The following is a 113,407-nucleotide window of genomic DNA, read 5'->3' as shown; positions in this document are numbered from 1 at the left end:
GCGGCAAATCCACACTGCTCAGGCTGATTGCCGGCCTTGAAGATGTATCCGGCGGCAAGATCGTCATCGACGGCAGGGACGCCACCGAAACGGCTCCTTCAGAGCGCGGGCTTGCCATGGTGTTCCAGTCCTACGCGCTCTATCCGCATATGAGCGTGCGCAACAACATCGCCTTCCCGCTGAAGATGGCGGGCGTCGACAAGGCGGAGATCGACCGCAAGGTGGCGGATGCGGCGCGGGTGCTGAACCTCACCGACTATCTGGAGCGCAAGCCGCGCCAGCTTTCCGGCGGTCAGCGCCAGCGAGTTGCGATTGGCCGCGCCATCGTGCGCCAGCCTTCGGCCTTCCTGTTCGACGAACCGCTGTCGAACCTCGATGCTGCACTTCGCGTCAACATGCGTCTCGAGATCAGTGAACTGCATCAGCAGCTGAAGACGACGATGATCTACGTCACCCACGATCAGGTCGAGGCCATGACTATGGCCGACAAGATCGTCGTGCTGAATAGGGGCAATATCGAACAGGTCGGCTCGCCGCTCGAGCTCTACAGCCGCCCGCGCAACCTTTTCGTCGCCGGCTTCATCGGCTCGCCGAAGATGAATTTCATCAAGGGCCAGAACGCGGCCGAGCTCGGCGCACATACGATCGGCATCCGCCCCGAACATATATTGCTGTCGATGGAGACCGGCGACTGGAAGGGCAGGGTCGTCGTCGCCGAACATCTTGGTTCCGACACCTTCCTGCATATCGACGCCGACGGGATCGGCATGGTGACAGCGCGCGGCAGCGGCGATTTTGCCGCGCAAGCAGGCGATACAGTCTATCTGACGCCGGACCGGTCGCGCATTCACAAATTCAACGAGGGCGGCCTTGCCATCTGAGCAGGCGGCCGGCTGGGGGCAGGCATGCGAGCCGGGCGAAGGCGCCCGGCCGTCTCGGCAAGACCTTCAAGAGGATTGAAACATGACGTGCAAATTATCGCTGGCAACGCTTTCGGACGCGGCGCGCACTGCCGCCATCCCTTCCTATGACAGGGCGTCGCTGAAAGCCGGCATCGTGCACTTCGGCGTCGGCAATTTCCACCGCGCCCATCAGGCGATCTATCTTGACGATCTCTTCAACCAGGGCGTCGATCACGACTGGGCGATTATCGGCGCCGGCATTCTGCCATCGGATGCCGCGATGCGCGAAAAGCTTGCGGCGCAGGATTTCCTGACGACGGTGGTGGAGCAGGACAACAATAAAACTGCGGCGCGCGTCACTGCGCCGATGATCGACATCCTGCCGGTCGGCGATCCCGCCGCGATCATCGCCAAGCTTGCCGATCCGGATATCCGCATCGTCTCGCTGACGATCACCGAGGGCGGTTATTTCATCGATGCGTCAGGCACGTTCAATCCGGCCCATCCCGATATCGCCGCCGATGGCCAAAATCCCGGCGCGCCGAAGACGGTCTTCGGCCTGATCGTCGCCGGCCTGAAGGTTCGCAAGGAGAAAAGCATCCGGCCCTTCACCGTGATGTCCTGCGACAATATTCCTCATAACGGCGTCGTCACCGCTAATGCCGTGGTTGGCACGGCAGCGCTTTCCGATCCCGCTCTTGCCGACTGGATCACGGCCAATGTCGCCTTTCCGAACGCGATGGTCGACCGTATTACGCCGGCGACCGGTCAGCGGGAGATCGATTTCCTCAAGGACAATTTCGGCATCGAGGATAACTGGCCGGTTTATTGCGAAGAATTCAAGCAGTGGGTGCTCGAAGACAAGTTCACGGCCGGCCGGCCGGCTCTCGAAAAAGTTGGTGTGACCTTCGTTCCCGATGTTACGCCTTACGAACACATGAAGATCCGCATCCTGAACGGCGGACATGCCGCGATCGCCTATCCGGCGGCGCTGATGGACATTCACTTCGTGCACGATGCCATGGAGGATCCGCTGATCCGGGCTTTCCTGGCCAAGCTCGAGAAAGACGAGATCATCCCGATCGTGCCGCCGGTGCCGAACACCTCACTGACGGATTATTTCGACCTCATCGAACATCGGCTCCTCAATCCGAAGATCGCCGACACTATCCCGCGTCTGGCACAGGACGGTTCGAACCGCCAGCCGAAATTCATCCTGCCGTCGACGCTCGACAATCTGCGTCAGGGCAGGGACGTCATCGGCCTGGCGCTTGTCTCGGCCCTCTGGTGCCGCTACTTCGGGGGCAAGACCGACAGCGGCAAGGATATCGTCTTCAACGACGCCAGCGCCGGGCGCCTGCATGAAGCGGCGCTGAAGGCAAAGGGTGATCCTTCGGCCTTCCTCGTCTTCGACGATATCTTCGGCGAGGTGGCGAAGTCCGAACTTTTCCGCAAGCGTTTTGCCCATGCGCTCAAAAGCCTGTGGGAAAAAGGCACGCGTGAGACGCTGCAGCTCTATCTCGACGGCAAGCTCGCAGTGTAAGGGAGTCCACATGGCGGCATCCGCTGCCGCCATTCATCCTGCCTTGCGAGCGAAGCGGGACGGTCACGTGTCGGAATTGAACTCAGGTTGGGTCTTTCATGGCTGATGCTGAACCACGGCTGGTCATCTTCGATTGCGACGGGGTGCTCGTCGACAGCGAGCCGATCTCAATCAGCGTGCTCGTGCGGGCGATGAGCGATCTTGGCGTGTCGATCACCGAGGACCAAGCCTATGAGCGTTTTCTCGGCCGCAGCCTGTCGACCCTCATCGATACGCTGGAAACCGAATTCAACATTCACGCCGGCGAAGAATTCCTGGAGCGCATCCGCACCGATCTCTACGCGCGCTTCCGCAGCGAACTGAAGCCGATCGACGGCATCGCCGCGACGATCGACAGGCTTGGTATTCCTTACTGCGTTGCCTCTTCAAGCCAGATGGAGCGAATCCGACTATCGCTTTCCGTCACCGGGCTTCTCGACAGGCTCCCCGACATCTTCAGCGCGACGATGGTCAAACGCGGCAAACCCGCGCCGGACCTCTTCCTGCATGCGGCCAGCCAGATGCATGTCGAACCCGAAGCATGCCTTGTCATCGAGGACAGTCCAGCCGGTATTGCCGCCGCCAAGGCGGCCGGCATGACTGTCTTTGCCTTCACCGGCGGATCGCATGCGAATTTCGCCGGATACAGGGCCGAACTCGACCGACTTTCGCCGGAAGTCGTGTTTGACGCCATGCCGGATTTGATACACCTTGTCCGCAACCATAAGCTGGACGGGACCGAGATTTGATGCGTGATCATGTGGTTGCGGTGGATGTCGGCACCGGCAGCGCGCGCGCCGGCGTCTTCGATGCCAGCGGCCGTTTGCTGGCCAAGGCCGAACATCCGATCGTAATGAACAGGCCGCGTGAAAACCACGCCGAGCACGATTCCGAAGACATCTGGTCGGCCGCCTGCAGAGCAGTTCGCCAGGCGGTGGAGCAATCCGGTATCTCAGCCGCGTCAGTCGCGGCGATCGGCTTCGACGCTACGTGTTCGCTTGTCGTCCGCGATGTCGAAGGCCGGCAGATCAGTGTATCCACAAGCGGCGAGCAGCGTTTCGACACCATCGTGTGGCTCGATCATCGGGCGCTGAAGGAAGCCGACTTCTGCACGGCGACGGAGCACGGAGTGCTCGAACATTCCGGCGGGGTCATGTCGCCGGAAATGGAAATGCCGAAGCTGATGTGGCTGAAGAAGAAGCTGCCGTCGACATGGGAAAATGCGGGATATTTCTTCGATCTTGCCGATTTCATGACCTGGAAATCGACGGGATCGCCGGCCCGCTCGCGCTGCACGGTGACGGCAAAATGGAACTACCTCGCCCATCTCGAAAGGGGATGGCAGCAGGATTTCTTGCAGCGGATCGGGCTCGACGATCTTCAGACTCGCGGCCGGTTGCCGAATGAGACCGCGCCGGTCGGCGGCAGTATGGGCCTGTTGACGCCCGATGCGGCCGAGGCGCTGGGGCTGACCACTGAGTGCCATGTCTCCGCGGGAATGATCGACGCCTATGCCGGCGCGCTCGGGGCGCTCGGGGGTTATGCCGCCGATCCTGTAACACGCGAGCGCCAGTTGGCGCTGATCGCCGGCACTTCGAGCTGCATCGTCGCCTTTTCACGGCAACGCAAGCCGAGCCACGGCATGTGGGGCCCCTATTATGAAGTCGTCTTCCCGCGGTCCTGGCTGGTGGAAGCCGGGCAATCTGCGACCGGAGCGCTGCTCGACCATGTCGTGCGCATGCATGCGGCCGGTGGTGAGCCGACGGCGGCGTTGCACCAGAAAATCGTCGCGCGCATCGCCGAATTGCGGGCAGGGGAGGGCGACGCTTTCGGCGAGCGCATTTTTGTGCTGCCGGACTTTCACGGCAATCGCTCGCCGCTTGCCGATCCGCATGCCGTCGGTGTGATCAGCGGCCTGACGCTGGATACGTCATTCGACGGGCTCTGCGCGCTCTATTGGCGGTCTGCCGTCGCGATCGCTCTCGGCATCCGCCATATCCTGGAGAAGATGAAGGAGTATGGCTACGTGCCCGATACGCTGCATATCGCAGGCGGACACGTCAAGAACCCGGTGCTGATGGAACTCTATAGCGATGCCACCGGCTGCAAGGTCGTGGTGCCGAAGATGAACGAGGCCGTGCTGCTCGGCACCGCGATTGCGGCATCCGTGGCCTGCGGTCTGCACGAGGATTTGGCGGCAGCCGGCGAGGCGATGTATCCGGGGGGCAACGAACGGCTTCCCGACAAGGCGAAACAGGCGCTTTACGACCGCGATTATCGCCGTCTTCTGGCCATGCATCGGCACCGCGCCGAACTGGAAGCGTTGCTCTAGACGAGCGCTGAAGGCGCCCGACTATTTAGTGGTTCGCGGTCTCGCCGAGAACGGTCGCGAATTCCAGCATGCGGCGGCGCCGAAGGGCTGCCTCCTCTCCGACTTCGAGAATGACGGATTCCGACAGGCAATCGAGCAACGCGATCAGCGGCGGAAGATTGTCGAGATCGGGGGCGCGTGCCGGCGGCAACGGCAGCATGACGTTTGACTGATCCGCCATCCAGTCCGCTTGCTGAGGCGAAATCAGCACGACCTTGTAGCCGTACCGCCGCGCGGTTCTGGCAAGCAGCCGTGCCTTGGCGAAACGGCGGCAGTCGATGATGACGAGCAAAGCATCGTCGACGGCCTGCCGGGCGAAGAGTTCGGCAAAACGGTTGTCGGTGGCATCGAGCGTGCGTACGCCATCGCGGGCTTGCGTCAGCCGCTGGCAGAAATGATTGGCAAGACTGGCGAGCCGCGCATGCGTGGCGATCGATACTTCGCGGGCGGTGCTGATCAGGCGGACGGCTTCCGCCCAATGCGGCTGCGCCGTCAGATGATAGATGTGATGTAGGGCCTGGATCTGTTCTGCGACGAGCACGGCAAGCGGCTTGCCCTCCGCGGCATCCGCGTGCAGCTCGCTCATGGCACTCTGCAGCTGCGCCGGCGATGTGGTCACGGTTTCGCGAATCTCCACCTTTACGCTGTCCAAACCCTGATAGCCGAGCGCGCGCAGGAAGCGCCCGACGGTCATCGGCGAGAGATCCAGCCTGTCGGCAACAGACGCCGCCGTCTCAAAAGGCAGGTCGTTCAAGTGCTCGGAGAAATATTTCGCGATACGACGCTCGGCCGGTGTGCCGCTTTTTACGTATTGCCTGAGTTTGTGCACAAAGTCTTCCACGTCAGCCTCCCCGTATTTCCTCAGAGGCGTTCCGTGGATGCGCTATCGCGACCCCTTGTCTTGGCAACTATTTTCGGAAGCTGCTTCTCAGGTCCATGCGTATTTCTGCGTCTGATAATATTATATTAGTTCTAATATTGCGACAAGTTTCTATTACAGCCTGCAATTTTATTCTCTCTTGCCGGTGGCATTCGCCTTTCCTACATCTTCTGCGCAACCGGAGACGCCGAAGAAATGATTCTTGATGCCGCACGCCTTTCGCTCGCCAATCTGTTCGCGCCGGAGACACGCTCGGTCTTCTGGAAGGTGCTCGGCCTGACGCTTCTCGTGCTCGTCGGCCTATGGTTTGCGCTACGTGGGGCCTTCATGGCCTTCCTCTTTCCCTGGCTCACCAGCTTCTTTCCCGAAATGCCGGATTGGGCGGGGTGGTTCGCTCTGGTCTTTGCGATCCTGGCCGGGATCGGCCTTGCGCTCCTGCTGGCGCTGCTGCTTTCGCCGGTAACGGCACTGATCGCAGGCCTTTTCCTCGACGATGTCGCCGAGGTCATCGAAAAGCGTGATTATTCCGGCGACGCACCGGGCGCCGCCATGCCGATCGGCCCGGCGATGGCAAGCTCGATCAAATTTTTGGGGGTGGTGATCCTCGGCAATATCGTGGCGTTGTTGCTGCTGTTCATCCCCGGCGTCAATCTGGTCGCTTTCTTTTTGGTGAACGGCTATCTGCTCGGACGGGAATTCTTCGAATTCGCCGCCATGCGCTTCCGACCGCAGCATGAGGCACGGCTCTTCCGCGCCAAACATGCGCCGACCGTCTTTCTCGGCGGGCTGGTCATCGCACTCTTTTTGGCGATCCCTGTGGTCAACCTGCTAACACCTCTCTTTGCTGCGGGCATGATGGTGCATCTGCACAAGCTGATTTCCGCAAAGGACGCCGATTTTCGCGCCTGAGGCTCAACTCGGTAAGGCTGATGCCTCTTACATTGCGGCGAACTCGGCGCTCGGCGGTAGAGGTTTAATGACGTCGATCAGCACGCCATTCGGGTCGGCGGTAATGAAGTGCCGCTGGCCGAATTCCTCGTCGCGAATCTCCCGCAGGATCGGGAGGTTTGCGCTGCGGCAGGCCGCGTAGACCGCATCTACATCGGCAACCTCGAAATTGAGGAGCAGGCCGCTTACTTTGCCGTGAGCCACGGCCGGTATGGTTTCGTGGCTGCCATCGAGAATGGCAAGAGCGACATGCTTCTCCTCTTGCGACTGCAGGTGAACGTACCAGTCGCTCTCGAACACCGCCCTGAAGCCGAAATGCGCGCAATAGAAGCGGGCGGAACCAGAAACGTCTTCGGTCATGATGACAGGATAATAGCTCGTCGATTTCATCCGGTTTCTCCTTACATACAAACTGACTGTATGTTTTTCTTCTTAACATACAGTCGGCTTGTATGTAAATGGGGGAAATGAGCCGCAGCAATCGCGAAAGAACGGAACAGACAAGACAGGCGCTGATCGACGCCGGACGGCGCCTCTTCGTCGATAAGGGGTATGCCGAAACGGCGACGCCGGAGATCGCCGCGGCAGCGGGTGTGACGCGCGGAGCGCTCTATCATCATTTCGAAGACAAGAAGGCGCTCTTTCGCGCGGTTGTCGAAGGCGAGGCGCGCGCAGTTGCCGAAGTGATCGAGGCATGCCCGGCGCCCCATGATGCGCCCCGCGACGCGCTGCTTGCCGGCGCTTCGGCTTATTTCGATGCGATGATGGCGGAGGGTCGCACGCGGCTGCTGCTGATCGAGGCGCCTGCCGTCCTCAGCCCGGCGGCCACTCAGGCGATCGATGCCGACAATGCGGAAATGACATTACGGGCAGGACTTGCAGCCATGCTGCCGGGAGCCGGCGCTGCTCTCGAGCCTCTGACATTGCTGCTATCGGCGGCCTTCGACCGTGCGGCGATGGCGATCGAGGCGGGCGGGGAAAGGCGGCGTTACGAGGAGGCGATCGTTGTTTTACTCGACAGCCTCGCCGATCACTTGCGGCGGTAGCTCGACGAGTGGGGCCGGCACATCCGAACTCTTCTCCGGCGATTTGCAAATATCGGCGATGACGCAGCGTTCGCATTCCGGACGGCGAGCCTTGCAGGTGTAGCGTCCGTGCAGGATCAGCCAGTGATGGGCATGATAGAGGTAATGTTTCGGCACCACTTTCATCAATCGCGCTTCGACTTCATCAGGTGTCTTGCCGGGAGCAAGCCTGATGCGATTGGCGATCCGGAAAATATGAGTATCGACCGCCATGGTTGCCTGTCCAAAGGCCATGGACAGCACGACATTGGCAGTCTTGCGGCCGACGCCCGGCAGCCGAACCAGTTCCTCGCGCGTTTCCGGGACCTTGCCTGCGAATTCGTCGACCAGCATTTGCGAGAGCGCGATCACGTTTTTCGCCTTGTTGCGGTAAAGGCCGATCGTTTTAATGTAATCGCGAACCTTGTCTTCGCCGAGATCGAGCATTTTCTGCGGCGTATCGGCCACCGTGAACAGCGCCCGTGTTGCCCTGTTGACACCGGCATCGGTGGCCTGGGCGGAGAGGGCCACCGCCACCACAAGGGTAAAAGGATTGGTGTGCTCCAGTTCACCCCGCGGCTCGGGCCGCTGCACTGAAAAGCGACGGAAGATTTCCTCGCGCTCAGCCTGCGAATAGCCGGTCTTGACCACCGCCGCCGGCTTGCGGCGGGTAATCACATTCGTGCCTTGCGGCGGGGATTTGAGTTTCGGATTCGCCATAGAAACTCTATACTCAGCGGTCATGATGGAAAGCAACGCCCACAGCTCCAACGAGCAGCCTGTTTTCGCCGCCGAGCTTTTCCCTCACCGCTCGCTCGGCCGCCGGGGCTTCAAGGTGCTGCTCATTCTGTCCGGCGCCGTCTGCTTACTCTATGGGATGTTCTTCATCGTCACCGGCGCCTGGCCGATCGGCTTCTTCTTCGGATTGGACTTCGCGCTTCTCTATGGCGCCTTTTGGCTGAATTATCGTTCCGGGAGGGTGCGCGAACAGGTCACCGTGTCGCTCACGGACGTATCGGTGCGCAAGTTTGCTCCATCGGGACGGATGGTGGAGCATCATTTCAACCCCTTCTGGGCGCGTTTCCTCGTTCGCAGGCACCAGGAGATCGGCATCCTCTCCATGCATATTTTCGGCGAGGGCCGCCGTACGGATATTGGTTCCTTCCTCAATCCTGACGATCGCGAGAGCTTCGCCAAGGCCTTCAAAGGTGCGCTCGCCACCGTCAGGCAGCGTATCTGAGCGCATCAGGCGAACGCGCAAGAATCGGGTGGCTTACCCCCCGCCTATTGATTATCTCCTTGCTGCAAGGAGAAAGACCATGGACATGATTGCGAACCCGCAGACCGACATCACGCCTGACGGCCCTGATTACGACATCGTCCGTCGGGTCATCGAACTCATCACCGAGGATTACCGCGACCAGCCGTCGCTGGAGGCGATCGCCGCGCGGCTCAACCAGTCGCCGACGCAGCTGCAGAAGACCTTTACCCGCTGGGCCGGCCTCTCGCCAAAAGGTTTCCTGCAGGCGGTGACGCTCGACCACGCCAAGCGGCTGCTGCGCAAGGAAGATATGCCGTTGCTCGAGACGTCGATCGAAGTCGGCCTCTCCGGGCCGAGCCGCCTGCACGACCTTTTCGTTACCCACGAAGCGATGTCACCCGGCGAATGGAAGGCGAAAGGCGGCGGCCTCATCATCCGCTACGGCTTCCACATCTGCCCCTTCGGCGTGGCGCTGATCATGGTGACCGATCGCGGTCTTGCCGGCCTTGCCTTCAGCGATTCCGGCGGGGAACGGGCTTGCCTCGAGGACATGACCTGCCGCTGGCCGAATGCCGAATATATTGAAGACCTGCAGGCGACGATGCCCTATGCCGCCCGCATCTTCGAACCCGGGAAATGGTCTTCCGAGCAGCCGCTGCGCGTCGTGCTGATCGGCACGGACTTCCAGGTGCGTGTCTGGCAGAGCCTGCTGAAGATACCCTTCGGCAGGGCGGTCACCTATTCCGACATCGCCAACGAAATCGGCCGGCCGTCGGCGCAGCGGGCCGTGGGGGCGGCGGTGGGCGCAAATCCGATCTCCTTCGTAGTGCCTTGCCACCGGGCGCTCGGCAAAAACGGTGCGCTGACGGGTTACCACTGGGGCCTCACCCGCAAACGGGCGATGCTTGGTTGGGAATCGGCGCATGCGTAAAGTAAGCCGTGCTAAAAAGCACGGCATGAAGCGCGGCAAGCCAAATTGAAAGCTCACGGCGCGCTTCGGGCCTCTTCGGCCAGATCAAGCAATGCTTGCGCCGCGCCTTCATCGGTGATCAGGGTGTTGCAGCCGATGCGCTTGATCGTAGCGCGGATGGCGGTGGCCCGGTGGGCGCCGCCCGAGGAAAGCACGATGTGCTTGGCCTCCTTCAGCATGTCGAGATCCACCGACATCACGCGCTGGTTGATCGAGTGGTCGACCGAATGGCCGTCCTTGTCGAGGAAGTTGAACATGGTGTCGCAGACGCAGCCGGCATTGATCAGTTCCCGCAGCTCGGCCTTCGATATCCATCCTTCCGATAGCGAGGTCGAGTGCGGCCCGATATCACCACAACTGACGATGGCGAGATCGAGATTCTCGGCGAGACGGTAGATCGTGTCCAACCCGCATTTGTCGATCAGATTGCGTTTGGTCTCGACGGAATCGACGAGAAGCGGCGCCAGGAACATATAACATTCGGCGCCGAGCTGGTTTGCCAGCCGCCAAGTGTAATCGATCGGGTTCGTCTGGTGCACGGCAACGATGCCGCCGAGCAGCGAGACGACCTTACAATTGGCGCGGCGTGGCGGCCGGAAGCTCGCTAGCGAGGCGGTCATGGTGCGGCCCCAGCCGACACCGATCGTATAGTCGTCGGGGATGGCTTCTGAGAGGAACTGGCCGAGCGCCAGACCGACATTCTTTGCCAGCGAATCGACGTCGCAATGAACCGGGGCAGGCACGACGATCGCCTCGTCGAGGCCATAGGCACGCTCCAGCTTGACCGAAAGCTCGACGCAATCACCGATCGAATCGTTGATCCAGATCTGGACTTCGCTGCGCTTCATCGACTCGTCGAGCAGCCGGATCACCGTCGTCCGGCTGATGCCCAGCTGTTCGGCGACGTCCTTCTGGGTCAGGCCCTCATTGTAGTAGAGCCATGCGGCCCTCAGTCGCAGCGAGGAGGCCTCGGAATAGGCGGTATGGGTGCCGCGTTTGAGCTTGACCACGTCTCCTCCCGCAGGATTTTCGCCTAAACCCCTGGTGGCGAAAGGCTGCGCCTGTGCGCTTGCTGTTGGGATAATGACGGGCGTGACACTTATGTCAACTGAAATGCACAAATGTCCTTGACTTTTCCTAGGCTGCGCGTTGATAGTCCTCGCGACATGAAGTCGTTCCTGTCCGTCCGAGGAGGACATAGTGCGGGCATGCCGAAAGTCACGACCGGCCTTTGCGCCGCAGGCGATATTGCCTGCGTTCGAGCAGCCGTTCACACCGGGCCGGAACACGTCGACTGTCCCTCACGTTTATGAATCATCCGTGACGGAAGCGCGTATATTCGCCTGCAGCATGCAAACCATCTGTCCCAAGATCATCTCTTTGCCGGGCGGAAGTCGCGCCGGTCCGCTCTGAATTCAATAAGGATCACCAACCATGACATCCAAGCTTGACCAACTCCGCGAGATTACCACCGTCGTCGCCGATACCGGCGATATTCAGGCGGTCGCCCGCCTGAAGCCGGTTGATTGCACGACCAACCCATCCATCGTTCTCAAGGCGCTCGGCACCGAAATGTTCGCCGACGACATGAAGGAAGCGATCGCCTGGGGCAAGAAGCTCGGCGGCGATGCAAATGTCGCTGCTGCAGCCGTTGCCGACCGCCTTGCCATCTCCGTCGGCGCTGCCCTGGTGAAGCTCGTTCCCGGCCGCGTTTCGACGGAAGTCGATGCCGACCTGTCCTTCGATACAGAAGCATCGCTGAACAAGGCACGCAGCATCATTGCCGCCTACAAGGAACGCGGCATCGAGAAAGACCGTATCCTCATCAAGCTGGCCTCCACTTGGGAAGGTATTCGCGCAGCGGAAATCCTGCAGAAGGAAGGCATCGACTGCAATCTGACGCTGCTCTTCTCCAAGGCACAGGCGATCGCCTGCGCCGATGCCAAGGTTTTCCTGATCTCGCCTTTCGTCGGCCGTATCCTCGACTGGTACAAGAAATCGACGGGCAAGGATTTCACCGCCGAGGAAGATCCGGGCGTCCTGTCCGTCCGTGAAATCTACAATTACTACAAAGCCAATGACATCAAGACGGTTGTCATGGGCGCATCCTTCCGCAATACCGGCGAAATCGAAGCGCTGGCCGGCTGCGACCGCCTGACCATCGCTCCGAACCTGCTCGACGAGCTGTCGAATGACCTGGGCAAGCTCGAGCGCAAGTTGTCGCCTGAAACGGTCAAGCCGGCCGCGAAAATCGCCGTCGACGAAAAGACCTTCCGCTGGATGATGAACGAAGACGCGATGGCGACCGAAAAGCTCGCCGAAGGTATCCGCGCTTTCGCCAAGGACTTGGGGACGCTGCGCAGCATGGTGCAAAAGGAATTGCAGCTCGCCGCCGCCTGATAGGGTACGGCAAAGGATCGCAGGCGCGGTGGCCTACTGGCGACCGCGCCTTTTTCATGCTGTTATCAAAGACCTATGCGGCCGGAGGCGAAGATGGAGGAGGAACGGACAACGTCTCTGGCGGTGCTTTCCTCCCGACATGCAAGCTTCATCATCGCCGCCCTTGTCGGCTTGGCAGTCTTCCTGGCCGTGACCTCGCGGGAAGTCAGCGCCCGCAACGTGCTGTTCGGATGGAACGCCAGCGCCGGCGTCTTCATCGCGCTAAGTTGGCGCAAGATGCTGCGGGCGACGGTCGAGAGCATCCGGAAGCGCTCTGAGGACCTCGATTTTTCCGACACGGTCTTGCTGGCTCTTTCGATCGGCGCGGCGCTTGCGAGCATCGCCGGCATCGGCCTCGAGCTGCATTCGATCAAAGAGGCGACGCCCGATGTCGCGCTGGTCCGGGCCGGTGGCGCGGTGCTGACGATCTTGATCTCCTGGGTCTTCCTGCACACGCTCTTCACCATCCATTATGCTCATTATTTCTACGGCGGGGCGGACGATGAGGGCGGCCTGAAATTCCCCGACGGAATCGACGAGCCCAGATATTGGGATTTCCTCTATTTCTCCTTCACCATCGGTGTTGCCGCGCAGACGGCGGATGTCGCGGTCAGTTCGACCAGCATGCGCAAGCTGACGCTGCTGCACGCTGTGCTGTCGTTCCTGTTCAATACGACAATTCTGGCATTGGCGATCAATGTCGGGGCGAGTTTGCTATAATAGGCCGTGCCCCGGGCGATCTGGAGAATTTGAGCCATCGCACGCATCCAAGGCAGCACGGGCGGGAGATCGAGGCAGCAGCAGGGCAAGCGGACTATCTGCTCTGGGCAGGAGGCTATCATGGAAAGCGCCGCAAGCAGGTACCGACCGGCCGACCTTGTCCTGCTCCTCGGCAGGCTTTTGCTGTCGCTGATCTTCCTGCACGAAGGCTGGTCACTTGCGGCGGATCTCGCGGCGACCATCGACACCTTCGCGAAATTGGGACTGTCGGCGCCGGTAGCCTTCGCTACCATCGCCCTTCAGCTCGGCGCCGGCGCTTCCGTCGCGACTGGTTTCCTCGGCAGGCTCGGAGCCGCGGCGCTGGCGCTCTTCTGCCTGGCGACTGCCTTGCTCTTCCACACGAACTTTGCCAGTCAAAACGAGCTCCTGCATTTCGAGAAGGATCTGGCGATTGCCGGCGGCATGTTCGTCCTGGTGGCTACCGGTGCCGGATCGATATCGGTCGACAATCTGCTGAAAAGGCGGACTCGAGGCGTTCCTCCCTGGCTGAGGGCCATGATGTGACGCATCCGTCCGCATTCGACGGTCTCAGCTGGCGTCCGAACCGTTCACAAGACCGCCTGGCCGGCCAGCAGTGCCAGAACCAGGAAGATCAGGAAGATCACCAGCGCGATACCGAAGAGCACCCGGGCGATGGTCGCGGTGGCGGCTGAGACCCCGGAGAAGCCAAAGAAGCCGGCGATGATCGAAATAACGAAGAATATCAGAGCCCATTTCAGCATGACATCATCCTTTGCGTTTGCCTGAAAAGACGCGGCAACCGGGAAAATGTTCCGCGTCGCGCGAAAACGGATGGTGTTCTCTGCTGTCGGGGTCGCTGCTATATCCTTGCCGGGTTCACCGTCAGCCGTGATTGATCATCACATGGCGAACGGCGGTATAATCCTCCAGCGCGTAGACCGACATGTCCTTGCCGTAACCTGATTGTTTGAGGCCGCCATGCGGCATCTCGTTGACCAGCATGAAATGCGTATTGATCCAGGTGCAGCCATATTGCAGCCGGGCGGCGGTCTTCATGCCGCGGCCGATATCCCTGGTCCAGACCGAAGAGGCGAGACCGTAATCGCTGTCGTTCGCCCAGGCGATGGCATCCTCGGCGTCGGAGAAACGGGTGACCGAGACGACCGGGCCGAAGACCTCGCGGCGGACGATCTCGTCGTCCTGCAGGGCACCAGCAATGACAGTCGGAGTGAAGAAGAAGCCCTTATCGCCGGAGACCTTGCCGCCGGTGGTGATTTCCATGTGCTTGTGCTCGGAAGCGCGGGCGACGAAGCTTTCGACGCGGTCGCGCTGGCGCCTGGAAATCAGCGGCCCGATCTCGTTTTCGGTATCGTCAGACTGGTTGAAGCGGATGCTGGCGACAGCAGACGAGAGATCGGCGACGAAATTGTCGTAGACCCTGGCGTCGGCATAGATGCGGCAGGCGGCGGTGCAATCCTGGCCGGCATTGTAATAGCCGAAGGTGCGGATGCCCGACACGACGGCATCTATATCGGCATCGTCGAAGACGATGACAGGGGCCTTGCCGCCGAGTTCGAGATGGGTGCGTTTGACCGTCTTGGCGGCGGCCTGCAGCACCTTCTTGCCGGTCGCGACATCGCCTGTGATCGAGATCATGCCGATCTTGGCGTGATTGATCAGGGCGTTGCCGACGCTTTCGCCGCGGCCAAGAATGACGTTGACGACGCCTTCGGGAAGGATGTCGGAGAGCAGCTTCGCCATCTTCAGCGCCGTCAGCGGCGTCTGCTCGGACGGCTTGAAGACGACGGTATTGCCGCCGGCAATTGCCGGCGCAAGCTTCCAAGCCATCATCATCAGCGGATAGTTCCATGGCGCGATCGAGCCAACGACGCCGATCGGATCGCGGCGGATCATCGAGGTATGACCGGGCAGATATTCGCCGGCGGCCGGTCCATGCAGATTGCGCACCGCGCCTGCGAAGAAGCGATAACAATCGACGATCGCCGGGATTTCGTCGTTCAGCACAGAATTGATCGGCTTGCCGCAGTTCAGCGCCTCCAGCGCTGCGAAACCTGCGGCGTCCTTCTCGATGGCGTCGGCGATCTTCAGCAGATAACCGGAGCGCTCGGAAGGCGTCGTCTGCGACCAGCTCGCGAAGGCTTTTTCGGCGGCATCGACGGCGGCGTCTATCTGGGAAAGCGAGGCCTCGGGAAGATCGATCACTGTCTCGCCGGTCTTCGGGTTCAGGATGTGCTCCTCCGTCTCCGTGCCTTTTTCGAAGCGGGAACCGATCAGCATTTGGGTATCCATGATGTTCTCCCTGTTATTTGCCGGCGCCGGCGATCTGGTCGCCGTCGCGGGTGAGGTAATAGGCTGCCAGGATCGGCAGGAAAGTGACGAGCACCACGATCATCGCGACCACATTGGTGACGGGGCGCTGGCGCGGGCGAATGAGTTCTTCGAGCATCCAGATCGGCAGGGTCGATTGCTGGCCTCCGGTGAAGGTGGTGACGATGACCTCATCGAAGGAAAGGGCAAAAGCGAGCATGCCGCCGGCAAGAAGGGCGGTGCCAATATTCGGCAGAATGACATAACGAAAGGTCTGGAAGCCATCGGCGCCCAGATCCATCGAAGCTTCGACCAGCGAGCCCGAGGTGCGGCGGAAGCGGGCGACGGCGTTGTTGTAGACCACCACCACGCAGAAGGTGGCGTGGCCGAGCACGATGGTCCAGACCGAAAAGGGGATGTCGAAAAGACTGAAGGCGGAGCGCAGCGCAATGCCGGTGATGATGCCGGGAAGCGCGATCGGCAGGATGACCAGCAGCGAGATCACCTCGCGGCCGAAGAACTCCGTCTGGCTTACGGCTGCCGCGCAGAGCGTGCCGAGAACCAGCGCGATTGCGGTGGCGATGCAGGCAACCTGCAACGAAAGGCCCAGCGCCGACCAGACATCCGGCCGGTCCCAGGCGACAGCGAACCATTGCAGTGTCAGGCCGGGTGGCGGCCACTGGTAGCTCTTTTCCTCGGTGGTGAAGGCATAGATGAAGATCAGCAGGATCGGCAGATGCAGGAAGAGCAGCCCGATCGCGGCGGCGATCTTCAGGGGCAGCGGCGCTGTCTTGAAGTCAGAGCGCATCGAAGGCTCCTTGTTTTTTGGCCAGCCACAAGTAGAGCGCCATGATGACGATCGGCACGACGGAAAAGGCGGCGGCGAGCGGCACGTTGCCGGCCGTTCCCTGCTGGGCATAGACGGCCTGGCCGATGAAGAGCCTGGACGAGCCGATGATCTGCGGGATGATGTAATCGCCCAATGTCAGCGAGAAGGTGAAGATCGAACCCGCGACGATACCTGGCAGCGCCAAGGGCAGCAGCACGGTGCGGAAGGTCTGGCGCGGTGTGGCGCCGAGATCCGCCGAGGCTTCGATCAGGTTACCGGGCACACGCTCGAGCGCCGCCTGTGTCGGCAGGATCATATAGGGCAGCCACACATAGACGAAGACGATGAAGGTCCCGAGGTAGCTCACCGAAAGCGAATTGCCGCCGATGACGGGCAGGCCCAGGATGCCGTCGAGAAGCCAGGCGAGATGGAGCTTCTCGAAAATCCAGGTAAGAATGCCTTCCTTGGCGAGGATCAGCTTCCAGGCGTAGATCTTGACGAGGTAGCTCGACCAGAGCGGCAGCATGACGCCAAGATAGAAGAGCGCCTTCCACTTGCCCTGGGCATAACGGGCGGCGTAGTAGGCGATTGGAAAGGCAATTAGCGCGGAGGCGACGGTGACCAGTGCGGCCATGACGAGCGTTCGAATAATGATGTCGAAGTTCGTCGGGCTCAGAAGCTGGGCGTACGTCGACAGCGTGAATTCGTAGTTCACCAGTCCCGAGAAATCGTCGATCGAGAAGAAGCTCTGCAAAAGCAGGGCGACCAGCGAGCCGATATAGATGATGCCGAGCCAGAGCAGGGGCGGAGTCAGCATCAGGAACAGCAAGAGCTTCGGGTGTCGCCAGAGGGCGTCTGACATCAGGCCGAAGACGCCGCTGCGTCCCGGAAGGATCGATGTCTTGCCGTCGGACATGATGAGAGCCGTCATGCCGCATCGTCCATATAGTGGATATCGGCGGGCTGCCAGGCGAGGCGGATGCCGGCGCCGACATCCGGCACAGGCGCGCCGGCCGGCAGGGTGACATGCAGGCGGCTGCCTCTGAGGTCGACGCTGAGACGGGTCGCCGCACCGAGGAAGCTAGCATTTTCGACCTTCGCCTCGACGCCGTCGCTTGCCAGCCGGATCGCCTCGGGGCGCAGGCTTGCCCAGCGCTTCTCTCCGCCGAGCGCTGCCATCAGATCAGGCGCGATTACGTTGGACGAGCCGACGAAATCGGCGACGAAGCGGGTCCTCGGGCAGCGATAAATTTCCTGCGGCGTGCCGTGCTGGACGATGTTGCCATTGTTGAAGACGGCGACGCGATCGGCCATGGACAGCGCTTCGCCCTGGTCATGCGTCACGAAGACGAAGGTGATGCCGAGCGCGCGCTGCAGGCTCTTCAGTTCCTCCTGCATCTGTTCGCGCAGCTTCAGGTCAAGCGCGCCAAGCGGCTCGTCGAGAAGCAGCACTTTCGGCTTGTTGACGAGGGCGCGGGCAAGCGCCACGCGCTGCCGCTGGCCGCCGGAGAGCTGACCGGGCCGGCGGGCGCCATAACCCGGCAGCTTGACGAGCTCGAGTGCGTCGCCCGCCGCCTTCGTCCGCTCGGCCTTGCCGACGCCCTTGACCATCAGTCCGTAGGCCACGTTGTCGATAATGTTGAGATGCGGGAAGAGCGCATAGTCCTGGAAAACGGTGTTGACGTTGCGCCGATAGGGCGGAACGCCGTCGGCAGTCTCGCCGAAGATCTGAATGCGGCCCCCCGTCGGCTGCTCGAAGCCGGCGATCAGTCTGAGACACGTCGTCTTCCCGGAACCGGACGGTCCGAGCATGGCGAAGAACTCGCCTGGCGCGATCTCCAGATCGACGCCGTCGACGGCGCGAACCTGGCCGAAATGGCGCGATACCTGCTGGAAACGGACGGCTGACGTCATTGGGAGACTCCAGGATAGCTATCTTCTGCCGTGTAAGCCCCTCATTTGCCCTGCCGGGCACCGACCGGAGTCGAGCCACGGGTCTCGACCCGTCCTTCGGACCCCCGCGTGGGGAGAAGGGGACACAGAGCGCTGGTTTCGCTCACCAGCTTGTCGCGGGGCACGTCCCTCTCCCCGCAGGCTGGGAGAGGGTTAGGGTGAGGGGCTGTGACGCAACTACCTTCCGCCGATCACGCCGATATAATCCGACACCCAGCGATGATAGGGAACGCATTCGCTCTGCGTCGCGCATTTGGCGACCGGGGTTTTCCAGAACTTGATCTTGTCGAAATGATCGAAGCCGTTGGTGGCGCAGCCGGCATCGCCCATCAGCTCGTTACCCTTGCAGGCGGCGGGAACGGAGGGCACGGCGCCGAACCAGGCGGCGGCGTCGCCCTGGACCTTGGCCTGCAACGAATGTTCCATCCACATATAGGCGCAATTCGGGTGTTCGCTGTCGGCGTGCAGCATTGTCGTGTCGGCCCAGCCGGTGACGCCTTCTTCCGGGAACGTGGAGGCGATCTTCTGCTTGTCGGCCTGCAGCAGGTTGACCTGGAAGGGCCAGGAACCGGAGGCGACGACGCCTTCGTTCTTGAAGTCGTCGATCTGGATCATCGCGTCGTGCCAGTAACGCGAGACGAGCTTGCGCTGGCCGCGCAGCAGGTCCAGAGCGGCCTTGTACTGGTCTTCGGTCAGTTCATAGGGATCCTTGATGCCGAGATCCGGCTTATGGGCCATCAGATACATCGCCGCATCGGCGATATAGATCGCGCCGTCATAGGCCTGGACGCGGCCCTTGTTCGACTTGCCGTCGGGCAGGGTCTGCTCCTCGAAGACGACACCCCAACTGGTCGGTGCCTTGTCTTTGAAGGCGTCGGTATTATACATCAGGACGTTCGGCCCCCAGAGATAGGGCACGCCGTAATGTGCGCCGCCGACCGTATACCACGGGCCGTCCTGCAGGCGCTTGTCGACATTCTTGAAGCTCGGAATCAGATCGGTATTGATCGGCTGGACGCGCTTGCCCGCGATGAGGCGCAGCGATGCGTCGCCGGATGCGGTGACGAGATCGAAGCCACCTTCGTTCATCAGCGACACCATTTCATCGGAAGTGGCGGCAGTCTTGACGGAGACTTTGCAGCCCGTCTCCTTTTCGAAGCCGGTGACCCAATCGTAATTCTTGTCGGTTTCACCGCGCTCGATGTAGCCGGCCCAGGCGACGATGCTGACCGCGCCTTCGCCCTTACCCAAGGCCTTCAGCGGTTCGGCGGCGACCCCCTGTGTCGCGAAGCTGAGGCAGGCGAGCGCTGCCGTGCAGGATTTCAAGAGATTCTTCATCATCCGTCTCCCGGTTTGGTGCCACTTTCTGTGGCCGTTCGTTCCCGGATGAAAAGGTGACGCGAAAATGCCGCTTTCGCAAATTCATTTATCAGAAAGGCGGTATCGGAAATTCCGATATCACCTGATGCGGCCGGAGCGCATGCTTTCGGCGATGCCGACGAAATCGCGGGCCGCCTGCGGCAGGCTGGAGCCCTTGCGCCAGACCATCCCGACCTGCACGACCGGCAGCGAGCCGGAGACGTCGCGGCTCTCGATGCGGTCGCCTTCGAGCGACCAGGGTCGATAGACGAGATCGGGAAGCAGTGCGACGCCGGCACCTGTCGCAACCAAGCTGCGCACCGCTTCGACCGAGCGGGTGCGGAAGGCGACATGCGGGCGGGCGCCGAGCGCCGACAGCAGCTTGCCGGTGTTTTCTTCGATTTCGTCGACCGTCAGCATGATCAGTGGTTCACGAGCGATATCGGCGACCGAGATGATGTCGGCCGACACCAGCGGATGGCCCATGGGCAGCCATAGCCGATAGGGCGAGGTTTCGAGGATCTCCGCCTGCAGCGCCATGCGGTCGCGCAGGTTTGATATCACCATGACGGCCACGTCGAGCTCGCCGCCGACCAGCAGGTGTTCAAGGTAGCCGCCATTGTCCTCAATGGCGCTGACCTCAATGCCCGGACAGGCGCGCCGGTATCGCGCCAGCAGATCGGAGAGGACGTAGCCGGCGACAAGCGAGGTAACGCCGATGTTCAAGGTGCCGGAGAGGGCACTCTGCTGGCCGGAGAAGCTGGTTCGCGCATCGGAGACGGAGGCGAGAATCTTGGTCGCGTGACGGAGGAACTGATGTCCGTTGTGGGTGATGGTCAGGCCACGCGGATGGCGCTCGAAAAGCTCGACGCCAAGGTCGGTTTCCAGCTCCTTCAGCGCTTCGGTCACTGAGGATTGCGAGATCGAAAGGTTCTGCGCGGCTCGCGTCACTGAACCCTGTTCTGCGACGGCCACGAAAAATTGGATCTGGCGGAGCGTGAAGGCCATGGGCTTATAGAGCATGGCGCGATGCGCCGTGGCAAGCGGCTGGAAAAGACGGACCTTTTTTGGTTTTTTTCAAAACGGGGCAGGCTTTGCATGTTCACTTAAACTTTCGGAAACGTCATTTCCCTAGCATTCCCAGCACCTGTCCTGCGTTGGAGTTTGAAATGGCGGAGCAGTTGGCGTGAAGGCCTTACTGCGCATATTCCGGCCTTCCCGGAAATTGGCAATCATCATCGGCGGAGTCGCGCTTCTGGCGGGCGTTTCCGGCGGTGCGGCGATTTATGTCGGTAAGGACAGGCTGGTCGGCGTCTCCGGTGGCGGTGGGCTCGAATGCAGCGACGTCAACCTCGTGACGATCAGGAAGCAGGATCATCTCTGGGTGCGGAAGTACATCAAGACCGAACCGACCGATGGCGTGACGCGGGTCAGGACCGCACTCCGTGTTGCCCAGGCCGTCTACGCCGCGCAGAAACCGGATCTGGTACAGGTGGTGGTGCTTGATGAGAATGGCCCGACGCTGCGCGCCGATATTCGCGGCCGGGCGATTGGCGCCGATGTCGTCTTCATTCCGCACCCCGACAAGGCCATTCCCGGCCTGGACGACAAGCGTTTTACGGCGCGCTACTATGACGGCAAGGCCAGCGAAAATGGATTGTTCTTCGGCGAGCGCATCGAGCTGCCGGCCGATGAGATCGCCATGATCAGCGCCTCGTTCAAGGATCCCGAAGATTGTGTCGACCCGGTCGCCGTCGCCTCGACCAAGCACGATGAAAAGGGCAAGACGGACGCAGGCGGCGGACATGGCACAGCACCGGCCGCCGAAAGTGAAGCCGCGCCCGCTGCAGAGAATGAGGGCGCCGACGTGGTCGCCGAGGCGCCGGCCGAAGAGCCGCCGGAGGAAGCCCCGAAGGCGCATTGACTTGCTGAATTTTGCATTTACGCAATTGCCTACGGAAAACCGCTTCGCACTTTTCCTGGAATTGATCTTGCCAGCATGAAAAAGCGGAGCGCCGGGCGGCATTCCGCTTTCGTTTCTTATGCGTTTTTCCCTCAGTCGGCTTTGCTGCGGCGGGCCGGGAAGAGGATGACGTCGCGGATCGACGGCGCGTTGGTCAGAAGCATGATCAGGCGGTCGACGCCGATGCCGAGGCCGCCGGCCGGCGGCATGCCCTGGTCGATCGCGTCAAGGAATTCGTCGTCCAGCTGCTTTTCCTTTTCGCCGCGGGCATGCGCCTGTTCCAGCTGCTCGACCATTCGGCGGCGCTGTTCCTCGGGATCATTGAGTTCCGAGAAGGCGTTGCCGAGTTCCCAGGCGTTGCAATAGGTCTCGAAGCGTTCGACAAGCCGCGGCTCGCCCGGCACTTCCTTTGCAAAGGGCGAGATGTCCTTCGGGAAATGCGTGACGTGGGCAGGCTGGATCAGCGTGGCTTCGACCTTTTCCTCGAAGATGAAGGCAAGGCATTCGCCCCAGGTCCAGTCCTTCTCGACCGCGAATCCAGCGGCCTTGGCGGCGGCGCGGGCTTCTTCATCGGTCTTGATGGCGAGGAAATCGATACCGGTCGCTTCCTTGACGGCATCCGGCATCGGCACGCGCTTGAACGGTCCCTTGAAGGACAACCGCTTGTCGACGAAGTCGAATTCCGTCGTGCCGTGAATGGAGAGCGCCAGGGTCTCGAACAGCCGTTCGACGAGGTCCATCATGTCCTCGTAATCGGCATAGGCCCAGTAACACTCCATCATCGTGAATTCGGGATTGTGCCGGGTGGAGACGCCTTCGTTGCGGAAATTTCGGTTGATTTCGAAGACCTTGTCGGTGAGGCCCGAGACCAGCGTACGCTTCAGGAACAGTTCCGGCGCGATGCGCAGGTACATGTCGAGCTTCAGCGTGTTGTGATGCGTCTTGAACGGCTCGGCAGTGGCGCCGCCATAGACCGAATGCAGCATCGGCGTCTCGACTTCCATGAAGCCGTCATTTTCCATGAAGCGGCGGATGCCGGAGACGATCTTCGAGCGCTGCTGGAAGCGCAGCTTCGAATCCTCGTTGGTCATGATGTCGAGATGGCGCTTGCGATAACGCAGTTCGATGTCGGAGAGGCCGTGCCACTTCTCGGGCATCGGCAGCAGCGACTTCGTCAGCATTTCGATCTTCTGCGCGTTGATCGTCAGTTCGCCGCGCTTGGTGCGGCGCACGATGCCGGTGACGCCGATGATGTCGCCGATATCGATCATCGGCAGCAGGGCGCGGGCTTCCTCGCTCGTCACATCCTTGTGCGAGAAGATCTGGATCTTCCCGGATGCATCACGGAGATCCATGAACATGCCCGAGTTGCGCGAGGAGTAGACGCGGCCGGCGACCGTCACGACGTCCTGTGTCTCGACGTCGGCTCCCAGAGATTCATACTTGGCGCTCAGTTCGGCATTGGTCAGCGTCCGGTGGAAATGCGCCGGATAGACGTCGCCGATCTGATCGCGCAGCAGCTTCAGCTTTTGGGCGCGCACCTCGGTCGCGTCGGAGGAGAGGGTGTTTTCGGTCTTGTTGTCAGCCACTGTCGAAATCCTCTGACTATTCTTACTTCGAGCCGACGAGGGCTGCGACCGCCTGGGCGGCGAGCTTCAGACGCTGTCGCACGACGGAGCGTCCGAGGATTGCCATGGAATCGAAGAGCGGCAGGGAGCGCGACGAGCCGGAGACGGCGACGAAGAGCGGCGAGACCACAACCTTCAGCTTCTTGCCCATGCGGTCGGCGATGGCGCGCAGTTCGGCTTCGATCGTCTCGACGTTCCATTCCAGGATCTTTTCGAGATCCGGCTGGACGGTGTTGAGGATTTCCAGGATCTCTTCCGGCGGCGACTTGATCTTGGCGAAATCGGAAGGCTGCAGGCCGAGATCGGATTTCAGCAGGAAGCCGGCGAGATCGGGCAGTTCGCCGAGCTTGGAAATGCGCGTCTGCGACAGCCGCAGGCCGGCCTTCAAACGGTCGTTTTCCATCGCCCAGGTGAGCACGCGCGCCTGGAATTCCTCTTCGCTGAGCTTCTCGCGGATCCAGCGGCCGTTCAGCCAGTCGAGCTTCTGGATGTCGAAGATGGCGCCGGCTTTGGAGAGATTGTCCGGATCGAACTTTTCCGACAGCTCGTCCATCGTCAGAAGCTCTTCGCCTTCGGCGATCTGCATGAAGAAGAGACCAAGGAAGTTCATCAGAGCTTCCGGGATATAGCCGAGCGCCGAATAATAGGAGATCGAGGTCGGGTTCTTGCGCTTCGACAGCTTGGACTTGTCGGCATTGCGCATCAGCGACAGATGCATGAAGACCGGCTGGTCCCAGCCGAAATAGCGATAGAGCAGGATGTGCTTCGGCACGGAAGCCAGCCATTCCTCGCCGCGGGCCACATGAGTGATCTTCATCAGATGGTCGTCGATAACGTTGGCCATATGATAGGTCGGCATGCCGTCGGCCTTGATCAGGACCTGCATGTCGACGGAATCCCACGGAATGGAGACATCGCCGTAGACGCCATCGGTGAAGTCGCAGGAGCCTTCGGTCGGTATCTTCATGCGGATGACAGTCGTTTCGCCAGCCGCCATGCGCGAGGTGACTTCCTCGGCCGTGAGGCTCAGGCAGAGACCGTCGTATTTCGGCGGCTTGCCGGCGGCGCGCTGCGCATCGCGCATCTGCTCCAGCCGCGCCGGCGTGCAGAAACAGCGGAAGGCATGGCCCTTGTCCAGCAATTCCTGGGCGTAGGGCTGGTACATCGGCTTGCGGTCGGACTGGCGATAGGGGCCGTAGGGGCCGCCGATATCGGGGCCTTCCTTCCATTCCAGTCCGCACCATTTCAGCGCGTCCAGCACCTTCGTCTCGAATTCCGGAGTCGAGCGCGTCGCATCGGTATCCTCGATGCGCAGGATGAACTCGCCACCGTGCTTCTTGGCGAAGAGGTAGTTGAAGAGAGCGATGTAAGCGGTGCCGACATGCGGCTCGCCGGTCGGCGAGGGAGCGATGCGGACGCGGACACCGGAAGCTGTCCCGGAAACTGTCATTGTGTGTGCCCGTCAATGAATGCCGGACGGCTTTCACGGGAAAGCGACGTTCGGCGGAAGGATGCAGATATCTTCGGCAAACCGGCCGAAAAAAAGGGCATGCGCCCGCACCATCCGCCGATCGTCCGTTCGGCTGGCCTTAGGCCATATTCAACCGAGCGCGTCAAGGAAAACCACGTCCGCAACGGCTTCCCGGTCCGGAGAGGGGCGCGCCGGTTGCCCGCGCGCCCTCCCGTATCAGCCTCAATGCGCGCCTTCGCGTTTGCGCTTGCGGGCGTTGCGCGCGAACATGTTCAGCACCTCGACCAGCGCCGAGAAGGCCATGGCGGCGTAGACGTAACCCTTCGGTACGTGGAAGCCCATGCCTTCGGCGATCAGAGTCGTGCCGATCATCAGCAGGAAGGCGAGCGCCAGCATGACGATCGTCGGGTTCTTCTCGATGAAGTTGGCGAGCGGAGTCGCCGCGACCAGCATGACGGTAACGGCGGCGATGACGGCGATCACCATGATCGGCAGGTGCGGCGTCATGCCGACGGCGGTGATGATGCTGTCGACGGAGAAGACCAAGTCTAGCAACAGGATCTGGCCGATGGCTGATGCGAAACCTGTCGTGACGGATGTCGCAATGAAATCCTCCTGATGATCGACCGGATCGACCGTGTGGTGAATTTCCTTGGTCGCCTTCCAGACGAGGAACAGGCCGCCGGCGATCAGGATCAGATCCTTCCAGGAGAAGCCGTGTCCGAAAGCTTCGAACAGCGGTTCGGTCAGTTGCACGATCCAAGCGACGGTGCCGAGCAGCGCCAGGCGCATGATGAGGGCCAGACCGATACCAATCTTTCGGGCCTTCTCCCGGTGCTCGGGGGGCAGCTTGTTTGTGAGAATGGAAATGAAGATCAGGTTGTCGATGCCGAGAACGACTTCCATCACCACCAGCGTGATGAGCGCCACCCAGGCCGCCGGATCCTGAATGAGCGTCATAATTTCCTGCATTAGTCTATATCCCCTTGCGTCACCGATGACGCCCGCAATGTAGTGTCCGCGGCCTGCTGCGCAAGCGCCGCAAGGGGATATACGAAATCGATGTGACTTTTATTCCCTGATAGGTAGCCAGATTTCAGTGACGCCCACGCCGGTATAGGGATCGAAACGTTCGTCATAACGTTCGAACATGTCGGGCATGTCAGCGTGCTCCAGGCCCGAGGTTGGCCACCATGCGCCGAAAATCCGATTCATGGTCGAGGAAATGCCGGAGACATGGCCGCGATGGGTGAAGACAACGTAGCGCTGGCCCGGAAGCCTGAGCGTCGTAAAATGCGGCGGCAGGTCGCCGGTATCAGATATTTCGGCCGCGGCCATATAGCGGAATTTCTCTGCTTCACCGTTGATATGGGTACAGATGCCGTAGGCGACATTGCCCTTCTGGCTGGAGATATGGCCGAAATGGGCATTGAACCTCTGCCAGAGGGAGGGAATGGCGGCATTGTCGCCGTGAGCATAAATCTCCTGCAGGCCGGCAAAGAGCATCGGCTGAAGGCTTTCGAAGCGGGGCGGTTCGAGGTCGTTGAGGTGGGCGGGGTCCATTCTGATCGGCTCCATCAAGACAAGATTGCGGGCGTGCCCCTGTTTGCGCACCGCATCCGGCGTCATGCCGAACTGGTCGCGGAAGGCACGGGTGAAAGCTTCGTGCGAGCCGTAGCCCGCGCAAAGCGCAACCTCGAGAATGGTAGATGAACCGCCGACCAAGGCGGGCACGGCGCGGCTGAGGCGCCGCCCTCTGATATAGCCGCTGATCGAGTGGCCGGTGACCAGCCCGAAGACGCGCGACAGATGGTAGCGCGACAATCCGGCTGCTTCCGATATCTCCTCCAGCGATATATCGCTTTCGAAATGGCTCTCTATGAACCAGATCGCCCGTGCGATGGCGCTCATTCTCACTCCCCTGGTTGCGGCTTCTTCCTTAGAGAAAAGCCGAAAGCCGGGTTTGATCGTTCTTGCGGAGTTTTGGCCGATGCAAGGGAGCGGTCAAGAAAACGTATCAGCCGGTGTCGTGCCGGCGCGCGCCATAGGCTGCCATGAAGACCCTGATCGCACCCCGGATGACCCGGTCGATCTCTTCGCGGCTCGGCGGTTCTTCCATGCTGCCGAACAGGCGCAGCTTGAAGAAACTGCCGCTGGCGAGATCGAGAAACTGGCCGGCGGCGAGATCGATATCATCGATCTCGAGTGTGCCCTCGGTGATGTGGCGCTCCAGGAAATCGCGCATGATGGTGCGCAGATTGACCGGACCCTTGAAGAAGCGCTGACAGAGGGCCGGCATGCGGTCTCGGACGCCGAGAACGGTGCGCATTGCAGTGATGACCTTTTCGTCGGTCATGTGGGTGACGAAGCTTATCCCGAATTCGTACAGTCCGGATTCGGGATCGTCATGCTCGGCGAGCGCCGTGCGCACTGCGGCCACGAAGGCGGCGCGCTCGTTCTCGACCATTGCCGAAAACAGCTCTTCCTTGTTGGTGAAGTAGACGTAGAGCGTCCCCTTGGAAACGCCGGCCTCACGCGTCACATCGTTCATGCTGGCGGCATCGAAGCCCATTTTCATGAAGACGCGTTTGGCGCCATCGAGGATCTGCTGGCGCTTGGCTGGATCTTCGCCCGCGGCAAATCGGCCCCCAGCAGGAGGAGGGCTGAAGACGGCGGCATTGTCGGATTTCAGCGTCATGTCTCCTTAACCGTTTTTACGGTTTCGCCTGTACCTTAAAAGAAATCGAACCGATTGGTTCTATCCATCTTGATATGACGACAAAAGAGGTTTATGTCAACTGAACCGAACCGTTCAGTTCGATCAATTACTCCAAGATCGGTAAGTGCCCATGTCGAGCAACCAGAAAAGCAGCGTCGCGCGTATCGTCAGCGAAAACGCCGAAGCCGAAGAGGCAAAAGTCGCGGCCGTTGCAGAAGCTCCGACGGCGGAAGCGCGCGAGAAGCCGCCTGCCCCCGCGCAGTCGGCGCCGGCTTCGGTCGCAGCTCCTGCGGCTGCGAAGAAGCGCCGCAGTCCGGTGCTGCCGATCGTGGTGCTTGCTCTTCTCGCAGGCGGCGCTTGGTATGGTTACGAATGGTGGACGAACGGCCGCTTCATGGTGTCGACCGACGATGCCTATATCGAGGGCGATATCGCAACGATTTCGCCGAAGGTCACGGGCTATGTCGCGAAGGTGAACGTCGTCGCCAACCAGGAAGTCAAAGCCGGCGATGTGCTCGCTACGCTCGACAATGGCGACTACCAGAACGCGCTCGATCAGGCCCAAGCCCAGATCGCCACCGAAAAGCTTTCGCTGCAGCGCATCGATGCGCAGATCGAAGGCGCCAATGCGAGCTTCGCACAGGCGCAGGCGCAGAAGGTGGCACTCGAAGCGGCCGTTCGCGGTGCCGAAATCACCCAGAAGCGCCAGAGCGAGCTTCAGGCAAAGTCGGTCGGCACCGCCGCCGATCTCGACAATGCCAACATCGCACTCGACCAGGCCAAGGCCAATCTTGCCGCAGGCGACGCCAACATTGCCGCCGCGCGTGCCAACATCACCATCCTTCAGGCCCAGCGCAAGGAGGCGGAGGGTTCGGTGCGCTCGCTGGAAATTTCGCGTGATAAAGCCGCCCGTGACCTCTCCTTCACCGTGCTCAAGGCGCCTTATGACGGCATCGTCGGCAACCGCTCCGTCCAGGAAGGCGATCTCGTCTCGCCTGGCCAGCGCCTGATGGCGCTCGTTCCGGTGCGCCAGCTTTATATCGACGCCAATTTCAAGGAAACGCATATCCAGCATCTCGTTCCGGGGTCGAAGGTCAACGTCCATGTCGATGCTTATGACGACCATCCGATCGTCGGGACCGTTGTTTCGATTTCGCCGGCGTCCGGCTCGGTCTTTTCACTGCTGCCGCCGGAAAATGCGACGGGCAACTTCACCAAGGTGATCCAGCGTGTGCCGGTGCGCATCGCGCTGCCGCAGGAAGCGCTCGACAGCGGACGCCTGCGCGCGGGCCTGAGCGTCGTCGTCGACGTCGACACCCGCACGGCGCCGAGCAAGTAAGCCTTTAGGGCAATTCCAGCAAAAGTGTGCAGCGGTTTTGCGTCCGGAATTGCGTGAAAAAATTGCTCTGGAAAGGCGGAGGTGGTCCCATGGCCGGAAGTGCGACTGCAACAGCGGGTACTGTTCCGGCAGCGCCCGCTCACGCCGAGGACCGCATGGATCCGAGGAAGCTCATCGCCTTCTTTGCAATGGTGCTCGGCATGTTCATGTCGATCCTCGATATCCAGATCGTCTCGGCCTCGCTTGCCGAGATCCAGGCTGGCCTTTCGGCCGGCAGCGATGAGATCGGCTGGGTGCAGACATCATATCTGATCGCCGAAGTGATCATGATCCCGCTCTCGGGCACGCTGGCGCGCATCATCTCGACCCGTTATCTCTTCGCGATCTCGGCTGCGGGCTTCACCATGGCGAGCGCGCTTGCGGCAACGGCGACGAATATCGACCAGATGATCGTCTATCGCGCCATTCAGGGTTTCATCGGCGGCGGCATGATTCCGTCGGTCTTCGCGGCTGCCTTCACCATCTTCCCGCCGTCGAAACGCAGCATCGTCTCGCCGATCATCGGCCTGATCGCAACGCTGGCGCCGACCATCGGCCCGACAGTCGGCGGCTATCTCAGCCACGCCTTCTCCTGGCATTGGCTGTTCCTGGTCAATATCATTCCGGGAATCATCGTTACGATCGTCACCTGGAACTTCATCGATTTCGACAAGCCGGAACTGTCGCTCTTCAAGAAGTTCGACTGGTGGGGGCTGGTTTCGATGGGCGTCTTCCTCGGCGCATTGGAATATGTGCTCGAAGAGGGCAACTCCAACGACTGGTTCAACGACGAGTCCATCGCCATCGCGGCCGTTGCGTCGGGCGTCGCCGCCATCATATTCTTCTATCGCGCCTTTTCAGTGGAGTTCCCTGTCGTCGATCTCAAGGCCTTTGCAAACAGAAACTTCTCCTTCGGCTCGGTCTTCTCCTTCGTCATGGGTATCGGCCTTTATGGCCTCACCTATATCTACCCGGTCTATCTCGGCCGCATCCGCGGCTATGATTCGCTGATGATCGGCGAGACGATGTTCGTTTCCGGACTGGCGATGTTCTTCACCGCGCCGATCGCCGGCCGGCTGTCGACCAAGATGGACCTGCGCCTGATGATGGTGATCGGTTTCGTCAGCTTCGCCGCCGGCACATATATCATGATGCACCTGACGGCGGACTGGGATTTCTACGAGCTCTTCATTCCGCAGATCCTGCGCGGTTTCGGATTGATGATGTGCATGGTGCCTATCAACAACATTGCGCTCGGCACGATGCCGCCCTCGCGCATTCGTGGTGCGTCCGGTCTGTTCAACTTGACGAGAAACCTCGGCGGCGCCGTCGGCCTTGCCGTCATCAACACCGTGCTCACCAACCGGCAGGATGTGCACTACGAGCGGCTGCGCGAGAATGTCGACTGGGGCAATCCGGCTGCGATCGATCAGATGAACAACATGGCCGCCAATTTCAACACCTATGGCATGGACGGTGCGTCGGTCGCGATCAAGCAGATGGTCAACCTTGCCACCAGGCAGGCGGTCATTCTCTCCTTCAGTGACGTATTCCTGATCCTGACCGTACTTTTTCTCGCGATGATCCTCGGTGTCGCGATGATCAAGAAACCCGCGCCGCAAGGCGGGGGAGGAGGTGGCGGCGGCCACTGACCTCCGGCTTCCGCCCCTCGAAAAGGCCCTCTCCGGAGGGCCTTTTTGTTTGCCGTCCTTCGACTTTTATGTCAACGCAGTGTGATGCCGGAAGCGAACCGGGCAGCGCCTGAAGTCGGTGCGCGAACTGGCTGTTCGATTTTTTGATTTACGTACATCAAAATTAGCGCTAATGGTCTCGTCGGGAGGAATGATGAGGCCAACTGTTCACGATATCGCCGCCGCCGCCGGGGTTAGCCTAGCGACTGTCGACCGGGTGCTCAACCAGCGCCCGGGAGTGCGTCATGTCACGCGGGAGAAGGTAGAGACCGCGATCCGGCAGCTCGGTTATGTCAGGGACGTCGCCGCCGCCAATCTTGCCAAGGGACGCACCTATCCGCTGGTATTCATTCTGCCGGCCAGCGACAATTCATTCATGCACGGCCTCAATGCCGAAATCCGGCAAGCGATCCTCCGCTCGCCTGCTGAACGCACCGATATTCGCACCATCGAGGTGCCTGCCTTCGATCCGGCCGCCCTCGTCGCAGTGCTCGAAGGGCTTTCCCGCGAAAAGCCTTGCGGCATCGCGATGGTTGCGACCGATGCGCCGGAGGTGCGTGCCGTCGTCGACAGGCTGGTGCGTGCCAGCTTTCCTATCGTGACGCTGGTGTCCGATCTTACCGGCTCGCTGCGTCATCACTACGCCGGCGTCGAAAACATCGCGGCAGGCCGCACAGCGGCCCGTCTGCTCGGCCGGTTCCTCGGGCCGCGAAAGGGCGAGATCGCCGTGCTCGCCGGCTCCATGCTGGTGCGCGACCATCGCGAGCGGCTGGAAGGTTTCACCTCGGTCATGGCAGAGGAATTTCCCGATCTTGCGATCCTTCCGGTTCTGGAAGGCCGTGACGATCCGGAGATCGCTCATATGCTGGTCGCCGAGGCACTTGGGAATGCCGACATTATCGGCGTCTACAGTCTCGGCGCCGGCAATCGCGGCCTTATCAGGGCGCTGAAGGAGAAGGCTGTCGACCGGACGCTGACGGTCATTGCCCATGAACTGACCGCGCACACGCGCGCGGCGCTCATCGACAACACGATCGATGCGATCCTCAATCAGGATGCCGGTCATGAGGTGCGCAGCGCAATCCGCGTGCTGAAGGCCAAGGCGGACGGGCTCGCCGTCATCGAATCGCAGGAGCGTATCCGCCTCGACATATTCCTGAAGGACAATCTGCCGTAACGGCAAAGGGAGAATGCCACATGTATCTCGGTCTCGATCTCGGAACCTCCGGCGTCAAGGCGATGCTGATCGACGGCGACCAGAAGATCGTCGGTTCGGCGAATGGTTCGCTCGATGTCTCGCGCCCGCATTCCGGCTGGTCGGAACAGGAACCGGCTCACTGGGTGCGCGCTACCGAAGAGGCCGTAGCAGGCCTCAAGGCGAAACATCCCAAGGAGTTCGCAGCGATCAAGGGCATCGGCCTTTCAGGCCAGATGCATGGCGCCACTCTTATCGACGCCGCCGACAAGATATTGCGGCCTTGCATTCTCTGGAACGATACGCGCAGCCATGTCGAAGCCGCCGCACTCGATGCCGATCCGCGTTTCCGCGCGCTGACCGGCAATATCGTGTTTCCCGGCTTTACGGCGCCCAAACTCGCCTGGGTCAAGAAGCATGAGCCCGAGATTTTCGCGAAGGTCGCCAAGGTGCTGCTGCCGAAGGATTATCTGCGTCTCTGGCTGACTGGCGATTATATTTCCGAAATGTCGGATTCGGCTGGCACCTCCTGGCTCGACACGGGCAAGCGCGGCTGGTCGTCCGAACTGCTTGCCGCCACCGACCTTTCCAAGGAGCAGATGCCGGCGCTTGTCGAAGGTACCGAGCAGGCCGGCAGACTGCGGCCGGAACTCGCGGCGCAATGGGGCATATCGGGCACTGTCGTCGTTGCAGGCGGCGCGGGCGACAATGCGGCCTCGGCCTGCGGCATGGGCACTGTCAGCGATGGCGCGGCCTTCGTCTCGCTCGGCACCTCGGGTGTGCTTTTTGCCGCCAACGGCTCCTATCTGCCGAAGCCGGAGAGCGCCGTGCATGCCTTCTGCCACGCGCTGCCGAACACCTGGCATCAGATGGGTGTCATCCTCTCGGCCACCGATGCGCTCAACTGGCATTCCGGTGTGACAGGCAAATCCGCCGCCGAGCTCACCGGCGAACTCGGCGAGACACTGAAGGCGCCTTCCGGTGTCACCTTCCTGCCTTATCTCTCAGGTGAGCGCACGCCGCACAATGATGCCGTCATCCGCGGCGCCTTTATCGGTCTCGAGCATGAAAGCAGCCGTGTCGTGCTCACCCAGGCCGTGCTCGAAGGTGTGGCCTTCGCCATCCGCGACAATCTCGAAGCGTTGCGTTCGGCCGGGACGGGTATCGCGCGCGTGACGGCAATTGGCGGCGGTTCGCGCTCGCTTTACTGGCTGACATCAATCGCCACCGCGCTCGGCGTTCCGGTCGACCTGCCGGCCGACGGCGATTTCGGCGCGGCCTTTGGCGCCGCCCGTCTCGGCCTGATCGCAGCGACGGGGGCGGATCCGATCGCCGTCTGCACGCCGCCGGTGACGGCGAGCACCGTCGAGCCGGTCTCGGCGCTGAAGGGCGCTTACGAAGACGCGTATCAGCGCTACCGCGCATTCTATCCGGCGATCAAATCGCTGGCGCATTGAAACCTAGAGCCGGCGGCCCCCTCATCCGCCTGCCGTACCTTCTCCCCGCTGGGGAGAAGGGAATACGCCGCAACGTTTCCGTTTCCCTTCTCCCCTCGGGGAGAAGGTGGCCCGAAGGGTAGGATGAAGGGCTGGATGGCACGAACGACAAGACTGAACACGAACCCAAGGAGACCTGACATGAGCACCGGATTTTTCGGCGATATCCAGAAAATAAAATACGAAGGCCCGGACAGCACCAATCCGCTGGCCTTCCGCTACTACCAGCCGGACGAGATCGTTCTCGGCAAGCGCATGGAAGATCATCTGCGTTTTGCGGTGGCCTATTGGCACACCTTCACCTGGCCGGGCGGCGATCCCTTCGGCGGCCAGACCTTCTTGCGTCCCTGGTTCGAAGACTCGATGAAGGCCGCCAAGCTGAAGGCAGACGTGGCTTTCGAATTCTTCTCGCTGCTGGGCGCGCCCTACTACTGCTTCCACGATGCCGACGTGCGTCCGGAGGGCAAGAATTTTGCCGAAAACACCAAGAACCTCAACGAGATCGTCGATTACTTCGCCGAGAAGCAGGCCGCGACCGGCACCAAGCTGCTCTGGGGCACGGCGAACCTCTTCTCCAACCGCCGCTATATGTCGGGTGCGGCGACCAACCCGGATCCCGACGTCTTTGCTTTCGCGGCCGCGACGGTCAAGACCTGCATCGACGCCACGCAGAAGCTCGGCGGCGAGAACTACGTGCTCTGGGGCGGCCGCGAAGGTTATGAGACGCTGCTCAACACAGATCTCAAGCGCGAACTCGACCAACTCGGCCGCTTCCTCAACCTCGTCGTCGAGTACAAGCACAAGATCGGCTTCAAGGGCACGATCCTGATCGAGCCGAAGCCGCAGGAGCCGACCAAGCACCAGTATGACTATGACGTCGCGACCGTCTACGGCTTCCTCAAGAAGCACGGCCTCGAAAACGAGGTGAAGCTCAATATCGAGCAGGGCCATGCGATCCTCGCCGGCCATTCCTTCGAGCATGAGCTGGCGCTGGCCAACGCGCTCGGCATTTTCGGCTCGATCGACATGAACCGCAACGACTACCAGTCCGGCTGGGATACCGACCAGTTCCCGAACAATGTTCCGGAAATGGCGCTTGCCTACTACCATGTTCTGGCAGGCGGCGGCTTCAAGACCGGCGGCACGAACTTCGACGCGAAGCTGCGTCGCCAGTCCCTCGACCCGGCGGATTTGCTGATCGGCCATATCGGCGGCATGGATTGCTGCGCTCGCGGCCTGAAGGCAGCCGCCAAGATGATCGAAGACAAGGCCCTGTCGCAGCCGCTCGCCGATCGTTATGCCGGCTGGGAAACGGCCGAGGCGCAGAAGCTCTTCCGCGGCGAGTATTCGCTCGACGAGATCACGCATTACGTCGAGAGCCGCGACATCAACCCGCAGCCGAAATCCGGCAAGCAGGAACTGCTCGAAAACGTCGTCAACCGCTACGTTTGACAACATGCGCCGGCGGCCATCGGTCGCCGGCACAGCCCCTCCTCGGCCGGCTGCAATCCATCCGATTCAGCGTTTCGACCAGCTGCGCGATGGCGCGGAGACGGAGTTTCGAACGACCAGATCCGGCCTCAGCAGGATTTCCGTCTCGGCCGGCTCTCCATCTGACAGGAGTTCCAGCAGCAGCGCCATGGCCTGTTTGCCGATCGCCGTTCTCGGCTGGCGGATCGTCGTCAGCGACGGGGATATGAAGACGGCTTGCGGTACGTCGTCGAAGCCGGTCACCGAGAAATCGCGAGGAATGTCGTAGCCGCGTGCGCCGAGCCCGATCATGACGCCGATTGCGGTCTGGTCGTTCACGCACATGAAGGCGGTCGGAAGCGTATCGCGCATGAAAAGCTGTTCAACGGCATGCCGGCCGCTTTCAATCGTGCCATCGCCTTCGAGCACGATCCTCAAATCGGGCGGGACTCCGGCAGCGTCAAGACCGGCATCGTAACCCAAGCGGCGCCGTGTAAAGGCAAGTCGGGTGCGGGAATCGCCGATGAAGGCGATCTTGCGATGGCCCTCGGCCAGCAGTAGGTCCACCGCCTTTCGCGCCCCCTCGGTATCGTCGACGCCGACATAGGGAATGCCACCGTTGAATACCGGTTCGAAAACCCCGACGCTCGGCGGCAGCCGCGCGGTCATCGTCTGATGCCCGAAGGGCAGGATGCCGGTGAAGAGGATAAGGCCGGCGGCTTGGTTGGAGTTGAGGAATTTCAAATATTCCAGGCCTCGCTGGGCATCGTTCTGAGTGTGTCCGATCAGGACGCCATAGCCGTGGGCGCGCGCCTCGTTCTCTAGCCCGACGAGGATGTTGGAGAAATTCGGATCCCCGATGTCGGGCGCCACGACCAGGATCATGTTAGAGCGGCCGAGCCTCAGGCTGCGGGCCATGGCATTGGTCGTGTAACCGGTAATGGCGATTGCCTGGTTGACCTTGAGCCGCGTCGAGTTGGCGACTTTTTCCGGGGTGTGGATCGCCCGCGAGACAGTCGCGATGGAGACCTCGGCGATCCGGGCGACGTCTTCGATTGTTGCAGGCGTAGAATTCGACACTGGGCTCTGCCTTAAGGCTGTCTTCGCCGTGACACTACACAGACTTGTCGCGAGGTCAAAGGCAGGCCTCACCTCATCTGTGTAAATCCACGATGTAAACCTTTACATCGCCGATGTAAAGGTTTACACAGGCTCAAAGCGGACGGGAGCCGCGAACGCATAGCCCTGAGAATCGACGCAGTTTTCAGAAACTAAATGTGAGCTAGTTCATAGTGGAGCGTTGCCGGCTTTTCCGGACGCGCAGCGCTCTAGGGGAGGGAATAATGACCGTCGAGATCGCCGACACCGCACCTGTGGTGCTGTCCGCCAGGCGCATATGCAAATCATTCAGCGGTGTGCAGGTTCTCTTCAGCGTCAACTTCGATCTCCGCGCCGGCGAAATCCATGCGCTGATGGGGGAGAACGGCGCCGGCAAATCCACGCTCGTCAAAGTGCTGTCAGGTTTCGAACAGCCGACTTCAGGCGAGATTCTCCTGGATGGCAAGCCTGTGGTGCTGCCGCCCAATGGTGCTGCGGAAGCGCTCGGCATCGTCATCATTCACCAGGAATTCAATCTCGCCGAACATCTGACGGTGACTGAGAGCCTTTTTCTCGGGCGCGAGGTTACGCGTTTCGGGGTGCTTGACCGGAAATATATGCGCGCGGAAACGCGCAAGGTCCTCGACCTGCTCGGATCGCATGTGGATGAGAACGCGCTGATCAGCACGCTTTCCATCGCCGATAAGCAGATGGTCGAGATTGCCAAAGCGATCAGCCGCGATGCACGGGTCGTGTTCATGGACGAACCGACCGCTGTCCTGTCACGGGAAGAAACGAATATGCTCTTCCAGCAGGTCCGCAAGCTTCGCGATCAAGGCACCAGCTTCGTCTTCGTGTCCCATAAGCTCGACGAGGTGATGGAGTTGACAGACCGGGTGACAGTCCTGCGAGACGGCCAGTGGATCAAGACGTCACCGACGTCGATCCTGGACGGCGAATCGATCGCGCAGTTGATGGTCGGCCGCGAGCTTTCCAGTCTCTATCCCGCCAAGGTCGAGCCCGATGTCGACGAGGAGATCGTCCTCAGCGTCTCCTCGGTGTCGACGGGCTACGTCAAGGATGCGAGTTTCGAGGTGCGCAAGGGCGAGATCATCGGCTTTTCCGGCCTCATCGGCTCCGGTCGCACCGAGCTGATGGAGGCGATCGCCGGCTTGCGTCACCGAATTGAGGGTGAAGTGGTCATCAAGGGGCAAACGGTCCCTTCCGGCGACGTGCATGCCGCCAATCGCTGCGGGCTCGCCTACATGACCAAGGACCGCAAGTCGAAAGGCCTCCTGTTGCGCTCCGGCATGGTGACCAATCTGACTTTGCAGTCTCTCGGAAGGCATTCCCGCCACGGCTATCTCAGCCCGGGCAGCGAGGCGGCCGCGCTGGCAAAGGCCAAGCGCCGTTTCGACATAAGGGTTCGCGACGCAAATGTCGTCGCCGGCCGGATGTCGGGCGGAAACCAACAGAAGCTGCTGCTCGCCAAGGTCATGGAGACCGATCCCGATATCATCATCATCGACGAGCCGACGCGCGGCATCGATGTCGGCACCAAGCAGCAGATCTATCATTTCATTTCAGCGCTCGCCCGCGACGGCCGGTCGATCATCGTCGTGTCGTCGGAGATGCCTGAGGTGATCGGCCTCTGCACGCGGGTGGCGGTGATGCGCGAAGGCCATATCGTCGGCGTGCTCGAGGGCGACGAGATTTCCGAACAGGAGATCATGCGCTACGCGGCCGGGCTCAAAAGGAAAGCGGCCGCCTGAGGGTGGAAGCGGGCTTGGCAGATGCGGACGATAAATAAAATGCCCAGAGATTATGGGATCGGAGGTTGGTTTTGGAAATGAGTGTCAACGAGGAGACCAGGGAAATCCGGCGCCGGTCCTGGCGGGATGTCGACCTGCGTGCGGTCGCGCCTTTCGTCGCCTTAGCACTGCTCCTGATCGTCGGAGCCCTGGTCAATCCGAATTTCATTGGCGTCACCAACCTTGCCAACGTCGCGACGCGCAGCGCCTTCATCGCCATCATCGCGGTCGGCGCGACCTTCGTGATATCAGCGGGCGACCTCGATCTCTCGGTGGGTTCCATGGTGGCTTTCGTCGCCAGCCTGATGATCTTGCTGATGAATTCGGCTGCCATCGAAAATCCGGCGCTGATGCTGATCGCTGCGGTCGTCTTCACGGTCGCCGCCGGTGCGCTCTGCGGCCTGGCGAATGGCCTCATCACCACGGTTGGCAAGATCGAACCTTTCATCGCCACGCTCGGTACGATGGGCATCTATCGCGGTCTGACGACATGGCTGTCGCAGGGCGGCGCGATTACGCTTCGCTCTCCCGACATCCAGACGCTCTATCGTCCCGCCTATTTCGGCACTATCGCCGGCGTGCCGGTGCCGATCGTAGTGATTCTTGCGGTGACGGCGGTCGCGGCATTTATCCTCTATCGCACCAGATACGGACGCCATGTCGTGGCCGTGGGATCAAACAGTGATGTCGCCCGCTATTCGGGCATCGCTGTCGACCGCGTGCGTACAATCGCCTTCGTGATCCAGGGGCTTTGCGTCGCCATCGCCGTGCTGCTCTATGTTCCGCGTCTCGGCTCGACCTCGGCGACGACGGGAATCCTCTGGGAACTGCAGGCGATCACCGCCGTCGTTGTCGGCGGTACGGCGCTCAAAGGCGGTGCCGGCCGGGTCTGGGGAACGATCTGCGGGGCCTTCATTCTCGAACTCGTGGGCAACATCATGCTGCTTTCGAATTTCATCAGCGAATATCTGATCGGCGCCATTCAGGGTGCGATCATCATCATCGCAATGTTCGTCCAGCGCTCGCTGGTGAGAAAATCATGATCTGACCAGTCTGAATCGGGCCGGGCTCACAGGGCGTCCGGTCCCAGTATGGAAAAGTCCCTGAAGTCATTGGGAGGAAATAGCATGCGGAAATTGATGTTGGGTCTGGCTGTTGCGGCGTTGACTGTTGCCGGCACGGCCTATGCCCAGGATAAGAAATTTACGATCGGGGTGTCCATTCCCGCCGCTGACCACGGCTGGACCTCGGGTGTCGTGTTCCACGCCGAACGCGTCGCCAAGCTGCTGATGGCTGAGCATCCGGGTCTCAACGTCATAGTCAAGACCTCCCCTGATGCCGCCAGCCAGGCCAATGCCGTTCAGGATCTTGATACGCAGGGCATTGATGCCCTCGTCATCCTGCCGTCCGACCCGGATCCGCTCGTCAACGCTATCAAGGAAGTCAAGGACAAGGGCAAGTTCGTTGCTCTCGTTGACCGGGCACCTAGCAACAACGACAGCTCGGTGCGCGACCTCTACGTTGCCGGCAACAACCCGGCTCTCGGCGAAGTCGCCGGCAAGTACATCAAGGAGAATACGCCGGACGCCGAAGTTGTCATCATCCGCGGCCTGCCGATCCCGATCGACCAGCAGCGGCAGGACGGCTTCGACAAGGGCATCGCCGGTTCGAACGTCAAGGTTCTCGACCGCCAGTACGGCAACTGGAATCGCGACGACGCCTTCAAGGTCATGCAGGATTACCTGACAAAGTACCAGAAGATCGACGTCGTATGGTGCCAGGACGACGACATGGCCGTCGGCGTTCTTCAGGCGATCGAGCAGGCCAAGCGCACGGACATCAAATATGTCGTCGCTGGCGCCGGCTCCAAGGACATGATCAAAAAGGTTATGGACGGCGACAAGATGATCCCGGTTGATGTTCTCTATCCGCCGGCGATGGTCGGCACGGCCATGGAGCTGACAGCCGCGGCCCTTTACGATCAGGTTCCTGTCCACGGCAACTACATCCTCGACGCGACGCTCGTCACTAAGGAGAACGCCGAGGACTTCTACTTCCCGGATTCTCCGTTCTGATCTATCGGCATTGGAGTGCGCCCATTCGAAAGGATGGGCGCATTTTCGCTTTCATTTCGGTGCATAGCCGAAAATGCTGCACGTACCTCTTGCTCGTCAAAGCCCATCATGATTAGGTCGCAGCCATACCGCATCTGGTCTCGCCGCAAGTCTCCGAGCCAAGGGTGAGGAGGCACCTTGCTCCCGCCCAAATGCGTGCTACAAGTTCTCAGAAACGTTTACGGCAGATATTCAGGGAGGAATCTGACATGAAGACGATCAAGGGTCCCGGCCTTTTCCTTGGCCAGTTTGCGGGTGACACCGCGCCTTTCAATTCCTGGGACGCGATAACCAAATGGGCGGCCGGTATCGGCTATAAGGGTGTCCAGGTGCCGACCTGGGCGAGCCAGCTGATCGATCTGAAGAAGGCTGCCACATCCAAGGATTATTGTGACGAATTCGCCGGCAAGGCCCGCGAAAATGGCATCGAGATTACCGAGCTCTCCACCCATTTGCAGGGCCAGCTCGTCGCCGTTCACCCGGCCTATGACGAAGCCTTCGACGGTTTCGCGGCGCCTGAGGTGCGTGGCAATCCGAAGGCCCGTCAGGAATGGGCGGTCGAGCAGGTCAAGATGGCGCTGACCGCATCGAAAAACCTTGGCCTGAAGGCGCACGCAACCTTCTCTGGCGCGCTTGCCTGGCCTTTCATCTATCCCTGGCCACAGCGCCCGGCCGGTCTGGTCGAGACCGCCTTCGACGAGCTTGCCCTCCGCTGGACCCCGATCCTCAACCATGCGGACGAGAACGGCGTCGACGTCTGCTACGAGATTCATCCGGGCGAGGACCTGCATGACGGCATCACATTCGAGATGTTCCTGGAGCGCGTGAAGGGCCATCCGCGCGCCAACATGCTCTACGATCCCTCGCACTATGTTCTGCAGTGCCTGGATTATCTCGAGAACATCGACATCTACAAGGACCGCATCAAGATGTTCCACGTCAAGGATGCGGAGTTCAACCCGACCGGTCGCCAAGGCGTCTATGGCGGCTATCAAGGCTGGGTAGAACGCGCCGGCCGCTTCCGTTCTCTCGGCGACGGCCAGGTCGATTTCGGCGCCGTCTTCTCCAAGATGACGGCTAATAATTTCGACGGCTGGGCCGTGGTCGAATGGGAATGTGCGCTGAAGCATCCGGAGGATGGCGCCCGCGAGGGTGCCGAATTCGTCGCCGCCCATATCATCCGCGTCACCGAAAAGGCCTTCGACGATTTTGCCGCCGGCGGCACCGACCAGGCGGCGAACCGGCGGATGCTCGGACTTTAAAGAGAGAAATCCCCCGCCCAGCCCCTCCCCACAAAAGGGGAGGGGCTTGTTGTGGCGCTGCCGCGGATTTTCTCCCGAATTGTGGGGAGATGCCCGGCAGGGCAGAGGGGATTGATCTCCAAACAAGAAATTTCAGGAGTACAAGAATGGCAATCGAAGCATCATCCGAACAGACCCGTGAGCCGCGCATCCGGCTCGGCATGGTGGGCGGCGGCGCCGGCGCATTCATCGGTGCGGTGCACCGCATCGCGGCGCGGATTGACGATCAATACGATCTCATCGCCGGCGCGCTGTCGTCGACGCCTGATAAGGCTGTCCAGTCTGGCCGTGATCTTGGCCTCGACCCGTCGCGGACCTACTCCAGCTACCGCGAGATGGCGATCCGCGAGGCGAAGCTGAAGAACGGCATCGAGGCGGTGGCGATCGTCACGCCGAACCATGTGCACTACGATGCGGCCAAGGAATTTTTGAAGCGCGGCATCCATGTCATCTGCGACAAGCCGCTGACATCAAACCTTGCCGATGCGAAGAAGCTGAAGAAGGTGGCCGACGAGAGCGGCGCGCTTTTCGTGCTGACACATAATTACACCGGCTATCCGATGGTCCGTCAAGCGCGCGAGATGGTCGCGAACGGCGAACTCGGCGATATCAGGGTGGTCCAGGCCGAATATCCGCAGGATTGGTTGACGGAAGCCGTCGAGCAGACCGGCCAAAAGCAGGCCGCCTGGCGCACCGATCCGGCCCAGTCCGGCGTCGGCGGGTCTACAGGCGATATCGGCACGCATGCCTATAATCTGGCCTCCTTCATCACCGGCCTGGAGCTCGACAGCCTTGCCGCCGATCTCGACAGTTTCGTGCCCGGTCGCCGGCTTGATGACAACGCCCATGTCATGCTGCGTTTCAAGGCGAAGGGTTCGGAGAAGCCGGCCAAGGGCATGCTCTGGTGCAGCCAGGTGGCGCCGGGCCATGAGAACGGCCTGATGGTTCGCGTCTACGGCACCAAGGGCGGACTGGAATGGACCCAGAAGGATCCGAACTACCTCTGGTACACGCCATTCGGCGAGCCGAAGCGGCTGATCACCCGTGGCGGCGCCGGCGCAGGCGCTGCGGCCGGCCGCGTTTCGCGCGTGCCGTCAGGGCATCCGGAAGGTTACCTCGAAGCTTTTGCGACGATCTATACGGAAGCCGCGCATGCGATCAACGCCCGCAAGAAGGGCAAGGAAGTCGATAAGGCGGTGGTCTATCCCACCGTCGACGATGGCGTGAAGGGTGTCGCCTTCGTCGAGGCCTGCGTTGCCTCGTCCAAGAAAAACGGCGCCTGGGTGAAACTCTAAGCTTTGACGATCCGCGCCTCAGATGGTGTGGGGCGGAGTCGTGAGCAATGCCGAGGCGGCCTTGGGTCGCCTCGGCTTATCATCATGTCTCAGGCCGTAGCGTGGTTGCGCTTCATGAGGCCGTCGACGCTGAGTGGGCCGGCGCCTGCCGCCACCAGATAGAGAAACACGAAGCAGAACAGGATCGCAGCGACGCCGCCGTTCTGCGCGGGATAAAAGCTCTTCCCCGCATGGCCGATAAAATAGGCGAAGGCCATCAGCCCCGAGAGCACGAAAGCTGCGATGCGTGTCTGGAATCCCACCAGGACGAGGAAGCCGAGGATGAGTTCGATCAGCCCGGCGATCCAGGGGAGCGAGCCCATCGGCGGCACGCTTGCCGCCGCCGGAAAGTGCAGGATCTTCTGCGTTCCATAACTGAAAAGCACGAGCGACGAGACGATACGGAGCAGGCTCAGCAGATGGGGCTGCAAGAGGTGGATCGAAGACAGCATTGGATTCCTTTCATGTTCTACGATGTCTTCCGCTGTGTAGCGACGGTGAGCCTGGCAGCAAATCACGACTGCTGACATTCGCGTTATGAGAGCGCCGGGGCGGAAAACATGGCAATTGGGAGCGAGGAACAGCGCCATATGGCTGCTCTGCCTTTCGTACTGCAACGTTGCAGTTTTTCGTTGTGGAGACCTGTACTTTGCATTGCGGCTTGGCTAAATCCGCCCACGGGTCAGTCCAAACAGTGAGAGACGGGGATTACAGATGATCGATGCAAAGACGCTTGCAGGCCGCTTTCCCGGCGATTTCACCTTTGGCGTCGCCACCGCCGCTTTCCAGATCGAGGGTGCCAGCAGGGCCGATGGGCGCAAGCCGTCGATTTGGGACGCTTTCTGCAATATGCCCGGCAGGGTCCATAATCGCGACAACGGCGACATTGCCTGCGACCACTACAACCGGCTTGAGCAGGACCTGGATCTCATCAAAGAGATGGGCGTCGAAGCCTATCGTTTCTCCATCGCCTGGCCGCGCATCATCCCCGAGGGCGCAGGCCCGGTGAACGAGGCCGGCCTCGATTTCTACGACCGTCTTGTCGATGGTTGTAAGGCGCGAGGGATCAAGACCTTTGCGACGCTCTACCACTGGGACCTGCCTCTGCTGCTCGCCGGCGATGGAGGCTGGACGGCGCGTTCCACCGCTTATGCCTTTCAACGTTATGCCAAGACTGTCATGAACCGCCTCGGCGATCGCCTCGACGCGGTCGCGACTTTCAATGAGCCCTGGTGCATCGTCTGGCTGAGCCACCTCTACGGCATCCATGCCCCTGGCGAGCGCAATATGCAGGCCGCTCTTCACGCCATGCATTACACGAACCTTGCCCACGGCCTCGGTGTCGAGGCGATCCGTTCGGAAGCCCCGAACGTGCCGGTCGGGCTGGTGCTCAACGCCGCCTCGATCATTCCCGGCTCCGACAGCCCGGCCGATCTTGCCGCTGGCGAACGCGCGCATCAGTTCCACAATGGCGCCTTCTTCGATCCTGTCTTCAAGGGCGAATATCCGAAGCAATTCGTCGAAGCGCTCGGTGACCGCATACCGGTGATCGAGGACGGCGATCTGACGCTGATCAGCCAGAAACTCGACTGGTGGGGCTTGAACTACTACACGCCCGAGCGGGTCGCCGACGATGCCGAACGCCAGGGCGATTTCCCTTGGACGGTGAGAGCGCCGCCGGCAAGCGACGTCAAGACCGACATCGGCTGGGAAATCTATGCGCCAGGCCTGAAGCTCCTGGTCGAGGACCTCTATCGCCGCTACGACCTGCCGGAATGCTACATCACCGAGAACGGCGCATGCGACAATACCGATGTTGTCGACGGCGAGGTCGACGACAGGATGCGTCTGGACTATCTCGGCGGCCATCTCGATGCCGTGGCCGACCTCATCAAGGACGGCTATCCCGTGCGCGGCTATTTTGCCTGGAGCCTGATGGACAATTTCGAATGGGCGGAAGGCTATCGCATGCGCTTTGGTCTCGTCCATGTCAATTATGAGACGCAGCTGCGCACGGTGAAGAAGAGCGGCAAATGGTATCGCGAACTCGCGGCGCAATTTCCGAAAGGCAATCACAAGCCAGGTCAGCAGGCCATCTGACTTCGATGGCAGGCGACCCCAGGTGCTCGCTTTGAGCTCGTGCCGACGGCGAAAAAATAGACGGCCGACGTCTGCAGCAGACGGTTGCTTAAACGTTTCTGAACCCTTGGCTGGCAGAGTCCGGTGGTCAGGGAGCCGGAATGCAAATACTCGGAAAATTGCAGAGCAAGGGTTCAGGAATAGGCCGTCACATCACCGTCACGGGCGTGTTGTTCTCCTTTGCCGTCATCGTCGCGGTCGCCACCATCATGGTGTTGACGGCAATCGAGCGCGTGGCTGAAAATGCCAATGTCCTAGATGACGAGCGTTCGCGCGAAACGACAATCGGCGCGTTGAAGACCTTCGAGGATCAGCTCGGTGCGACGCTAGACGATTATGCAGCCTGGGACGATGCCGCCGCCAACGTCTATATGCCCGATGGCATGGCGTGGACGGTCAGCAACTACGGCGAGATGTCGGTCAACAGCTCGCTTTTCGACATGGCGATCGTTATCGATAATGCGAAGAATTCGATCATGGCCTATCGGGACGGCAAACCGATGGAGGAGCCGCCCGCGGACTTCTTCGCGACTTCGCTGTGGAAACTGTTCGACGCGGTGAAGGCGGCCGGCCCCGCCGATACTCCCCAGGCAGTCGGTTTCGTTCGCACCAAACGCGGCATTGCCGCTGTCGGCGTGGCATTGGTGCGGAAGAAATCTGGCGCGCTTGATGTGCCTGCCGGTCAGCACCGCTACCTTGTTTTCGCCCGCCATCTCGATGACGCCAGAGTGGCAGGGCTCGGCGAGACCTATGTGATCGGCGGTCTGAGGCTGGCGTCGCCAAGTTTCGAGGCCGAGTATCTCGTACCGATCGTCGATCCGGCGGGGGCCACGATCGGCAAGCTCGTCTGGAATTCGCGCTCGCCCGGCAATATTGCCTATGCGCAGGTGCGGCCGATGGTCATCCAGGCGCTCGGTCTCGTCGGGCTTTTCTTCGTGGTGCTGCTGGTCATCGGTTGGCTGGCTGGCCGACGCCTGAAGGCGGAGGAAAACAGCGCGCGGGAGGAGGCGCTGCGCGACAGGCTGAGCGGCCTTTCCAATCGCGACGGCCTCGGGCTCGCCGTCGATCGTTTCGTCTTCGAAGCGCGCCAGAGCAAGCGCAACGTGCTGCTCCTCTATCTCGACCTTGATGGCTTCAAGGAAGTCAATGACAGCTATGGACACGGTACCGGTGATCAGTTGATCCGCGCGGTCGCGGCTGGGCTCAAGGTGTTGATCCCACAGGGCGCGGTTCTCGCCCGCATCGGCGGGGATGAATTTGCGATAGCCTTCCTCTCTGACGGCGAGAATGCCGCCGCCCTGCAGCTTGCCGAGCAAATTCTCGATTTCCTCGTCGAGCCGCTGGAAATCGGTCGACGTGTCGTCGTCGTCGGCGCCAGCATCGGCATCGCCATGTCGCCTGCCGGCGCAATTGATCGCGAGGAACTGGTGCGCCGTTCCGACCTTGCAATGTACAAGGCAAAGGAGGCGGGCCGTGCGCGCATGACGCTTTACGATCCGTCGATGGATGCGGACCGGCAGCAGCGCAATGCGCTCGAGCTCGATCTCAGAATCGCCATTGAAGGCGGCGACCTGACACTCGTCTACCAGCCGCTGGTCGATGCGGCCTCGCATGAGCTGACGGGTGTCGAGGCGCTGGTGCGGTGGAACCGTCCGGGCCATGGCCCGGTTTCGCCCGAGCTGTTCATTCCGATCGCCGAGACCAGCGGCCTCATCGAATCGCTCGGCCTGTTCGTGCTGCGCAAGGCCTGCGAAACGGCCAGGCAGTGGCCGGAACTGGACGTCTCGGTCAACGTTTCGCCGGGCCAGTTCCGAAATCCCGCCTTCACCGATTATGTGCGCTACGTGTTGAAGCAGACGGAGATCCAGCCCAGCCGCATCACCCTCGAGATCACCGAAGGCTATATGATCCAGAACCCGCAGCGTACCCGTCAGTCGATCGAGCGGCTGAAGGGGCTGGGGGTCAAGGTAGCGCTCGACGACTTCGGTTCCGGCTTCTCTTCGATCGGCTATCTCAGACAGTTCGGCTTCGACCGCATCAAGATCGACCGCTCGCTGGTCATGGGCGTCAACGAGGACAAACGCCAGCGCGAAATGCTGCAGGCGACGGTGGCGCTCGCACGCTCGCTCGATATCCCGGTGACGGCTGAAGGCATAGAGACCGAGGGACAGGCTGTCGCCATGCGCCTGTTCGGCTGCGACTGCCTGCAGGGCTATTTGTTCGGAAGGCCCCTGGCGGCCGAGCGGATTACCGAGATGCTAAACGAACTTCGTGCTGCGGAGCCGTCAACCCGGCGCCGCCTCGGCGCGGCCTGACGGCGAATTCTTGGACGGCAAGCTCGTCCAACAGAAACAGGCTCAGCTGCCAATATGACGCTGGCCACGTTTTTTTGCCAGAGCGATCTGATGCTGCCGCTGACGGTAGCGCAGCCGGTCATCCTCTGTGCGCGTGTGATAACAGTGGCTGCAGGAAACGCCTTCCTCATAGAGCGGCGAGGCAATTTCCTCGGCGGTGATCGGATTGCGGCAGGCGTGGCATAGCCGGTGCTCACCTTCCTTCAGGCCGTGTTCGACGGATACACGCTCATCGAATACGAAGCAGGCGCCGTCCCAGAGGCTTTCTTCCTGAGGCACTTCCTCCAGATATTTCAGGATGCCGCCTTTCAGATGATAGACCTCGTCGAAACCCTCAGCCTTCATGAAGGCTGTGGCCTTCTCGCAGCGTATGCCGCCAGTGCAATACATGGCGACTTTCGGCTTGTTGTGCAGCCCGGTATTCCGGCGCACCCAATCCGGAAATTCGCGGAATGTCTTCGTCTTTGGGTCGAGCGCGCCGCGAAAGGTACCGATCGCCGTCTCATAATCGTTGCGGGTGTCGATGACGATCGTATCGGGGTCGGAGATCAGCGCGTTCCAGTCCTTGGGCGCCACATAGGTGCCGACTACCTTGTTGGGGTCGATGTCTTCGACGCCCATGGTGACGATTTCCTTCTTCAGCTTCACCTTCATGCGCAGGAAAGGCATTTTCGAGGCGCGGCTTTCCTTGTGCTCCAGGCCCGCAAATTCCGGCTGAGCATGCAGGAAGGCGAGTACGGCGTGAACGCCGGCATCCAGCCCCGCGATCGTTCCGTTGATGCCCTCATGCGCCAAAAGCAGCGTTCCCTTGACGCCGTTCTCCTCGCACAGCGCCTGCAGCGGAACCTGCAGGCTTGCAAAGCGCGGCAGGGAAACGAAATGGTAGAGCGCCGCCACTAGGAACGGGCTGGTGTGTGTCTGGCTGTCGGTCATGCGCCGGAAATACAGAAAATCACCGGACCGCGCAATTCCCTTCGCCGATGGCGGCCCCTGACGGGGACCGATCACGGCTTTGCCTTCCATTCGGAAAGCGGTTGCACGCCGAAATTTCGATCGGGCGCATCGTCGAGAATGCTGATGAACTCGATCGAATGCCCATCCGGATCCTTGAAATAGATCGACAGCGCCGGCATCCAGCCTAAAACGACCGGCTCGGTTGCCGGTTGGCCGGTGAAGCCGAGAGGTTCGACGCCTTTTGCCTTGAGACGGGCAGGCGCCTGCAGCACACCATCGACAGTCATGCGGAAAGCGATATGCAGCCGCATCTTCAGGGGGCCGGTTCCGGTTTCCCAGAGGCCGAGCATACCAGTCTTCCTGTCGTCCACCCAGAGGAAGGCGACCTTGCGTTCCTCGAACGACGCCGCGGGTTCCAGTCCGACGACATCGCGGTAGAAATCCACGGAGGTCTTGAGACCCGCAACCGTCAGATGGGTCTCGTAGAGCCCGAGCACACTTGGCATCGCGGCATTTTCTGCAAACATTTCTTCCTCGCGGCTAGGTTCCTTTGGTCGATTACCGGAGGCTAGGACCTCAAGATTGGTTGAGGTCAATGGGGTCTGGCGACATTTCCAGATGCGCCGTCTCTCAGTTCCCGACGGTCAGCCAGAGAAGTTCGATACGCTCCGATTCCTCGTCGGGATCATCGGCGAAGACGGCTTCGGCCTTGACGAGGGCTTGCCGCCGGTCTTCCTGCTGGCGGAAGATGATCGCGTCGAGAAGGTGCGCCAGATCGTCGTTGCGGGTGAAGAGCTGCGGCTCGGCTTCGACCAGTTCGCAGAGCACGACTAGGTCATGGATGTGGCCGAGATCCTCGACGAGTTCCTTGGCAGCATCGCGCTTGGCCTTCATCGCGCCCGGCCAGATGTCTCGCAAAAGAGCGTGGTAGAGCCGATAGTCGTAGGTGCGTTTGCGCAGATCATGGAAATTGTCGGCCGATGCATCACCGTGGCAGCCGGCAAGCGCGGCCTTGGCCTTGCGGGCGGTGCGGCGCCAGCTCTTCGCCAGCATACGGGCATTCCTGCGGTGGCTGCCATCGAAGGAGATCCCGTCCAAAGCGGTGATCGCCTCCTTCAGCACGCCTGAGGTTTCGATCAGCCGCTGTTCCAGACCCTTTTCGGCCTCCGCCATCCAGTCACGGCGTCCCTCGAGAATGGTGACGATCCGGCCGAGGGCTTCGCTTTCCTCTTTGCCGCGGGCTGAATGCTGCAGATATTGCGCAGTGCCGATGAGCGCGGCAGCGTCCCGGATTGCCGAAAGCGAGCGCGCGGCATCGCGCAGCCTTGCATTTTCTTGCTTCTGAAAGTGAGGCACCTCGCGCGCGACGAGCCGGTAGAGCGAGCGCAATCGTTTCAGGTTTTTCCGGAAGGAATGGATCGCCTCGTGCGCGCCGTCCGGCCGCTCTTCGAGAAAGGTGATGGCGCTTTCCAGTTGCTCGGCCGCGACGCCCCGGAATGCCTGGGTGAAATCGGCGTCAGGCCGAATGCGATAGGCCATGCCTGTCGTGCCCGTATTCGGTGGCAAGGGCCTGGTTGGAATATCGGAAATCGCCGGTCACTTCGCGGCCGAGCCAGAGGGGCAGGGCTGGCTTGTCGGTTTCGGCCGCCATCTCCACTTCGGCAATCACCAGTCCGCGATGTTCGCCGGCAAAGACGTCAACTTCCCAGACGAAGCCCTCATGGGGAACGCGGTAGCGCGTTTTCTCGATGACGATGCCGATTGCGTTCTGCAACAGCTCTTCGGCATCGGCGACGGGGATATCGTATTCGAATTCGTCGCGAGTAATGGCGCTGCGGCCGATCTTGATCGTCAGTCTCGCTTTCCTGCCGTCGAGGATACGGACCCGAACGGAACGGTCGTCCATCGAGGCGATGTAACCCTGCCTGAGGACAGACTTGGTCTCGACGGCGGAACGCCATCCATCGCTGCGTACGAGAAATTTCCGCTCGATCTCTTTCGCCATGTCAGTGAACCTTTTGTGACGATTGCTGCACGGTAGACCAATTTCCAAGCATTTCATACCCTTCTTCTCAGGCAACTCGGTTTTAGCTCGACAAGGTTCGGCGGGGACGTTATTCGGGATGCAAATTTTCAATCGTTTCAAGGAGGTTGTGCGACCATGGGCGACAAAACAGAGAAGCTCCTTTCCATCCTGAAACTCCAGCCGGTCGTTCCCGTCTTGATTGTCGACGATGCCAAATCGGCGGTGCCGCTTGCCCGGGCGCTCGTCGCAGGCGGCTTGAAAGCAATCGAAATCACCATGCGCACGCCGGCGGCACTCGAGGCGGTGCGTGCCGTCGCCGCCGAGGTCGAGGGCGCCGAAGTCGGTGCCGGCACGATCCTGAATGCCGCCCATTGGCAGGCGGCCGTCGAGGCCGGTTCGAAATTTATCGTCAGTCCGGGCACGACGCAGGAACTGCTCGATGCCGCTGCAGATTCCGATGTGCCGTTGCTTCCCGGAGCTGCCACTGCCAGCGAAGTCATGGCGTTGCGCGAAGAAGGCTACCAGGTGCTGAAGTTCTTTCCGGCCGAGCAGGCCGGTGGTGCCGCTTACCTCAAGGCGCTCTCTTCGCCGCTCGCCGGCACACTGTTCTGCCCGACAGGCAGCATTTCACTGAAGAACGCCCGAGATTATCTCACGTTGCCGAACGTCGTCTGCGTTGGTGGTTCCTGGGTTGCGCCAAAGGAATTGGTCGCAGCCGGCGACTGGGCGGGGATCACCAAACTTGCAGCAGAGGCCGCGGCTCTGAAAGCCTGAGGTCGCAAGGGCTGGGATGAGCGCCAGGCGCGATCATCACGCGCAGTATTTGTATTTCAGCCGTCGCAAACCTATGTTCTCCTCCAGCCTCAAACAGGAGATGACGAGGAATGTTCGACGCAAAGAAGCTTCTCGACCAGTTCTTGGGTTCGCAGGTGCCGGGTGTCGGCGGTTCGGTCCGAGACAGGGCGGGCGAGGCCATGCAGACGGCAAAGAACAATCCGATGAAGAGCGGTGCGATCGCAGCCGTGCTTCTCGGCACCAAGACCGGCCGCAGCATTGCCGGCAATGCACTGGCGATCGGCGGTCTTGCCGCCATAGCCGGCCTTGGTTATCAGGCCTATAAGAATTACCAGGCGGGCCAAGCCCCCGCGGCCCCGTCGGATGCGCCGTCGGCAAACAACCCGGTTCTCCTGCCGCCGCCTGTTGACTCCGGCTTCGGGCCGGCGTCGCCTGCCGGCAGCAACGAATTCGTGCTGGTGCTGATCCGCGCGATGATCGCCGCAGCCAAGGCCGACGGCCACATCGATGGCGCCGAACGCGCCCTCATCATGGACAAGATCAAGGCCGCCGATGTCAGTGGCGAGGCTGCAGCCTTCATCGAGCGCGAACTCGCGTCGCCGACGGATATCGACGCGATCGTCGCTGCGGCGGTGACGGGAGAACAGCGCGTCGAACTCTACACCGCTTCGCGGCTCACCATCGAGCCGGATTCGCGCGCCGAGCGCGGTTATCTCGATCTGCTTGCGGGCCGTCTCGGCCTCGCCGACCAATTGGTCGACCATATCGAGGCGACGGTGTCGTCCGCAAAGACGACCTTGTCACAGTAACATCTAGGCCGGTTGCCTTTGTCGGGCGGCTGGCCTATCCACTCTGCCGAGAAGGGGAGTGAACATGCGCGATCTTGCAAATTTCAAGGGCTGCCCGGCGCCGAAGCCGGTCACACTGAAGGGCCGTTTCGTTACCGTTGAGCCCTATCGCCGCGAGCAACATCTCGAAGCGCTGTGGAAGGGGTTAGGGGGCATGGGCATCAACCCGCTGCTTCTTTATTTCGCGCAGGACGACTTCACTGGCATCGAGGATTTCGCCAACTGGCTGGAAACCGTCCACACCAAGTCCAACTGGCTCACCCATATCTTCCGCGACAACGCCACCGGCAAGATTGTCGGCATGGCGAACTATATGCGCGCGGACCCGGCAAACGGCGTCGTCGAGATCGGCGGGGTGGCCCATGGTCCCGACATGAGCCGTTCGCCGCTGTCCACCGAGGCGCACTACCTGATGGCCAAGCACGTCTTCGAAGATCTCGGCTACCGCCGCTACGAATGGAAATGCGACAACAAGAACGAAGCGAGCAAGACGACGGCTCTGCGCTACGGCTTCAGCTTCGAAGGCGTGTTCCGCCAGCACATGATTTCCAAGCACCGCAACCGCGACACCGCCTGGTTCTCGATGATCGACGCCGAATGGCCGCTGATCAACCAGGCCTTCGAAGCCTGGCTTTCGCCCGAAAATTTCGACGCGGCCGGCAAACAGGTCCGGCGCCTGCAGGATATTCGTGCCGATCTGGAAAAGGAAAGGCTCGCGTGAGCCCGGAAAGCCGCTCGCAGGCGACCGCTGCCGCCGTCATCCTTCTGGGCGCCGGTCTTGTCCTCTATTTTCTGCCGACCATCGTTCTATGGATCGGCAATTTCTCCCCGGTGCTGGCGATTGTCGTCGGTGTCTGCCTGATCATGGCGTTTTTTGCGGTCTTCTGGCTGCGGGCGCGCTACCAGCGCGGCAGAGGAAAATAGCCTATCCCTGCAGGGAAGCCCCGAGCAGCAGGACGCCCATCAGGATGACGAGCAAGGCGCCGAGGATTTCAATGGCGTTGCCCACCCAGACCGAAGCCGCCGAACCGCGCCCGGAGAGGCGGACGGCCGCACCTTTGGCGGTGACGGCAAGTGTGGCAAGCACGGAAACGGTAATCGCCGTGCCGAGCGACATGGCGGCGACCGAAAGCGCGCCGCCGAGATAGAGGCCGTTCAGCAGCGAGAAAGTCATGACAAGCAAAGCCCCGGAGCAGGGACGAAGGCCGACGGCCACGATCGCCGACCAAGCCTCACGAGCGCTGAACCTGTCGCCCGCGAGCAGGGCCGGATCAGGCACATGTGTATTGCCGCAGGTCTCGCAGACCATGCCGGGAACGAAGCTGTGGCTGGCATCCACGGCCTGCGCCTTGCCATTGAAAGCTTTGGGTTGACGTTCGGCTGCATTATCCCTCCAATCGAGCATCATGGAAACCGGACCGGCCGACGTCGCCACCAGCCGGCGGCGCGGCAGGTTGCTTGCCATCGAGCGCAGTTTGCGGAACAGCAGCCAGCCGCCGAAGAGGATGACCATGACGAAGCTTGCAATTTCCATGGCGTGAGTGGCTGTCGTCAGCGTAATGCCGGAGCCGCGCAAAACCAGCCAGGCGCCGCCGACCAGCGCCACGGCGACGACGCCCTGGATGAAAGCCGAAATGAAGGAAATCACCACGCCACGCTTCAGTTCAACCTCATTGGCGATCATGTAGGAGGAGATGACCGCCTTGCCGTGTCCGGGGCCGGCGGCATGGAAGACGCCGTAGGCGAAGGATAGGCCGACCAGCGATGTCAGCTGCCACGGATCCTCCCGCATGCCCTTCAATGCACCCGTCAGCGCCCGATAGAAGGCCTGCTGTTCATAGTTCACGTAGAGCAAAAGCGGCGCGAAAGGCCCACCCGTGGGTTGAAAACTTGGTTCGGCCGTGCCGATGCCGAGCGGCGATTGCGCATGGGCGAGGCTTGCAGCCATCAGGAGCGTGAGGAGTGCTGCGGTAAAGATGAGGGACGGGCGTCTTATCAGCATGTGAGCTCCAGCCGGGTGGCGAAGAGTTTAGACATGTTGGTGCCGGTGGGGTCGCTGAAGAAGGCGTCCGTCAGCGACTGCTTGTTTTGCGAGATCACCTCGTCGGCATCCGGCCTTACCACCTGGTGTTTGCAGGCCTTCAAGCCATCGCCGACCGTTGCCAGCTCGTTGTCTGTGGGAAAATCGATCGACGTATAGAGCGTCGGATCGTAGACGCCGAACGTAAGCCTGCCCCTGAGCGGCATCTTTTCCACAGGCTTGACCGCAAAGAACATCAGGAGCTGGCCGTTCTTATAGTCGACATGGATGACGTCAGGCTGTTGGACGGTGACGCTCTTCCCGTTGATCGTCAGGTTCATGTAGTAGTCGTAATCGGCAAGCGATTGCTTCACCGTGTTGCCGACCTGCGCGAGTTCGTTCGGCTCCAGTTTCAGATCGGTGTTCTTGTCGAAATCCATGACGACCGAGGAGGAGAAGACCTCGTCAAAGCGCCAGACATTGCGCAGTTCCTCGATGCTGCCGTCAGCGCCGGCCACGACTTCGAGCCGCGCCTCCACGAAGATGTGCGGATGTGCAAATGCCGCTGCCGGCGCCAGCGAAAGCAGCGCGGTCATCAATGGTATGGATTTGTTCATGCGTCCCGCTGCCCTATTCGCTCGACCGAGTTTTTACGAGAAATTGGGACGGAATTGGGACCGGCTTGTCGGTTGATGGCGTTCGGCATCATCCCATCGTCCGGCCAGGCCGGTCTGTGCCATCCAAATCTCACGGATGCTTCTTGAACCAATTGTGCAGGTAATCGACGAAGATTCTCACCTTGGCCGGCAGGTAGCGCCGGTGCGGGTAGACGGCATAGATGCCGCGGTCGGTCGGAATGTAATCATTAAACAGCGTCACCAGTTCGCCGCTCTCGATCGGCCTGCGGGCGATGAAATCGGGAATAAGGGCGATCCCGATGCCGGCGAGTGCAGCGCGTAATGTCGCATGCGGACTGTTGACCTCGATCGGCCCGGAGACGGCGACGGCAAAGGTGGTGTTGTCAGGATTGTGGAAGCGGATGCTGCCCTGGGTGCGTGAATTGGTATCGACGATAAAGGGAAGATTGGAAATGTCGCTCGGATGCTCCAGATCGGGATGGCGCTCGAGAAAATTCGGGGTGGCGCAGAGATGGACGCGGAAATCTGAAATCTTGCGGGCAATCATGCCGGAATCTTCGAGCTTGCTGATGCGAATCGCCACGTCGAACCCTTCCTCGATTAGATCGACGAAACGGTCGTCGGCGGCGATCTCCAGCGAAAGGTCCGGGTTTTCGCTGGAGAAATCGATTAGCGACTGACCGACGTCCGCATCGACGAAGGTGCGGGGGACGGAAACGCGCAACCGCCCCTTCAGCTGTGCATTGTTTTCGCGCACGAGATCGGCAAGATTGTCGATCTCCTTAAGAATATCCGAGGCGCTGCGATAATAGGTGTGGCCGGCCTCCGTCATGGAGAACTGCCGGGTGGTGCGGTTGAGCAGCAGCGCGCCGAGCTCGTCTTCCAGTTCGCGCACATATTTGGACAGCAGCGCCTTCGAGCGGCCGGTGCGCCTGGAGGCGGCGGAAAAGCCTTCGGCCTCGACGACATCGATGAAGGCGCGTATGCGCGTCAAGGTATCCATGATGCTTCCCTAAAACTGTTTTGGAACGTTGAACAAATTGGCCAGCGCTGTTCAAATATTTTTTTGCCCAGAGGATCAAAAATTCGCTTGATTATGAAGGCGAATATTCTTATTTCCCAATCAGCCCAAAGTCGCACGTGCCCATGGGTGTCCGCCGAACCCTCGAATTGGTGAGGAAATCGGTAAGGTACCTGGAATTAACCCCTCCAGTCGCTATTCCGGCCAACCGGAAAATGCGAGGACGCCTGAAGCAACGACGGTGCGGGCCTTTTTGTTCTCTCCCTGCTTTCCATCAGCGGGGGTTACTGAAGAGGCACACCATCATTGCCGGAAGTGCGGTTGGGACTCTCCCTCCAATCCATGGCAGACAAAGCCGAACTTACACCGCGTCCGCGGCGTTGGTTCACTATCCGCGCATCGAGCGCTTGCTATGGTTCCGGGGTCTCCACCGGCTGGTTCCAATGCGAGTTCTCGTATGCCCTTTGTCCTCCGGTTCATGCCGGAGCTCTGGAACTGGAAGAGGGAACGACTATGACCACCCAGCGCATCCGCGACTTTCTCGCAACCCGACGTCCCGACGGTCCCTGCCTCGTGGTTGACCTCGATGTCGTTCGCGACAATTTCCACGCCTTCCGTCACGCCATGCCGGACAGCGCCATCTACTATGCCGTCAAGGCTAACCCGGCTCCGGAAGTGCTGAAGCTGCTCGCAGGGCTCGGCTCCAATTTCGATTGCGCATCCGTTGCCGAAATCGAAATGGCGCTGGAAGCCGGTGCGACCGCTGCCCGCATCTCCTATGGCAACACGATCAAGAAGGAACGTGATGTCGCCCGCGCTCATGCGCTCGGCGTCAGCCTCTTTGCGGTCGACAGCCACGAGGAAGTCGAGAAGATCTCGCGCGCCGCTCCCGGCGCCCGTGTCTTCTGCCGCGTGCTCACCGATGGCGAAGGTGCCGAGTGGCCGCTGTCGCGCAAGTTCGGCTGCGTTCCGCAGATGGCGGTCGACGTTCTCGTCTATGCCCATCAGCTCGGCCTGCAGTCCTACGGCGTCTCGTTCCATGTCGGCTCGCAGATGACCAAGGTCGATGCTTGGGATTCGGCTCTTGCCGATGCCAAGCGCGTCTTCGTCCAGCTTGCCAAGCAGGGCATCCACCTGCAGATGGTCAACATGGGCGGCGGCTTCCCGACCAAGTATCTGCGCGACGTTCCGTCCGCGGAAGCTTACGGCAAGTCGATCTACCAGGCGCTTCGCACCCATTTCGGCAACCAGATCCCGCAGACGATCATCGAGCCGGGTCGCGGCATGGTCGGCAATGCCGGTGTCATCAAGGCGGAAGTCGTGCTGATCTCCAAGAAGTCGGACAATGACGACGCCCGCTGGGTCTTCCTCGACATCGGCAAGTTCGGCGGTCTCGCCGAAACCATGGACGAGGCCATCCGTTACCCGATCCGCACGGAGCGCGACGGCGACGAGATGGAACCTTGCGTGATCGCCGGCCCGACCTGCGACTCGGCCGACGTGCTGTATGAAAAGAACCTCTATCCGCTGCCGCTGTCTCTGACGATTGGCGACGAGGTTCTGATCGAAGGCACCGGTGCCTATACGACGACCTACTCGGCGGTTGCTTTCAACGGCTTCGAGCCGCTGAAGGCTTACGTCATCTAAGGTCTTGTTTCTGCCAGCTCCGCAACCAGCCGGGGCGGCAAATCCACAATTCACCGAAGTCACCGTCTGAATCGGTTTTGAGTGCGGGAGGCCCACAATGGCCGCTGTTCTTGATTCTGTCCGCGCATTCTTTGCGCCGTCCATTTTCACCATCGACGCCGAAAACCCGTCGGATGTTGTCGCGCGTGAAAACCTGCTCGACCGCGTCATGGGCCCCGACCGCCACAAGAAGTCGTCGGAGAAGATCCGCCGCAACCGCATTCCGGCCGAAGGACTTGCACTGGTCGCGCGTGATCGCGACGGTCGCCTGATCGGCACGGTGCGGCTCTGGAACGTCGAGGCCGGCGTCAACGCCGATGGCACGCCGATCAACGCGCTGCTGCTCGGCCCGCTGGCCGTCGATTCCCGTCATGGCGGCAAAGGCATCGGCTCGGCCCTGATGCGCGCGGCGATCCTCGAGGCGAAGAACCGCGGGCATGGCGCCGTCCTGCTCGTCGGCGATGCCGCCTATTATGAGCGTTTCGGCTTTTTCGCCGAAAAGGCTCGCCATCTTGTCATGCCAGGTCCGTTCGAGCGCTCGCGCTTTCTCGCGCTTGAGCTCACGGAAGGCTGGCTTGACGGCGCGGCCGGCATGATCGTTCCCTCGGGACGCATGCTGGCCAGCGCGCCGGTTCGCCGCGCAGCCTGAGCTGCGCGCCCACCAGGTAGTGATAGGGAACGTTCCCCGCCGGTAATATCCGCGCCGCTGATCATGCAGGCAGGCGGGCCTGCCGTGGCTGCGGCGCGGATTGTTTTTTATGCCGAGACAGAGAGACACGGGTAACCGGTTCACCAGCAGACACGATCGCGTGAGAAGTGCTGTGGGCACGCGAATATGTTGCCGCGATATCCTATCATGCGTCACATGATCCGTATTCTTTTCCTTCTCCTCTTCTTCTGCCTGACATTTGCCGCAACAGATCCGACGGCCGCTCAGAGCACGGCGTCCGCCGCCGGGCTTGGTCCGCGTCTCGACCAAGCGGCGAGCGATCCGGCGCTGCGGCCGCTGAAGACTGTGATCGTCGCTCGCGACGGACGCGTGCTCACCGAACGCGGCTTCCGCAGTCATTCGCCGTCGGAATCGACCAATATCAAGTCTGCTTCGAAATCGATCATTTCGGCGCTTGTCGGTATCGCGATCAGCAAAGGACTGCTTGATGGTCCGGACCAGAAGATCGCGCCGATCCTGAAAGCCGATCTTCCCTCATCGCCAGACCCGCGCCTCAACGACATCACCATCGGCAATCTTCTCTCCATGCAGGCGGGACTCGACCGCATGTCGGGGCCGAACTACGGCCGCTGGGTTTCCTCGCGCAACTGGGTGCGCTTTGCTCTCTCACAGCCTTTCATCGATCAGCCCGGCGGCGAGATGCTCTATTCCACCGCATCGACGCATCTGCTTTCGGCCATTCTGACCAAGGTCAGTGGCCGCTCGACCCTGGCGCTTGCCCGCGAATGGCTCGGCCCTGTCGAGGGTTTCCGCATTGGCGCATGGGAGCGCGACCCGCAGGGCATCTACATCGGCGGCAACCAGATGGCGATGAGCGCTCGGTCCCTACTTGCCTTCGGCGAGCTTTATCGCAATGGTGGGCGCACAGCCAAGGGGGAGCAGGTGGTGCCTGCCGACTGGATCGCGCAATCCTGGCAGCACCGTACCAATTCGCGTTTCTCCGGCGACGAATACGGCTATGGCTGGTTCACGCGTGTAATCGGCGGCGAGCAGGTGCATTTCGCCTGGGGCTATGGCGGGCAGATGCTCTACATCGTCCCGTCGCTCGATCTGACCGTCGTCATGACGTCGGAAGAGAGCGGCCCCTCGGCGCGAAACGGCTACCGGGATTTGCTGCACGGTCTGTTGGCTGACATCATCGGCACGGTGCGATCTGCTTGATTACTGCGGCTGTAGGAAAACCACCGATTGTTCGATTTTCAACGAAGGCTCCGATCAAACCGCAAAATGCTTGCTGTAGGTTCCGCGGCCAGAACCTCGCCCACCACGATCCGCTGACCGGCGCGCTCAATCGTGGCGGCCTTGCCCAGCACGTGCCCGTGCTCGCGTTCTCCGATATCCCTGCTGATCTCGATATCGACCATTTCGAGCAGTTGAACGACAGGCACGGCCACGCCGCCGGCGACGAGATCCTGCGGCTTTTCGCCCGCGTTTCGAGGAGCATCATGCGCTCCAACGAACTGCTCGCGCGGCAAGGTGGAGACGAGTTCCTGGCGGTGCTGAAAAACATCGCCCAGGAAGATGCGGTGGCGATTGCCTAGCAGATCCGCCTCGCTTTCGCCGCCGCCGTCTTGCAGCGGCCGGATCTCGCCGTCTTTCCGACGTTGAGCATCGGCGTTGCTACCCGTGAAAACGCAGAGGGTTTCGAGCGGCTCATGCACAAGGCCGATGAAGCGCTCGATCGCTCGAAGCGCGAAGGCCGAAATCGCGTTGAAGCTTCCCGGCAAAACCAGCAGGCCGGATAGCGCATGGGTGCGTCCCTGTAGGGCCTAGATATTCTGGTCCATGGTCTCGGCCGGGATTTCATCGGCGCGGTGGATCCGCACGATCGCGGCCGGGACGCCGGCAACAGTGCAATGTTCGGGAACCGGCTTCAGTACGACGCTGCCGGCCGCGATTTTGCTGAAGGCGCCGATTTCGATATTGCCGAGAATCTTGGCGCCTGCGCCGATCATGACGCCGTGGCGAATCTTCGGATGGCGGTCCCCCGTCTCCTTGCCAGTTCCGCCAAGCGTGACATTCTGGAGGATCGATACTTCGTCTTCGATCACCGCCGTTTCGCCGATCACGATGCCCGAGCCATGGTCGAGCATGATGGAAGCGCCTATCCGTGCAGCCGGATGAATGTCCGGGCCGAAGACCAGCGAGGCCAGATTGGCGAGCCAGGCGGCAATCTCCGGGCGGCCGGTATTCCAGAGCACGTGGGCGATGCGGTGTGTCTGCAGCGCATGAAAACCCTTGAGGTTCAAGAGCGCATGCAGAAATGTCGTGCAGGCCGGATCGCGTTTGCGAACGGCAGCGAGATCTGCCTCGACTTTCCGGATGATATCGTCATCAAGCGTCGACAGGATGAGGTCGAACAGATCGCCGGTTTCAACTTTCGCCACCGATAGCCGCGCCGCCAGCACCTGAGCCAGGATCTCATGGTTGCCGGCGGGGCTCGTCACCTGCTCGGCAAGCAGTCGCCGCAATATCGGCTCGCGCGCTGCAAGCTCGCCCGCCTCGGCGCGGATCACCGCCCAGATGGATGCGTCGCCCAGGGGCTGCGGCTGTTGCTCGGCCAAGCCGAGGCCGGTCGATATCGGCATTGCGTTTCCTCTGTCAGTCACGGCCAGGCATTAGCTGCGCGGATTTTCATGTGTCGTCCAGCCAAGATCGACAAGTCCGGTATTTGGCATGCGATCTTCCAGCCAGTCCGTTTAAGCCGGCGCCTGCATATGGTCGGCGCCATATGCGACGGTTTCAGGTTCCGCCAGGGGCTTAAGCCGAGATATCGACCACGCCGCAATCGCCGGCTTCGGAGGCGAAAGCGAGCAGCTTGCCGTTTGCGCTCCAACTCATTGCTGTGATCGCGCCCTTGCCGGGGCGGCGCAGGAGGGCTTCCTTGCTGTCGGCGATGCGCACGGCGAGGATCATGCCGTCGATGAAGCCGATCGCGAGGATATCCTCCAGCGGATGGAACTTCACCGAGGTCGCCATGATGTTGGCGCGGGTGCCGAGTTCGAGTGGCGCCTTGCCCATCGGGCCGTCCTTGCCCTGGAAAGGCCAGACGATTGCCGCCGGTGCGCCCGAGGAGGCTAGCCATTTGCCTTTGACCGACCAGGAGAGGGATTTCACCTTGGCGGGGTAGCCGGTCATGCGCATGTGGCGGGCTTCGGCGCCGGGCTTGCTGTCGAGCTTCCAGCCGTGCAGCGCGTTTTCCTGCATCGAGGTGACGAGGAAATTACCATCGGGCGAGAAGGTGACGGCGGTATGCGCGCCCTTCCATTCGAGATCGACCGGTTTGGCGCTCATGCCGACCCAGTGCAACGACACGCCGTTATAGCGGGCGGCGGCGATGCGCAGGCCTTTCGGTGCGAAGGCGAGGCCTTCGACGGTGCGCTCCTCGGGGAATTCCTTAGTGGTGCCGTCGGCAAGCCGGACGAGCGAACTCTTGCCATAGGAATAGGCAACCGCTCCTTGCGGGCCGGCCGCGACCTGCGAGATCCATTTGCGCGGCGCGGTCGCAAGTTCGCTGACGCTGCCGTCGGCGGCGATGCGCAGAACCTTGCCGTCTTCGCCGCCCGAGATCAGGCTGTCGCTGTAGGGATCGCGGATCGCGGTGAGCATGCCCTGATGGGCTTCTGAAACCCTCTCGCCGCCGTCCAGCCGGTGAAATGTGCCGTTGGCGCTGGCGAAGAAGGGAACATCACCTAAAAATTCGACGGCCAGAACGTGGCCGTCGAGATCAAGCGGTGCAACTGTGGGCATCAGGCGGCTGCCTCACAGGCCTTGAAGGAGGCCTCGAGTTTTTCCCGGTCGAGATCGCGGCCGATGAACACGAGACGGCTTTCATGCTTCTCGCCTTCCTTCCATGGCCGCTGGTGATCGCCTTCGATGATCATGTGCACACCCTGGACGACGTAACGCTGCGGGTCGTCCTTGAAGGCAATGATGCCCTTGAGGCGCAGAATATTCGGCCCCTGCGTCTGCGTGACCTTCTGGATCCAGGGGAAGAAGCGCTCGGGGTTCATCTCGCCGCCGCGTAGCGACACCGACTGTACCGTCACATCGTGGATAGCCGACATCGCGCCATGGTGATGGGCGCCGTTGTGATGGCCGTGGTCATGATCGTGATGGTGGTGGTCGTGATCATGATCGTGGTGATGGTGATCGCAATCCGGGCCGCAGACGTGGTCGTCATGGCCGTGTTCCAGGAAATGCGGATCGTTTTCCAGCGCGCGCTCGAGGTTGAAGGCGCCCTGATCGAGAACGCGGGCGAGGTCGACGCCCGAGCGGCTGGTCTTGTAGACACGGGCGGCCGGGTTGATGGCACGGACGATGTCTTCGATCACATCCAGTTCTTCGGGGGTCACGAGGTCGCTCTTGTTGATGACGACGACGTCGGCGAAGGCGATCTGGTCCTCGGCTTCGCGGCTGTCCTTCAGGCGCAGCGGCAGGTGCTTGGCGTCGACGAGAGCAACCACGGCATCGAGCTCGGTCTTGGCGCGCACGTCGTCGTCCATGAAGAAGGTCTGGGCGACCGGTACCGGATCGGCAAGGCCCGTTGTTTCGACAATGATGCCGTCGAAGCGGCCGGGGCGGCGCATCAGGCCTTCGACGACGCGGATCAGGTCGCCGCGCACCGTGCAACAGACGCAGCCATTGTTCATCTCGTAGATTTCTTCATCCGACTCGACGATGAGGTCGTTGTCGATGCCGATTTCGCCGAACTCGTTGACGATGACCGCGTATTTCTTGCCGTGATTTTCCGACAGGATGCGGTTGAGCAAAGTCGTCTTGCCGGCGCCGAGATAACCGGTGAGCACGGTAACGGGAATGGGCTTCTGGGTGGAGATCGCGTCGGTCATGAGAACCTCTAAATTAGGCGTGCGGCCGAGCGGCTTTGGATCGGCCGCTTGAACGGTTGGTCTCATATAATGGCATGGGCACGGCAGTTCAAAGGATTTTATATGTTATAAGATCACATCGCCGCCGGATGCAGATGATCGCTTTTCAACGGAGCTCGCCGAGATCGAATGCATCGACATCCTCCAGAAGTTCCACCAGCCCCTTTACCGAGTGAGCAATCAGCGCCTCTCCCTTTTCGGCCGTCGCAGCGGCGGCATTGCCTGCCACGCCTTGTTTGTTGAGATCCGACATCTTCCAGCCGAAGGCATGCGGGCCGTAGGCGCGCAGGTGCTTGAAGTGGGTGGCGAATTCCGTCTGCCGCGAAGGAAAATCCCCAGCCTTTGCCATGTCTACCTTGGTGGGGTGAAGAGCCAGCATGACCGATGTCTCGATATCGCCGCCATGGATGCCAAACGCCTTTTCCTCTGGTGCAATCACGCCATCCGGCAGCCCGAAGCGGGTCCAGCTCGTCGCCACAGCCAGCATGGCAAAGCGGATCCGCGCCTCGGTCGCGACAATAGTCATGAGGGGCGAATTGCCACCATGGGCGTTCAGCATCACGAGTTTGCGGATGCCTTGCTTCGCCAGCCCTTCGGCAATGGCGAGCCAGCGGTTGACCGCTTCGTCGAATGCGAGCGTCTTCGTTCCTTCAACATCCATATGTTCTATGGAGTAGCCGACCGATTCGGTGGGCAGGAAGGTGACCGACAGTCCGACGGGCAAGGCCATTTTCAATCGTTCGGCGATGCCTTCGGCAATCAGCGTGTCGGTTTCGAAAGGCAGGTGAGGGCCGTGCTGCTCATGGGCACCAAGCGGCAGCACCGCGATCGGGCGGCGCTCGCCAGGGGCGCGGACCGAGCCGCTGTCCTCGGAGCGGGGCGAAGACGTCATCATCCGGTCGTTGCCTCTTGTTTATGACGAGATCATGGGCAATGTCATATCGCAGCGGCGTCGGGGCTTAAAGATCAAAGGGATGGCTATGGGAAAGAAGCATAAGGACGGCAAGAAGAGCAAGTCCAAGAAGAAGGACCAGACGGAGTATACGCTTGTCGACCTCTCGCCGGCGCTGACCCAGGCAGCTCGTTCCATGCGTACGGTGCTGTCGCGCAACCTGTTCGAAAGCGGCCTCTATGCCGGCCAGGACGGCGTCATTCTCTCGCTGGCCGAGACCGACGGCATGACAGCTGGCGGTCTTGCGCAAAAGCTCGGAGTGAAAGCGCCAACCATGACGCGGACGATCGGCCGCATGGAGGCGCAGGGCTTTCTCGAGCGCAAACCCGATGCCGAGGATGCGCGCCTGACCAAGGTCTATCTCACTCCGCTCGGCCGTGACAGCGTGCGGGCGATCGAGATGGCGGCCTCGGCCTGCGACAGACTGGCGACGCAGGAATTTTCTGAAAAGGAAATCCGCAATCTCGTTCGCCTCCTGAAGGCGATCGACGCCAATCTGCAGGCCGAAGCGCATGCCATCGAAGAGCCGGACGACGAGTGAAATTTCCCAGAAAAGACGAATTGCCTGCTGCGGTTAAATCTTTTAATTAAACATTTTAAGGGCCGCGCCGGTTTCCCGGCGTGGCCTTGCTGTCTTGCGTGCTGCCTGGAGGAGGACACGTGGTCCAGAAGATCAAGCTTTCGACAATCGCCGAGACGCTCGGCATCTCAACGGCGACCGTGTCGCTCGCCTTGCGCGACAGTCCGCTGGTGGCCGGTAATACGCGGGAGAAGATCAAGGAGCAGGCGCGCGCGCTTGGCTATATCTACAATCGCCGTGCCGCTAGCCTGCGCACCTCACGCTCGGGCATCATCGGCGTCGTCGTGCATGACATCATGAATCCATTCTACGGCGAAATCCTGAAGGCGATCGAAAGCGAGCTCGATCGCAGCCGCCACACCTTCATTCTTTCCAACCATTACGATAATGTCGAAAAGCAGCGCACCTTCATAGAAACGCTCCTGCAGCTCGGCGGCGATGGCGTGATCATGTCGCCGGCAATCGGCACCCCGCCGGAAGATCTGCAGTTGGCGGAAGAGAACGGCATGCCGGCGATCCTCGTTGCCCGTTCGATGGAAGGTCTGGAACTGCCGACCTATCGCGGTGACGACAGCTATGGCATCTCGCTCGCCACCAACCATCTGATCGGCCTCGGACATCGCTCGATTGCGATGATCGGCGGTACGGACCAGACATCCACCGGCCGCGACCGCTACCAGGGTTACGTCAATGCGCTGCGCAAGGCGGGCATCGAAGTCGACCCGAACCTGCGCATTCCCGGGCCTCGCTCAAAGCAGGGTGGTTTCGAGGCGGCTGTGCATTTTCTCTCCCTGCCGCAGAAGCCGACGGCGGCCGTCTGCTGGAACGATCTCGTCGCGATCGGCCTGATGAACGGCATTGCCCGCGCCGGCCTTGTGCCGGGCCGAGATATTTCCGTCACCGGTTATGACGATCTCGAGGAAGCCTCGATCGCCACGCCGGCGCTGACAACCGTCTGGAACGGCCAGACCGAGGTCGGCCGCCTGGCTGCGCGCGCGCTTCTCGATCGTCTTGCCGGCAGCCATGAACCTGACGGCATGCATCTCATCAAGCCGGAAATGCGAATCCGCCAATCGACCAGTCCCCATCGGCCCCGCGCCTGAACCAGACCCGTCCAAGAGGAAAAGCCATGTCCCGCATCGCCATTCTCGTTCCTGGGAAGATACACGAGCGTGTTCTCGAAAGGCTGAAAGATCGTTTTGAGATCATCGCTGTCGCCCGCGAGGAAAGGCTCGCGCTCGACAATGACACCGCTGGACGCATCCGCGGCGTCGCCGTCTCCGGCGCTTTTCCCGGCGCCTGGATGGACCAGTTGCCTGGTGTCGAAGTGATCGCCAGTTTCGGTGTCGGTTATGACGGCATGGATGTGAAGCGTGCAGCCGAAAAGGGCATCGTCGTCACCAATACGCCAGACGTTCTGAACGACGAGGTTGCAGATACGGCGATCGGCCTGCTCTTGAACACGATCCGCGAGTTGCCGCGGGCGGAAGCTTGGCTGCGTGCGGGCAACTGGAAGCTGGGCACGGCTTTTCCGCTGTCACGTTTCTCCCTCAAGGGCCGTCATATCGGGCTTTACGGCCTTGGCCGTATCGGGCTTGAGATCGCCAAGCGGCTGGAGCCGTTTAAGGTGAAGATCAGTTATCACACCCGTTCGCGCCACCCGGATGCGCCCTACGACTATTACCCGACGTTGAAGGAATTGGCGGAGGCGGTGGATACCCTGATCGCCATCGTTCCGAAGACGCCGCAGACGCATAAGACGATCGATGCCGATATCCTGGCCGCTCTCGGGCCGAACGGAGTTCTCGTCAATGTCGGCCGCGGCTGGACGGTTGATGAAGAAGCGCTGAGCGCTGCCCTCGCATCAGGCGCGCTCGGTGCGGCCGGCCTCGACGTCTTTTACGATGAGCCGACCGTGCCGTCCGGCCTGCTCGAACCAGCCAATGCCGTGCTGCTGCCGCACGTTGCCTCGGCCTCCGTGCCCACGCGCGTGGCGATGGCTGATCTGGTCGCCGACAATCTCATCGCCTGGTTCGAGAAGGGGACTGCGCTGACGCCGGTGCCGGAGACGCCGCAAAAGGTTAGGCGAGACTAACGTTGAGCGCCTTATGAAAATCTGAACCGCCTAGGCGCCGTGCGTCCTTTCGGACGAACAAGGGACGCTCCAGCACCCTGAAGCAGCCACTCGTGCTTTCCGAAGATCGCTCCGATTCTCGGGCCGATGCTCTAGGCGATTTCCGGCGCCGTCACAGGCAGTTTGCCGGCGGCGTAGCTGCGGACGGCGTCGCCGAAGGCGGCAAACAGCCGGTTCGACGCCTTGTCGGTTTCGGCCCAATATTCCGGATGCCATTGCACGCCAACGGCGAAGGCCCTGGCATCGATCACAGAAACGGCCTCTACCGTGCCATCTTCGGCGGTGGCTTCCACCTGCAGGCGCGGCGCGGTTCTGGCGATCGCCTGTCGATGCAGCGAATTCACGCGGATATCGCCGGGGCCGAGAATCTCTGCGATGCAGGAGCCTTCCTTGATATGGACAGTCTGGCGGATGGCATACATGCCATCACGGTCCACACCCTCCGGCCGGCGATGATCCCAGATGCCGGGCTGCTCATGGATCTCGCTTGCCAGCGAGCCGCCGAGAGCGACGTTGAGTTCCTGAATGCCGCGGCAGATGGCGAGCAGCGGGATGGCGCGGTCGATGGCGCGGCGGATGAGCGGCAGGCTGGTGGCGTCGCGGGCGGGATCAAAGGGGCCGTCCCTGTCAGTCGCCTCGACGCCGTAAAGCGCGGGATGCACATTGCTGGCCGAACCTGATACCAGCAAGCCATCGACGCGGTCGAGGATCGCGTCACTATCGTAGCCTGCCTCGAACGCGGGGATCATGAAGGCCATGACGCCGGCCGCATTCAATGCGGCGCTCAGATATTGATGCTGAACGGCATGCCAGGTCGCGCCGTCGAAGCTGCGGATATCGGCAGGAATGGCAACAATCGGTTTCGTCATGTTCGCCCCGGTGAAATCTTCTGCTCGTCGTTTCTGCCGCCAGAACGGCGGTGAAGTCAACGCCTGCCTCATGTCCGGTGGACAAATTGCGGCGCAAGTGGCGCCGCGGCTCTCCGGCGCGCGCTAAGCTGCTGATTTTGATGGGCGCGTTGCGCGCTGCCCTATTGGCTATCCTGATGCCAAAGGCTAATAGACTAAAGCTTGAATCGCGGCCCCTGCCATGCTTAGCTCTGCCCTCGCTGCGGGTAGGGGTGAAGATTGGCCGCGCAGTGCCATCTATACGGGAGGTTTTTGATGGATCGTCGTTCGTTTTTCAAGAAGGCGGGAACTGCCGGCGCCGGAGCGGTTGCCGCAACGGCACTGGCAGCGCCTGCGATCGCGCAGGAGAATCCGAAGATCGCATGGCGCATGACGTCGTCATTTCCGAAGAGCCTGGACACGATCTATGGCGGCGCCGAGGACATCTCCAAACATGTCGCCGCTGCGACCGACGGCAATTTCACGATCCAGCCTTTCGCAGCCGGTGAAATCGTTCCCGGCCTGCAGGCCGTCGATGCGGTCGCCGCCGGCACGGTCGAGGCAGCGCATACCACCTCCTATTATTTCGTCGGCAAGGATCCGGCCTATGCCTTCGGAACAGCCATTCCCTTTGGGTTGAACAGCCGCCTGACCAATGCCTGGTTCTATGAGGGCAACGGCAACAAGCTGATGAACGAGTTTTATGCCACACAGGGCATGTATGCCTTGCCGGCGGGCAACACCGGGGCGCAGATGGGCGGCTGGTTCCGCAAGGAAATCAACACTCTCGACGATCTCAAGGGTGTCAAGATGCGCATTGCCGGCCTTGCCGGACGCATCATGGAGAAGGTCGGCGTCATTCCGCAGCAGATCGCTGGTGGCGACATCTATCCGGCGCTCGAAAAGGGTACGATCGACGCGGCGGAATTCGTCGGTCCCTATGACGACCTGAAGCTCGGCTTCCATAAGGTAGCGAAATACTATTATTACCCGGGCTGGTGGGAAGGCGGCCCGACCGTGCATGCGTTCTTCAACCTCGATAAGTGGAGCAACCTGCCGAAACATTATCAGGCGGCGCTTACCGATGCCTGTGCCTTCGCCAACACCAACATGCTGGCAAAATACGACATGAAGAACCCGACGGCGCTGAAACAGCTCGTTGCGGAGGGTGCGACGTTGCGCCCGTTCAGCCAGGAAATCATGGAAGCCAGCTTCCAGGCGGCGATGGGCATCTACGGTGAAATCTCGGCCAACAACCAGTATTTCAAGAAGATTTACGAGGACCAGACCGCCTTCAAGCGCGATGCCTATCTGTGGATGCAGCTTTCGGAATACACCTTCGATACGTTCATGATGATCCAGCAGCGAGCCGGGAAGCTCTGAGCTTCTGGCCGACGGCATTCGTCGACGCTTGATCGCCACTGATGACAAAACCCCCGGATTTCGGTCCGGGGGTTTTCTTTTTCCGTGTTATTTGCCGGGCGCCGGCGCTCCGGGCAGGCCGTTCAGCGGCGGCAGGCTGAGGCCTGGAATCTGAGGCGAGCCGTTGCCGCCGCCCACCGGCGGCAGGCCGAGTTGACCGCCGAAGCCCGGCACTTCGATCTTGATGGAGCTCGGATCCACCTTCGGGCTGCGGTCCAGCCAATAGGTGACCGATTGCGGCCAGAAGATCACGATCGCCACCAGGATCAACTGCATGCCGACCCACGGGAGGGCGCCCATGTAAATATCCGAAGTCTTGACCTCCTTGCCGGCGATCGAGCGGAGGTAGAAGAGCGCAAAGCCGAACGGCGGGTGCATGAAGCTGGTCTGCATGTTGACGCAGATCAGCACGCCGAACCAGATCAGGTCGATGCCGAGACTGGAGGCGACGGGGGCGAGCATCGGGATGACGATGAAGGCAATCTCGAAGAAATCGAGAAAGAAAGCGAGCACGAAGATGAAAATGTTGACGAAGATCAGGAAACCGACCGGGCCGCCGGGGATGCCGGACAGCATGTGCTCGATCCAGCGCGAACCATCCATGCCCTGGAAGACCAGGCTGAAACAGGTGGAGCCGACCAGGATCATCACGACCATTGATGTAATATGGGTGGTCGACGTCATCGCCTCGCGGATCAGCGGCCAGGTGAGGCGGCGATGCAAGGCGGCGAGCGCCATGGCGCCGACGACACCGAGGGCGCCGGCTTCCGTCGGCGTCGCAAGTCCCATGAAGATCGTGCCAAGCACGAGGAAGATCAGCACGATCGAGGGCACCATGCCCATCAGCACCTTGGCGAGCAGCGCCCAGTCAAGGTCGCCGCGTATCTCCTTCGGCAGGGGCGGCATCGATTTCGGCCGGACGATCGACATCACCAGAATGAAGAGGACGAAGATCGCCACCTGCAGGATCGAGGGGCCGATGGCGCCGAGATACATGTCGCCGACCGATCGGCCGAGTTGGTCGGCGAGAACGACGAGCACCAGCGAGGGCGGGATCACCTGTGTAATGGTGCCGGAGGCGGCGATGACGCCGGTGGCAAGGCGAGGGCTGTAACCGTAGCGCAGCATGATCGGCAGCGAGATCACCCCCATGGTGATCACCGAGGCCGCCACCGTGCCGGTGATGGCGCCGAGCACTGCGCCGACGAGGATGACAGCATAGGCGAGGCCACCGGGAATGCCACCGAAGAGCTTGCCCGTGCCTTCGAGCAGATCCTCGGCAAGCCCGCAACGTTCCAATACGGCTCCCATGAAGGTGAAGAAGGGAATGGCCAGCAAAAGGTCATTGGAGACGATGCCGAAAAAGCGCAGAGGCAGTGCTTGCAGAAAGGCTTCGCTGAAATGACCAGTGATGATGCCGATGATGCCGAAGAACAAGCCGACGGCAGCGAGCGAAAAGGCGACCGGAAAGCCGTAGAGCATGAAGATGACCATGCCGAGGAACATGGCCGGCGGAATGTAGCCGAAATCAAACAAATCCGTTCCTCCCGGGAGCGCTACTGCAGCGGCTTTTCGTATTTGGTGTCGATGCTGATGTGGCCGGTGAGGGCAGCGATCCGCTTGATCAGTTCCGAGATGCCCTGAAGAGAGAGCAACGCGAAGCCGGCGACGAGGATCAGCTTGACGGGCCAGCGGATCAGCCCGCCGGCATTACCCGAAATTTCCCCCTGCCGGTAGGAAAGAGCGAAGAAGGGCCAGCAGAGCCAGGTGAGAAAGATGCAGACGGGGATGAGGAACAGAATCAGGCCGACGACATCGATCCAGATCTTTGCCTTGTCGGAGACAGCGCCATAGATCAGGTCAACGCGGACATGCTCGTTATTGTTCAGCGCATGCGAAGCACCGAGCATGACAACGAAGGCGAAGAGATACCACTGGATCTCAAGCCAGCCGTTCGAACTGTAGTTGAAGGCGTAGCGGACGATGGCGTTTCCGGCGCTGATCAGACAGCAAAACAGCACCATATATTCGGAAAGTTTACCCATGATCCGACTGATCGAATCGATCAACCGGCTTGCTGTCAAAAGTGCCGACATTCGTTTCCCTTGTTCTTGTTCTGCCGTTTTTCGGCAGCTTTCCCTCTTTGGAATCGGTGTAGACCAGGGCCTTTGAAATTGGAAGGACAAATGCCTGGCGTTGGAGCATAGTCTAAGGCGCAGAGGGCGGCCGGCACGGTCTTTCGATGTTTTCACAACCAAAGCGCGGATGAATATTTTCCAATTCTCGCCGGAAGGCTGCATAATCTCGCGTAAGGTGCGGAGTTCATCCTGCAGTTTTAGAAAATTTGACCAAATGTTTGGTTCGGTTGAAATCAATTTTTAAAGGGTTGGGCTTAGAATCCCCGCGCACAGGGAAAGTGTGGATGAAGCCAGATAACCCGAACAGGGTCCCTATAGATGTGTATTTGTCGTTTGTGAGCTCCCTTTCCGGGAACCGCATGACGCTTCTTGCCGGCGTGATCGTCCATGTAGCGACATGCCTCGCCGTTGCTGCCAAGACGCAATATTCCATCTACATCCTGTTGTCGCTCGCCTTCCTTCTGGTCTTCAGCGCCCGCATGGCCATCTTCCGGCAGTTCGATCGCGTCAACAAGGAACGCCTGTCGCGCGCCGACATTGAGCGCTGGGAGCGGATCCTCGTCGCCGGTGCTGCCTGCACCACCGCTCTTCTTGGCTTTGCCAGCGGCTACGCGATCTTCGTCGTGCATGATTCCTTTGCGGAGCTTGCCTGCATTTCCGTCACCATGGCGACCATGGTTTCGGTCGTCGGCCGAAATTACGGGTCGCGCCTTGCGGTCGATCTTCAGACATTCTCCTGCTGCCTGCCGATGATCGTCTGCAGCCTGTTGGCAATGGATTTCTACCGCGGCCTGCTGTCGATCTTCCTCATTCCCTTCTGGCTGACGACCAGGGCCATGGCGAACGGCGTGCGCGAGTTTCTTTACGAGAACGTCATCGCCCGCCGGGAAGTCACCGTTATCGCCGACCGTTTCGATACCGCGCTCAACAACATGCCGCATGGCCTGGTGATGGTCGATGCCGAAAACCGTATTCAGGTCGTCAACCGGAAGGCCTGCGAGCTATTGAAAATCGGTGCGCCGGAGCGGCTGAAGGACCGTGATCTCGGCGCCGTGCTGCGTTATGGCGCACGTTACAGCTTCATGGACGCTTCGCAGCCGGAGCTCATCCTGCGCCAGCTCACCCAGGTTGCCGAAGGAAACCTGTCGCGCACGCTCATCCATTTCCCCGAGGGACTCTCGCTTGAATTCTCAGCCAGCCGAAGGGCCGACGGCGGCGCCGTGCTGATCTTCGAAGATGTTTCGAGCCGGGTGAAGGCGGAGCAGAAGATCATGCACATGGTCCGCTTTGACGCGCTGACCGGCCTGCCGAACCGCGAATATTTCGGCCAGTTGGTGCAGGAATATCTGGCCAGGCACCCGCGGAAGTCAGGGCCACTCGGTTTCATGGTCCTCGATATCGACGAGTTCAAACATGTCAACGACATGCGTGGACACGTCACTGGCGACCATCTGCTTTGCGCAATTGCCGCCCGCATCAAACAGGTCTGTGGCAACGCTATCCTCGGCCGGCTGATGGGAGATCAGTTCATCCTGTTCTTCCCGCATGCGAGGGAGCCGGCCTCGCTCGATCTTGAGATCCGTCGCGTACATGCCGCGATCCAGGGCCATTACGAGGTCGACGAGCTGACCTTTCTCGTTTCGCTCAGCGCGGGGTACGCGACATTCGAAAGCACGGCCTTTGCGTTGGATGAATGGAGCGTAAAGGCGGATCTCGCGCTCTTCGAGAGCAAGTCGCGCTTTCGGGGCGGCATATCAGGCTTCGAGCGCGAGATGGATGGGCGCTACATCGAGCAGCAAAAGCTGAAGGCGGACCTGCGTGAAGCGGTCGCAGCGCAGGCGCTGCATCTCGTCTTCCAACCGATGTTCCGGGCCGACGGGTCGCGGATCGAATGCGCAGAGGCGCTGGCTCGCTGGGTGCATCCGACGAAAGGCGCGATTCCGCCCGACGTCTTCATCAAGCTCGCCGAGGATATGGGCATCATCTCCGACATCACCCGTTTCGTGCTGTTCAAGGCCTGCAACGAATGCATGACCTGGCCGGAGCACATCGCCGTCTCAGTCAACCTCTCGGCGCGAGATCTGCGCGATGCCGACATCCTGCAGGTGGTTGCCGATGCGCTTGCCCATTCCGGGCTCGACGCGGGGCGGCTGCACCTCGAGATCACCGAAAGCTGCTTGATCGACGAGCCGCAGGCGGTGCGCGCCATCCTGGCTGAGCTCAGAGCCCGTGGCATAACCATCGCGATCGACGATTTCGGCACCGGCTTCTCCAGCCTCAGCTATCTCGACACGCTGCCGCTCGACATCGTCAAGATCGACCGCTCCTTCGTACGCAATATCGTCGAGGATACCCGTCGCCTCAAGCTCCTGCGCGGCACGGTCAATCTAGCGCGCGAACTCGGCCTCAAAATCGTCATCGAGGGCGTCGAAACCGATGAGCAGCTGGCGCTGCTCAACAAGCACCGCAGCACCGATCTCGTGCAGGGCTACGTGTTTTCGCCGCCGGTGCCTTCCCAGAATATCACCCTGTTGCAGCAGGGCGTCGGTCGCCGCAGCGTCCAGCGTCGTCGCAACAAGGTCGCCTGAGAGCTCCGCAGCGGCCGCTCTTTCCCCAAACAGTTCGCCGCGCGTCCGTTAACCTTAATAGTTTATATACGGCCCGAATTATCGGATTTCCTTGCCTAAATCTCGCTGGCGTATGATTAATGATCCGTTAACGAGCGGATCAAGAAAATGTCAGAGACACTGTTCAAGCGAAGTGATTTCAGCGCGAAAATTTTGGAAATATTGGATCATGTCGAATATCGCCGCGTCGAAAGCAGTGAGGACATGGAGCAGGTGGAACGCCTGCGCTACAAGGCTTATAAGGCTCATGACGTGCTGGCGCTCGCCCCGAAGGGGCTGCTTGACGACAGCGATTTCGACAGCCACGCCTATATTTTCGGCCTGTACTATTATGGTGAACTGATCAGTACAATCCGGGTTCATTATGTGACACCGGAGCATCGCCTCAGCCAGTCCGGCGGCGCTTTTCCCGAGGCGATGGACGAGCTTCTGGATTCCGGGCTGACCTTGATCGATCCGGCGCGTTTTGCAGCCGATCCGGAACTCACTGCCGACCTGCCATGGGTCCCCTATCTGACGTTGAGACCCACAATCGTCGCGGCCGCCTATTTCCGTGCGGATCGAGTTCTTCAGTTTGTCCGGCCGCCCCATGCGGCTTTCTACAAGCGGGTCTTCTATGCCGATACGGTCGTTCCCGGGCGGCTGGCGAAGAATTATGGAATCGACATGACCCTGATGGCGACGAATGTGATCGAGGTCGGACGCAAGCTGTTGACGCGCTATCCCTTCTTCATCTCCAGCGCCAGTGAGCAGCGCATGATGTTTTCGCGCAATCCCAACGACACACTGCCGCCGCTGACCATCATTCCGACGGCGCGCTTCGTGCCGCAAGGCGAACTCGGCACAGACCTGCCGCTCTAGCTTCTCCTGTCCTCCAAATGGGGGAGAAGATAGGGGCGATGACGCGACCGCCGCCGCACTCTTTTTCCACGCGGAAGAAGGTGGTTGGAAGCGCGGCTGCGGCATTCTCATGCATTGCGCTTTCGCCTGTCATTGTGTAATTCCTGCTGCCAGGGACTTCCCTCGGCGTAAGGGGGAATCAAGCAGCGCAAAAGCATTTCAGGGAGACGATATTTATGGCCGAACATCATACCGGACCGGTCGAGACCGGCGCGCCGATGGATTACAAGGAACATGAGCAGACCTACAACATGTTCGTTGCCGGCACGAAATACGGCACGATGCTTCTCATCGTTCTCCTGCTGGCTATGACCGCCGGTTTCTTCGGCGGCGCTGGCCTCCTTGGCGGTCTCTTCGTCTTCATCATTCTTCTCGCCGCCGGCATCTTCCTGGTCCGCTGATCGCGGCTGGCGCATCGCCGGAAAGTCGGAATCGATTTTCGGAGAGCGCGATGCTCGATCCAAAGAGTTCGAGCGTCTGTGCGTCCGGGAGGACGCGAGACGCTCTAAGGGGAGGGGAGGCTTCTCCGAAGCTTTGAGAATTAGGTGCTTGGCCTGCGCAGGCGAGCCTGCGGCGGTCTGGCTGACCCGGAGGAGGGGGCAGTTGGGCAATATTGTTTTCGTTTCTAGGGAAATCACGGACGGGGAGACGCGTGTCGCAGCCTCAGCCGAGACCGTGAAGAAGATGAAGAGTTTCGGCTTCGATGTCGTCGTTGAAGCCGGCGCGGGTGCGGCTTCGCGTATTCCGGATGGCGAGTTCGAGGCAGCCGGCGCCAGGATCGGCAGCTTTACCGACGCTGCCGCGGCCGACGTGGTGCTGAAGGTGCGCCGCCCGAGCCTATCGGAGCTCTCGGGTTATAAGAACGGCGCCGCCGTCATCGCGATCATGGACCCCTACGGCAATGACGAGGCGATCGCCGCACTCGCAGGTGCCGGGCTTTCGGCCTTCGCGATGGAGCTGATGCCGCGCATCACCCGCGCTCAGTCGATGGACGTGCTCTCCTCCCAGGCTAATCTTGCCGGTTACCAGGCCGTCATCGAGGCTGCGGCGGTTTATGACCGCGCCATGCCGATGATGATGACGGCGGCAGGCACCGTGCCGGCTGCCAAAGTCTTCGTCATGGGCGCCGGTGTTGCCGGTCTTCAGGCAATCGCCACAGCCCGTCGCCTCGGTGCTGCGGTCTCGGCCACTGACGTCCGTCCGGCCGCCAGGGAACAGGTCGCCTCGCTCGGCGCCAAGTTCATCGCCGTGGAGGACGACGAGTTCAAGGCGGCGGAAACGGCGGGCGGCTACGCCAAGGAAATGTCGGCCGACTATCAGGCCAAGCAGGCTGCCCTGGTGGCCGAACACATCGCCAAGCAGGATATCGTCATCACCACCGCTCTCATTCCCGGCCGGCCGGCGCCGCGGCTCGTGTCGCGCGCCATGCTTTCTTCGATGAAGCCGGGTGCGGTCGCCGTCGACCTCGCAGTCGAGCGCGGCGGCAATATCGAGGGCGTTGTTGCCGGCGAGGTCGCCGATGTCGAAGGCGTGTGCGTGATCGGCTTCGCCAATATGCCCGGCCGGGTCGCGGCCAGCGCCTCGGCGCTCTACGCCAAGAACCTCGTCACCTTCCTCGAGACGATGGTCAACAAGGAAAGCCGGAGCGTCGTCGTCAACCTAGATGACGAGCTCGTCAGGGCGACGATGCTGACCTATGCCGGCGATGTGGTTCATCCCGCCTTCGGCGGCGTGAAGAAGGGAGACATATGATGGCCAGTGAAGCGATGGACAGAGCGCTGGAGCAACTGAACGACGCGGTTGCGGCCGTCGCCACTGCAGCCGCGCATGCCCCGGAGGCGGCAAGCGCTGCGACCGGCGGGGCGATCGATCCTTTCGTCTTCCAGCTCGCGATCTTCGTCTTGTCGATCTTCGTCGGCTATTACGTCGTTTGGTCGGTGACGCCGGCGCTGCATACGCCGCTGATGGCCGTCACCAATGCGATCTCCTCCGTCATCGTCGTCGGCGCACTTCTGGCGGTCGGCATCTCCACAAGCGGGCTTGCGACCGGTTTCGGTTTCGTCGCCCTGGTGCTCGTTTCGGTCAACATCTTCGGCGGCTTCCTCGTCACGCAGCGAATGCTTTCGATGTACCGCAAGAAGGACCGGTGAGGATCGATGACCAATATCGCAGCCTTCCTCTACCTCGTCTCCGGCGTGCTGTTCATCTTGGCGTTGCGCGGTCTTTCGCATCCAGCCACGAGCCGCAAGGGCAATCTTTACGGCATGGTCGGCATGGGGATCGCCATCCTGACGACGCTGGTGCTGGCGACGCCGAGCGTCGGCGGTTTCGTGCTGATCGTCCTCGGCCTTGCCATCGGCGGCAGCGTCGGCGCCTATGTCGCCCGCACCATCGCCATGACTTCGATGCCGCAGCTCGTCGCCGGCTTCCATTCGCTGGTCGGCCTTGCCGCCGTGCTGGTCGCGGCTTCCGCGCTCTATACGCCTGCCTCGTTCGGCATCGGCGAGATCGGCCATATCCATACCGAGGCGCGCATCGAGATGGCGCTCGGTGTGGCGATCGGGGCACTCACCTTCACGGGCTCGATCGTCGCCTTCCTGAAGCTCGACGGGCGCATGTCCGGCAAGCCGATCCTGCTGCCCTACCGGCATCTGATCAATGCCGCCCTGCTGGCGCTGATCGTGCTCTTCATCGTCGGGCTTGCCATGACCGAAAGCCATGTCGATTTCTGGGCCGTCGTGGCGCTGTCGCTGGTGCTCGGCGTCCTGCTGATCGTGCCGATCGGCGGCGCCGACATGCCGGTCGTCGTTTCGATGCTGAATTCTTATTCGGGCTGGGCCGCGGCTGGCATCGGCTTCACTCTCGGCAATCTGGCGCTGATCATCACCGGTGCCCTCGTCGGTTCCTCCGGCGCCATCCTCTCCTACATCATGTGCAAGGGCATGAATCGCTCTTTCATCTCCGTCATCCTCGGCGGTTTCGGCGGTGAGACTGTGTCGGGCGGGGCCGACACATCGGACAGGACGGTCAAGCTCGGCTCGGCGGAAGATGCCGCCTATCTGATGGTGAATGCGTCGAAGGTCATCATCGTGCCGGGATACGGCATGGCGGTCGCCCAGGCCCAGCATGCGCTGCGTGAACTCGCCGATAATCTGAAGAAGAACGGTGTTGAGGTCAGATATGCGATCCACCCGGTCGCAGGCCGCATGCCGGGCCATATGAACGTGCTGCTCGCCGAAGCCAATGTTCCCTATGATGAGGTCTTCGAGCTCGAGGACATCAATTCAGAATTCGCCCAGGCCGACGTCGCCTATGTCATCGGTGCCAATGACGTTACCAATCCGGCGGCGCGCGATGACAAGACCTCGCCGATCTACGGCATGCCGATCCTCGACGTCGACCGGGCCAAGACCTGCCTCTTCGTCAAGCGTTCGCTTGGCTCGGGCTATGCTGGCATCGACAACACGCTGTTCTACAAGGACGGCACGATGATGCTGCTCGGCGACGCCAAGAAAATGACCGAGGATATCAACAAGGCGATCGGTCACTGAGCCTGATGCAGCTGCCCTTCTGGCCGGCTTTTCTCATATCTCGCCCGGGACCAGGGTCAGCTTCTCGACGCCGACAGCCAGGTTCAGCCCTTCCTGGGCCTGAACATTCAGCGGCTGCAGCATGAAGGCCTTATTGGTGCCGCCGGCGATCACCTTGGCGCCGGCACCGGCACCGAGACTCGCATCGGCGCCGATGCCGTAATATTCGCCGGCGAGGGCGAACTCAGGCATGTCCGTGCCGGTCTTTGCCAACACCTGCCAGATCATCACGCTCTTGCCGGTCTGGCCGAGGTCAATGCCGAATTTCTCTATCTTACCGGCATAGACCGCCTTGGCGCCGCCGGCCGCCGGCGTATAGGTGCAGATGAGGTTCTTCTGCGAGGTGATGATCAGACCCTGACCGCCATCCGATCCGCAGACCAGACGGCCAAGCGTCACATAACTTTCGGCGTTCGCCGAGCTTGCCCAGGCGGCGGCCGCCAGAGCCGCGGCGGCGATCATCGTTTGCTTGAACATGGTCCTTCTCCTTGGGAACGACCTGTTCGAAACGGGTTGAACTGGCGATTGTTCCTGGCTTATTCCCGCTCCAGCGCGGCGCGCTGGGCCGTCAGCACCCATAAGAGGCCCTCCGGTCGGAAATCGACCTGCACCGTGCCACGGAAGGCGGAGGCGGCATGCGCCTTGATGACCGTCGTGCCGAAGCCCGAGCGTGACGGCTCTGTTACCGGCGGGCCGCCGCGCTCCTCCCATTTGAAGCGGAGCAGGGCATCCGGCTTGTCTTCTTCCCTGACATCGTGCCACTCGAAGCGGACGCGGCCTTGCGGGACGGAGAGCGCACCATATTTCACCGAATTAGTCGCGAGCTCATGCAGGGCAAGGCCGAGGTTCTGCACCGCATCCGGCTTCAGGATGAAATCTTCGCCCGTGATTTCGATCTGCTCGCGCGATTGCGGGAAGGCCTGCAGATGGATGTCGACGACCCGCCGAAGCGACACGCCTCCCCATTGCTCGCTGGTCAGGAGCTCGATCGAACGCACCAGTCCCTCAAGGCGGTCGGCGACGGCGGCCTGAAAGGTTTCGACGCTGTCGGCTTGCTTGGCGAGTTGGCGCATCATGGCCTGCGCAAGTGTGAGAAGGTTCTTGGTGCGGTGGACAAGTTCATGCATGACGAAGCGCAGCCGGTCCTCGGTCTGGCTGCGATCGAAAGAGGCGTTCGAAAGAGCGATCGCCACCTGGTTCGCCTCGATGACGCTCGTTTCGACGGGTGAGACAATGTGGCCTTCGCCCATTCGGTTCGCCATGTCGGCGATCTCGCGGATCGTGGTGCGGACCTGTCTCGCGACCGCATAGGCGGCTAATACTGCGACGAGCACGAGTGCAACGCCTCCGATGATGAGGAAACGCCAGGTGCTGAGAATCGAGGCCTGCGCCACCGGCCCCCAGATTACCGTCTTCCACGACCAGCCCGGAATTTGCGCATAACCAAGAAGCATGTGCGGCAGGATCGTCTTATCCTCGAAGACGCCCCGGGGAAGCCTAAGCGCCGGCAGGATGCGCGGATCGAATGCAGTGCCGGGCTCGAGGGCGGCGGGACCGGCGGCAACGACCACGTGACCGCTTTGATCGATAACGGCGGCCGACCAGCCGGGGGCAAGACCCTGGGTCGTCACAAGCCTTCCGAGATCCTTGGCATCCTGAGTGATAATGAGAGCGGCGACTGGGTCGTTCTCTCTTGGGAGAGTGACGTTATAGACCCATCCGTCGCTGGTTCTGCCGCGAAAAACATCGGACGCCTCGATGCGACCGGATTTTAAGGCGGCATCGAGGGCGGCGATGTTTGCCGTTTTTCCGAGCGGCGTGCCGAAGGCCCGGCGTGTGTTCAGCAGCTGCTGGCCGGTGCGGTCGACGGCGAGGACGTAGAGCGTATTGTTCCGCAGAGCCGTTTCCGTGCGCTCGTGGAAGGAGGCGAGATCTCCGTTTTCGAGTTCCGGAGAGCTCGACAGCAGTCGCAGCGTCGTCGCCATGTCCTGAAGCTGGCGATCGATGATGCGCGAAAGGGCGAGCGCGTCCTGCGCCGTCTCGCGCTTCAGCGTCGAGCGCTGGTTGTCCTCCAGCTGCAGCAGAAGCAGCGCTACGAAGGCGAAAATCGGCAGCGCTATCGCCACCGCCATGGCAACAAGATACGTGCCTATCGAAGCTTTGGGAAAAAACAGTGCGACGATCTTCATTGATTGCGCCACACCGCCTGCGCCATTTCATAATACTTCAAATCGGAATCGATGAGCGTCTTGAAAGACGGGCGGCGCTGTCGTGCGCGCTGCCCACAATGGTTTTCGCCTGCGGTCAGGAAAGCAAAGATCCACATCTCTCGCAAACCGCCCTCAACATGTTTCGCGCAGCCCGATAGCGGGCTATCGAAGCAGCCCATGTTAGGGGGAGCAAAAGCAGGTTGCAACATAGTATGACATGCCATCGAAGACGGCGGCGGTTTTTCCGCCTCTCTTTTCAAAGCGATGCTGCCGCGTTCATGACGGCTCGCTTACGCTGCACAGGCATCGGGCCGATCATTGGTCCGGCGGCTCTGCCGGAGATTTTGTTGCAATGCCGGCGTCCTGGGGGCTTCCGAGGTCCGGCCGCCCCAATTCACATCTTTAGCCGGCTGGAACGCCGACTCGGGCGAGACCGTCGCGGGCCGGCTGGTATTTCGGATCGAGTCCAATCGCGTGGCGATAGGAGCGGGCGGCCTTTGCCTTGTCGCCGCGGCGTTCGTAGACGAGCGCTTGATTGGCCCAGGATTCGGCGATGTTGCCGTTGAGCTCGATCGCATGATTGAAATCGGCAAACGCGTTGTCGTCATCATTCAGCGCGAAGTAGGAGACGCCGCGGCCATTGTAGGGCTCGGGTGAATTCGGCGCGAGCGATATGGCTTTCGAGAAATCGTCGATTGCCTTATCCTGCTGATTGCGCTTCTGGTAGATCAGGCCACGATTGTGATAGGCGCGGCCATCAGTCGTGCCGAGCTGGATCGCCTTGCTGAAATCGTTGAAAGCCGCATCGTCCTGGCCAGCCATGCGATAGACATTGCCGCGGCCGATATAGGCGACGTCGTAGCTCGGATTGATCTGCAGGGCGGCATTGTAGTCGGCAATCGCCTGCTGCTGCTGGCCCATGTTGCGGTAGACCAGGGCGCGGTTGGCATAGGCCTGGAAGAAGCGCGGGTTGATCTGCAATGCCGTGTTGAAATCGTTCAACGCCTGGCGGAACTGGCCGCCGCGGCCATAGGCGGAACCACGGACATTATACCCTTCGGGATCCCTCGGATTGGCGTTGATGACCGCCGTCAGCGATGCAATATTCTCTTCCGAACCTTGTGCCTTGTCGATGCGGATTACGGCATCGGTGGTATTGGTCGTCTCGCAGCCGGCGAGACCGACCATGGCGGCCAGCGTCAAAGCCGGCAGGAATGCGGTTTTCTGAAAGCGCCATGCGCGGGACGGATTGAAGGTGGTATCAGCCATTCGGGCTCGCTTTCCCCATGCGGCATATCCGATATTTGGATATGCGATCTTCAGCGGCAAACTAAAAAGGCGGCGGCGAACCCATCGCCCCCGCCACAATGCATCTGAAAACGTCGAAAAAACGACGGCAACGCTTAGCGTGCGACCAGACCTTCGCGCTGGGCGCGCTTGCGGGCCAGCTTGCGAACGCGGCGAACAGCCTCGGCCTTTTCGCGAGCGCGCTTCTGCGACGGCTTCTCGTAGTAGTCGCGCATCTTCATTTCGCGGAAAATGCCTTCGCGCTGCATCTTCTTCTTGAGAGCGCGGAGAGCCTGATCGACATTGTTATCGCGGACAAGTACCTGCACGAGAATCACGTTCCTTTGGTTTGGTTGATGCCAGAGGCAGCGCAGCGCCAGGGGCAAAAATATAACGTTCGCGCGGCCGCAGCCTTGCGATTGGTGATGCGGGATAGCAGATCGAGTAGGCGAAGTCCAGACGGATGTGGAAGGCGGGCGGAAAAATCACGCCTCGCCTGATATCCGGTTGCGCGCCATAGTCTCGGGCAGGGCTTCATCAAGTACTGCGATCGCCTCCTTGAGAGCCGTCCTGACCCGAAGACGGTCAGCCGGTTCCAGCCGGCCCATGTCCAGATGCAGGTCGAGGCCCGAGAGATGCTCGCTGAGAACGCGGCTCTTGTGATCGGCGCCGAGCTTCAGCCCGTCCACGGCATAGGGCACGACTTCGCGCTGTATGCCCTTCATGGTGATCGGCGGCAAGGGATGGGCATCGACGATCTCGTTCACCAGCGCATAGGTTTCGTAGCTGATGACGATTTCCCCGCCCTGGGCGATCGATTGCAGTCGGGCCGCCAGATTGGCCTCGGCGCCGATGATCGTATAGTCCATACGGTCGCTGCTGCCGAAATTGCCGACGTTGCAATAGCCGCTGTTGATTCCCATACGCACCACGAAGGGTTCTTCCGTGCCGTTCCTGCGCCATCTGTCCTTAAGCTCGCCGAGACGGCGCTGCATGTCGACCGCCATGCGCAGGCATGCCTTCGCATCCTCTTCCGGCCCCTTCGTTTCGGGATCGCCGAAGAAGACCAGCATCGCGTCGCCGATGAACTTGTCCACCGTGCCGCCATGCTGTAGCGCGATGTTCGACATTTCGGTCAGGTATTCGTTGAGCATTTCCGTCAGGGCTTCCGGCTGCAGGCGCTCAGTGGTCGCCGTAAAATCCTTGATGTCTGAGAAGAAGATCGTCAGACGCTTACGCTCGGTATGGACGACGACGTCCTTCTGCCCGCTGAAAATGCTCTTGTAGATCTGTGGCGAGAGATAGCGCGAAATTTTCAGGGAAATGCTGGCGAGGAACTCATTCGCCGCTTCCAGATCCTGATTGGCGCCGTGGATCGCGCGCGTCTGCTGCCGCTGGAGAAGGATGAAGCTGACGCCGATGACGGCGACGAACAGGAAATAACAGAGCAGGTATTTGAAGGCGAAGACGTTGCTGGCATAGGGCTGGCGGATGACAACTTCCTGTATGCCGCGCACATCGCCGACCTTCCAATCGGTTTTTGGGCTTTCGGGATGAGTATTGTGGCAGGCGACACAGGCCTGGCCCATTACCACCGGGGTGATGAACCGCAAGGTGTCGGTTAACCCGACGCGGGTAAGGTCGTTCAGCGCTTGCTGCGGATTGGCGCGCAGGGCGGCGAGCGCCTTTCTCTCGAAGTCGTCGAGCTCGTGGGATGCGCGGCTCTTGAAGGGAAGGTCGGAAACGAAGCGGTAGGTGATATTGGCCTGCTGCTCCTTGATAACGTCTCCGAGCTCCAGGGAAAGGGTTGCCGGCAGCGGGATGGCGCCTGGAATATTGGCATAGTTATGGGAAACGACCGTGCCTGAGGTCGCACCGCTCGCGTGTGCGGCCAGAACACGCCCCACGACATTCGTCGAATAATAAGAGCGGATGCTTGAAATCAGCGAGCTCATGTCTCGCGCCTGACGCCGCAGGGTATTGCCCGAGAGATCGCTGATATCGAGCCAGACGGCCAACGGCAGTCCCCCGAGCATTGCCAGCACGACGACAATAAGCCAGTAGCCGCTCCGACGCGCGGCGGATTCGGAAATCACGGGCGACCCCTCGTTCTTTTTGCGGAAAAGCATCCGATTTGCAGCCGCTAGAAGAACATTTCGCTGCCCGCCCGGCAAGATCGATGCCTTGTCATTCGGGCAAAAGCCCGGCTGAAAATTGGAGTTATCTGCGAATGGCATTCAGAATGAAAGCGGCGTAGCCTGTCCGTCGGCAGTTGCGGGCCCGATCGGCCGGCCGTGGGAGGGGACAGCCGGTGAGATCATGACGCGCGTGCAGCAAATCGGTGTCGTTATCGGTCTGGCGATCGTGGCTCTGCTCACGATTCTGCGGGCTGGCGATCCCGGAATTTTCAAGCTGATCCGCGGCGTGACATTTGACGAGTATCAGCGGCTGGTTCCGCGGACCTTCGAGCCGATGCCAGTCCGCGTCATCGACATTGATGAGGCCTCGTTGCGCGAATTCGGGCAATGGCCTTGGCCAAGGGACCGGCTGGCCCTCCTCGTGGACCGGCTTTCGGAGATGGGTGCCGCGGCCATCGCCTTCGACGTTCTCTTCTCCGAGCCGGATCGGTTGTCGCCGCGCAACATCGTCCGGGAGGTCATTGGTATCGATCCTTCGATTGCCGAAAAGCTGCCCGACAATGACGAGATATTCGCCCGCTCGATCGCCGAAAAGCCGGTCGTGCTCGGCTTCGGCCTCTCCAACGAGGGCAGTTACCGGCCGCCCGTCAAGGCGGGCTTCGCATTCACGGGCGAAAGCCCCGTCTCGGCTCCGCCCCATCTCGGCGCCTCGACGCCGCTCAGACCGCACCTGGAAACCAATGCGGCGGGGCTCGGCCATATCAGCCTCAACCCCGGAAACCCTTCGCCGGTGGTGCGGGCAGTTCCGCTGTTCCTAACCGACGGAGAACAGCTCTATCCCAATCTCGCGGTCGAGGCGCTGCGCGTCGCACAGGGCGCCTCGACCTACGTACTATCCGGCGCTCCCGACCACGCCGGTATTATGACATCGGCTAAGATCGGCGACTTCGTCGTCCCGCTGACGGCGGCTGGCGAACTCTGGCTTTATGTCACTCCCGACCGGGCCGAGCGGTATATCTCCGTCCGGCAGGTGCTTGCGCCGGGAGGCGTCTCCACCGAGACGGCAGCGGCCATCAACGGGAGCATTCTCTTCGTCGGCACATCGGCAGCTGGCTTGCAGGACATCCGCGTTACCGCGCTCGGCGAGAACGTTCCCGGGGTTTCGCTGCATGCGCAGGCGGCCGAGCAGATCCTCTCCGGCCAATTCCTGTCTCGGCCCGACTGGGCGGACGGGCTTGAAATCCTTGTCATCGCGGTGCTCGGATGCCTGCTCGTCGTGGTGACGACCTTCGTCAGCCCCGCCGTCGCGCTGGTCTGCGGCCTGCTGATCACCGCAATGGCGCTGGTGGCGTCGTGGCTCTCTTTTCTCTATGCGGGGCTTCTCTTCGATCCGCTGGCCCCGATCGTCAGCGGATCGATCACCCATTTTGCCGCGACCTCCTTCAAGATCCTCGTGATCGACCGAGAGCGGCGTGAGGTGCGGCGCGCCTTCGGGCATTATCTTTCTCCGTCGTTGCTCCACCGCATCGAGCATAATCGTGACGCATTGCGTCTTGGCGGCGACGACCGCGAGCTGACGGTCATGTTCGTCGATGTCAGGAACTTCACCGAGATGAGCGAGCGGCTGGCGCCGACCGATGTCGTCGCCTTCCTGAATACGCTGCTGGACGCGCTGAGCCGCCATGTCGTGGCTAATGAAGGCACGCTCGACAAGTTCATCGGCGATTCGATCATGGCTTTCTGGAATGCGCCCGTCGATGTGGCGGATCACGAAACCAAGGCGGTTCGCACAGCGCTGGCCATGCGCGAGACACTCGCCGAACTGAACGCCGGCGACGCCTTCGGCTTCGGGCCTGATCAGGAGGTCGGCATCGGCATCGGTATCCATACCGGCCTTGCCTGCGTCGGCAACATGGGCGCCAAGACCCGCTTCAACTATTCGGCCGTCGGAGACGCCGTCAACGTTGCTGCCCGCATCGAGTCATCCTGCAAGGAGGTCGGCTTCGATATCCTCATTTCCGACAGTACAGCACGGTCAGTGCAGGGAATGGCACTGATCGAAGCCGGCGCGCTCCCGCTCAAGGGGAAGAGCAACCGGACACAGATCCTGGCCGTGGTCGGCGACGAGCGCGTCGCCGCGTCCCCGGAATTTGCGGCTCTTGAGGTCGTTCACAGGCAGTTGATGCAGGCCCTGCAATCGCATTCGCGGAACAGCCGCAAGCTTATCGGTACGGCAAAGGTCAGAGCGGTGCAGGTGATCGGCGGTTTGGCGGAATTCTACCAGCGTATATCCGGCCGGGCCGATCATTTTCGCGAAGTGCCGGAGGGGATCGAAAACAGCGCAGCCGACTGATCGCCTCAGCGGCCGCGATTGAAACTCCGACTCCTGTCGTGGCTAAGGTCGCTGTCGCGATCATGATCACGATTGTGATCGCGATATCCATGACGGTCGCGGTCGTGTCCGCGATGATCCTCGCCATGATTCCCGGGCTTGCCGTCATCGTCATGCCGGCCATGGCCATCATGCTTGTCGTGCCGATCGGGCTTGTGGTGATGCGGCTTGTCGTGATGCGGCTTCTCATGATCAGGCTTGTCAGGCTTGGCCGGCCGCTCCTTTTGCGGCTCGGCCTGTCTCTGCGGCGGATCCTGCCTTTGGGGGGTGGGCGCAATCGCGGGCGGAGGGCGCGTTCTGTCTTTTCTCTCTGGTGCAACGGAGGCCATATTGCAGCCTCCGAGCATACCGATGCCGCCCACAAGCCGCTGGTTGCCGGAGAGGAAGGGTAGGGCGCGGGAAGTTCCGAGCTTATCGAGAACGCTGGGGTCGACCCGGCGGGCCGGCGACATATCACCGTTCGGCTTGGCGACCACGCAATCGCAGCGCTGCTGCAACTGCCGGCACCCGCCGGGGCCGCAGAAACTGGCCGCGCCGTTCAAGAGGACGACGGCGGTGGTGCCGTCGGGGCCGACGTAAAAATCGAATGCAGTCCCGCGCACGCCGATCGTGCCTGCCGGCGTCAGGATTTGATAGGCCGAGGATTTGGAATTGCCGCTGACCCACCGGAAGGTCCCCTTGGCGGCCTTGATGGTGAGTTTCTTGACCGATTGAGAGTCGTCGAAAACATACTTGTCAATAACGACGGACGAACCCCAGCCGACCGCAAGTTTGGTGCCGTCCCTAAACAGAAACTGGCCGAGCCCCGACTGGGATGTTTTTATGCGTTCGTCACGGTGAACGCTTGTGTTGACTTCAATTGGGCCGGCTTGTCCCGTTACCTCAGTCTTGATGAGGACAGCCTGGCCAACCGGCTCGGCGGCGGCTAGGTGGGCGCTGCCGAGCACAGTAAAAAGCGTCTGGAATAATAAACGCCGCCCCCGCATGATACACCAACCCCGCAACCGGGCGAAATTAACACTTTGGTAACTGCTTGTCTTTTCACCCTCTTGGGTTAGGCCGACCCTGCCGCCGGGTGGAAAGTCATCTTGCATGGCATGATTGGGAAGCGGCGCTCGGCACCATCGAAAAATTGCGCAGTTTTCGACATGATGTCGTTCAGTGTCAAAAGCGAAGCTCTCGCGCGTCGCAAAAGAGCCGTTGTGCCGCATTTGGATTTGCGATTTGTATGGGCGCGAGAACAGCCCTTGCCGGAAGGAGAACAAGGCAGATGCGGAAATATTCGGTTTTTGCCGTGGCGCGAGAGGCCCTTCGCGGCCACCGAGGTTGGGAGAAGCAGTGGACTTCGCCGGATCCCCGCGCCGAATACGACGTCGTCATCATCGGCGCGGGTGGGCACGGCCTCGGAGCCGCCTATTATCTCGCCAAGGAGCACGGCATCACCAATGTAGCAGTGATCGAGAAAGGCTGGCTCGGCGGCGGCAATACAGGGCGCAACACCACCATCATCCGTTCGAATTATCTCTATGAAGAGAGCATGCACATCTACGAGCATTCGATGAAGCTCTGGGAAGGGCTTTCGCAGGAGCTCAACTACAATGTGATGTATTCGCCGCGCGGCGTGATGATGCTCTCGCACAATATTCACGACCAGCAGTCCTTCAAGCGGCATATCCATGCCAACCGGCTCTACGGCATCGACAATGAATGGCTGACACCGGAGCAGGCGAAGGCCTATTGTCCGCCGCTCGATATCTCCGCCAGTGCGCGCTATCCGATCAATGGCGCAGCGCTGCAGCGGCGCGGCGGCACCGCGCGGCATGATGCGGTAGCCTGGGGATATGCGCGGGCCGCCTCCGATCGTGGCGTGCACATCATCCAGAACTGCGAAGTGACCGGCATCCGGCGCGGTCCGGACGGACGGGTGATCGGGGTCGAGACCTCGCGCGGCTTTATCGGTGCCAAAAAAGTCGGCGTGTCGGCCGCGGGCCATACGTCAACAATCATGAAGATGGCGGATGTGCGCGTGCCGTTGCAATCGAGTCCGCTGCAGGCGCTGGTCTCCGAGCCGCTGAAGCCGATCTTCCCCTGCGTAGTCATGTCGAACACTGTGCATGCCTATATCTCCCAGTCCGACAAGGGCGAGCTCGTCATCGGCGCCGGCACCGACCAGTACAATTCCTATTCCCAGACGGGCGGGCTGCAGATCATCACGCATACGCTCGACGCCATCTGCGAGCTCTTCCCGATGTTCCGGCGCGTCAAGATGATGCGGCAATGGGGCGGCATCGTCGACAATACGCCGGACCGTTCGGCAATCCAGTCGAAGACGCCGGTCCCCGGCCTGTACGTCAATTGCGGCTGGGGCACCGGCGGCTTCAAGGCGACGCCGGGTTCGGCCAATCTCTTCGCGCATTTGATCGCCCGCGATGAACCGCACAAGTTCAGCGCCGGCCTGACGCTGGAGCGCTTCCGCAGCGGCCGGCTGATCGATGAAGCGGCGGCTGCGGCGGTGGCGCACTGATAATGAACACTTCCGCTCGTATGCTCGCTCCTTTGGTCGCTTACCCCCTCACCCGCCTTTCAGGCACCTTCTCCCAGCTCGGGAGAAGGGGAGGAGAAGGAAATCCCACATGCTGCTGATCCATTGCCCTTACTGCCAAGAAGAGCGCTCCGAGCTCGAATTCCGCGGCGCGGGTGACGCACATATCGCGCGGCCCACCAATATCGCTTCGATCTCGGACGAAGAGTTCGAAGAGTATTTCTTTCTGCGCGAGAACCCGAAAGGACTGATCTTCGAACGCTGGCGGCATATTCACGGCTGCGGCCGCTTCTTCAACGCGGCGCGCGATACGGTGAGCGACAAGTTCATCATGACCTACAAGGCGGGTGAGCCGAAGCCGCGGATCGGTGCCGAGGCCGAACAGCATAGCCCTGTCGAGACATATGAAGCCGTGGAAGGAGAGGCGCAATGAGCGGTGCTAATCGTATCGCCGGGAAGGGGCGCCTGACGCCGGCCAAGACTGCGCGTTTCAGCTTCGACGGCAAGGGCTATACGGCGCTGGAAGGCGATACCGTCGCCTCGGCGCTGATCGCCAACGGCATTCATCTCGTCGGCCGGTCGTTCAAATATCACCGTGCTCGCGGCATTCTGTCGGCAGGGGCCGAGGAGCCGAACGCGCTGATCGACGTTGCTCGGGATACGGCGCGCAAGCAGCCGAACGTGCGCGCCACGGTGCAGGAAGTCTTCGACGGCATGATCGTCCAGTCGCAGAATCGCTGGCCTTCGCTCGCCTATGATGTCGGTGCGGTCAACAATCTGATGTCGCCGTTCTTCGCCGCCGGTTTCTACTACAAGACCTTCATGTGGCCGCGTTCCGCCTGGAAACATGTCTACGAACCGTTCATCCGCCGTGCCGCCGGCCTCGGCGTCGCACCGACGGAAGAGGATCCAGATCATTATGCCAGCCGCTACGCCCATTGCGACGTGCTGGTGGTCGGCGCCGGAGTGGCCGGGCTTTCGGCGGCGCTGGCCGCGGCCGAGACCGGCGCGAAGGTGATCCTCTGCGACGAGCAGGCGGAAGCAGGCGGGGCGCTGCGCTACGATGCGGGGGTGAGGATCGACGGGCAGGATGGTTACACCTGGGCGCAGAAAGCCGTGGCGCGGCTGAAGGCAACCGATAATGTCAAGGTGCTCACCCGCACGACCGCCTTCGGCTACTACAACCACAATTTCGTCGGACTTGCCGAACGCGTCACCGATCATATCGCCAAACCATCGAGCGATCTGCCGCGCGAGCGGCTGTGGCAGGTCCGGGCCAAGCGGGTGATCCTCGCCACCGGCGCGATCGAGCGGCATATGGTGTTTCCGAACAACGACCGCCCAGGCATCATGCTGGCTTCGGCGGGGCGGATGTATCTCAATCATTACGGTGTCGCCGTCGGAACCAATATCGGCATCTACACGGCACATGATTCCGCCTATGAAGCGGCTTTCGATCTGAAGCGGGCCGGTGTCTCGATCGCCGCCATCGTCGATTGCAGGCAGGCGCCGGGAGCGGCGGTGCTGGCGGAGGCGCGTACGCTCGGTATCGACGTTCTCACCGGCCAGTCGGTCATTAATACTGCAGGGCGGCTGCGCATCTCGTCGATGACGGTAGCGCGCAACGGCGGCGGCTCGCCCCGCAAGATCGCGGTCGATGCGCTGCTGGTTTCGGCCGGCTGGACACCGTCCGTGCATCTCTTCTCGCAGTCGCGCGGCAAGGTGGCCTTTGAAGCGGAAAGCCAGCGCTTCCTGCCCGGCACCTATGCGCAGGACTGCCTTTCGGTCGGCGCCTGCAACGGCACTGACGACCTGCAGCGGACTGTCGAGGAATCGCTTGCCGCCGGCGAACTGATGGCGCGGGCCACCGGCAGAAGCGGCGGCGGTAAGATCACGATTTCGGCCGAGCAGCCCTATGACTGGACAGGCGGCATGATTGGCGCCGCCGAAGGCGCCGGGCCGAAGACAAATGCCAAGGCCTTCATCGATTTCCAGCACGACGTCTGCGCCAAGGATATTCGCCTGGCCGTGCGCGAGGGCATGCATTCGATCGAGCATATCAAGCGCTTTACGACCAACGGCATGGCCTCGGACCAGGGCAAGCTTTCCAACATGCATGGCTTGGCGATTGCCGCCGAAATGCTAGGCAAGGAAATTCCGAGGGTCGGTCTCACCACTTTCCGTGCGCCCTACACGCCGGTGACCTATGGTACGCTGATCGGCCATTCGCGCGGAAAGCTGTTCGATCCCACCCGCAAGACGCCGCTGCACGAGTGGGAAGAAGCCCAAGGCGCTGTTTTCGAGGATGTCGGCAACTGGAAGCGCGCCTGGTTCTACCCGCGCTCGGGCGAGAACATGCATCAGGCCGTCGCCCGGGAATGCCGGACGGCCCGCGAATCGGCAGGTATCTTCGATGCCTCGACGCTCGGCAAGATCGAAGTGGTAGGGCCGGATGCGGCGAAATTCCTCAATCTCATCTACACCAATGCCTGGGACACGCTGAAGCCCGGCAAGGTTCGCTACGGCATCATGACGCGCGAGGACGGCTTCGTTTATGACGATGGCGTCGTCGGTCGCCTGGCGGAGGACCGTTTCCATGTGACGACGACGACAGGCGGAGCGCCGCGTGTTCTCCACCATATGGAAGACTACCTGCAGACGGAATTTCCCGATCTGAAGGTGTGGCTGACCTCAGTGACCGAGCAATGGGCCGTCATCGCCGTGCAGGGGCCGAAGGCGCGCGAGATCGTCGCGCCGCTGGTCGAGGGCGTCGACCTTTCCAACGAGGCCTTCCCGCATATGAGCGTTGCCGAGTGCACGGTCTGCGGCGTGCCGGCGCGACTGTTCCGCGTTTCCTTCACAGGTGAAATCGGCTTCGAAATCAACGTGCCGGCCGATTACGGCCAGTCGGTGCTCGAAGCGGTCTGGGCCAATGCCGAACCGCTCGGGGCTTGCGTCTACGGCACCGAGACCATGCACGTTCTTCGCGCCGAGAAGGGCTATATCATCGTCGGTCAGGACACGGACGGGACCGTGACCCCTGACGATGCGGGCGTTGCCTGGGCGGTTTCGAAGAAGAAGAAGGACTTCGTCGGCATTCGCGGACTGCAGCGGCCGGACCTCGTCAAGGAGGGGCGCAAGCAACTTGTCGGCCTTGTCACCAAGGATCCGAAGCTGGTGCTCGAAGAAGGCGCGCAGATCGTCGCGAGCCCGAACGAGCCGAAGCCGATGACGATGCTCGGCCACGTCACATCGTCCTATTGGTCCGAAAATTGCGGCAGGTCGATCGCCTTCGCGCTGGTCGCCGGCGGCCGGGCGCGGATGGGCGAGACGCTTTATGTGCCGATGCCGGACCGGACGATTGCCGTCGAAGTGACGGATCTGGTGTTCTTTGACAAGGAAGGGGGCCGCATCCATGGCTGATGTCGCAATTCGCAAGCCGGCGCTGGCCGGCCGTCTCGGCGGTTCCGCCACCGTGCGCCTGACGGTTGCGCCCGCCGCGAGCCGCGTGGCATTGCGCGCGCCGACAGGGTCGCTCAAAGCACTTTCTTTGGCTCTCGGCCTGTCTGTGCCGACCACTCCGAAAACGTCCGGCCACGCCGGTGCGCGCTCGGCGCTCTGGATCGGGCCGGACGAGTGGCTGTTGATCGACGAGGCGGGCGGCGATCTGATGGCGGCGTGTTCCAGCGCCGGCGCGCTGCATTCGGCGACCGACGTTTCCCACCGCAATGTGGCGGTCATCGTTTCGGGACCGGGTGCGGAGGCCACGCTTGCGGCCGGCTGCCCGCAGGATCTGTCGCTTTCTTCCTTTCCGGTCGGCGCTGCCTCGCGCACCATCTTCGGCAAGGCGGAGATCGTGCTTCTCCGCACGGAAGAGGACACGTTCCGGGTGGAGTGCTGGAGGTCGTTTTCCGATTACGTCTTCGGACTGTTGGCCGAGGCGGCGGAAGATGCCGAGCATTGAGGCTTTCAAGACCGGCTGCTTAGTCTAGCGGCTGAACAGCGAGCAACGGTTACGTGTCCGAGAGCCTGATACTGCGGGCGTGGTGAAGGACTTCATGGACAACCGCGTCACTCTCGGCGGCGCGTGAAACGACATGAAAGATGATCGGTTGTACAGGGATATCGGCAAACACGCGCCTTAGAGAATCGTCATCGAGCTGTGGGCGGATCATTGGGGCAGGCAACAGCGCGAACCCATCACCTTGGGATACTATATCGACTATAGCTCGAACATTATTGCAATAATTGATCGCTCGGCGTCTGACCGGCAGCCTTTCAACGGCGCTCCGCATGATCTCATAGATCGGCGAGTGGCTAGGGAGGGACCACAGGGGGAAGCCTTCGTCGTCTTGCGCCTGCTCAAGTCTGTTCGCCACATCCGCGGCCGCCACCCAAATCAGTTCCACAGGGCCAATCGGAGTGGCGACAAGGGCTGGGTGAACCACTAGGCTAGCAGCGAATGCGATATCGATCTTTCCGGCAACAAGGCTTTGAATAAGTTGAGCGGTCAACTGAATATCGATCTCGAACGTAAGGTCGTGCCATCGACGCTTCATATTAGCGACGAACTGTGGCAAGCACGTCGCCGCCGCGATTTCGCCGGATCCAATGCGAACTATCCCCCGAATTTGGTCGAAGCCGGCACTTCGAAGAAGTGCAGCCTGCAGTTGGTCCCATATTGGGGTGTACTCACGAACAAGCTCTCGCCCCGCGGGCGTTAAGGCCATTGTACGACCATTCCTCCGGAACAGTTTCGCCGACAATCTCTCTTCAAGCTCACTAATACGCGCAGAGATAGCAGGCTGGGTTGTATTCAATCGCTCGGCAGCTGCCGCAAATGTGCCAAGTCGCGCTATCCAGACTAGCGATTCAAGATGATAAAGAGAAATTCGATTGATAGACATCTGTTATTATTAAACGAAAAAACAAATAATTGGAATTGATGTGCATCACGGTGTTTGCTCACGCATCCATTTTAGGAGGACAGCGTGGCGCGTAAGATTTTCAATAATGCAGCCTCTGCGTTGGAAGGGCTCTTGGCTGACGGAATGTTCATTTGCGCCGGCGGATTTGGGCTCTGCGGAATTCCCGAGCGATTGATCGACGCAGTGCGCGATTCAGGCGTCTCGAATCTGACGATCGCATCAAACAACGCCGGCATTGACAATGAGGGGCTTGGGAAGCTTCTCCGGACTAGGCAGATCAAGAAGATGATCTCGAGCTACGTCGGAGAGAACAAAGAATTCGAGCGCCAGTACCTCGCTGGTGAACTCGAGGTCGAATTCTGCCCTCAGGGCACGCTTGCAGAGCGATGCCGCGCAGGGGGGGCTGGCATACCCGGCTTTTACACAAAGACGGGTGTCGGCACGACTGTCGCTGAAGGGAAGGAAACCAAGACATTTGAAGGCCAAGAGTACATTCTAGAGCGCGGAATTTTTGGTGATTTGGCGATCATCAAGGGCTGGAAGGCGGACGAAAGCGGCAACCTAATCTTTCGCAAGACCGCACGGAACTTCAACCAGCCCATGGCCACCGCTGCAAGGATTTGCGTTGCCGAAGTCGAAGAAATTGTTCCGACTGGTAGTCTCGACCCAGACCACATCCATTTGCCTGGTATCTACGTGAAGCGCCTTATCGTGGGAGCTCCATACGACAAGAAAATCGAGCAGAAAACAGTTCGGGCGAGGGAGGTCGCGTGATGGCTTGGACGAGAGACCAGATGGCCGTTCGCGCGGCCCAGCCCTTGCGTGATGGATTCTATGTGAACCTTGGGATCGGGATACCGACGCTGGTTGCCAATCATATCCCGAGGGGAATCGACGTTACTTTGCAGTCCGAGAATGGAATGCTCGGTATCGGGCCGTTTCCGTACGACGGCGAGGAGGATGCAGACCTCATCAACGCCGGAAAGCAGACGATAAGCGAACTACCTGGCAGCTGCTATTTTTCCAGCTCAGACAGTTTCGCAATGATCCGAGGCGGTCACATTGATCTGGCCGTTCTCGGTGCGATGGAGGTCAGCGAGCGAGGCGACATCGCAAACTGGATGATCCCTGGTAAGATGATCAAGGGAATGGGCGGCGCAATGGATTTGGTAGCCGGCGTAACGAAGATTGTCGTTCTAATGGAGCATGTTTCGAAAGATGGTATGCCGAAATTCGTCGGTGAGTGCATGCTTCCGCTTACCGGGCGCAGCGTGGTTGACTTGATCATCACTGATCTCGCGGTCTTTGAGCGGCCCTCGAGCGGCGCCCCGTTCAAACTTGTGGAGCTTGCGGATGGTGTCTCGTTTGAGGAGATTGCGTCCAAGACCACGGCTCACTACCTGACCTAGACGGAATGCTTGTGTTCTCCTGCGCTGTGAGAACACCACGCCTTGCGGTATGACGGCCTGGCGGGCAAATGGTGAAGGCTTCTACGACGTGCAGCACAACGGCTGGGCAAAGCTTGGGCGGCGTCCTTGTCGCCCAGCCAGCTGTTTACGTCGGGTGGCTTTCCGTCTTGAGAATTTACCGTTTGCGCATTCCCCGCTTGATCATTGCCGCTACGGTCGGATAACGTGGCCGCTGTCAGCAGCCCGGACAGGCCGCCGACTATTTCCGCTTTTAGCGCAAAGGTTTACTGCATAATTTCCTTGGACCAGAATCGGCTAAGGTGAAATCATGCAGCGGCAAGGGTTTGGGGTGTCGATGAAACGCGAGAGCGTGCGGGAGAAGAACAAGGAAGACAAGCTGCTCCGCATCAAGAAAGCTGCTTTCGACCTGTTTCTTTCCAAGGGCTTCGACGACACGACGACGCGCGAGATTGCCACCGCCGCCGGCGTGGGCATGGGCACCGTCTTCGTCTATGGCGAGACCAAGCGCGATCTTCTGTTTCTGATCGTCAATGACGGGCTTGAGATGTGCATCGAGGAAGCACGGGCCTTGATCAGCCCGGAAAAATCGCTGCTGGCCAATCTGCTTATCATCTTGCGGCGTCACTATCAGTATTTCGCGGAAAATCCCGCTCTGTCCCAGGCCGCCTTGCGGGAGATGTATTTTTACCAGTCAGGCACGCAGGCAGAACGCTTCAATCGCACCCGTCATGCCCTGCGCCATTTGCTGACCGACTTGATCGACGAGGCGCTCAAGGCGGGCGTCATCAGCGCCTCCGAGACAGCAGAGATGATCGCGCAGGCTATATTTGCCATTTATCAAGTTGATCTGCGCATCTGGCTTTCGGACAATAAACTGAATCTTGAGGACGGAACCGAAAGACTACGGCGACAGATCGAAATCGTCATGAAGGGCCTGTCTCCTCATAGATCGGCCTTGAGGCTATAACGCCTGATCTCCAACTGATCGAAGCAAGCGGATACGATCTACCTTGGGCCACAAAACGGTCTGTAAGGTCGTAAAGGCCTTCTCATCTCAAAAAAATGAGCATGATCAAATTGACAGTCGCCAGCTTTTATGCGATTTTTGATCACGCTCAAAAATCTGGTGGAGGCCAGAAAGATGAGGTGCCGGAAGCCACTTTCCGGCTTGGGTCCGCGCTGGCTAGGCGTGGGCGGACGGAGGATCGAGGATTATTGTCATGCAGGATTTATCGGCCCCGGCGGATTGCCGGCGGGGCATTGCGCTCGCTGTTGCGCCAAACGGGGGACGACGCACAAAAGCGGATCATCCCGCCTTGCCGATTGCGCCGCAGGAGCTTGCGGAATGTGCGGAAGCCTGCCTGACCGCAGGCGCCAGCATGATCCATGTGCATGTACGGGACGCAGCAGGCCAGCATTGCCTGGATGTTGATTGTTATCGAGCCACAGAAGAGGCCATCCGCGCACGGGTTGGCGAACGATTGATCGTGCAGGTCACGACGGAAGCGCTTGGCCGCTATACACCGAAGGAGCAAAACGATCTCGTGCGTAGGCTGCGTCCACAAGCCTGTTCCATGGCTCTGCGGGAAATTGCGCCCGATGCCCTGCACGAAATCGCCTTTTCCGATCTACTTGGATGGATGCGCCGGGAGCGGATCTTTCCGCAGATCATTCTGTACGATGCTGCGGATGTGGCCCGCTTGCAGGACATGCGCCTGCGTGGCGTCATTCCGGCGGACGATATTCCGGTGCTTTTCGTGCTTGGCCGTTATACGGCAAGCCAGCATTCCAGCCCGGCCGACCTGGGTGAATTTCTCGGCGTGGCCCGGCAAGCTTCCTTCTCACACTGGACAGTCTGTGCCTTCGGCAAGGATGAAGCCGCTTGCGCGGTGACAGCCGCACTGCTGGGCGGACATGCGCGCCTTGGCTTCGAAAACAATCTTTTCCTCCCCGATTGCACCGTGGCTGCAGACAACGCGGCGCTGATTACGCCGGTGGCGAACGTTCTTCGCCATCTGGGACGATCCCTTGAAACCGCAGAAACGCAACGGGCCGCACTGGAAGCGATCTGGTGATGGCGACTGAAGACGGAAATCTTGGAGAATGCTGATGTCAAACACAGCACAGGCCACAGGCGAATTGACCGGGCCTCGGTCACTGGAGAACGCAAAGGAATGGATGCGCGATCGCCTTGCCAAGCGCATCCACCCCCTCGGTCTGACCGACCCGCAGGCAACGCTGGAAACGATCGAGGCGCTGACCGGGCTGGATGGTGAGCGCTGGGCGAGGGCATGGATCGCAACCGGCAACCGCTTCATGGCTATTGCCGATGGGCGTATGGAGGGCGGTGATGTGGCGGCAGCACGCGATGCCTATTATCAGGCCTATGGGTTCTACTTCCTGGGTCGCTTCCCTTGTCCGAATCATCCCGCCAAGGAAGAAAGCTACCGGCTGGAACTCGCCGCCTATGCGCAATTCGGTGCGCTGGCAGATCCGCCCATCGTGCCGGTCAGCCTGCCTTTCGAGGCTCCCGATGCGCTATCCGGTCAAATTCGCTTCTACTTGCGCAAACCTGCAGGCGTGGAGAAGCCGCCTGTTCTGATCATGTGGGGCGGCGTCGATGCGTGGAAAGAGGAGATGACGGAGCTTTCTAACGCTCTCGTAGCCCAGGGTATTGCGACCATTGCCATGGATAATGTCGGCACGGGAGAATCGCCCCTGAAGGCGCGGCAGAATGGCGAAAACCAGTTTCTGCCGGTCATCGAATGGGCAATGAAGTCCGGGGACCTCGATGGCAGCCGGATTGGCCTGATCGGTCGCTCCTTCGGCGGTCACTGGGCCACCAAACTCGCCCACCTGATTCCGGGAAGCCTTCGCTGCGCTGTCAACTGGGGTGGCGGCGTCCATTACATGTTTCAGCCGGAATGGGTGGAGGCGTCGCGTTATCCCGACAGCTACCTCATGGAACTGGTGGAAACCCGCAGCCGCATGTTGGGTGCGAAGAATGACGCCGAATATCTCAAAGGTTTCCGGGTTCTTTCGCTTCTCGATCAGGATCTTCTGTCGCGCCCCTCTGCGCCGCTGCTGCTGGTCAACGGCAAGGAGGACAAGCAGTGCCCGATCGCCGACATCCATCTTCTGCTCGACCACGGCAGCCCGAAATCCGTCCGTCTGTTTCCCGGCGGACACATGGGCTTTGGCCCGCATACCGTTCCCACGATCGTTTCGTGGGTCCGCAACCACCTGACCTGACGGAAAGGATTTCGCCATGAGCAATTGGCGGCTGATGATGCCCACCACGGAGGCCTATCTTCTCGATAAGGTCCTCTATGAACTCCACCACAAGCCGGATGATCTTGCGGCCTATAATCAGGACAAGGCGGCCTATCTGGCGCGCTTCAAGCTAAGCCCCGAGATGGCCGAGATGATCAGCGGCAATGACGTGGCCGGTCTCTACGAGGCCGGCGTGAACCCGTACCTGTTGCGCGCCCACTGCATCGGCGTGCGCATTCCCGAAGACGTATCGCTTGCCGCTCTCCGCAGCCTGATGAAAGAAGGAGACGACAAATGGCTGAATTGACCGGAATTTACACGGCAAGCCACACGCCGGTAATGTTGAACTTTCCCGACCGGATTCCGCCGGAGTTGCGAACGGAAATCTTCGGCGCCTACGAGGCCATGGGCCGTGACTTCGAGGCTGGCAAACCGGATGCGTTGGTCGTTCTCTCCAACGATCACCTGCACAACTTCTTTCTCGACAATTTTCCAGCCCTCTGCATCGGTGTCGGCGAAAGCTATGAAAGTCCCATCGAACATTGGCTGAAGGCCAAGCGCCGGGTCTTTACCGGCAATCAGGCTTTTGGTGCCTATCTGCTGCAGGAAGCGCTGAAAGCCGATTTCGACCCGAGCTTCTCCATGGAAATGGTGCTCGATCACGGGTCGCTGACACCGCTGGAGCTTGCGGGCCTCGACCCGGACCTGCCGATCGTGCCGATCCTGTTCAACTGCGTCCAGCCACCCATGCCTACCATGCGGCGCTGCTACCAGTTCGGCAAGTTCCTGGGCGACGCCATCCGCCGCTACGATGGCGTCAAGCGCGTGGCAATCCTCGCCACCGGCGGCATTAGCCATGACATCGCGACACCGCGCATGGGCATGGTGAACCGCGATTTCGACGAAACCCTGCTGAAATTTCTGGAAGCGGGTGATCCCGATGCGGTTATCCAATATGCCTCGGAGCAGGTGCATACCGCCGGCAACGGCGCCGAAGAAATCCGTATGTGGATGGCGGCCATGGGCGCTGCTGACGGATTGCCGTTCCGCCGTGCCTATTACCGGGCCGTCAATGACTGGTATACTGGAATCGGCATCGGCCATTTCGGCAAGAGCGAACTGGCAGCGGCGGTCAGCCATGGGTGACCGGCGCAAGGCTCTCGTCATCGGCGGCGGCATTGCCGGCATGGCAGCCGCCATCTCGCTTCGCGAAGCCGGGCTTGACGTTCATCTCTGCGATCAGGACCCGCACTGGCGAGTCTATGGGGCTGGCATCACCATCACCGGCCCGACGCTTCGGGCCATGCGGCGGCTCGGCATTCTGGAGGCCGTGCTGGAGCGCGGTTATGCCGCAGATGGCATCGATATCTGCTCGGCGGAGGGCAAGCCACTCTTCCAACTCGATACCCGTGGCGAGGCGCTGGGTGCCATACCGAGCGCAGGCGGCATTCTGCGGCCGGTCCTGCACGGCATCATGTCCGAGCGGCTCCTCGCGCTTTCGCCGGAAATCAGGCTCGGGGTGACGGTCGAGGAGATCGATTGGCAGGGCGATCTGGCGCAGGTGCGCTTCAGTAAGGGTGAGAGCACCGCCTACGATCTCGTCGTTGGGGCCGATGGCATCTACTCGCGTACCCGGCAGCAGATGTTTGCCGAGGCGCCCGTTCCCCGCTACGCAGGCCAGATGTGCTGGCGGCTGATGATGGCGCGACACCCCGAAATCAGGCGCCGCACCTTCTTCCTCGGCGGACCCGCCAAGGTCGGTCTCAACCCGGTCGCGCCGGACCAGATGTACATGTTCTATCTCGAAGCGCAGCCAGAACCGGTCTGGCGCGAAGAGGCAAACCAGCATGAGGTTCTGCGTGAGCTTCTGCACGGCTATGGCGGTGTATTGAAGGAGATCGCGCAAGGGCTAACCGCCGGGTCGAACATCATCTGCCGTCCACTGGAAACGGTTCTGGCAGGTGAAAGCTGGGTTCGTGCCAATACGGTGCTGATCGGCGATGCCGCCCATGCCACCACGCCGCAGCTTGCTTCGGGTGCCGGCATGGGCATCGAGGACGGGCTTGTGCTGGGCGAGGAAATGGCCCGGAACATGTATGTGCCGACGGCGCTGCAAAGCTTCATGCGTCGCCGGTACGATCGCTGCAAGCTGGTCGTAGATTCCTCGCTCGAAATCAGCCGGCTGGAGCGGGAACGGGCGGCACCGCAGGCGCAGACGGCGATCGTGGAAAAAGCGTTGGCCGCTCTCAGCGAGGAGTTCTGATCCATGTTCCTCAATATCGATGGTCACGGCCTGCATGTGGCGCTTCACGGTTCTGAACATGACCCTGCTCTTGTTCTGCTGCATTCGCTCGGAACCTCGCATGCCGTGTGGGAGCGCCAAGTCAGGGCCTTCAGCGCGACGCACTTCGTCATCTGCCCCGATTTCAGAGGTCATGGTCTCAGCGAAGTCTCGCGGACGCCGGTGACGGTAGGGGTCCTGGCGGAGGATGTCGTCGCGATGTTGGCGGCCGTTGGTGTGACGACATTCCACCTGGCGGGCATATCGATCGGCGGCCTGGTGGCACAATGCGTAGCGGCTACCTTGCGGGAGCAGGTGCGGACCCTGACGTTGCTCGATTCGAACATTGTCAGCCTCGCTCCGCAGATGTGGAAGGATCGTGCCGCTAAAGTGCGCGCCCTGGGCCTTGCCGCCATCGAGGAGGCGGTCCTGTCGCGATGGACAACGCCGCAAGGCAGGCAGAGCGACGAGGGACGGGGCCTCGCAACCATGCTCGCCCGCACACCATCGGAAGGCTATGCCGCCGGTTGCGATGCACTGGCGGTGGCTGACTGTCGCCACTCCGCGGCAAGCCTCACCATGCCGGTGACGGTTGCCGTGGGGGAGCATGACGAGGCAACGCCGCCGCAGGCCGGCCGGGCCTTGGCCGAGGCGATTGCCGGGGCGCGCTTTGAGATCATCGACGGCGCCGCCCACATCCCGCTCTTCGAGCGGTCGCAGGCAGTGAACGCACTTCTGCAGCGCTCGGTGGCGGGGGGCTGAGCCGCGGATTTCCAATACAGGCCGGCCCGCTGGTCCGGCTTGGTTCATGCATGTATTCATGGTCATCCGGAGGAAATGATATGACCGACAATGCTGTCGCAGCCGCGGCTGATCAAAGGCCGTCCACCATGCTCAACGCATCCAACCGACCCGCAATCGGCGCAACCTTCGCGGCCACGGTAGGGCTGGTTTTCGGGCCAAGCACATTCCTGCTCTTCGTCTTCGGGGTTTTCGTCGAACCCTTGTCTAAGACGTTCGGATGGTCGAAACCTTCCATCCTTTTCGCCGCAACTATCGTCTCGCTGATGATCATGGTCGTTTCGCCCATACAGGGCTATCTGATCGACCGCTTCGGCGCGCGGCCCATAGTTTTGTCGTCCTGCCTCGCCTTTGCGCTTGGTCTCGGCGGCATGTATTTTCTCAGCAGCAATATCAGCAGCTTCTACATCATGTATGGCTTGTTGCCGCTGCTTGCCATAGGTCTTTGGCCGGTTTCCTATCTCCGCGTTGTCTCGACCTGGTTCGAACGGCGGCTGGGGCTTGCGATCGGCGTTGCCAATGGCGGCATTGGGCTTGGCGCCGCCATGTTGCCCCCCATTCTCACCTACATCATCCTGAACGGCTCCGTTCAGTGGGCCTATGTCAGCCTGGGTATCATCGTTCTGCTGATCGTGCTGCCGATCAATGCCCTGTTTCTGTTTGAATCGCCGGACGTCCGTCCTACCCGCGCCGGCGCTGCGTTTGCTCCGCAGAAGAACGAAGAATTCAAGAGCCTGATCAGGACGCAGAGCTTCGTCACCTTGACGGTTGCCTTCTTCCTGCTGGGGTTCGTCAACACCGGTCTTGTCACCAACCAGATCTCGCTTCTGATCGATGGCGGGGCGACACCGCAGCAGGCCGCATTCGTGCAGGCCGTCTTTGGTCTTGCGGTGCTGGTCGGCCGGTTTCTGACGGGCGTGCTCCTGGATTATGTCTCCGCCAAGCGCCTGATGAGTGCCGTCTGCATCGGCGGTGCGGCAGCCTGTCTGCTCTATGCCCTGGGTCCGGCCGGAGCACTCGTCTATCTTTGCGCCATCCTAATCGGTATGGTCTACGGCGCGGAATTCGATGTGCTGAGTTACATCATCAAAAGGAGCTTCGGGCTCACTGCCTTCGGGCGGGTTTATGGCACCATATTCGCGGTATTCCAGTTTGGTGCCGCTCTCGGCGCAACACTGCTTCCCCTCAGCCGTGCCCATTATGAAAGCTACGCGCCGGGTCTGGTTGTCTATGCGGGCGCACTGATCGTAAGTGGCGTTCTGTTGCTGATGCCTGGGAAATCAGACCGATAGACCAGACTAGAACCACATGAGATTTTCAGGGCCGCAAATGACAGTTGCGGCCCATTTCGTATGGATCTGTGGCATCCATGCTGGATGGGGCGAAGCCTTCATCAGTCGGGGTGGCCAAGGAAGCGGCGCTGGCCTAAGCGTCTTCCGGCCGGTCCTTCGGGTCGAACTGGATGATGGTGATCCATCTTGCCGTCAGCGCCGGCTTCTTCTCGTTTTCGATTTCGATGGTCACGTCATAGGTGGTCATCAGCATGCCGCCGCCGCGGAAGCGGGCGTCGGAAAGCAGGAAACGGCCGCGCACACGGGCGCCGCTCTTCACCGGCGTCATAAAGCGAACGCGATCAAAGCCATAGTTGATGCCCATGGTCTGCTCGCGCACTTTCGGCAGGCAATTGTAGTTCATCGCCGACAGCAGAGACAGCGTCAGGAAGCCATGGGCGATGGTGCCGCCAAAGGGGCTTTCGGCGGCCGCGCGCTCGGGATCGACATGAATGAACTGATGGTCGTCGGTGGCCCCCGCGAAGGCGTCGATCATTTTCTGATCGACGGTGATCCAATCCGAAAGGCCCGTTTCCATGCCGATCAATCCCCGCACATCGGAGAGTGAAATTTCCGTGACCATGAATTCCTCGTGAGAAAAGCCGCCGGGCAAGCCTTATCGTGCATTTATGACGATTGCGACAAGGATTTGTATGAGTGGCGGGAGGCAGTCATTTTTCTGCGAAAAAGGCGACGGAGCGTGGCTCGATGGTCACGGAGGTGCCGGCCTTCTTCTCTCCCTCCGACGTCAGTTGGCGCCAGCCCAACTCGTTCTCTGACGGGAGCGTAAAGAGCTGGCGGCTCTCGGAACGATTGAAAAGCACGGCAAGCCGGGTCTTTCTGCCGCGCAAGGAGCGGTCGCCGGTGGCGAGCAGCATCCCGAGCGTCGAGAGCGACGGCGTCTCCCATTCGGCAATGGTCATCGGTTCGCCGGAGAGTGAGATCCATTCGACGTCGCCATTGCCGGAGAGGAAGCCCTTTTCGGAAAACACGGTGAAGCGGCGGCGGAGTCCGGCGACGAATGCCGTATGGGCGATGAGATCCTCATTCAGCGTCTTCCAGTCCAGCCAGGTGATCTCATTGTCCTGGCAATAGGCGTTGTTGTTGCCGCGCTGGCTGCGGCCGCCCTCGTCACCCGCCGTCAGCATGATGCTGCCACGGGTGGCAAAGAGCGTTGATATCAGCGCCATCACATCATTTATGCGGCGCTTGCGGATGGTCGGAAAAAGCGTCTCGCCTTCGACGCCATTGTTCCAGGAATGGTTCTCATTGTGGCCGTCCCGATTGTGCTCGCCATTGGCCTCATTGTGCTTGCCGGCATAGGAGACGAGATCGATCAATGTGAAGCCGTCATGGGCGGCGAGAAAATTGACGCTGCGCGTCTCCTTGCCATCATTGCGGGAGAAGATGTCGGAGGAACCGGCAAGTGCGGTGGCCAGTGAGCCGGTCTTCCATTGGTCGCCGCGCCAGTAGCAGCGCAGATCGTCGCGAACCCTGTCGTTCCATTCGAGGAAGGGACTGGGGAAATTGCCGAGCTGGTAGCCGCCGGGGCCGATATCCCAAGGCTCGGCGATCATGATCCGATCGGCAAGCACGTCGTCAGTCAGGATCGCGGCGAGCGTCCCGTCATCACGCTGGAAGCCCGTCGCGGTGCGGCCGAGGACCGGGGCGAGATCGAAGCGAAAACCGTCGACGCCCGCATTGAGCACGAAGTGCCGCAGGCTGTCGATGACGAGGCGCCTGACCTCAGGATGATCGCAGGCAATCGTATTGCCGGTACCGGTGTCGTTGACGAGTTCGCCAGGGTTATTCTGGACGTGGCGATAGTAATGCAGGTTGTCGAGGCCGCGCAGCGACAGCGTCGTGCCATAGCGGTCGCTTTCGCCGGTATGGTTGAAGACGAGATCGAGGATGACGGCGATTCCTTCGGCATGCAGGACGGCAACCGTTTCGCGCAGCTCCGTCACACCGCCGGGGACAATCCTTGGATCGAGGGCCATGAAGGCGACGGGATTGTAGCCCCAGCCGTTGGTGAGCCCGAGCGGCGGCAGGTGGCGTTCGTCGATCCAGGCGGTGATCGGCATCAGTTCGACGGCGTCGACCCCGATCCGCTTCATATGGGCGATGACGGCGGGATGGGCAAGCGCTGCAACCGTGCCGCGCTGAGCCTCCGGTACGTCGGGATGGAGAATGGTGAAGGGCCGCACGGCCACCTCGTAGATGAAGCCGCCCGGTTTGAAGAGCGGCTTGGCGGCGGCGGCTCGCGTATCGGTGGTGACGATCGCCTTCGGCATCAGATACTGACTGTCCTCGCCGTAGATGCCGAGGCGGGGATCGTAGCGGAACGGCCGGTCGATTTCCTTGGCGTAAGGGTCGATCAGCAGTTTGGAGGGATCGAACCAGAGGCCGTTGTCGGGCGCATAGATGCCGTCGGCGCGATAGCCGTAGCGCGCGCCTTGCCTGACGCCGTCGACGAAGAGGCGATGGATGTGGTTGCCATCGCGCGTCATCGGCAGGCGCGCAAGCTCCTTGTTGCCGTCATGCTCGAAGAGGCAGAGATCGATCTGCGCGGCATGATGCGACCACACGGCAAATTCGACGCCGGTCTCGAAGACGATCGCGCCGCGCGCCGATTTGCTGTCCCGCATGCTCCCCACGGATCAGGTGATCACGGTTGGCTCATCGCGTCCCGTGCGCTCACGAATGCTGGCGATGCTTTCGGCGGCCGCAATCAGATCGGCGAGCGCTTCCTGCGTTTCGATGTTGTGACGAGTCGAATCCGGCTCGTACCGCTCGATATAGACGCGCAAGGTTGCGCCAGACGTGCCGGTGCCGGAGAGACGGTAGACGACGCGGGAGCCGCCCTCGAAGAGCACGCGGATGCCCTGATGCTCGCTGACCGATTTGTCGATCGGGTCGTGGTAGGCGAAATCGTCGGCCTTCTCCACCTTCAGGCTGCCGAAGCTCTTGCCGGACAGGGTGGAAAGCTGGCTACGGAGGGTGTCCATCAGGTCATTTGCCGCGTCGGTGTCGAGTCCTTCATAGTCGTGACGCGAGTAGTAGTTCCGGCCGTAGGTCTGCCAGTGCTGGGTCACCACGTCGGCGACGCTCTCACCGCGCACGGCAAGGATGTTCAGCCACAATAAAACGGCCCAGAGGCCGTCCTTCTCACGCACATGGCTGGAGCCCGTACCGGAGCTCTCCTCACCGCAGATCGTCGCCATGCCCGCGTCGAGCAGGTTGCCGAAGAACTTCCAGCCGGTCGGCGTTTCATACATGCCGATGCCGCGTTTTTCGGCGACGCGGTCGGCCGCGCCAGAAGTCGGCATCGATCGGGCGATACCGGCGAGGCCGCCGGAATAGCCTGGGGCGAGATTGGCGTTGGCGGCGAGGATCGCCAGGCTGTCTGAGGGGGTGACGAAGATGCCGCGGCCGATAATCAGGTTGCGGTCGCCGTCGCCGTCGGAAGCGGCGCCGAAGTCGGGCGCGTCCTCGCCCATCATCTCGTCGAAGAGTTCCTTGCAGTGAACCGGGTTGGGGTCGGGGTGATGACCGCCGAAATCCGGCAGCGGCATGAAGTTGCGCACCGAACCCAGAGGAGCGCCAAGACGATTTTCGAAGATTTCCTTGGCGTAGGGGCCTGTGACGGCGCTCATACCGTCGAAAGCGATGCGGAACCCAAGGCTGATCAGATTGCGGATGGCGCCGAAATCGAACAGTTCTTCCATCAGGGCGGCATAGTCCTCGACCGGATCGATGACCGAGAGGATCATGCCGCCAGGAAGCTCGTCCTTGCCGATACGGTCGAGATTGACGTCGGCGAAATCGGCGATCTTGTAACTGTCGATCGTCTTCGAGCGGGCGTAGATCGCGTCTGTGATCTTTTCCGGCGCCGGGCCGCCATTGTTGATGTTGTACTTGATTCCGAAGTCTTCGGTCGGGCCGCCGGGATTGTGGCTGGCCGACAGAATGATGCCGCCGAACGCCTTGTACTTGCGGATGATGTGGGACGCGGCCGGCGTCGACAGAATGCCGCCCTTGCCGACCATGACCTTGCCGAAGCCGTTGGCGGCGGCCATTTTGATCGCCTTCTGGATGACTTCGCGATTGTAATAGCGTCCGTCGCCGCCGATGACGAGGCACTTGCCCTGATAGCCTTCCAGCGAATCGAAGATCGACTGGATGAAATTCTCTGCATAATTCGGCTGCTGGAAGACCGGAACCTTCTTACGCAGACCCGACGTTCCGGGTTTCTGGTCCAGATAGGGCGTGGTGGGTACGGACTTGATCATTTTAGGTCACATGCCTTTCGAGACGAGGCTTGAATAGAGGGCAGCGTAGCGTTCGGCGCTCTTCTCCCAGGAGACATCGGATTTCATGCCTTGCTTTTGCAATTGGGTCCAGAGTTTTCGGTCCGCATAAAAATGCATCGCACGGCGGATTGCCTGTAGCATGCCCGTTTCTGTCACGGGTGAGAATTGTATGCCGGTTGCCACTTTCGCCGCAAGTGCGGCGTGATTGGCGTCGATCACGGTGTCGTTCAATCCGCCGGTGCGGGCGACGATCGGCACGCAGCCGTAACGCAGGCCGTAAAGCTGGGTGAGGCCGCAGGGTTCGAAGCGCGACGGGATGATAATGGCGTCGCAGCCGGCCTGCATCAGGTGCGACATCGGCTCGTTATAGCCGATCGAGACGCCGATGCGGCCGGGATGGCGGCTGGCGGAGGCGAGCAGCGCTCCTTCAAGCGCGGCTTCGCCGGAGCCGAGCACGACGAGTTTGCCGCCCATGGCGACGATCTGATCGGCGATGTTGGCGACGATGTCCATGCCCTTCTGCCAGGTGAGGCGGCTGATGACGCAGAAGATCGGCGCATCGTCATCGTCGAGATGGAAGAACTCGGCGATCGAGCGGCGGTTTTCCTCGCGGTCCTTCAGCGTCGTCGGGCCGTAATGGGTGTGGACGACGGGATCGGTCCCCGGGTTCCAGATATCGGTGTCGATGCCGTTGACGATGCCGTGCAGATTATCGATGCGGCTGGCGATGACGCCTTCCAGCCCCATGCCGAATTCCGGCGTCAATATCTCGTCGGCGTAGGTTGGGCTGACGGTCGTGATTGCATGGGCCGTCTGCAAGCCGCCCTTGAGGAAGCCGACCGTGCCGTAATATTCGATGCTATCAGTGGCAAAGGCATGGTCAGGCAGACGCAAGCCGGGAAAGATCTCCGCACCGAACTGGCCTTGGAAGGCAATGTTGTGGACCGTCAGCACGCTCGGCAGTTCCGGCGTCGGGTAATAGCGCATGTAGACCGAGGTCAGGGCAGACTGCCAGTCGTGCGTGTGGACCAGATCCGGCCGCCAGCCGGGCAGCAGGCCAGCCGCGATTTCGGCAGCGGCGAGCGACAGAGCGGCGAAACGGCGCCAATTATCGGGATAGTCCTTGCCGAGCGTATCGAGATAGGGGCCGCCCGGCCTGTCGTAATAGGCGGGAGCATCGAGGACGAGCAGATCGAGTCCCTCATGCTGAACCTCCAGCACGGTCGCCCGCTCCCCGAGAAGGTCCGGGAATTCGAGCCTGACGACGGGGTCGCGAATGACCTTCATGACGGCGGGGTAGCCGGGCAGGAGGGTCTTGGTCTCGACCCCGAAGGCTTTCAGGGCAATCGGCAGGGCGCCGGACACATCGGCCAGGCCCCCTGTCTTGATCAAGGGGAAGACTTCGGACGAAACCGAAAGAACTTTCATAAGTCAGATATCCAGCTTGTCGATCATCGGTTGCGTGATCAGGCAGATGCCGCTTTCCGTCCGGCGGAAGCGCTTGGCGTCGAGATTGGGATCCTCGCCGACGACGAGCCCCTCGGGGATGACGACGCCATGGTCGATCACCACATTCCTGAGCTGCGCGCGCCGTCCGATCTTCACGTTGGGCAGGATGACCGCTCCTTCCAGCTTGGAAAAGGAATTGGCCCTGACGCCGGTGAAGAGAAGGCTCTTGTTGAGGCTGGCGCCTGAGATGATGCAGTCGCCCGATACGACGGAGGACGTGGCCGAGCCGCGGCGATCGTCGTCGTCATGGACGAATTTCGCGGGCGGGGTGATCTCGGCATAGGTCCAGATCGGCCAGGACTTGTCGTAGATATCGAGCTCCGGGACGATGGCCGTTAGATCAATATTGGCCTGCCAGTAGGCGTCGATCGTGCCGACGTCGCGCCAGTAGGGCTCGTGCTCGAAATCGGAACGGACGCAGGATTTGGCGAAGCGGTGGGCGACCGCCTTACCGTTTTTGACGATATAGGGAATGATATCCTTGCCGAAATCGCGGCTCGAGTTCGGGTCGGCGGCGTCGCGGCGCAGCGCATCGAGCAGGAACTTGGTGTGGAAGACATAGATGCCCATCGAGGCGAGCGCAAAGTCAGGCTTGTCCGGAATGCCGGGCGGATCGGCCGGCTTTTCGATGAAGGCGAAGATCTCATCCTTTTCGTTGACATGCATGACGCCGAAGCCGGTTGCTTCCATGCGCGGCACTTCCAGGCAGCCGATCGTCACGTCCGCGCCGGAATCGACATGCTGCTGGAGCATGTATTCGTAGTCCATCTTGTAGACATGGTCGCCGGCGAGAATGACCATGTATTCGACGCCGTAATCCTCGATGATGTCGATATTCTGATAAACGGCGTCGGCGGTGCCTTCATACCACTGCGTTTCGGAAACGCGCTGGGAGGCGGGCAGGATGTCGAAGCTTTCGTTTCGCTCGGGGCGGAAGAAGTTCCAGCCTCGCTGCATGTGGCGTATCAGCGAATGCGCCTTGTACTGCGTCGCAACGCCGATGCGGCGAATGCCCGAATTCAGTGCGTTCGACAAAGCGAAATCGATGATGCGGGCCTTGCCGCCGAAATAGACGGCGGGCTTAGCGCGCCGGTCGGTCAGTTCCTTGAGACGGCTCCCCCTGCCGCCCGCCAGAACATAGGCCATGGCATCGCGGGCAAGTGGCTGAATACGCTTCTCTACCATTTTCTCCTCCCACCAGTCTAATTTTCAGGTTCAAGCATGATTGTCGCCAAGGGCGGCAGAGTGATCGAGCAGGTGATATTGCCGCCGGCATCGACGGCCTGCACGCGCCCGCCATTGCCCTTGCCGCTGCCGCCATAGATGTCTGCGTCGGTGTTCAGAATCTCCCGCCAGCGGCCCGCGAAAGGCAGGCGTAATAAATAGTTCTCGCGGTAGACGGGAGTAAAGTTGGTGATCACGACGATGGGCTTGTGGCCCGGCGCCTTGCGTTGCCAAGCGAAGACGGAATTTTCGCTGTCGTCGGCAATCAGCCATTCGAAACCGTCGCCCTCGCAGTCACGCTCATGCAGGGCGGGCTTGCTGCGATAGGTGAAATTGAGATCGCGGACCAGGCGCCGCATGCCCTCGTGCATGCGATACTGCAGGAGGTTCCAGTCGAGCGACCTCTCTTCGCTCCATTCGCTCCACTGGGCGAATTCCTGCCCCATGAACAAGAGCTTCTTGCCGGGATAGCCCCACATGAAAGCGTAGTAAGCGCGCAGGTTGGCGAATTTCTGCCAGTCGTCGCCCGGCATCTTCGCGATCAGCGAGCCCTTTCCGTGAACGACCTCGTCATGCGACAGCGGCAGGACGAAATTTTCCGAATAGGCATAGAGGAGGCCGAAGGTGAGTTCGTTCTGGTGATGCTTTCGGTGCACCGGGTCACGTTTCATGTAGCTTAGCGTGTCATGCATGAAGCCCATGTTCCATTTGAAGCCGAAGCCGAGGCCGCCTTCATGCACGGGTTGAGAGACTTTCGGCCAGGAGGTCGATTCCTCGGCGATGGTCATGACATTGGGATGTTGGCCGTAGATGCGGATGTTGAGGTCCTGCAGAAAGCGGACAGCTTCGAGGTTCTCGTTGCCGCCATATTCGTTGGGGATCCATTCGCCGTGTTTGCGGGAATAGTCGAGATAGAGCATCGAGGCGACGGCATCGACACGCAGGCCGTCAAGATGGAACTTCTCGGCCCAGTAGAGGGCGTTGTTGACCAGATAGGAAACCACTTCGGTGCGGCCAAAATTATAGATCGCCGTGTTCCAGTCCGGATGGAAGCCCTTTCGCGGGTCTTCGTGCTCGTAAAGCGCCGTGCCGTCAAACCAGCCAAGGCCGTGTTCGTCGGTGGGGAAATGCGCCGGCACCCAGTCGAGAATGACGCCGATGCCGACCTTGTGGCAGCCGTTGACGAAACGGGCGAAACCTTCCGGCTCGCCGAAGCGAGCGGTGGGCGCGTAAAGGCCCGTCGTCTGGTAGCCCCAGGAGGGATCGTAGGGATGTTCTGTGATCGGCAGGAATTCGATATGGGTGAACCCCATGTCAACGCAATAGGGGATGAGGCTGGAGGCGAGCTCGTCCCAGGAAAGCATGCTGCCGTCCTGCCGGCGCTGCCAGGAGCCGGCATGCACCTCATAGATCGAGATCGGCTGACGGCGCTTGTCGGTCTCGCTCCAGTGCTTCAGGTGGGCCTCGTCCTCCCAGACCTGCTCGAGCTCGGCAGCGGCGATCGAAGCGGTCTTCGGTCTGAGTTCGCTGCGGCGGGCGAAGGGATCGGCCTTGAGCGGCAGCAACACGCCGTCGTGGCCGCGGATCTCGAATTTGTAGGCCACCCCGATCGGAACGTCCGGGGCGAAAATTTCCCAGATGCCGCTGTCGGCGCGGAAGCGCATGACATGGCGGCGCCCGTCCCAATTGTTGAAATCGCCGACGACGGAGACGCGCTGGGCGTTCGGCGCCCAGACCGCGAAGTGGATGCCCTGGGCGCCTTCATGCTTGATGAGATGAGCGCCCATCTTGTCGAACAGGCGCAGATGCGAACCTTCGCGGGCGAAATAATCATCCATCGGCCCGAGCACCGGCCCGAAGCTGTATGGGTCGGTGACGGCCCATTCGGCGTCGCCGCGCCGGGCGCGGTAGCGCAACGGCTGCAGTTTGGCGATCGAAACCGGGCCGGCGAAGACGCCATCGGCGTGGAACCGATTCAATTCACCGACAATGTCGCCATCGAGCGTCATGGCGGTCACTTCATCGGCACCCGGGATGAAGCACCGGGCGACAAAAGCGTCGCCGGCCTGATGCGCACCTAGGACGGCAAAGGGATTGGAATGCGAGCCAGCAAGGATAGCCGTGATTTCATCTGCCGAAATTTCCCAGGAAAGCTTTACTTCAGGGAGCGTTTTCGGCGTTTTCATCCGGCTCTCCAGATTTCGTCTGCATATTGCCTGATCGTGCGGTCGGAGGAGAACCAGCCCATCCGTGCCGTATTGTTGATCGTCTTCGTGTACCAGGCGGACTGGTTGGTCCAGATCTGATCGACGTCACGCTGGGCCTGGGCATAAGCGTCGAAATCTGCGGCGACCATGAACCAGTCATGCGAATAGATGCCATCGATCAGCGCGGCGTAGCGATTGCGGTCATCGGGCGAGAAGACGCCGGAGCCGATGGCTGAGAGAGCCTGGGAGAGTTCGCGGGACCCCTCGATGATGGCGCGCGGATTGTGACCATCGCTGCGGACTTTGGCGACCTCATCCGCCCTGAGGCCGAAGATGACGATATTATCTTCGCCGACATTGTCGCGCATTTCGACATTGGCGCCATCGAGCGTGCCGATCGTCAGCGCTCCGTTGAGGCCGAACTTCATGTTGCCGGTCCCTGAGGCTTCCATGCCGGCGGTCGAGATCTGCTCGGAAAGGTCGGCGGCCGGAACCATGACCTCGGCGAGCGAGACATTGTAGTTTGGCACGAAAACGACTTTCAGCAGCCCGCGCACCGCCGGATCATTGTTGATCGTGCGGGCGACGTCGTTGATCAGTTTGATGATCAGCTTGGCGTTGTAGTAGCTCGGCGCCGCCTTGCCGGCGAAGAGTTTCACGCGCGGCACCCAATCGAGTTCGGGATGCGAGCGGATCTGATCGTAGAGGGCAACCGCTTCGATGATATTCAGAAGCTGGCGTTTGTATTCGTGGATGCGTTTGATCTGGATGTCGAACATCGCCGACGGATCGAGCTTCACCCCCATGCGGCTGGCAACGAGATTGGAAAGGGCCACCTTGTTGGCGCGCTTCACCGCGGCGAACTTCTGCTGAAAGCTCGGATCGGAAGCATGCGCCTCAAGCGGGCGCAGCTTTTCCGCATCATCGAGGAATTCGTCGCCGATCGCCTCGCGGATCAGCCCGGTGAGGCCGGGATTGCACTGCTGCAGCCAGCGGCGCGGCGTGATGCCGTTGGTCTTGTTGTTGATGCGGTCGGGATAAAGCTTATGCAGGTCGGCAAAGACCGTGACCTTCATCAGCTCGGTGTGCAGCGCCGAGACGCCGTTGATCGAATGCGAGCCAATGAAGGCGAGATTACCCATGCGCACGCGGCGGTCGCCGCTTTCCTCGATCAGCGAGATCGAACGGATTTCACTGTCGGAGAAGTTCTTGCCCTTGCGGGCTTCGAGCAGAATCTTGGCGTTGATCGCGTAGACGATCTGCATGTGGCGCGGCAGTAGGCGCTCGAAGAGCGGAACGGGCCAGCTTTCCAGCGCTTCGGGCAGAAGCGTGTGGTTGGTATAGGAGAAGGTGCGGCGGGTGATGTCCCAGGCCTGTTCGAAGTCGAGTCCATGCACGTCGGAGAGCAGACGCACGAGTTCGGCGACGGAGACGGCCGGATGGGTGTCGTTCAGCTGGATCGCCACCTTGTCGGGCAGCGAGGTAAAATCGTCATATTGCTGCAGATGGCGGCGCAGGATGTCCTGCAGCGAGGCCGAGGAGAAGAAGAATTCCTGGCGCAGCCGCAATTCCTGACCGGCGGGGGTTGCGTCGGCGGGATAGAGTACGCGCGTCAGGCTTTCGGCCTTGTTGCTTTCGCGCAGCGCTCCGATGTGGTCGCCGGCGTTGAAGGCATCGAGCAGGATCGGATCGATCGGCTGCGCCGACCAGAGGCGCAGCGTGTTGACGCGTTTTCCCCGCCAGCCGACGACCGGCGTATCGAAAGCGGCGGCGATGACGCGTTCGGCCGGTTTCCAGACGTAACGTGGTTGATCGTCATGAGTGGTGATGAATTCGACAGAGCCGCCGAAGCCGATTTCGTAGGCGCTCTCGCGACGTTCGAACTCCCAGGGATTACCATGGGCGAGCCAGTTCT

Annotated in this window: 104 protein-coding genes and 1 pseudogene (2 of these 105 only partly in view); 58 read left to right on the top strand and 47 right to left on the bottom strand. The window is 60.9% G+C overall.

The window, feature by feature from the left end; all coding sequences use genetic code 11:
- The 4 genes from FFR93_RS23545 to FFR93_RS23530 form a co-directional block, all read left to right on the top strand.
- Positions 1 to 881, top strand: partial view of an ABC transporter ATP-binding protein gene (locus FFR93_RS23545; protein ID WP_064708622.1) — the 3' portion only. The gene continues 118 nt to the left of window position 1, outside the view; 881 of the gene's 999 nt are visible here — the last part of the coding sequence; its start codon lies beyond the left edge, outside the window; the stop codon is at positions 879 to 881.
- A gap of 82 nt (positions 882 to 963) precedes the next feature.
- Complete coding sequence (locus FFR93_RS23540) at positions 964 to 2,445, top strand: mannitol dehydrogenase family protein (protein WP_138394970.1); 1,482 nt, start codon at positions 964 to 966, stop codon at positions 2,443 to 2,445.
- Positions 2,446 to 2,543: 98 nt separating this feature from the next.
- Positions 2,544 to 3,233: an HAD family hydrolase gene (locus tag FFR93_RS23535; protein ID WP_138394969.1), complete on the top strand. Its 690-nt coding sequence runs from the start codon at positions 2,544 to 2,546 to the stop codon at positions 3,231 to 3,233.
- Positions 3,233 to 4,816 (top strand): FGGY-family carbohydrate kinase, encoded by a 1,584-nt coding sequence (locus FFR93_RS23530; protein WP_138394968.1) that lies wholly within the window; start codon positions 3,233 to 3,235, stop codon positions 4,814 to 4,816. Before FFR93_RS23535 ends, FFR93_RS23530 begins: the two co-directional genes overlap by 1 nt.
- A 25-nt stretch (positions 4,817 to 4,841) precedes the next feature.
- Here FFR93_RS23530 and FFR93_RS23525 read toward each other — a convergent pair whose 3' ends face one another.
- Positions 4,842 to 5,696: a MurR/RpiR family transcriptional regulator gene (locus FFR93_RS23525; protein WP_064694231.1), complete on the bottom strand. Its 855-nt coding sequence runs from the start codon at positions 5,694 to 5,696 to the stop codon at positions 4,842 to 4,844.
- A gap of 234 nt (positions 5,697 to 5,930) precedes the next feature.
- Between FFR93_RS23525 and FFR93_RS23520 the strand changes: the two genes are divergently transcribed.
- Positions 5,931 to 6,644, top strand: a complete 714-nt coding sequence (locus tag FFR93_RS23520) for a sulfate transporter family protein (RefSeq protein ID WP_064712233.1) — start codon at positions 5,931 to 5,933, stop codon at positions 6,642 to 6,644.
- Between the two features lie 27 nt (positions 6,645 to 6,671).
- Here FFR93_RS23520 and FFR93_RS23515 read toward each other — a convergent pair whose 3' ends face one another.
- Positions 6,672 to 7,073, bottom strand: coding sequence for a VOC family protein (locus tag FFR93_RS23515; RefSeq protein WP_138394967.1), 402 nt, complete (start codon positions 7,071 to 7,073; stop codon positions 6,672 to 6,674).
- Positions 7,074 to 7,150: 77 nt separating this feature from the next.
- On the opposite strand from FFR93_RS23515, the gene FFR93_RS23510 reads away from it, so the two are divergent.
- Entirely contained in the window at positions 7,151 to 7,729 is a 579-nt protein-coding gene (locus FFR93_RS23510) for a TetR family transcriptional regulator (protein WP_138394966.1), read from the top strand.
- Here FFR93_RS23510 and nth read toward each other — a convergent pair.
- Positions 7,694 to 8,491 carry an endonuclease III gene (gene nth / locus FFR93_RS23505; RefSeq protein WP_171049245.1) on the bottom strand — a complete coding sequence of 266 codons (798 nt, stop codon included), beginning with the start codon at positions 8,489 to 8,491 and terminating at the stop codon, positions 7,694 to 7,696. The two genes, FFR93_RS23510 and nth, sit on opposite strands and share 36 nt — an antisense overlap.
- Between nth and FFR93_RS23500 the strand changes: the two genes are divergently transcribed.
- Together FFR93_RS23500 and FFR93_RS23495 are read left to right on the top strand one after the other, a co-directional pair.
- On the top strand, positions 8,490 to 8,987 hold the full coding sequence (locus tag FFR93_RS23500) for a DUF2244 domain-containing protein (protein WP_138394964.1): 498 nt from the start codon (positions 8,490 to 8,492) through the stop codon (positions 8,985 to 8,987). The two genes, nth and FFR93_RS23500, sit on opposite strands and share 2 nt — an antisense overlap.
- A 79-nt stretch (positions 8,988 to 9,066) precedes the next feature.
- Complete coding sequence (locus FFR93_RS23495; protein ID WP_064708632.1) at positions 9,067 to 9,939, top strand: bifunctional helix-turn-helix domain-containing protein/methylated-DNA--[protein]-cysteine S-methyltransferase; 873 nt, start codon at positions 9,067 to 9,069, stop codon at positions 9,937 to 9,939.
- Between the two features lie 53 nt (positions 9,940 to 9,992).
- Here FFR93_RS23495 and FFR93_RS23490 read toward each other — a convergent pair whose 3' ends face one another.
- Positions 9,993 to 10,988, bottom strand: coding sequence for a sugar-binding transcriptional regulator (locus FFR93_RS23490; protein WP_138394963.1), 996 nt, complete (start codon positions 10,986 to 10,988; stop codon positions 9,993 to 9,995).
- Positions 10,989 to 11,412: 424 nt separating this feature from the next.
- Between FFR93_RS23490 and tal the strand changes: the two genes are divergently transcribed.
- The 3 genes from tal (at position 11,413) to FFR93_RS23475 (ending at position 13,701) form a co-directional block, all read left to right on the top strand.
- A complete protein-coding gene (tal, locus tag FFR93_RS23485; protein ID WP_064708634.1) occupies positions 11,413 to 12,378 on the top strand; it encodes a transaldolase in 966 nt (321 codons plus the stop codon).
- Positions 12,379 to 12,453: 75 nt separating this feature from the next.
- Positions 12,454 to 13,137, top strand: coding sequence for a DUF1345 domain-containing protein (locus tag FFR93_RS23480; protein WP_138394962.1), 684 nt, complete (start codon positions 12,454 to 12,456; stop codon positions 13,135 to 13,137).
- A 120-nt stretch (positions 13,138 to 13,257) separates the two neighbouring features.
- Positions 13,258 to 13,701, top strand: a complete 444-nt coding sequence (locus tag FFR93_RS23475; protein WP_138394961.1) for a DoxX family protein — start codon at positions 13,258 to 13,260, stop codon at positions 13,699 to 13,701.
- Positions 13,702 to 13,745: 44 nt separating this feature from the next.
- Here the strand turns inward: FFR93_RS23475 and FFR93_RS23470 are convergent, their stop codons facing one another.
- From FFR93_RS23470 to FFR93_RS23440, 7 genes are all read right to left on the bottom strand, one after another.
- Complete coding sequence (locus tag FFR93_RS23470; RefSeq protein WP_126923204.1) at positions 13,746 to 13,919, bottom strand: DUF1328 domain-containing protein; 174 nt, start codon at positions 13,917 to 13,919, stop codon at positions 13,746 to 13,748.
- A gap of 121 nt (positions 13,920 to 14,040) precedes the next feature.
- Complete coding sequence (locus FFR93_RS23465; RefSeq protein ID WP_138394960.1) at positions 14,041 to 15,468, bottom strand: gamma-aminobutyraldehyde dehydrogenase; 1,428 nt, start codon at positions 15,466 to 15,468, stop codon at positions 14,041 to 14,043.
- A 13-nt stretch (positions 15,469 to 15,481) separates the two neighbouring features.
- Positions 15,482 to 16,294, bottom strand: a complete 813-nt coding sequence (locus FFR93_RS23460; RefSeq protein WP_138394959.1) for an ABC transporter permease — start codon at positions 16,292 to 16,294, stop codon at positions 15,482 to 15,484.
- Complete coding sequence (locus tag FFR93_RS23455; protein ID WP_138394958.1) at positions 16,284 to 17,246, bottom strand: ABC transporter permease; 963 nt, start codon at positions 17,244 to 17,246, stop codon at positions 16,284 to 16,286. Before FFR93_RS23455 ends, FFR93_RS23460 begins: the two co-directional genes overlap by 11 nt.
- Positions 17,243 to 18,229, bottom strand: coding sequence for an ABC transporter ATP-binding protein (locus FFR93_RS23450; RefSeq protein WP_138394957.1), 987 nt, complete (start codon positions 18,227 to 18,229; stop codon positions 17,243 to 17,245). The genes FFR93_RS23455 and FFR93_RS23450 overlap by 4 nt, the downstream gene beginning before the upstream one ends.
- 216 nt (positions 18,230 to 18,445) lie before the next feature.
- Entirely contained in the window at positions 18,446 to 19,606 is a 1,161-nt protein-coding gene (locus FFR93_RS23445) for an ABC transporter substrate-binding protein (protein WP_138394956.1), read from the bottom strand.
- A gap of 120 nt (positions 19,607 to 19,726) precedes the next feature.
- Entirely contained in the window at positions 19,727 to 20,635 is a 909-nt protein-coding gene (locus FFR93_RS23440; RefSeq protein WP_138395003.1) for a LysR family transcriptional regulator, read from the bottom strand.
- A gap of 178 nt (positions 20,636 to 20,813) precedes the next feature.
- Here FFR93_RS23440 and FFR93_RS23435 point away from each other — a divergent pair, with 178 nt between their 5' ends.
- A complete protein-coding gene (locus tag FFR93_RS23435) occupies positions 20,814 to 21,551 on the top strand; it encodes a hypothetical protein (protein ID WP_138394955.1) in 738 nt (245 codons plus the stop codon).
- Positions 21,552 to 21,682: 131 nt separating this feature from the next.
- Here FFR93_RS23435 and lysS read toward each other — a convergent pair whose 3' ends face one another.
- The 5 genes from lysS to FFR93_RS23410 all read right to left on the bottom strand — a co-directional run bounded on the left by lysS (position 21,683) and on the right by FFR93_RS23410 (position 27,387).
- Positions 21,683 to 23,179: a lysine--tRNA ligase gene (gene lysS / locus FFR93_RS23430; RefSeq protein WP_138394954.1), complete on the bottom strand. Its 1,497-nt coding sequence runs from the start codon at positions 23,177 to 23,179 to the stop codon at positions 21,683 to 21,685.
- Between the two features lie 22 nt (positions 23,180 to 23,201).
- Positions 23,202 to 24,668 carry a glutamate--tRNA ligase gene (gene gltX, locus FFR93_RS23425; RefSeq protein WP_138394953.1) on the bottom strand — a complete coding sequence of 489 codons (1,467 nt, stop codon included), beginning with the start codon at positions 24,666 to 24,668 and terminating at the stop codon, positions 23,202 to 23,204.
- A gap of 243 nt (positions 24,669 to 24,911) precedes the next feature.
- On the bottom strand, positions 24,912 to 25,661 hold the full coding sequence (locus FFR93_RS23420; protein WP_138394952.1) for a TerC family protein: 750 nt from the start codon (positions 25,659 to 25,661) through the stop codon (positions 24,912 to 24,914).
- 99 nt (positions 25,662 to 25,760) lie between these two features.
- Complete coding sequence (locus FFR93_RS23415) at positions 25,761 to 26,600, bottom strand: AraC family transcriptional regulator (RefSeq protein WP_138394951.1); 840 nt, start codon at positions 26,598 to 26,600, stop codon at positions 25,761 to 25,763.
- A 106-nt stretch (positions 26,601 to 26,706) separates the two neighbouring features.
- Positions 26,707 to 27,387, bottom strand: a complete 681-nt coding sequence (locus FFR93_RS23410; RefSeq protein ID WP_138394950.1) for a TetR/AcrR family transcriptional regulator — start codon at positions 27,385 to 27,387, stop codon at positions 26,707 to 26,709.
- A 151-nt stretch (positions 27,388 to 27,538) separates the two neighbouring features.
- Between FFR93_RS23410 and FFR93_RS23405 the strand changes: the two genes are divergently transcribed.
- The 5 genes from FFR93_RS23405 (at position 27,539) to xylA (ending at position 34,620) form a co-directional block, all read left to right on the top strand.
- Positions 27,539 to 28,747 (top strand): HlyD family secretion protein, encoded by a 1,209-nt coding sequence (locus tag FFR93_RS23405; protein ID WP_138394949.1) that lies wholly within the window; start codon positions 27,539 to 27,541, stop codon positions 28,745 to 28,747.
- 89 nt (positions 28,748 to 28,836) lie between these two features.
- Positions 28,837 to 30,438: a DHA2 family efflux MFS transporter permease subunit gene (locus FFR93_RS23400; RefSeq protein WP_138394948.1), complete on the top strand. Its 1,602-nt coding sequence runs from the start codon at positions 28,837 to 28,839 to the stop codon at positions 30,436 to 30,438.
- 193 nt (positions 30,439 to 30,631) lie between these two features.
- Positions 30,632 to 31,654 carry a LacI family DNA-binding transcriptional regulator gene (locus FFR93_RS23395; RefSeq protein ID WP_138394947.1) on the top strand — a complete coding sequence of 341 codons (1,023 nt, stop codon included), beginning with the start codon at positions 30,632 to 30,634 and terminating at the stop codon, positions 31,652 to 31,654.
- A 20-nt stretch (positions 31,655 to 31,674) separates the two neighbouring features.
- Positions 31,675 to 33,129, top strand: coding sequence for a xylulokinase (gene xylB / locus FFR93_RS23390; protein WP_138394946.1), 1,455 nt, complete (start codon positions 31,675 to 31,677; stop codon positions 33,127 to 33,129).
- Between the two features lie 180 nt (positions 33,130 to 33,309).
- On the top strand, positions 33,310 to 34,620 hold the full coding sequence (gene xylA / locus FFR93_RS23385) for a xylose isomerase (RefSeq protein WP_064708651.1): 1,311 nt from the start codon (positions 33,310 to 33,312) through the stop codon (positions 34,618 to 34,620).
- A gap of 66 nt (positions 34,621 to 34,686) precedes the next feature.
- Here xylA and FFR93_RS23380 read toward each other — a convergent pair whose 3' ends face one another.
- The gene (locus FFR93_RS23380; RefSeq protein WP_138394945.1) at positions 34,687 to 35,718 is read right to left on the bottom strand and encodes a LacI family DNA-binding transcriptional regulator; all 1,032 of its coding nucleotides are present in this window, start codon (positions 35,716 to 35,718) and stop codon (positions 34,687 to 34,689) included.
- 263 nt (positions 35,719 to 35,981) lie between these two features.
- Between FFR93_RS23380 and FFR93_RS23375 the strand changes: the two genes are divergently transcribed.
- From FFR93_RS23375 to FFR93_RS23355, 5 genes are all read left to right on the top strand, one after another.
- Positions 35,982 to 37,508 carry a sugar ABC transporter ATP-binding protein gene (locus FFR93_RS23375; RefSeq protein ID WP_138394944.1) on the top strand — a complete coding sequence of 509 codons (1,527 nt, stop codon included), beginning with the start codon at positions 35,982 to 35,984 and terminating at the stop codon, positions 37,506 to 37,508.
- 77 nt (positions 37,509 to 37,585) lie between these two features.
- Positions 37,586 to 38,590: an ABC transporter permease gene (locus tag FFR93_RS23370; protein ID WP_064708654.1), complete on the top strand. Its 1,005-nt coding sequence runs from the start codon at positions 37,586 to 37,588 to the stop codon at positions 38,588 to 38,590.
- 84 nt (positions 38,591 to 38,674) lie between these two features.
- On the top strand, positions 38,675 to 39,622 hold the full coding sequence (locus tag FFR93_RS23365; protein ID WP_138394943.1) for a substrate-binding domain-containing protein: 948 nt from the start codon (positions 38,675 to 38,677) through the stop codon (positions 39,620 to 39,622).
- Positions 39,623 to 39,870: 248 nt separating this feature from the next.
- Complete coding sequence (locus FFR93_RS23360) at positions 39,871 to 40,923, top strand: sugar phosphate isomerase/epimerase (protein ID WP_138394942.1); 1,053 nt, start codon at positions 39,871 to 39,873, stop codon at positions 40,921 to 40,923.
- A 146-nt stretch (positions 40,924 to 41,069) separates the two neighbouring features.
- Entirely contained in the window at positions 41,070 to 42,257 is a 1,188-nt protein-coding gene (locus tag FFR93_RS23355) for a Gfo/Idh/MocA family oxidoreductase (protein WP_064708657.1), read from the top strand.
- An 89-nt stretch (positions 42,258 to 42,346) separates the two neighbouring features.
- Here the strand turns inward: FFR93_RS23355 and FFR93_RS23350 are convergent, their stop codons facing one another.
- Positions 42,347 to 42,748 (bottom strand): DoxX family protein, encoded by a 402-nt coding sequence (locus FFR93_RS23350; protein WP_138394941.1) that lies wholly within the window; start codon positions 42,746 to 42,748, stop codon positions 42,347 to 42,349.
- 262 nt (positions 42,749 to 43,010) lie between these two features.
- On the opposite strand from FFR93_RS23350, the gene FFR93_RS23345 reads away from it, so the two are divergent.
- Together FFR93_RS23345 and FFR93_RS23340 are read left to right on the top strand one after the other, a co-directional pair.
- Positions 43,011 to 44,396 carry a GH1 family beta-glucosidase gene (locus FFR93_RS23345; RefSeq protein WP_138394940.1) on the top strand — a complete coding sequence of 462 codons (1,386 nt, stop codon included), beginning with the start codon at positions 43,011 to 43,013 and terminating at the stop codon, positions 44,394 to 44,396.
- Between the two features lie 140 nt (positions 44,397 to 44,536).
- Positions 44,537 to 46,750 carry an EAL domain-containing protein gene (locus tag FFR93_RS23340; protein ID WP_138394939.1) on the top strand — a complete coding sequence of 738 codons (2,214 nt, stop codon included), beginning with the start codon at positions 44,537 to 44,539 and terminating at the stop codon, positions 46,748 to 46,750.
- A gap of 42 nt (positions 46,751 to 46,792) precedes the next feature.
- Here FFR93_RS23340 and FFR93_RS23335 read toward each other — a convergent pair whose 3' ends face one another.
- The 4 genes from FFR93_RS23335 to FFR93_RS23320 form a co-directional block, all read right to left on the bottom strand.
- Entirely contained in the window at positions 46,793 to 47,722 is a 930-nt protein-coding gene (locus FFR93_RS23335; protein ID WP_138395002.1) for a rhodanese-related sulfurtransferase, read from the bottom strand.
- Between the two features lie 71 nt (positions 47,723 to 47,793).
- Positions 47,794 to 48,270 carry a VOC family protein gene (locus FFR93_RS23330; protein WP_138394938.1) on the bottom strand — a complete coding sequence of 159 codons (477 nt, stop codon included), beginning with the start codon at positions 48,268 to 48,270 and terminating at the stop codon, positions 47,794 to 47,796.
- A 103-nt stretch (positions 48,271 to 48,373) separates the two neighbouring features.
- Positions 48,374 to 49,282, bottom strand: coding sequence for a CHAD domain-containing protein (locus FFR93_RS23325; protein WP_138394937.1), 909 nt, complete (start codon positions 49,280 to 49,282; stop codon positions 48,374 to 48,376).
- The gene (locus tag FFR93_RS23320) at positions 49,260 to 49,748 is read right to left on the bottom strand and encodes a CYTH domain-containing protein (protein ID WP_064708662.1); all 489 of its coding nucleotides are present in this window, start codon (positions 49,746 to 49,748) and stop codon (positions 49,260 to 49,262) included. Before FFR93_RS23320 ends, FFR93_RS23325 begins: the two co-directional genes overlap by 23 nt.
- Positions 49,749 to 49,904: 156 nt before the next feature.
- Between FFR93_RS23320 and FFR93_RS23315 the strand changes: the two genes are divergently transcribed.
- From FFR93_RS23315 to FFR93_RS23300, 4 genes are all read left to right on the top strand, one after another.
- Positions 49,905 to 50,543 (top strand): 2-dehydro-3-deoxy-phosphogluconate aldolase, encoded by a 639-nt coding sequence (locus FFR93_RS23315; RefSeq protein WP_138394936.1) that lies wholly within the window; start codon positions 49,905 to 49,907, stop codon positions 50,541 to 50,543.
- A gap of 110 nt (positions 50,544 to 50,653) precedes the next feature.
- Positions 50,654 to 51,373: a tellurite resistance TerB family protein gene (locus FFR93_RS23310; RefSeq protein WP_138394935.1), complete on the top strand. Its 720-nt coding sequence runs from the start codon at positions 50,654 to 50,656 to the stop codon at positions 51,371 to 51,373.
- A gap of 64 nt (positions 51,374 to 51,437) precedes the next feature.
- Positions 51,438 to 52,133 carry a GNAT family protein gene (locus tag FFR93_RS23305; protein ID WP_064708888.1) on the top strand — a complete coding sequence of 232 codons (696 nt, stop codon included), beginning with the start codon at positions 51,438 to 51,440 and terminating at the stop codon, positions 52,131 to 52,133.
- Entirely contained in the window at positions 52,130 to 52,336 is a 207-nt protein-coding gene (locus FFR93_RS23300; protein WP_138394934.1) for a hypothetical protein, read from the top strand. The genes FFR93_RS23305 and FFR93_RS23300 overlap by 4 nt, the downstream gene beginning before the upstream one ends.
- 1 nt (position 52,337) lies before the next feature.
- Here FFR93_RS23300 and FFR93_RS23295 read toward each other — a convergent pair whose 3' ends face one another.
- The 3 genes from FFR93_RS23295 to FFR93_RS23285 form a co-directional block, all read right to left on the bottom strand.
- Entirely contained in the window at positions 52,338 to 53,414 is a 1,077-nt protein-coding gene (locus FFR93_RS23295; protein WP_138394933.1) for a nickel/cobalt transporter, read from the bottom strand.
- Positions 53,408 to 54,049 carry a DUF1007 family protein gene (locus FFR93_RS23290; RefSeq protein ID WP_138394932.1) on the bottom strand — a complete coding sequence of 214 codons (642 nt, stop codon included), beginning with the start codon at positions 54,047 to 54,049 and terminating at the stop codon, positions 53,408 to 53,410. Before FFR93_RS23290 ends, FFR93_RS23295 begins: the two co-directional genes overlap by 7 nt.
- A gap of 130 nt (positions 54,050 to 54,179) precedes the next feature.
- Positions 54,180 to 55,073, bottom strand: coding sequence for a LysR family transcriptional regulator (locus FFR93_RS23285; RefSeq protein ID WP_064708668.1), 894 nt, complete (start codon positions 55,071 to 55,073; stop codon positions 54,180 to 54,182).
- 531 nt (positions 55,074 to 55,604) lie between these two features.
- On the opposite strand from FFR93_RS23285, the gene odc2 reads away from it, so the two are divergent.
- From odc2 to FFR93_RS23265, 4 genes and pseudogenes are all read left to right on the top strand, one after another.
- Positions 55,605 to 56,738, top strand: coding sequence for an ornithine/lysine decarboxylase (odc2, locus tag FFR93_RS23280; RefSeq protein WP_064712214.1), 1,134 nt, complete (start codon positions 55,605 to 55,607; stop codon positions 56,736 to 56,738).
- 97 nt (positions 56,739 to 56,835) lie between these two features.
- On the top strand, positions 56,836 to 57,426 hold the full coding sequence (locus FFR93_RS23275; protein WP_064712213.1) for an N-acetyltransferase: 591 nt from the start codon (positions 56,836 to 56,838) through the stop codon (positions 57,424 to 57,426).
- A 216-nt stretch (positions 57,427 to 57,642) separates the two neighbouring features.
- On the top strand, positions 57,643 to 58,668 hold the full coding sequence (locus FFR93_RS23270; RefSeq protein ID WP_138395001.1) for a serine hydrolase: 1,026 nt from the start codon (positions 57,643 to 57,645) through the stop codon (positions 58,666 to 58,668).
- Positions 58,669 to 58,763: 95 nt separating this feature from the next.
- Positions 58,764 to 59,252: pseudogene (locus FFR93_RS23265) on the top strand (GGDEF domain-containing protein); the annotation flags it as partial.
- A 24-nt stretch (positions 59,253 to 59,276) separates the two neighbouring features.
- Here FFR93_RS23265 and cysE read toward each other — a convergent pair.
- From cysE to FFR93_RS23245, 4 genes are all read right to left on the bottom strand, one after another.
- The gene (cysE, locus tag FFR93_RS23260; RefSeq protein WP_138394931.1) at positions 59,277 to 60,095 is read right to left on the bottom strand and encodes a serine O-acetyltransferase; all 819 of its coding nucleotides are present in this window, start codon (positions 60,093 to 60,095) and stop codon (positions 59,277 to 59,279) included.
- 172 nt (positions 60,096 to 60,267) lie between these two features.
- Positions 60,268 to 61,257 carry a WD40 repeat domain-containing protein gene (locus FFR93_RS23255; protein ID WP_064712211.1) on the bottom strand — a complete coding sequence of 330 codons (990 nt, stop codon included), beginning with the start codon at positions 61,255 to 61,257 and terminating at the stop codon, positions 60,268 to 60,270.
- Complete coding sequence (locus FFR93_RS23250) at positions 61,257 to 62,357, bottom strand: GTP-binding protein (protein ID WP_064708674.1); 1,101 nt, start codon at positions 62,355 to 62,357, stop codon at positions 61,257 to 61,259. Before FFR93_RS23250 ends, FFR93_RS23255 begins: the two co-directional genes overlap by 1 nt.
- Positions 62,358 to 62,502: 145 nt before the next feature.
- Positions 62,503 to 63,291 carry a creatininase family protein gene (locus FFR93_RS23245; RefSeq protein ID WP_138394930.1) on the bottom strand — a complete coding sequence of 263 codons (789 nt, stop codon included), beginning with the start codon at positions 63,289 to 63,291 and terminating at the stop codon, positions 62,503 to 62,505.
- An 85-nt stretch (positions 63,292 to 63,376) separates the two neighbouring features.
- Between FFR93_RS23245 and FFR93_RS23240 the strand changes: the two genes are divergently transcribed.
- The 3 genes from FFR93_RS23240 (at position 63,377) to FFR93_RS23230 (ending at position 66,023) form a co-directional block, all read left to right on the top strand.
- Complete coding sequence (locus FFR93_RS23240) at positions 63,377 to 63,889, top strand: MarR family winged helix-turn-helix transcriptional regulator (RefSeq protein ID WP_138394929.1); 513 nt, start codon at positions 63,377 to 63,379, stop codon at positions 63,887 to 63,889.
- A 119-nt stretch (positions 63,890 to 64,008) separates the two neighbouring features.
- Positions 64,009 to 65,031, top strand: coding sequence for a LacI family DNA-binding transcriptional regulator (locus FFR93_RS23235; RefSeq protein ID WP_064708677.1), 1,023 nt, complete (start codon positions 64,009 to 64,011; stop codon positions 65,029 to 65,031).
- A gap of 26 nt (positions 65,032 to 65,057) precedes the next feature.
- Positions 65,058 to 66,023 (top strand): 2-hydroxyacid dehydrogenase, encoded by a 966-nt coding sequence (locus tag FFR93_RS23230; RefSeq protein ID WP_138394928.1) that lies wholly within the window; start codon positions 65,058 to 65,060, stop codon positions 66,021 to 66,023.
- A gap of 131 nt (positions 66,024 to 66,154) precedes the next feature.
- Here FFR93_RS23230 and FFR93_RS23225 read toward each other — a convergent pair whose 3' ends face one another.
- Positions 66,155 to 66,931: a gamma-glutamyl-gamma-aminobutyrate hydrolase family protein gene (locus FFR93_RS23225; RefSeq protein ID WP_138394927.1), complete on the bottom strand. Its 777-nt coding sequence runs from the start codon at positions 66,929 to 66,931 to the stop codon at positions 66,155 to 66,157.
- Here FFR93_RS23225 and FFR93_RS41000 point away from each other — a divergent pair.
- Positions 66,909 to 67,058, top strand: a complete 150-nt coding sequence (locus tag FFR93_RS41000) for a hypothetical protein (protein ID WP_171049244.1) — start codon at positions 66,909 to 66,911, stop codon at positions 67,056 to 67,058. The two genes, FFR93_RS23225 and FFR93_RS41000, sit on opposite strands and share 23 nt — an antisense overlap.
- Positions 67,059 to 67,225: 167 nt before the next feature.
- Positions 67,226 to 68,332: a TRAP transporter substrate-binding protein gene (locus FFR93_RS23220; RefSeq protein ID WP_064712207.1), complete on the top strand. Its 1,107-nt coding sequence runs from the start codon at positions 67,226 to 67,228 to the stop codon at positions 68,330 to 68,332.
- A gap of 87 nt (positions 68,333 to 68,419) precedes the next feature.
- Here FFR93_RS23220 and FFR93_RS23215 read toward each other — a convergent pair whose 3' ends face one another.
- Both FFR93_RS23215 and FFR93_RS23210 read right to left on the bottom strand, forming a co-directional pair.
- Positions 68,420 to 69,907 (bottom strand): TRAP transporter large permease subunit, encoded by a 1,488-nt coding sequence (locus FFR93_RS23215; protein ID WP_138394926.1) that lies wholly within the window; start codon positions 69,905 to 69,907, stop codon positions 68,420 to 68,422.
- Positions 69,908 to 69,927: 20 nt separating this feature from the next.
- Complete coding sequence (locus FFR93_RS23210) at positions 69,928 to 70,467, bottom strand: TRAP transporter small permease subunit (protein WP_138394925.1); 540 nt, start codon at positions 70,465 to 70,467, stop codon at positions 69,928 to 69,930.
- 326 nt (positions 70,468 to 70,793) lie between these two features.
- Between FFR93_RS23210 and FFR93_RS23205 the strand changes: the two genes are divergently transcribed.
- The 6 genes from FFR93_RS23205 (at position 70,794) to FFR93_RS23180 (ending at position 77,587) form a co-directional block, all read left to right on the top strand.
- The gene (locus tag FFR93_RS23205) at positions 70,794 to 73,097 is read left to right on the top strand and encodes an EAL domain-containing protein (protein WP_138394924.1); all 2,304 of its coding nucleotides are present in this window, start codon (positions 70,794 to 70,796) and stop codon (positions 73,095 to 73,097) included.
- A gap of 147 nt (positions 73,098 to 73,244) precedes the next feature.
- Positions 73,245 to 73,997 (top strand): hypothetical protein, encoded by a 753-nt coding sequence (locus FFR93_RS23200; RefSeq protein ID WP_064708684.1) that lies wholly within the window; start codon positions 73,245 to 73,247, stop codon positions 73,995 to 73,997.
- Positions 73,998 to 74,212: 215 nt separating this feature from the next.
- Positions 74,213 to 74,437 (top strand): aa3-type cytochrome c oxidase subunit IV, encoded by a 225-nt coding sequence (locus FFR93_RS23195; protein WP_064708685.1) that lies wholly within the window; start codon positions 74,213 to 74,215, stop codon positions 74,435 to 74,437.
- 202 nt (positions 74,438 to 74,639) lie between these two features.
- Complete coding sequence (locus FFR93_RS23190; RefSeq protein WP_138394923.1) at positions 74,640 to 75,788, top strand: Re/Si-specific NAD(P)(+) transhydrogenase subunit alpha; 1,149 nt, start codon at positions 74,640 to 74,642, stop codon at positions 75,786 to 75,788.
- On the top strand, positions 75,788 to 76,186 hold the full coding sequence (locus FFR93_RS23185) for a proton-translocating transhydrogenase family protein (protein WP_064708687.1): 399 nt from the start codon (positions 75,788 to 75,790) through the stop codon (positions 76,184 to 76,186). The genes FFR93_RS23190 and FFR93_RS23185 overlap by 1 nt, the downstream gene beginning before the upstream one ends.
- A 6-nt stretch (positions 76,187 to 76,192) precedes the next feature.
- Entirely contained in the window at positions 76,193 to 77,587 is a 1,395-nt protein-coding gene (locus FFR93_RS23180) for an NAD(P)(+) transhydrogenase (Re/Si-specific) subunit beta (protein WP_064708688.1), read from the top strand.
- 33 nt (positions 77,588 to 77,620) lie between these two features.
- Here the strand turns inward: FFR93_RS23180 and FFR93_RS23175 are convergent, their stop codons facing one another.
- The 6 genes from FFR93_RS23175 to FFR93_RS23150 all read right to left on the bottom strand — a co-directional run bounded on the left by FFR93_RS23175 (position 77,621) and on the right by FFR93_RS23150 (position 83,252).
- Positions 77,621 to 78,103, bottom strand: a complete 483-nt coding sequence (locus tag FFR93_RS23175) for a DUF992 domain-containing protein (protein WP_064708689.1) — start codon at positions 78,101 to 78,103, stop codon at positions 77,621 to 77,623.
- A 59-nt stretch (positions 78,104 to 78,162) separates the two neighbouring features.
- A complete protein-coding gene (locus tag FFR93_RS23170; RefSeq protein WP_064708690.1) occupies positions 78,163 to 79,815 on the bottom strand; it encodes a sensor histidine kinase in 1,653 nt (550 codons plus the stop codon).
- On the bottom strand, positions 79,812 to 80,045 hold the full coding sequence (locus tag FFR93_RS23165) for a hypothetical protein (RefSeq protein WP_138394922.1): 234 nt from the start codon (positions 80,043 to 80,045) through the stop codon (positions 79,812 to 79,814). The genes FFR93_RS23170 and FFR93_RS23165 overlap by 4 nt, the downstream gene beginning before the upstream one ends.
- A 193-nt stretch (positions 80,046 to 80,238) precedes the next feature.
- Positions 80,239 to 81,105, bottom strand: a complete 867-nt coding sequence (locus FFR93_RS23160) for a tetratricopeptide repeat protein (protein WP_138394921.1) — start codon at positions 81,103 to 81,105, stop codon at positions 80,239 to 80,241.
- Positions 81,106 to 81,239: 134 nt separating this feature from the next.
- A complete protein-coding gene (gene rpsU / locus FFR93_RS23155; RefSeq protein WP_003585885.1) occupies positions 81,240 to 81,452 on the bottom strand; it encodes a 30S ribosomal protein S21 in 213 nt (70 codons plus the stop codon).
- Positions 81,453 to 81,608: 156 nt separating this feature from the next.
- On the bottom strand, positions 81,609 to 83,252 hold the full coding sequence (locus FFR93_RS23150) for an adenylate/guanylate cyclase domain-containing protein (protein ID WP_138394920.1): 1,644 nt from the start codon (positions 83,250 to 83,252) through the stop codon (positions 81,609 to 81,611).
- Between the two features lie 190 nt (positions 83,253 to 83,442).
- Here FFR93_RS23150 and FFR93_RS23145 point away from each other — a divergent pair, with 190 nt between their 5' ends.
- Positions 83,443 to 85,614, top strand: a complete 2,172-nt coding sequence (locus FFR93_RS23145) for an adenylate/guanylate cyclase domain-containing protein (protein ID WP_138394919.1) — start codon at positions 83,443 to 83,445, stop codon at positions 85,612 to 85,614.
- 5 nt (positions 85,615 to 85,619) lie between these two features.
- Here the strand turns inward: FFR93_RS23145 and FFR93_RS23140 are convergent, their stop codons facing one another.
- Positions 85,620 to 86,639, bottom strand: coding sequence for a FecR domain-containing protein (locus FFR93_RS23140; RefSeq protein ID WP_138394918.1), 1,020 nt, complete (start codon positions 86,637 to 86,639; stop codon positions 85,620 to 85,622).
- A 284-nt stretch (positions 86,640 to 86,923) separates the two neighbouring features.
- Here FFR93_RS23140 and FFR93_RS23135 point away from each other — a divergent pair, with 284 nt between their 5' ends.
- The 4 genes from FFR93_RS23135 (at position 86,924) to FFR93_RS23120 (ending at position 92,159) form a co-directional block, all read left to right on the top strand.
- Positions 86,924 to 88,177 (top strand): sarcosine oxidase subunit beta family protein, encoded by a 1,254-nt coding sequence (locus FFR93_RS23135; protein WP_138394917.1) that lies wholly within the window; start codon positions 86,924 to 86,926, stop codon positions 88,175 to 88,177.
- A gap of 109 nt (positions 88,178 to 88,286) precedes the next feature.
- A complete protein-coding gene (locus tag FFR93_RS23130) occupies positions 88,287 to 88,628 on the top strand; it encodes a sarcosine oxidase subunit delta (RefSeq protein WP_138394916.1) in 342 nt (113 codons plus the stop codon).
- Positions 88,625 to 91,618 carry a sarcosine oxidase subunit alpha gene (locus tag FFR93_RS23125; RefSeq protein WP_138394915.1) on the top strand — a complete coding sequence of 998 codons (2,994 nt, stop codon included), beginning with the start codon at positions 88,625 to 88,627 and terminating at the stop codon, positions 91,616 to 91,618. Before FFR93_RS23130 ends, FFR93_RS23125 begins: the two co-directional genes overlap by 4 nt.
- Positions 91,611 to 92,159 carry a sarcosine oxidase subunit gamma gene (locus tag FFR93_RS23120; protein WP_138394914.1) on the top strand — a complete coding sequence of 183 codons (549 nt, stop codon included), beginning with the start codon at positions 91,611 to 91,613 and terminating at the stop codon, positions 92,157 to 92,159. Before FFR93_RS23125 ends, FFR93_RS23120 begins: the two co-directional genes overlap by 8 nt.
- A gap of 49 nt (positions 92,160 to 92,208) precedes the next feature.
- Here the strand turns inward: FFR93_RS23120 and FFR93_RS23115 are convergent, their stop codons facing one another.
- A complete protein-coding gene (locus tag FFR93_RS23115) occupies positions 92,209 to 93,102 on the bottom strand; it encodes a LysR family transcriptional regulator (RefSeq protein WP_138394913.1) in 894 nt (297 codons plus the stop codon).
- Positions 93,103 to 93,186: 84 nt separating this feature from the next.
- On the opposite strand from FFR93_RS23115, the gene FFR93_RS23110 reads away from it, so the two are divergent.
- The 10 genes from FFR93_RS23110 (at position 93,187) to FFR93_RS23065 (ending at position 102,200) form a co-directional block, all read left to right on the top strand.
- Positions 93,187 to 93,897, top strand: coding sequence for a CoA transferase subunit A (locus tag FFR93_RS23110; protein ID WP_138394912.1), 711 nt, complete (start codon positions 93,187 to 93,189; stop codon positions 93,895 to 93,897).
- Positions 93,897 to 94,532, top strand: coding sequence for a 3-oxoacid CoA-transferase subunit B (locus FFR93_RS23105; RefSeq protein ID WP_138395000.1), 636 nt, complete (start codon positions 93,897 to 93,899; stop codon positions 94,530 to 94,532). Before FFR93_RS23110 ends, FFR93_RS23105 begins: the two co-directional genes overlap by 1 nt.
- Before the next feature lie 355 nt (positions 94,533 to 94,887).
- On the top strand, positions 94,888 to 95,520 hold the full coding sequence (locus tag FFR93_RS23100) for a TetR/AcrR family transcriptional regulator (protein WP_246661359.1): 633 nt from the start codon (positions 94,888 to 94,890) through the stop codon (positions 95,518 to 95,520).
- Between the two features lie 253 nt (positions 95,521 to 95,773).
- Entirely contained in the window at positions 95,774 to 96,628 is an 855-nt protein-coding gene (locus FFR93_RS23095; RefSeq protein ID WP_138394910.1) for a 3-keto-5-aminohexanoate cleavage protein, read from the top strand.
- 34 nt (positions 96,629 to 96,662) lie between these two features.
- Complete coding sequence (locus tag FFR93_RS23090) at positions 96,663 to 97,805, top strand: alpha/beta hydrolase (protein ID WP_138394909.1); 1,143 nt, start codon at positions 96,663 to 96,665, stop codon at positions 97,803 to 97,805.
- Positions 97,806 to 97,821: 16 nt separating this feature from the next.
- A complete protein-coding gene (locus FFR93_RS23085; protein ID WP_138394908.1) occupies positions 97,822 to 98,133 on the top strand; it encodes a subunit of meta cleavage enzyme in 312 nt (103 codons plus the stop codon).
- A complete protein-coding gene (locus FFR93_RS23080; RefSeq protein WP_138394907.1) occupies positions 98,121 to 98,972 on the top strand; it encodes a 2,3-dihydroxyphenylpropionate 1,2-dioxygenase in 852 nt (283 codons plus the stop codon). The genes FFR93_RS23085 and FFR93_RS23080 overlap by 13 nt, the downstream gene beginning before the upstream one ends.
- Positions 98,965 to 100,089, top strand: a complete 1,125-nt coding sequence (locus FFR93_RS23075) for an FAD-dependent monooxygenase (RefSeq protein ID WP_138394906.1) — start codon at positions 98,965 to 98,967, stop codon at positions 100,087 to 100,089. Before FFR93_RS23080 ends, FFR93_RS23075 begins: the two co-directional genes overlap by 8 nt.
- 3 nt (positions 100,090 to 100,092) lie before the next feature.
- Positions 100,093 to 100,869 carry an alpha/beta fold hydrolase gene (locus tag FFR93_RS23070; RefSeq protein WP_138394905.1) on the top strand — a complete coding sequence of 259 codons (777 nt, stop codon included), beginning with the start codon at positions 100,093 to 100,095 and terminating at the stop codon, positions 100,867 to 100,869.
- A gap of 80 nt (positions 100,870 to 100,949) precedes the next feature.
- Positions 100,950 to 102,200, top strand: coding sequence for an MFS transporter (locus tag FFR93_RS23065; protein ID WP_171049243.1), 1,251 nt, complete (start codon positions 100,950 to 100,952; stop codon positions 102,198 to 102,200).
- Between the two features lie 133 nt (positions 102,201 to 102,333).
- On the opposite strand, the gene FFR93_RS23060 is transcribed toward FFR93_RS23065, so the two are convergent.
- From FFR93_RS23060 to FFR93_RS23030, 7 genes are all read right to left on the bottom strand, one after another.
- On the bottom strand, positions 102,334 to 102,822 hold the full coding sequence (locus FFR93_RS23060) for a MaoC family dehydratase (RefSeq protein WP_020922277.1): 489 nt from the start codon (positions 102,820 to 102,822) through the stop codon (positions 102,334 to 102,336).
- Between the two features lie 88 nt (positions 102,823 to 102,910).
- Complete coding sequence (gene glgX / locus FFR93_RS23055) at positions 102,911 to 104,887, bottom strand: glycogen debranching protein GlgX (protein ID WP_138394903.1); 1,977 nt, start codon at positions 104,885 to 104,887, stop codon at positions 102,911 to 102,913.
- Between the two features lie 12 nt (positions 104,888 to 104,899).
- Positions 104,900 to 106,531, bottom strand: coding sequence for an alpha-D-glucose phosphate-specific phosphoglucomutase (locus tag FFR93_RS23050; RefSeq protein ID WP_138394902.1), 1,632 nt, complete (start codon positions 106,529 to 106,531; stop codon positions 104,900 to 104,902).
- Between the two features lie 6 nt (positions 106,532 to 106,537).
- Positions 106,538 to 107,980 carry a glycogen synthase GlgA gene (gene glgA / locus FFR93_RS23045; RefSeq protein WP_138394901.1) on the bottom strand — a complete coding sequence of 481 codons (1,443 nt, stop codon included), beginning with the start codon at positions 107,978 to 107,980 and terminating at the stop codon, positions 106,538 to 106,540.
- A 3-nt stretch (positions 107,981 to 107,983) separates the two neighbouring features.
- Positions 107,984 to 109,246, bottom strand: coding sequence for a glucose-1-phosphate adenylyltransferase (glgC, locus tag FFR93_RS23040; RefSeq protein WP_138394900.1), 1,263 nt, complete (start codon positions 109,244 to 109,246; stop codon positions 107,984 to 107,986).
- Positions 109,247 to 109,263: 17 nt separating this feature from the next.
- Entirely contained in the window at positions 109,264 to 111,471 is a 2,208-nt protein-coding gene (gene glgB, locus FFR93_RS23035; protein ID WP_138394899.1) for a 1,4-alpha-glucan branching protein GlgB, read from the bottom strand.
- A protein-coding gene (locus FFR93_RS23030) for a glycogen/starch/alpha-glucan phosphorylase (RefSeq protein ID WP_138394898.1) crosses the window boundary here: on the bottom strand, positions 111,468 to 113,407 show its 3' portion. Its footprint extends 523 nt past the window's final position; only the last 1,940 of its 2,463 coding nucleotides appear in the window; its start codon lies beyond the right edge, outside the window; it ends in the stop codon at positions 111,468 to 111,470. The genes glgB and FFR93_RS23030 overlap by 4 nt, the downstream gene beginning before the upstream one ends.

Source organism: Rhizobium sp. MHM7A (genome assembly GCF_005862215.1).
In the GTDB taxonomy this organism is placed as follows: Bacteria; Pseudomonadota; Alphaproteobacteria; order Rhizobiales; family Rhizobiaceae; genus Rhizobium; species Rhizobium bangladeshense.
Note: the sequence above shows the minus strand (reverse complement) of the source record. Positions and strands in the feature narration are given on the sequence as shown.

What these genes read in the sequence shown, in the direction of transcription:
- FFR93_RS23540 (WP_138394970.1), top strand. Translation starts at nt 964, where the DNA reads ATGACGTGCAAATTATCGCTGGCAACGCTTTCGGACGCGGCGCGCACT.
- FFR93_RS23535 (WP_138394969.1), top strand. Translation starts at nt 2,544, where the DNA reads ATGGCTGATGCTGAACCACGGCTGGTCATCTTCGATTGCGACGGGGTG.
- FFR93_RS23530 (WP_138394968.1), top strand. Translation starts at nt 3,233, where the DNA reads ATGCGTGATCATGTGGTTGCGGTGGATGTCGGCACCGGCAGCGCGCGC.
- FFR93_RS23520 (WP_064712233.1), top strand. Translation starts at nt 5,931, where the DNA reads ATGATTCTTGATGCCGCACGCCTTTCGCTCGCCAATCTGTTCGCGCCG.
- FFR93_RS23515 (WP_138394967.1), bottom strand. Translation starts at nt 7,073, where the DNA reads ATGAAATCGACGAGCTATTATCCTGTCATCATGACCGAAGACGTTTCT.
- FFR93_RS23510 (WP_138394966.1), top strand. Translation starts at nt 7,151, where the DNA reads ATGAGCCGCAGCAATCGCGAAAGAACGGAACAGACAAGACAGGCGCTG.
- FFR93_RS23500 (WP_138394964.1), top strand. Translation starts at nt 8,490, where the DNA reads ATGATGGAAAGCAACGCCCACAGCTCCAACGAGCAGCCTGTTTTCGCC.
- nth (WP_171049245.1), bottom strand. Translation starts at nt 8,491, where the DNA reads ATGACCGCTGAGTATAGAGTTTCTATGGCGAATCCGAAACTCAAATCC.
- FFR93_RS23495 (WP_064708632.1), top strand. Translation starts at nt 9,067, where the DNA reads ATGGACATGATTGCGAACCCGCAGACCGACATCACGCCTGACGGCCCT.
- tal (WP_064708634.1), top strand. Translation starts at nt 11,413, where the DNA reads ATGACATCCAAGCTTGACCAACTCCGCGAGATTACCACCGTCGTCGCC.
- FFR93_RS23480 (WP_138394962.1), top strand. Translation starts at nt 12,454, where the DNA reads ATGCGGCCGGAGGCGAAGATGGAGGAGGAACGGACAACGTCTCTGGCG.
- FFR93_RS23475 (WP_138394961.1), top strand. Translation starts at nt 13,258, where the DNA reads ATGGAAAGCGCCGCAAGCAGGTACCGACCGGCCGACCTTGTCCTGCTC.
- FFR93_RS23470 (WP_126923204.1), bottom strand. Translation starts at nt 13,919, where the DNA reads ATGCTGAAATGGGCTCTGATATTCTTCGTTATTTCGATCATCGCCGGC.
- FFR93_RS23465 (WP_138394960.1), bottom strand. Translation starts at nt 15,468, where the DNA reads ATGGATACCCAAATGCTGATCGGTTCCCGCTTCGAAAAAGGCACGGAG.
- FFR93_RS23460 (WP_138394959.1), bottom strand. Translation starts at nt 16,294, where the DNA reads ATGCGCTCTGACTTCAAGACAGCGCCGCTGCCCCTGAAGATCGCCGCC.
- FFR93_RS23455 (WP_138394958.1), bottom strand. Translation starts at nt 17,246, where the DNA reads ATGACGGCTCTCATCATGTCCGACGGCAAGACATCGATCCTTCCGGGA.
- FFR93_RS23450 (WP_138394957.1), bottom strand. Translation starts at nt 18,229, where the DNA reads ATGACGTCAGCCGTCCGTTTCCAGCAGGTATCGCGCCATTTCGGCCAG.
- FFR93_RS23445 (WP_138394956.1), bottom strand. Translation starts at nt 19,606, where the DNA reads ATGAAGAATCTCTTGAAATCCTGCACGGCAGCGCTCGCCTGCCTCAGC.
- FFR93_RS23440 (WP_138395003.1), bottom strand. Translation starts at nt 20,635, where the DNA reads ATGGCCTTCACGCTCCGCCAGATCCAATTTTTCGTGGCCGTCGCAGAA.
- gltX (WP_138394953.1), bottom strand. Translation starts at nt 24,668, where the DNA reads ATGACAGTTTCCGGGACAGCTTCCGGTGTCCGCGTCCGCATCGCTCCC.
- FFR93_RS23420 (WP_138394952.1), bottom strand. Translation starts at nt 25,661, where the DNA reads ATGCAGGAAATTATGACGCTCATTCAGGATCCGGCGGCCTGGGTGGCG.
- FFR93_RS23415 (WP_138394951.1), bottom strand. Translation starts at nt 26,600, where the DNA reads ATGAGCGCCATCGCACGGGCGATCTGGTTCATAGAGAGCCATTTCGAA.
- FFR93_RS23410 (WP_138394950.1), bottom strand. Translation starts at nt 27,387, where the DNA reads ATGACGCTGAAATCCGACAATGCCGCCGTCTTCAGCCCTCCTCCTGCT.
- FFR93_RS23405 (WP_138394949.1), top strand. Translation starts at nt 27,539, where the DNA reads ATGTCGAGCAACCAGAAAAGCAGCGTCGCGCGTATCGTCAGCGAAAAC.
- FFR93_RS23400 (WP_138394948.1), top strand. Translation starts at nt 28,837, where the DNA reads ATGGCCGGAAGTGCGACTGCAACAGCGGGTACTGTTCCGGCAGCGCCC.
- FFR93_RS23395 (WP_138394947.1), top strand. Translation starts at nt 30,632, where the DNA reads ATGAGGCCAACTGTTCACGATATCGCCGCCGCCGCCGGGGTTAGCCTA.
- xylB (WP_138394946.1), top strand. Translation starts at nt 31,675, where the DNA reads ATGTATCTCGGTCTCGATCTCGGAACCTCCGGCGTCAAGGCGATGCTG.
- xylA (WP_064708651.1), top strand. Translation starts at nt 33,310, where the DNA reads ATGAGCACCGGATTTTTCGGCGATATCCAGAAAATAAAATACGAAGGC.
- FFR93_RS23375 (WP_138394944.1), top strand. Translation starts at nt 35,982, where the DNA reads ATGACCGTCGAGATCGCCGACACCGCACCTGTGGTGCTGTCCGCCAGG.
- FFR93_RS23370 (WP_064708654.1), top strand. Translation starts at nt 37,586, where the DNA reads ATGAGTGTCAACGAGGAGACCAGGGAAATCCGGCGCCGGTCCTGGCGG.
- FFR93_RS23365 (WP_138394943.1), top strand. Translation starts at nt 38,675, where the DNA reads ATGCGGAAATTGATGTTGGGTCTGGCTGTTGCGGCGTTGACTGTTGCC.
- FFR93_RS23360 (WP_138394942.1), top strand. Translation starts at nt 39,871, where the DNA reads ATGAAGACGATCAAGGGTCCCGGCCTTTTCCTTGGCCAGTTTGCGGGT.
- FFR93_RS23355 (WP_064708657.1), top strand. Translation starts at nt 41,070, where the DNA reads ATGGCAATCGAAGCATCATCCGAACAGACCCGTGAGCCGCGCATCCGG.
- FFR93_RS23350 (WP_138394941.1), bottom strand. Translation starts at nt 42,748, where the DNA reads ATGCTGTCTTCGATCCACCTCTTGCAGCCCCATCTGCTGAGCCTGCTC.
- FFR93_RS23345 (WP_138394940.1), top strand. Translation starts at nt 43,011, where the DNA reads ATGATCGATGCAAAGACGCTTGCAGGCCGCTTTCCCGGCGATTTCACC.
- FFR93_RS23340 (WP_138394939.1), top strand. Translation starts at nt 44,537, where the DNA reads ATGCAAATACTCGGAAAATTGCAGAGCAAGGGTTCAGGAATAGGCCGT.
- FFR93_RS23335 (WP_138395002.1), bottom strand. Translation starts at nt 47,722, where the DNA reads ATGACCGACAGCCAGACACACACCAGCCCGTTCCTAGTGGCGGCGCTC.
- FFR93_RS23330 (WP_138394938.1), bottom strand. Translation starts at nt 48,270, where the DNA reads ATGTTTGCAGAAAATGCCGCGATGCCAAGTGTGCTCGGGCTCTACGAG.
- FFR93_RS23325 (WP_138394937.1), bottom strand. Translation starts at nt 49,282, where the DNA reads ATGGCCTATCGCATTCGGCCTGACGCCGATTTCACCCAGGCATTCCGG.
- FFR93_RS23320 (WP_064708662.1), bottom strand. Translation starts at nt 49,748, where the DNA reads ATGGCGAAAGAGATCGAGCGGAAATTTCTCGTACGCAGCGATGGATGG.
- FFR93_RS23315 (WP_138394936.1), top strand. Translation starts at nt 49,905, where the DNA reads ATGGGCGACAAAACAGAGAAGCTCCTTTCCATCCTGAAACTCCAGCCG.
- FFR93_RS23310 (WP_138394935.1), top strand. Translation starts at nt 50,654, where the DNA reads ATGTTCGACGCAAAGAAGCTTCTCGACCAGTTCTTGGGTTCGCAGGTG.
- FFR93_RS23305 (WP_064708888.1), top strand. Translation starts at nt 51,438, where the DNA reads ATGCGCGATCTTGCAAATTTCAAGGGCTGCCCGGCGCCGAAGCCGGTC.
- FFR93_RS23295 (WP_138394933.1), bottom strand. Translation starts at nt 53,414, where the DNA reads ATGCTGATAAGACGCCCGTCCCTCATCTTTACCGCAGCACTCCTCACG.
- FFR93_RS23290 (WP_138394932.1), bottom strand. Translation starts at nt 54,049, where the DNA reads ATGAACAAATCCATACCATTGATGACCGCGCTGCTTTCGCTGGCGCCG.
- FFR93_RS23285 (WP_064708668.1), bottom strand. Translation starts at nt 55,073, where the DNA reads ATGGATACCTTGACGCGCATACGCGCCTTCATCGATGTCGTCGAGGCC.
- odc2 (WP_064712214.1), top strand. Translation starts at nt 55,605, where the DNA reads ATGACCACCCAGCGCATCCGCGACTTTCTCGCAACCCGACGTCCCGAC.
- FFR93_RS23275 (WP_064712213.1), top strand. Translation starts at nt 56,836, where the DNA reads ATGGCCGCTGTTCTTGATTCTGTCCGCGCATTCTTTGCGCCGTCCATT.
- FFR93_RS23270 (WP_138395001.1), top strand. Translation starts at nt 57,643, where the DNA reads ATGATCCGTATTCTTTTCCTTCTCCTCTTCTTCTGCCTGACATTTGCC.
- cysE (WP_138394931.1), bottom strand. Translation starts at nt 60,095, where the DNA reads ATGCCGATATCGACCGGCCTCGGCTTGGCCGAGCAACAGCCGCAGCCC.
- FFR93_RS23255 (WP_064712211.1), bottom strand. Translation starts at nt 61,257, where the DNA reads ATGCCCACAGTTGCACCGCTTGATCTCGACGGCCACGTTCTGGCCGTC.
- FFR93_RS23250 (WP_064708674.1), bottom strand. Translation starts at nt 62,357, where the DNA reads ATGACCGACGCGATCTCCACCCAGAAGCCCATTCCCGTTACCGTGCTC.
- FFR93_RS23245 (WP_138394930.1), bottom strand. Translation starts at nt 63,291, where the DNA reads ATGATGACGTCTTCGCCCCGCTCCGAGGACAGCGGCTCGGTCCGCGCC.
- FFR93_RS23240 (WP_138394929.1), top strand. Translation starts at nt 63,377, where the DNA reads ATGGGAAAGAAGCATAAGGACGGCAAGAAGAGCAAGTCCAAGAAGAAG.
- FFR93_RS23230 (WP_138394928.1), top strand. Translation starts at nt 65,058, where the DNA reads ATGTCCCGCATCGCCATTCTCGTTCCTGGGAAGATACACGAGCGTGTT.
- FFR93_RS41000 (WP_171049244.1), top strand. Translation starts at nt 66,909, where the DNA reads ATGGCAACAATCGGTTTCGTCATGTTCGCCCCGGTGAAATCTTCTGCT.
- FFR93_RS23225 (WP_138394927.1), bottom strand. Translation starts at nt 66,931, where the DNA reads ATGACGAAACCGATTGTTGCCATTCCTGCCGATATCCGCAGCTTCGAC.
- FFR93_RS23220 (WP_064712207.1), top strand. Translation starts at nt 67,226, where the DNA reads ATGGATCGTCGTTCGTTTTTCAAGAAGGCGGGAACTGCCGGCGCCGGA.
- FFR93_RS23210 (WP_138394925.1), bottom strand. Translation starts at nt 70,467, where the DNA reads ATGTCGGCACTTTTGACAGCAAGCCGGTTGATCGATTCGATCAGTCGG.
- FFR93_RS23205 (WP_138394924.1), top strand. Translation starts at nt 70,794, where the DNA reads ATGAAGCCAGATAACCCGAACAGGGTCCCTATAGATGTGTATTTGTCG.
- FFR93_RS23200 (WP_064708684.1), top strand. Translation starts at nt 73,245, where the DNA reads ATGTCAGAGACACTGTTCAAGCGAAGTGATTTCAGCGCGAAAATTTTG.
- FFR93_RS23195 (WP_064708685.1), top strand. Translation starts at nt 74,213, where the DNA reads ATGGCCGAACATCATACCGGACCGGTCGAGACCGGCGCGCCGATGGAT.
- FFR93_RS23185 (WP_064708687.1), top strand. Translation starts at nt 75,788, where the DNA reads ATGGCCAGTGAAGCGATGGACAGAGCGCTGGAGCAACTGAACGACGCG.
- FFR93_RS23180 (WP_064708688.1), top strand. Translation starts at nt 76,193, where the DNA reads ATGACCAATATCGCAGCCTTCCTCTACCTCGTCTCCGGCGTGCTGTTC.
- FFR93_RS23175 (WP_064708689.1), bottom strand. Translation starts at nt 78,103, where the DNA reads ATGTTCAAGCAAACGATGATCGCCGCCGCGGCTCTGGCGGCCGCCGCC.
- FFR93_RS23170 (WP_064708690.1), bottom strand. Translation starts at nt 79,815, where the DNA reads ATGAAGATCGTCGCACTGTTTTTTCCCAAAGCTTCGATAGGCACGTAT.
- FFR93_RS23165 (WP_138394922.1), bottom strand. Translation starts at nt 80,045, where the DNA reads ATGTTGCAACCTGCTTTTGCTCCCCCTAACATGGGCTGCTTCGATAGC.
- FFR93_RS23160 (WP_138394921.1), bottom strand. Translation starts at nt 81,105, where the DNA reads ATGGCTGATACCACCTTCAATCCGTCCCGCGCATGGCGCTTTCAGAAA.
- FFR93_RS23150 (WP_138394920.1), bottom strand. Translation starts at nt 83,252, where the DNA reads ATGCTTTTCCGCAAAAAGAACGAGGGGTCGCCCGTGATTTCCGAATCC.
- FFR93_RS23145 (WP_138394919.1), top strand. Translation starts at nt 83,443, where the DNA reads ATGACGCGCGTGCAGCAAATCGGTGTCGTTATCGGTCTGGCGATCGTG.
- FFR93_RS23140 (WP_138394918.1), bottom strand. Translation starts at nt 86,639, where the DNA reads ATGCGGGGGCGGCGTTTATTATTCCAGACGCTTTTTACTGTGCTCGGC.
- FFR93_RS23135 (WP_138394917.1), top strand. Translation starts at nt 86,924, where the DNA reads ATGCGGAAATATTCGGTTTTTGCCGTGGCGCGAGAGGCCCTTCGCGGC.
- FFR93_RS23130 (WP_138394916.1), top strand. Translation starts at nt 88,287, where the DNA reads ATGCTGCTGATCCATTGCCCTTACTGCCAAGAAGAGCGCTCCGAGCTC.
- FFR93_RS23125 (WP_138394915.1), top strand. Translation starts at nt 88,625, where the DNA reads ATGAGCGGTGCTAATCGTATCGCCGGGAAGGGGCGCCTGACGCCGGCC.
- FFR93_RS23120 (WP_138394914.1), top strand. Translation starts at nt 91,611, where the DNA reads ATGGCTGATGTCGCAATTCGCAAGCCGGCGCTGGCCGGCCGTCTCGGC.
- FFR93_RS23115 (WP_138394913.1), bottom strand. Translation starts at nt 93,102, where the DNA reads ATGTCTATCAATCGAATTTCTCTTTATCATCTTGAATCGCTAGTCTGG.
- FFR93_RS23105 (WP_138395000.1), top strand. Translation starts at nt 93,897, where the DNA reads ATGGCTTGGACGAGAGACCAGATGGCCGTTCGCGCGGCCCAGCCCTTG.
- FFR93_RS23100 (WP_246661359.1), top strand. Translation starts at nt 94,888, where the DNA reads ATGAAACGCGAGAGCGTGCGGGAGAAGAACAAGGAAGACAAGCTGCTC.
- FFR93_RS23095 (WP_138394910.1), top strand. Translation starts at nt 95,774, where the DNA reads ATGCAGGATTTATCGGCCCCGGCGGATTGCCGGCGGGGCATTGCGCTC.
- FFR93_RS23090 (WP_138394909.1), top strand. Translation starts at nt 96,663, where the DNA reads ATGTCAAACACAGCACAGGCCACAGGCGAATTGACCGGGCCTCGGTCA.
- FFR93_RS23085 (WP_138394908.1), top strand. Translation starts at nt 97,822, where the DNA reads ATGAGCAATTGGCGGCTGATGATGCCCACCACGGAGGCCTATCTTCTC.
- FFR93_RS23080 (WP_138394907.1), top strand. Translation starts at nt 98,121, where the DNA reads ATGGCTGAATTGACCGGAATTTACACGGCAAGCCACACGCCGGTAATG.
- FFR93_RS23075 (WP_138394906.1), top strand. Translation starts at nt 98,965, where the DNA reads ATGGGTGACCGGCGCAAGGCTCTCGTCATCGGCGGCGGCATTGCCGGC.
- FFR93_RS23070 (WP_138394905.1), top strand. Translation starts at nt 100,093, where the DNA reads ATGTTCCTCAATATCGATGGTCACGGCCTGCATGTGGCGCTTCACGGT.
- FFR93_RS23065 (WP_171049243.1), top strand. Translation starts at nt 100,950, where the DNA reads ATGACCGACAATGCTGTCGCAGCCGCGGCTGATCAAAGGCCGTCCACC.
- FFR93_RS23060 (WP_020922277.1), bottom strand. Translation starts at nt 102,822, where the DNA reads ATGGTCACGGAAATTTCACTCTCCGATGTGCGGGGATTGATCGGCATG.
- glgX (WP_138394903.1), bottom strand. Translation starts at nt 104,887, where the DNA reads ATGCGGGACAGCAAATCGGCGCGCGGCGCGATCGTCTTCGAGACCGGC.
- FFR93_RS23050 (WP_138394902.1), bottom strand. Translation starts at nt 106,531, where the DNA reads ATGATCAAGTCCGTACCCACCACGCCCTATCTGGACCAGAAACCCGGA.
- glgA (WP_138394901.1), bottom strand. Translation starts at nt 107,980, where the DNA reads ATGAAAGTTCTTTCGGTTTCGTCCGAAGTCTTCCCCTTGATCAAGACA.
- glgC (WP_138394900.1), bottom strand. Translation starts at nt 109,246, where the DNA reads ATGGTAGAGAAGCGTATTCAGCCACTTGCCCGCGATGCCATGGCCTAT.
- glgB (WP_138394899.1), bottom strand. Translation starts at nt 111,471, where the DNA reads ATGAAAACGCCGAAAACGCTCCCTGAAGTAAAGCTTTCCTGGGAAATT.